This window comes from Paenibacillus harenae (assembly GCF_030812415.1).
Taxonomy (GTDB): domain Bacteria; phylum Bacillota; class Bacilli; order Paenibacillales; family Paenibacillaceae; genus Pristimantibacillus; species Pristimantibacillus harenae_A.
Genome location: NZ_JAUSST010000002.1, coordinates 1,038,087 through 1,126,016 on the forward strand (window position 1 = coordinate 1,038,087; position 87,930 = coordinate 1,126,016).

Annotated in this window: 91 protein-coding genes, 1 rRNA gene, 1 pseudogene and 1 other annotated feature (1 of these 94 cut by a window edge); of the genes and pseudogenes, 76 read left to right on the plus strand and 17 right to left on the minus strand. The window is 49.3% G+C overall.

The annotated features are described in order from the left end of the window. The 32 genes from J2T14_RS09655 to J2T14_RS09805 all read left to right on the plus strand — a co-directional run. On the plus strand, nt 1–22 hold the final stretch of the coding sequence (locus J2T14_RS09655; protein WP_307470219.1) for a serine hydrolase domain-containing protein. 929 nt of this gene lie to the left of the window's left edge; only the last 22 of its 951 coding nucleotides appear in the window; its start codon lies beyond the left edge, outside the window; the stop codon is at nt 20–22. 456 nt (nt 23–478) lie between these two features. After that, a complete protein-coding gene (locus tag J2T14_RS09660) occupies nt 479–934 on the plus strand; it encodes a hypothetical protein (protein ID WP_307470221.1) in 456 nt (151 codons plus the stop codon). Between the two features lie 156 nt (nt 935–1,090). After that, nucleotides 1,091–1,297 carry a helix-turn-helix domain-containing protein gene (locus J2T14_RS09665; protein ID WP_307470222.1) on the plus strand — a complete coding sequence of 69 codons (207 nt, stop codon included), beginning with the start codon at nt 1,091–1,093 and terminating at the stop codon, nt 1,295–1,297. Nucleotides 1,298–1,312: 15 nt separating this feature from the next. Continuing rightward, entirely contained in the window at nt 1,313–2,638 is a 1,326-nt protein-coding gene (locus tag J2T14_RS09670) for a 5'-deoxyadenosine deaminase (protein WP_307470224.1), read from the plus strand. Between the two features lie 53 nt (nt 2,639–2,691). Beyond that, nucleotides 2,692–3,801, plus strand: a complete 1,110-nt coding sequence (locus tag J2T14_RS09675) for an XdhC family protein (RefSeq protein WP_307470226.1) — start codon at nt 2,692–2,694, stop codon at nt 3,799–3,801. Next, on the plus strand, nt 3,713–4,354 hold the full coding sequence (locus tag J2T14_RS09680) for a nucleotidyltransferase family protein (protein WP_307470228.1): 642 nt from the start codon (nt 3,713–3,715) through the stop codon (nt 4,352–4,354). The genes J2T14_RS09675 and J2T14_RS09680 overlap by 89 nt, the downstream gene beginning before the upstream one ends. 185 nt (nt 4,355–4,539) lie before the next feature. Continuing rightward, nucleotides 4,540–5,508, plus strand: coding sequence for an FAD binding domain-containing protein (locus J2T14_RS09685; protein ID WP_307470230.1), 969 nt, complete (start codon nt 4,540–4,542; stop codon nt 5,506–5,508). Nucleotides 5,509–5,512: 4 nt separating this feature from the next. Then, nucleotides 5,513–7,786, plus strand: a complete 2,274-nt coding sequence (gene pucD, locus J2T14_RS09690; RefSeq protein ID WP_307470231.1) for a xanthine dehydrogenase subunit D — start codon at nt 5,513–5,515, stop codon at nt 7,784–7,786. 2 nt (nt 7,787–7,788) lie between these two features. Continuing rightward, on the plus strand, nt 7,789–8,289 hold the full coding sequence (locus J2T14_RS09695; RefSeq protein WP_307470232.1) for a (2Fe-2S)-binding protein: 501 nt from the start codon (nt 7,789–7,791) through the stop codon (nt 8,287–8,289). Beyond that, nucleotides 8,286–8,441: a hypothetical protein gene (locus J2T14_RS09700; protein WP_307470234.1), complete on the plus strand. Its 156-nt coding sequence runs from the start codon at nt 8,286–8,288 to the stop codon at nt 8,439–8,441. The genes J2T14_RS09695 and J2T14_RS09700 overlap by 4 nt, the downstream gene beginning before the upstream one ends. Nucleotides 8,442–8,550: 109 nt before the next feature. Then, on the plus strand, nt 8,551–9,048 hold the full coding sequence (gene uraD / locus J2T14_RS09705; protein WP_307470235.1) for a 2-oxo-4-hydroxy-4-carboxy-5-ureidoimidazoline decarboxylase: 498 nt from the start codon (nt 8,551–8,553) through the stop codon (nt 9,046–9,048). Between the two features lie 17 nt (nt 9,049–9,065). Further along, nucleotides 9,066–10,028 carry a factor-independent urate hydroxylase gene (pucL, locus tag J2T14_RS09710; protein ID WP_307470237.1) on the plus strand — a complete coding sequence of 321 codons (963 nt, stop codon included), beginning with the start codon at nt 9,066–9,068 and terminating at the stop codon, nt 10,026–10,028. Continuing rightward, complete coding sequence (gene uraH / locus J2T14_RS09715) at nt 10,029–10,403, plus strand: hydroxyisourate hydrolase (RefSeq protein WP_307470239.1); 375 nt, start codon at nt 10,029–10,031, stop codon at nt 10,401–10,403. A gap of 84 nt (nt 10,404–10,487) precedes the next feature. Further along, complete coding sequence (gene add, locus J2T14_RS09720) at nt 10,488–11,546, plus strand: adenosine deaminase (protein ID WP_307470241.1); 1,059 nt, start codon at nt 10,488–10,490, stop codon at nt 11,544–11,546. A 175-nt stretch (nt 11,547–11,721) separates the two neighbouring features. Next, on the plus strand, nt 11,722–12,564 hold the full coding sequence (locus J2T14_RS09725) for a hypothetical protein (RefSeq protein WP_307470243.1): 843 nt from the start codon (nt 11,722–11,724) through the stop codon (nt 12,562–12,564). 94 nt (nt 12,565–12,658) lie between these two features. Then, nucleotides 12,659–13,252, plus strand: coding sequence for an AAA family ATPase (locus tag J2T14_RS09730; protein ID WP_307470245.1), 594 nt, complete (start codon nt 12,659–12,661; stop codon nt 13,250–13,252). A 24-nt stretch (nt 13,253–13,276) separates the two neighbouring features. Further along, nucleotides 13,277–13,951 (plus strand): HAD family hydrolase, encoded by a 675-nt coding sequence (locus tag J2T14_RS09735; protein ID WP_307470247.1) that lies wholly within the window; start codon nt 13,277–13,279, stop codon nt 13,949–13,951. A 31-nt stretch (nt 13,952–13,982) separates the two neighbouring features. Further along, nucleotides 13,983–14,474, plus strand: coding sequence for an NUDIX hydrolase (locus J2T14_RS09740; protein ID WP_307470249.1), 492 nt, complete (start codon nt 13,983–13,985; stop codon nt 14,472–14,474). A 30-nt stretch (nt 14,475–14,504) separates the two neighbouring features. Beyond that, the gene (locus J2T14_RS09745) at nt 14,505–14,936 is read left to right on the plus strand and encodes a GNAT family N-acetyltransferase (RefSeq protein WP_307470251.1); all 432 of its coding nucleotides are present in this window, start codon (nt 14,505–14,507) and stop codon (nt 14,934–14,936) included. A 61-nt stretch (nt 14,937–14,997) separates the two neighbouring features. After that, entirely contained in the window at nt 14,998–15,633 is a 636-nt protein-coding gene (locus J2T14_RS09750; protein ID WP_307470253.1) for a hypothetical protein, read from the plus strand. A gap of 36 nt (nt 15,634–15,669) precedes the next feature. Beyond that, nucleotides 15,670–16,116 (plus strand): GyrI-like domain-containing protein, encoded by a 447-nt coding sequence (locus tag J2T14_RS09755; RefSeq protein ID WP_307208322.1) that lies wholly within the window; start codon nt 15,670–15,672, stop codon nt 16,114–16,116. 23 nt (nt 16,117–16,139) lie between these two features. Beyond that, nucleotides 16,140–16,730: a hypothetical protein gene (locus J2T14_RS09760; protein ID WP_307470255.1), complete on the plus strand. Its 591-nt coding sequence runs from the start codon at nt 16,140–16,142 to the stop codon at nt 16,728–16,730. Nucleotides 16,731–16,834: 104 nt separating this feature from the next. Beyond that, a complete protein-coding gene (locus J2T14_RS09765; RefSeq protein WP_307470257.1) occupies nt 16,835–17,215 on the plus strand; it encodes a hypothetical protein in 381 nt (126 codons plus the stop codon). A gap of 41 nt (nt 17,216–17,256) precedes the next feature. Beyond that, nucleotides 17,257–17,865 (plus strand): transglutaminase-like domain-containing protein, encoded by a 609-nt coding sequence (locus J2T14_RS09770; protein ID WP_307470259.1) that lies wholly within the window; start codon nt 17,257–17,259, stop codon nt 17,863–17,865. Nucleotides 17,866–17,898: 33 nt separating this feature from the next. Beyond that, entirely contained in the window at nt 17,899–18,264 is a 366-nt protein-coding gene (locus J2T14_RS09775) for an ADP-ribosylglycohydrolase family protein (protein WP_307470261.1), read from the plus strand. Beyond that, nucleotides 18,236–18,832: an ADP-ribosylglycohydrolase family protein gene (locus J2T14_RS09780; protein ID WP_307470263.1), complete on the plus strand. Its 597-nt coding sequence runs from the start codon at nt 18,236–18,238 to the stop codon at nt 18,830–18,832. The genes J2T14_RS09775 and J2T14_RS09780 overlap by 29 nt, the downstream gene beginning before the upstream one ends. 11 nt (nt 18,833–18,843) lie before the next feature. Next, nucleotides 18,844–19,785 carry an aminoglycoside phosphotransferase family protein gene (locus J2T14_RS09785; RefSeq protein WP_307470265.1) on the plus strand — a complete coding sequence of 314 codons (942 nt, stop codon included), beginning with the start codon at nt 18,844–18,846 and terminating at the stop codon, nt 19,783–19,785. A 107-nt stretch (nt 19,786–19,892) separates the two neighbouring features. After that, entirely contained in the window at nt 19,893–20,651 is a 759-nt protein-coding gene (gene hisA, locus J2T14_RS09790; RefSeq protein ID WP_307470267.1) for a phosphoribosylformimino-5-aminoimidazole carboxamide ribotide isomerase, read from the plus strand. Nucleotides 20,652–20,755: 104 nt separating this feature from the next. Then, complete coding sequence (locus tag J2T14_RS30830; protein WP_373458135.1) at nt 20,756–20,974, plus strand: YrdB family protein; 219 nt, start codon at nt 20,756–20,758, stop codon at nt 20,972–20,974. A gap of 38 nt (nt 20,975–21,012) precedes the next feature. Continuing rightward, nucleotides 21,013–21,474, plus strand: a complete 462-nt coding sequence (locus J2T14_RS09795) for a YdeI/OmpD-associated family protein (RefSeq protein WP_307470268.1) — start codon at nt 21,013–21,015, stop codon at nt 21,472–21,474. A gap of 40 nt (nt 21,475–21,514) precedes the next feature. Continuing rightward, a complete protein-coding gene (locus tag J2T14_RS09800; protein WP_307470270.1) occupies nt 21,515–22,063 on the plus strand; it encodes a hypothetical protein in 549 nt (182 codons plus the stop codon). Nucleotides 22,064–22,076: 13 nt separating this feature from the next. Then, a complete protein-coding gene (locus tag J2T14_RS09805; protein WP_307470272.1) occupies nt 22,077–22,877 on the plus strand; it encodes a GNAT family N-acetyltransferase in 801 nt (266 codons plus the stop codon). 80 nt (nt 22,878–22,957) lie between these two features. On the opposite strand, the gene J2T14_RS09810 is transcribed toward J2T14_RS09805, so the two are convergent. Continuing rightward, nucleotides 22,958–24,454: a malate:quinone oxidoreductase gene (locus J2T14_RS09810; RefSeq protein WP_307470273.1), complete on the minus strand. Its 1,497-nt coding sequence runs from the start codon at nt 24,452–24,454 to the stop codon at nt 22,958–22,960. 305 nt (nt 24,455–24,759) lie between these two features. Between J2T14_RS09810 and J2T14_RS09815 the strand changes: the two genes are divergently transcribed. The 9 genes from J2T14_RS09815 (at nt 24,760) to J2T14_RS09855 (ending at nt 32,721) form a co-directional block, all read left to right on the plus strand. Further along, a complete protein-coding gene (locus J2T14_RS09815; protein WP_307470274.1) occupies nt 24,760–25,569 on the plus strand; it encodes an inositol monophosphatase family protein in 810 nt (269 codons plus the stop codon). Next, the gene (locus tag J2T14_RS09820; RefSeq protein ID WP_307470276.1) at nt 25,566–26,135 is read left to right on the plus strand and encodes a DNA topology modulation protein; all 570 of its coding nucleotides are present in this window, start codon (nt 25,566–25,568) and stop codon (nt 26,133–26,135) included. The genes J2T14_RS09815 and J2T14_RS09820 overlap by 4 nt, the downstream gene beginning before the upstream one ends. A gap of 28 nt (nt 26,136–26,163) precedes the next feature. After that, nucleotides 26,164–26,895 (plus strand): ZIP family metal transporter, encoded by a 732-nt coding sequence (locus J2T14_RS09825; RefSeq protein WP_307208310.1) that lies wholly within the window; start codon nt 26,164–26,166, stop codon nt 26,893–26,895. Between the two features lie 95 nt (nt 26,896–26,990). Next, nucleotides 26,991–27,956, plus strand: a complete 966-nt coding sequence (locus J2T14_RS09830) for a nucleoside hydrolase (protein ID WP_307470279.1) — start codon at nt 26,991–26,993, stop codon at nt 27,954–27,956. A 2-nt stretch (nt 27,957–27,958) separates the two neighbouring features. Next, entirely contained in the window at nt 27,959–28,471 is a 513-nt protein-coding gene (locus tag J2T14_RS09835; RefSeq protein ID WP_307470281.1) for an acyl-CoA thioesterase, read from the plus strand. A 99-nt stretch (nt 28,472–28,570) separates the two neighbouring features. Beyond that, nucleotides 28,571–28,717, plus strand: a complete 147-nt coding sequence (locus J2T14_RS09840; protein ID WP_307208306.1) for a hypothetical protein — start codon at nt 28,571–28,573, stop codon at nt 28,715–28,717. Nucleotides 28,718–29,051: 334 nt separating this feature from the next. Next, complete coding sequence (locus J2T14_RS09845; RefSeq protein WP_307470283.1) at nt 29,052–31,037, plus strand: acyltransferase family protein; 1,986 nt, start codon at nt 29,052–29,054, stop codon at nt 31,035–31,037. A 417-nt stretch (nt 31,038–31,454) separates the two neighbouring features. Beyond that, on the plus strand, nt 31,455–32,048 hold the full coding sequence (locus tag J2T14_RS09850) for a hypothetical protein (RefSeq protein WP_307470285.1): 594 nt from the start codon (nt 31,455–31,457) through the stop codon (nt 32,046–32,048). Between the two features lie 73 nt (nt 32,049–32,121). Beyond that, nucleotides 32,122–32,721, plus strand: coding sequence for an ABC transporter permease (locus J2T14_RS09855; RefSeq protein ID WP_307470286.1), 600 nt, complete (start codon nt 32,122–32,124; stop codon nt 32,719–32,721). Nucleotides 32,722–32,817: 96 nt separating this feature from the next. On the opposite strand, the gene J2T14_RS09860 is transcribed toward J2T14_RS09855, so the two are convergent. Beyond that, on the minus strand, nt 32,818–33,690 hold the full coding sequence (locus tag J2T14_RS09860; RefSeq protein WP_307470287.1) for an alpha/beta fold hydrolase: 873 nt from the start codon (nt 33,688–33,690) through the stop codon (nt 32,818–32,820). 405 nt (nt 33,691–34,095) lie between these two features. On the opposite strand from J2T14_RS09860, the pseudogene J2T14_RS09870 reads away from it, so the two are divergent. The 5 genes and pseudogenes from J2T14_RS09870 to J2T14_RS09890 all read left to right on the plus strand — a co-directional run. Beyond that, nucleotides 34,096–34,335: pseudogene (locus J2T14_RS09870) on the plus strand (MFS transporter); the annotation flags it as partial. A gap of 114 nt (nt 34,336–34,449) precedes the next feature. Next, nucleotides 34,450–34,725, plus strand: a complete 276-nt coding sequence (locus J2T14_RS09875; protein ID WP_307208299.1) for a DUF2277 domain-containing protein — start codon at nt 34,450–34,452, stop codon at nt 34,723–34,725. A gap of 180 nt (nt 34,726–34,905) precedes the next feature. After that, nucleotides 34,906–36,771, plus strand: a complete 1,866-nt coding sequence (locus J2T14_RS09880) for an assimilatory sulfite reductase (NADPH) flavoprotein subunit (protein WP_307470289.1) — start codon at nt 34,906–34,908, stop codon at nt 36,769–36,771. A 34-nt stretch (nt 36,772–36,805) separates the two neighbouring features. Next, the gene (gene cysI, locus J2T14_RS09885) at nt 36,806–38,533 is read left to right on the plus strand and encodes an assimilatory sulfite reductase (NADPH) hemoprotein subunit (protein WP_307470291.1); all 1,728 of its coding nucleotides are present in this window, start codon (nt 36,806–36,808) and stop codon (nt 38,531–38,533) included. 116 nt (nt 38,534–38,649) lie between these two features. Beyond that, nucleotides 38,650–39,624 (plus strand): VOC family protein, encoded by a 975-nt coding sequence (locus J2T14_RS09890; protein ID WP_307470293.1) that lies wholly within the window; start codon nt 38,650–38,652, stop codon nt 39,622–39,624. Here the strand turns inward: J2T14_RS09890 and J2T14_RS09895 are convergent. Both J2T14_RS09895 and J2T14_RS09900 read right to left on the minus strand, forming a co-directional pair. After that, a complete protein-coding gene (locus J2T14_RS09895) occupies nt 39,611–40,111 on the minus strand; it encodes a C1q-like domain-containing protein (protein ID WP_307470295.1) in 501 nt (166 codons plus the stop codon). The genes J2T14_RS09890 and J2T14_RS09895 overlap by 14 nt on opposite strands. A 152-nt stretch (nt 40,112–40,263) precedes the next feature. Further along, nucleotides 40,264–40,803 (minus strand): NADPH-dependent FMN reductase, encoded by a 540-nt coding sequence (locus tag J2T14_RS09900; RefSeq protein WP_307470296.1) that lies wholly within the window; start codon nt 40,801–40,803, stop codon nt 40,264–40,266. 246 nt (nt 40,804–41,049) lie between these two features. Between J2T14_RS09900 and J2T14_RS09905 the strand changes: the two genes are divergently transcribed. The 14 genes from J2T14_RS09905 to asd all read left to right on the plus strand — a co-directional run bounded on the left by J2T14_RS09905 (nt 41,050) and on the right by asd (nt 58,654). Next, a complete protein-coding gene (locus J2T14_RS09905; RefSeq protein WP_307470298.1) occupies nt 41,050–42,147 on the plus strand; it encodes a glycosyltransferase family 2 protein in 1,098 nt (365 codons plus the stop codon). A gap of 908 nt (nt 42,148–43,055) precedes the next feature. Next, on the plus strand, nt 43,056–43,385 hold the full coding sequence (locus J2T14_RS09910; RefSeq protein WP_307470299.1) for a DMT family transporter: 330 nt from the start codon (nt 43,056–43,058) through the stop codon (nt 43,383–43,385). Between the two features lie 29 nt (nt 43,386–43,414). Next, complete coding sequence (locus tag J2T14_RS09915; protein WP_307470301.1) at nt 43,415–43,765, plus strand: DMT family transporter; 351 nt, start codon at nt 43,415–43,417, stop codon at nt 43,763–43,765. Between the two features lie 296 nt (nt 43,766–44,061). Next, nucleotides 44,062–44,964 carry a LysR family transcriptional regulator gene (locus J2T14_RS09920; protein WP_307470423.1) on the plus strand — a complete coding sequence of 301 codons (903 nt, stop codon included), beginning with the start codon at nt 44,062–44,064 and terminating at the stop codon, nt 44,962–44,964. A gap of 110 nt (nt 44,965–45,074) precedes the next feature. After that, nucleotides 45,075–47,366 carry a 5-methyltetrahydropteroyltriglutamate--homocysteine S-methyltransferase gene (gene metE / locus J2T14_RS09925; protein ID WP_307470303.1) on the plus strand — a complete coding sequence of 764 codons (2,292 nt, stop codon included), beginning with the start codon at nt 45,075–45,077 and terminating at the stop codon, nt 47,364–47,366. Between the two features lie 136 nt (nt 47,367–47,502). Next, complete coding sequence (locus tag J2T14_RS09930; protein ID WP_307470305.1) at nt 47,503–48,840, plus strand: spore germination protein; 1,338 nt, start codon at nt 47,503–47,505, stop codon at nt 48,838–48,840. Next, nucleotides 48,833–49,915, plus strand: coding sequence for a GerAB/ArcD/ProY family transporter (locus J2T14_RS09935; protein ID WP_307470307.1), 1,083 nt, complete (start codon nt 48,833–48,835; stop codon nt 49,913–49,915). The genes J2T14_RS09930 and J2T14_RS09935 overlap by 8 nt, the downstream gene beginning before the upstream one ends. Continuing rightward, entirely contained in the window at nt 49,912–50,991 is a 1,080-nt protein-coding gene (locus J2T14_RS09940) for a Ger(x)C family spore germination protein (RefSeq protein WP_307470309.1), read from the plus strand. Before J2T14_RS09935 ends, J2T14_RS09940 begins: the two co-directional genes overlap by 4 nt. A gap of 107 nt (nt 50,992–51,098) precedes the next feature. Next, nucleotides 51,099–52,370, plus strand: a complete 1,272-nt coding sequence (locus J2T14_RS09945; protein WP_307470425.1) for an MFS transporter — start codon at nt 51,099–51,101, stop codon at nt 52,368–52,370. Between the two features lie 267 nt (nt 52,371–52,637). After that, nucleotides 52,638–52,979, plus strand: coding sequence for an ArsR/SmtB family transcription factor (locus J2T14_RS09950; RefSeq protein ID WP_307470311.1), 342 nt, complete (start codon nt 52,638–52,640; stop codon nt 52,977–52,979). Nucleotides 52,980–52,994: 15 nt separating this feature from the next. Next, the gene (locus J2T14_RS09955) at nt 52,995–55,166 is read left to right on the plus strand and encodes a heavy metal translocating P-type ATPase (RefSeq protein WP_307470313.1); all 2,172 of its coding nucleotides are present in this window, start codon (nt 52,995–52,997) and stop codon (nt 55,164–55,166) included. 81 nt (nt 55,167–55,247) lie between these two features. Continuing rightward, nucleotides 55,248–56,531, plus strand: a complete 1,284-nt coding sequence (locus J2T14_RS09960) for a hypothetical protein (RefSeq protein ID WP_307470315.1) — start codon at nt 55,248–55,250, stop codon at nt 56,529–56,531. A 276-nt stretch (nt 56,532–56,807) separates the two neighbouring features. Continuing rightward, nucleotides 56,808–57,116, plus strand: coding sequence for a hypothetical protein (locus tag J2T14_RS09965; protein ID WP_307208280.1), 309 nt, complete (start codon nt 56,808–56,810; stop codon nt 57,114–57,116). A gap of 70 nt (nt 57,117–57,186) precedes the next feature. Beyond that, nucleotides 57,187–57,450, plus strand: a binding site (T-box leader). Between the two features lie 118 nt (nt 57,451–57,568). After that, a complete protein-coding gene (gene asd / locus J2T14_RS09970) occupies nt 57,569–58,654 on the plus strand; it encodes an aspartate-semialdehyde dehydrogenase (RefSeq protein WP_307208279.1) in 1,086 nt (361 codons plus the stop codon). A 25-nt stretch (nt 58,655–58,679) separates the two neighbouring features. Here asd and J2T14_RS09975 read toward each other — a convergent pair whose 3' ends face one another. Continuing rightward, complete coding sequence (locus J2T14_RS09975; RefSeq protein WP_307470316.1) at nt 58,680–59,342, minus strand: MBL fold metallo-hydrolase; 663 nt, start codon at nt 59,340–59,342, stop codon at nt 58,680–58,682. Nucleotides 59,343–59,712: 370 nt separating this feature from the next. On the opposite strand from J2T14_RS09975, the gene J2T14_RS09980 reads away from it, so the two are divergent. The 5 genes from J2T14_RS09980 (at nt 59,713) to J2T14_RS10000 (ending at nt 65,777) form a co-directional block, all read left to right on the plus strand. Next, nucleotides 59,713–62,103 (plus strand): polyprenyl synthetase family protein, encoded by a 2,391-nt coding sequence (locus tag J2T14_RS09980; RefSeq protein WP_307470318.1) that lies wholly within the window; start codon nt 59,713–59,715, stop codon nt 62,101–62,103. Nucleotides 62,104–62,189: 86 nt separating this feature from the next. Next, complete coding sequence (locus J2T14_RS09985; RefSeq protein ID WP_307470320.1) at nt 62,190–62,645, plus strand: GNAT family N-acetyltransferase; 456 nt, start codon at nt 62,190–62,192, stop codon at nt 62,643–62,645. Between the two features lie 98 nt (nt 62,646–62,743). Next, nucleotides 62,744–63,553 (plus strand): alpha/beta fold hydrolase, encoded by an 810-nt coding sequence (locus J2T14_RS09990; RefSeq protein WP_307470321.1) that lies wholly within the window; start codon nt 62,744–62,746, stop codon nt 63,551–63,553. After that, nucleotides 63,550–63,999 (plus strand): YdeI/OmpD-associated family protein, encoded by a 450-nt coding sequence (locus J2T14_RS09995; protein WP_307470322.1) that lies wholly within the window; start codon nt 63,550–63,552, stop codon nt 63,997–63,999. The genes J2T14_RS09990 and J2T14_RS09995 overlap by 4 nt, the downstream gene beginning before the upstream one ends. A 293-nt stretch (nt 64,000–64,292) precedes the next feature. Next, entirely contained in the window at nt 64,293–65,777 is a 1,485-nt protein-coding gene (locus J2T14_RS10000) for an Lsa family ABC-F type ribosomal protection protein (RefSeq protein ID WP_307470324.1), read from the plus strand. Between the two features lie 119 nt (nt 65,778–65,896). Here the strand turns inward: J2T14_RS10000 and J2T14_RS10005 are convergent, their stop codons facing one another. After that, complete coding sequence (locus tag J2T14_RS10005) at nt 65,897–66,799, minus strand: LysR family transcriptional regulator (protein WP_307470326.1); 903 nt, start codon at nt 66,797–66,799, stop codon at nt 65,897–65,899. Nucleotides 66,800–66,994: 195 nt separating this feature from the next. Between J2T14_RS10005 and J2T14_RS10010 the strand changes: the two genes are divergently transcribed. Next, complete coding sequence (locus J2T14_RS10010; RefSeq protein WP_307470328.1) at nt 66,995–67,468, plus strand: DinB family protein; 474 nt, start codon at nt 66,995–66,997, stop codon at nt 67,466–67,468. A gap of 76 nt (nt 67,469–67,544) precedes the next feature. Here the strand turns inward: J2T14_RS10010 and J2T14_RS10015 are convergent, their stop codons facing one another. Next, on the minus strand, nt 67,545–68,597 hold the full coding sequence (locus tag J2T14_RS10015) for an oxidoreductase (protein WP_307470330.1): 1,053 nt from the start codon (nt 68,595–68,597) through the stop codon (nt 67,545–67,547). A 156-nt stretch (nt 68,598–68,753) separates the two neighbouring features. On the opposite strand from J2T14_RS10015, the gene J2T14_RS10020 reads away from it, so the two are divergent. The 4 genes from J2T14_RS10020 to J2T14_RS10035 all read left to right on the plus strand — a co-directional run bounded on the left by J2T14_RS10020 (nt 68,754) and on the right by J2T14_RS10035 (nt 71,866). Further along, the gene (locus J2T14_RS10020) at nt 68,754–69,194 is read left to right on the plus strand and encodes an Lrp/AsnC family transcriptional regulator (RefSeq protein ID WP_307470332.1); all 441 of its coding nucleotides are present in this window, start codon (nt 68,754–68,756) and stop codon (nt 69,192–69,194) included. Between the two features lie 170 nt (nt 69,195–69,364). Beyond that, nucleotides 69,365–69,730 carry a PadR family transcriptional regulator gene (locus J2T14_RS10025; protein ID WP_307470334.1) on the plus strand — a complete coding sequence of 122 codons (366 nt, stop codon included), beginning with the start codon at nt 69,365–69,367 and terminating at the stop codon, nt 69,728–69,730. After that, a complete protein-coding gene (locus J2T14_RS10030; RefSeq protein WP_307470336.1) occupies nt 69,717–70,733 on the plus strand; it encodes a hypothetical protein in 1,017 nt (338 codons plus the stop codon). The genes J2T14_RS10025 and J2T14_RS10030 overlap by 14 nt, the downstream gene beginning before the upstream one ends. A 53-nt stretch (nt 70,734–70,786) precedes the next feature. Next, a complete protein-coding gene (locus tag J2T14_RS10035; protein WP_307470338.1) occupies nt 70,787–71,866 on the plus strand; it encodes an AI-2E family transporter in 1,080 nt (359 codons plus the stop codon). Nucleotides 71,867–71,949: 83 nt separating this feature from the next. Here J2T14_RS10035 and J2T14_RS10040 read toward each other — a convergent pair whose 3' ends face one another. The 3 genes from J2T14_RS10040 to J2T14_RS10050 all read right to left on the minus strand — a co-directional run bounded on the left by J2T14_RS10040 (nt 71,950) and on the right by J2T14_RS10050 (nt 73,497). Continuing rightward, the gene (locus J2T14_RS10040) at nt 71,950–72,138 is read right to left on the minus strand and encodes a hypothetical protein (protein ID WP_307470339.1); all 189 of its coding nucleotides are present in this window, start codon (nt 72,136–72,138) and stop codon (nt 71,950–71,952) included. An 11-nt stretch (nt 72,139–72,149) separates the two neighbouring features. Next, the gene (locus J2T14_RS10045; RefSeq protein ID WP_307470341.1) at nt 72,150–72,833 is read right to left on the minus strand and encodes a zinc-dependent alcohol dehydrogenase; all 684 of its coding nucleotides are present in this window, start codon (nt 72,831–72,833) and stop codon (nt 72,150–72,152) included. Nucleotides 72,834–73,020: 187 nt separating this feature from the next. Continuing rightward, nucleotides 73,021–73,497 carry a TetR/AcrR family transcriptional regulator gene (locus J2T14_RS10050; protein WP_307470343.1) on the minus strand — a complete coding sequence of 159 codons (477 nt, stop codon included), beginning with the start codon at nt 73,495–73,497 and terminating at the stop codon, nt 73,021–73,023. Nucleotides 73,498–73,747: 250 nt separating this feature from the next. Between J2T14_RS10050 and J2T14_RS10055 the strand changes: the two genes are divergently transcribed. Then, complete coding sequence (locus tag J2T14_RS10055; protein ID WP_307470345.1) at nt 73,748–74,509, plus strand: SDR family oxidoreductase; 762 nt, start codon at nt 73,748–73,750, stop codon at nt 74,507–74,509. A gap of 170 nt (nt 74,510–74,679) precedes the next feature. Further along, nucleotides 74,680–75,258, plus strand: a complete 579-nt coding sequence (locus J2T14_RS10060) for a TetR/AcrR family transcriptional regulator (protein WP_307470347.1) — start codon at nt 74,680–74,682, stop codon at nt 75,256–75,258. Between the two features lie 88 nt (nt 75,259–75,346). Here J2T14_RS10060 and J2T14_RS10065 read toward each other — a convergent pair whose 3' ends face one another. The 5 genes from J2T14_RS10065 to J2T14_RS10085 all read right to left on the minus strand — a co-directional run bounded on the left by J2T14_RS10065 (nt 75,347) and on the right by J2T14_RS10085 (nt 78,165). Then, a complete protein-coding gene (locus J2T14_RS10065; protein ID WP_307470349.1) occupies nt 75,347–75,856 on the minus strand; it encodes an SRPBCC domain-containing protein in 510 nt (169 codons plus the stop codon). Between the two features lie 204 nt (nt 75,857–76,060). Then, nucleotides 76,061–76,603, minus strand: a complete 543-nt coding sequence (locus tag J2T14_RS10070) for a phage tail protein (protein ID WP_307470350.1) — start codon at nt 76,601–76,603, stop codon at nt 76,061–76,063. A gap of 15 nt (nt 76,604–76,618) precedes the next feature. Beyond that, nucleotides 76,619–77,119: a phage tail protein gene (locus J2T14_RS10075; RefSeq protein WP_307208257.1), complete on the minus strand. Its 501-nt coding sequence runs from the start codon at nt 77,117–77,119 to the stop codon at nt 76,619–76,621. A 36-nt stretch (nt 77,120–77,155) separates the two neighbouring features. Continuing rightward, entirely contained in the window at nt 77,156–77,656 is a 501-nt protein-coding gene (locus J2T14_RS10080) for a phage tail protein (RefSeq protein ID WP_307470352.1), read from the minus strand. Between the two features lie 35 nt (nt 77,657–77,691). Continuing rightward, nucleotides 77,692–78,165 carry a GNAT family N-acetyltransferase gene (locus J2T14_RS10085; protein WP_307470355.1) on the minus strand — a complete coding sequence of 158 codons (474 nt, stop codon included), beginning with the start codon at nt 78,163–78,165 and terminating at the stop codon, nt 77,692–77,694. 210 nt (nt 78,166–78,375) lie between these two features. Between J2T14_RS10085 and J2T14_RS10090 the strand changes: the two genes are divergently transcribed. Beyond that, complete coding sequence (locus J2T14_RS10090) at nt 78,376–83,982, plus strand: X2-like carbohydrate binding domain-containing protein (RefSeq protein ID WP_307470357.1); 5,607 nt, start codon at nt 78,376–78,378, stop codon at nt 83,980–83,982. Nucleotides 83,983–84,079: 97 nt separating this feature from the next. On the opposite strand, the gene J2T14_RS10095 is transcribed toward J2T14_RS10090, so the two are convergent. Continuing rightward, entirely contained in the window at nt 84,080–84,598 is a 519-nt protein-coding gene (locus tag J2T14_RS10095; protein WP_307470360.1) for a C40 family peptidase, read from the minus strand. A gap of 358 nt (nt 84,599–84,956) precedes the next feature. Here J2T14_RS10095 and J2T14_RS10100 point away from each other — a divergent pair, with 358 nt between their 5' ends. Continuing rightward, on the plus strand, nt 84,957–85,583 hold the full coding sequence (locus J2T14_RS10100; protein WP_307470362.1) for a LysE family transporter: 627 nt from the start codon (nt 84,957–84,959) through the stop codon (nt 85,581–85,583). Here J2T14_RS10100 and J2T14_RS10105 read toward each other — a convergent pair. Continuing rightward, nucleotides 85,580–86,923: an amino acid permease gene (locus J2T14_RS10105; RefSeq protein ID WP_307470364.1), complete on the minus strand. Its 1,344-nt coding sequence runs from the start codon at nt 86,921–86,923 to the stop codon at nt 85,580–85,582. The genes J2T14_RS10100 and J2T14_RS10105 overlap by 4 nt on opposite strands. Before the next feature lie 198 nt (nt 86,924–87,121). Here J2T14_RS10105 and J2T14_RS10110 point away from each other — a divergent pair, with 198 nt between their 5' ends. Together J2T14_RS10110 and J2T14_RS10115 are read left to right on the plus strand one after the other, a co-directional pair. Next, entirely contained in the window at nt 87,122–87,463 is a 342-nt protein-coding gene (locus tag J2T14_RS10110; RefSeq protein ID WP_307470366.1) for a DUF2512 family protein, read from the plus strand. A gap of 372 nt (nt 87,464–87,835) precedes the next feature. After that, a 16S ribosomal RNA gene (locus tag J2T14_RS10115) occupies nt 87,836–87,930 on the plus strand; the annotation flags it as partial.

The window sequence follows — 87,930 nt, forward strand, 5'->3', positions numbered from 1 at the left end:
GCTGATGCCTAAATTTAGTTAAATAAAGACTTCGACTCTGGTCGAGGTCTTTTTTCTTGTAATTGACTATTCGATATCAACAAATGCCTTGACCTCGCAGCTTACACTTTGCAATAGGTTGGATTTCTAACTCAACTCTCCCGATCTAACAAAATTGTGTAATGTATGTGTTATATAATGACGGAAAAACGAAAATTAAATCGATCGTTCGTGCATATATTGTATTGCCATAAGGTAATTTCTGATTTAATATGTTAGATAAACTAACATATTAGCTTACGTTTTGCTTGGAATATAGGGAGTCGGGCAGACAATAGGGAGCAGCAATCATTCGAGAGCGGGGTGTGTCGCTTCATATGACCGTCGAGCAAGCTTTGTCGGTATATCCGTTATCGGAAGGGAAGCTGATTGCCGACAGCAAGGGCAAGAACAGAATCATTTCTTCCGTTAATGTCATGGATGCTCCGGATATTACGGATTGGATCAAGGAAGGCGAGATGCTTCGGAGCTGCTGGTTACGCCGATTGAGGAAGGGTTGTATTATCAAGCGGCTGAACGGATCGCTTACCATATGAATTTTAGCTGCAAGGATTATTTTGAGCTATCGGTCCAGAAGGACTTTGGCCTATTAATTAAACGTTACTTATTGAACGGGCTTCATGTCGAGACGTTTGAGGATTATGCGGAGTGTTTCGAAATCGATCTGTTCCGCCCATGGCATCGCTGCGTGCTAACGGATGGCGGGTTGAAGCATAAGGAGCTGCGGATCGAGAAGCAAGAGATGCTGAAGTCGGAATATCTGTGCAATTCAAGCATTCAACGGTTGAAGGGCCTCGATAGCAGCGCGAAGAAACGGGCTAACCAGCTTGCGGAAGCGTTCGAAGAGTGCAAGGAAACGAATCGTTTGTACGATGGGGCGGCGGCCGAGTCTTAAGCTGTGAGACGATGGATCTGGCGCTTATCTTCGAACAGGTAACAAAAGAACGGATGCTTTCTGCAACCGATGGCTTGGTTCGTTATTGAACAAAGATCCGGAATATGCCTCCGAGATGCTGCGCACGCTTGAAGCTATTTGGAAAACGACGGTCAATTGAACGAAACGGCCAAAAAGCTGTTCATTCATCGCAATACAGCTACATACCGTATTGAGAAGCTAAGCGAGCTGCTGGAAGTTGATTTAAAGAAGATGAACGTTTTAATGCGTCTGAAAATTGCGTTTATTTTCCGCCGGATGCTTCTTAACCAGCCGTTCGCGACGAGCAGTGGCGTCAAGGAGACAACGCGCGCGGGAAAGTAATGGGGGGAGATGGCCATGACGACGATTTGGATTCGCAATGCCGTCATTATGACGATGAACGAACAGCATGACATTTTGGAAGGCGATCTTCTGATAGAAGGAAATGCAATCAAGCAAGTAGGGGGCGTCATCGATGCCCCGCATGCGGATCGCATTATCGATGCGGGAGGGAAGGTGCTGCTGCCGGGTTTCGTTCAGACGCATATTCATCTCTGTCAGACGTTGTTCCGCGGTCGCGCGGACGATCTCGCTTTGATCGACTGGCTGAAGGAGAAAATATGGCCGCTTGAAGCGGCGCATAGCGAGGATTCCGTCTATTATTCGGCTATGTTAGGGATCGGCGAACTCATTCGCAGCGGAACGACGACGATTCTCGATATGGAGACGGTACATTATACGGAGTCGGCCTTTCAAGCGATTAAGGAGAGCGGCATACGTGCCGTGTCAGGCAAGGTAATGATGGATCACGGCTCGGAGGTTCCGCTGCCGCTGCAAGAAAATACGGCGAAGTCGCTTCAAGACAGCGTCGATCTGTTGGAGAAGTGGCATGGCGCGGCGGATGGCCGGATACAATATGCTTTCTGCCCGCGATTTGTTGTCTCGTGCACGGAGGAGTTGCTTATTGGCGTTCGCGACCTGTCGGAGAGGTACGGCGTAATGGTGCATACGCATGCTTCAGAGAATCTAGGCGAGATCGAGATGGTTGAGGCAGAGCGCGGGATGCGCAATGTCGTCTATCTGGACCATATCGGTCTGGCGCGCCCTAATCTAGTACTCGCACATAGTATTTGGCTGGATGAAGAGGAGAAACGCATTATTCGCGATCGCGGCGTGAAGGTGACGCATTGCCCGGGCTCGAATCTGAAGCTGGCATCGGGCATTGCGGAAGTTCCGCTGCTCCTCGAGCAGGGGGTTGCCGTTGGGCTTGGCGCGGACGGAGCGCCGTGCAACAACAATCTTGATATGTTCCAGGAAATGCGTCTGACCGCTTATATTCAGAAGGTGAAGCATGGACCGACCGTTATGAATGCTAGAGAGGTGCTGCGGCTGGCGACGGTCGGCGGGGCGCGCGTACTGGGCATGGAGGACCGTATCGGCAGCATTGAAGCCGGCAAGCTGGCCGATATTCAATTGCTGGATCTGGAAGACTTCCATGTCTATCCGTCGTTCGATGCCGATTGGTATTCCCGCGTCGTCTATGCGGCGACGAGAGGGGATGTCGATACGGTCATTATCGACGGTCAAATTGTGATGGAACAGAAGCTGGTGAGGACGATCGATAAATCGACCGTGTTGAAGGAAGCGGACCAGTCTCTTCGCCGTCTAATCGGACGGTTATAACTTATACAAATGATGAAATAAATAGCGGTCCAATGGAATGGGAGGGACGTCATATGGATGTGCATCGGCTATTGCAAGCTATCGTGAAGAGCGATGAGCCATCCGTTCTCGCTACGATTATAGACGTGAATGGACATTCCTATCGCAAGCCAGGCGCATGCATGCTGTTCAAGCTTGACGGCGAGCAGATCGGGACCGTTAGTCCGGGATGTCTGGAGCAGGATTTGCTTGAGCGGACGGAACGGGTGTGGTTGTCCGGCGAAGGACAATACGAAATCGCTCAATATAACATGAAGCCGGAAGAGGACGCGATATGGGGCGAATCGCTCGGTTGCGGAGGAGAGATAAGAGTGCTGCTCGAGCCGGTCAAGGGGACGCTTCGAGAGCGGCTTATAGAAGCTGCGGCTATTGTTAGCGTCGGACGAAGCGTAACGATGGAGCGGCGATTGATTGATTCGGATATCACTTACCGGTTGCGCGAACGGGTGAACGATACGGCCGAGCAGATACGTCTTACGGAGATCGATAACGTGCCTGACCGATTGCTCTTCACCATTCGGCCGCGTCCGAGGCTAGTTCTGTTCGGAGTAGGCAACGATTCGGAGGCTATCTATTCGATTGCGAGAAATGCCGGCTTCCAGCTTGTCATGGCAGATTGGCGGACCGGCATCTGCTCGCAGGAACGATTTCCTGAAGCGCAATGCGTTATCGGCTCTCCTTCGGAGATTGCCGAGCAATTGGAGCTGAACGGAAGCGATTATTTGATTATTTGCAGCCATCAGCTGCAGCAAGATAAAGAACTATTAGGAATTGCTCTGCCGCTAGGATTAGCTTATATCGGCATTATGGGTTCGAAGAAGAGGATTCGCATGCTCTTCGAGACCTTTCTAATGCCGTCGAACGTCAGAGCGCCGATCGGTTTATCGATCGGCGCTGACGGTCCATATGAAATTGCGGTTAGCGTCGTGGCGGAGCTCATTGCCGTCCGAGCAGGACGCAGCGAACGCGCTCGGGGAGGGGCGAAATCGGATGGGCATTTCGGCCATTTATTTGGCAGCTGGCCTCAGCAGGCGGATGGGTCGGCGCAAGCAGGAATTGGTGCTGATGCCGGGGATAGCGCTCGGCAGAATGGCGCTTCATGCGCTTCTGCAATGCAGCGTTGAGGAAGCGGTCATTGTCGTACATCCAAGCGATCCCTTGAACTGGGCGCCCGAAGAAGAGCTATCTATGCGAAGTCAGCATTTCCGTCATAAAGGAGCTCCCTCGATACGGATGATACGCTGCGAGAGGGCGGATGAAGGGATGGCATATTCGCTCCGTAAAGGGCTTACGGCGCTGCTGAGCGGTCGATCGGATGCGAAGCTGGTGCCGGATGCGATCCTTGTTCTGCTAGCGGACCAGCCATTCGTTGACCGGAAGCATATTGAGCGCCTTCTGAGTCGGTTCCGCGAACAACCACATCTTGATTATGTGGCAAGCGTCCCGGGTGATGCGGAAGACTTTCCGCTAACGCTAATGCCGCCTGCTATATTGTCACGGACGATGTACGAGGCTATTGAAGAATTGGAGGGCGATGAGGGAGCGCGCAAGTTGTTTGCCAACGCTCGCTTCCATGGCGAATTCGTCTCGGCTGTGTCTGACGAAGTATTGCTAGATGTGGACAATCAGGTAGATTTAGAGCTTGCGATCGAGTTATGCAAGTCTATTCGACCATGAAGATGCAATATTAATGTTATATAATATCATGTTTTGAACGTCCGGCACAGAATACGGCATAACGGAGACGCTCGTAAAGTCGATAACGCTATTGCTTTACGGTCTCGGCCCGTCCGTTCGCTTAAGTTACTAGGCGCGCCTTATATAAGGGAACAACGATTTTAGCAGAGCAGGAGGGGAACAGCATGGGGACTAACGCACACGAACAGGAGACCATACAGTCTCCTCTTGTATGGCATCCGCAATCTGCGGCGGATGCATGGCAATTGAAACAAAACTTCGGCGCGGATGCCGTCTATGCGGCAGGCGGGACGCTGCTGCGCACGCAATGGGAATCGGGTCTGGCCAAGATGCCTGCCCATCTGATCGATGTTAGCCGAATTAACGGTCAAGAAGAGCCGATTCGGGAGCATGAATCGGGTATGACGATCGATGCTGCGACTTCGCTTGCAGCTTGCCGCAGCGATGCGCTGATCGCACGGAAACTTCCGCTGTTGGCGGAGGCGGTCAAGCAAATCGCCGCGCCGTCAGTACGGCAGCTTGCTACGCTAGGCGGCAATGTTAGCTCTTTAGTCGGCGATTCGTTGCCTGCGCTGCTCGTCTACGATGCGCAGTTGCATTTGTTCGGCGGGGCAGGGGAGCATTGGGAGGAGTTGTCCGATTGGCTGGCTGCAACGGAACAAGCGTTGTTGTCATCGCAGCCCGCGAGTCGACTTCTGATTGGCATTACGATTCCGATGCCGGAAGGCACAACTGATTCGCATGCCGTAGCACCCGCGCAGGAAGAATTGGTTTCGAAAACGAAGCGCTTCGGCGCTTACTATAAAGTCGGACGCCGCGAGGCGTTCACGCCGTCCGTCGTAGCGGCGGCGGTGGTCGGCTCCATTAACTCCTCGGGCGTTCTGGAGCATATGAAGCTTGCGGTTGGCGGCGGTCAGACGATACCTCGCCGCCTGAAGGAGCTTGAAGCGGCGTTCGCAGGCTCGGAGCTTCATGCAGCTACGCTGCAGCGAATTTATGATGGGGTGCTTGATGTCTATGAGCCGAGAGGGGATCTATTCGCCTCTGCGGACTACCGCAAATCAACAGCCGCTAATTTAATCGTTACGGAGCTGTGGAAATCAGCGGCAGAAGCCGTTACGGGAGGGTGGTGAGGATATGCTGTTAAACCGCGAAGGAAGCGGAAGCCGCTGGCGCATTAGGCCGGACGGCCCCTCTAAAGTAACCGGACAATTATCGTATTTGACGGATATGACGGCAGAAGGCATGCTGTATGGCTTAGTGCTTCGCAGCGAGCATCCCCATGCCCGCATCTTATCGATCGATACCGACGCGGCGAAGCAGGCATCAGGCGTGCGTGCCGTGCTTACTTACTTGGATGTGCCCGGTCTAAACGCATTCGGCATTGCGCATCCCGATCAACCGGTGTTGTGCGAGGATCGCGTTCGATACGTCGGAGACGCCGTAGCGACTGTAGCCGCAGAAACATTAGAAGAAGCGGAATACGCGCTTATGCTTATTAAAGTAGAATACGAGCCGCTGCCCGTATTGGACGATGCCGAAGCTGCGCTTGCGCCAGAGGCGGTTAAGCTTCACGAGAAAGGTAATCTGCTGCATCACGCCGGTTATAGCAAAGGAGACCTGGCGGAAGGCTTCGCCGGGTGCGTTCATGTTGTCGAGGAGACATACTACACGCCGAGGCAAATGCACACTTATATGGAAACAGAGGGCGGCTTGTTCGTGCCCGGCGAGGATGGTCGGTTGACCGTATATGCCCCAACTCAGCACGGCTTTATGGATCGAATGCAGCTGTCCCGCATTCTGGATTTGCCGCAACAACAAATCCGAATCGTATCGAGTCCGATCGGCGGCTCGTTCGGTGGCAAGGATGAACTGAACGTTCAGCCTTACGGTGCATTGCTAGCGCTTCGAACGGGTTTGCCGGTCAAGTTCCACAATTCACGCTGGGAATCGGTAAGAGCGGGGCTGAAGCGCCATCCGATGAAAATAACGATGAAGACGGGCACGAATGCCGAAGGAAAGCTTATCGCGCATCAAGTTCGAATTATTGCCGATACGGGGCCGTATTCGACATTAGGAGCAGAGGTTCTTAACTTTGCGGTAGAGCATGTCATAGGCCCTTATGTATATGAGCATTTGGATATAAACGGCTACTCGGCCTTCACCAATAACGGAATGTCGGGAGAGTTTAGAGGTTTCGGCGGCAACCAGGCAATCTTCGCATTGGAAGGTCAGCTGGACCGGCTGGCGGAGCTGCACGGCATGGATTCGTGGTCATTCCGTAAGCTCAATATGAGGCGGACTGGCGATACCGGGCCTTTCAACCAGCCAATCGCGCAGACGGACGGCGCAGAGCAGGTGTGGAGCGTTGTAGCGGGAAGCGAACTGTGGAAGGAAAAGGATAAAGAGCAAACTTCCAATCAGCCGCCCTGGATCAAGACCGGCGTCGGTGCGGCCTTTGTGATGCACGGCGCAGGGCTTGGCGTCGGTATCCCGGATCCGGCGGGAGGAAGGCTTCAACTGGCGAAGGATGGCAAGATCGAGGCAGTGTTCGGCTACGAGGAATTCGGCCAAGGACTGATCGCTTCGCTGGAACTGATGCTGATCGAGCAATTCGGATTCGCGGCATCCGACCTGCGCATCGTTATCGGCGACACGGACATTGTGCCGGATAGCGGTTCAACAACAGCGTCGAGAGCAACGGCAATGATGTGGAAGTCGCTGGAGCGCATGCGCGTTCCGTTCGAGGAGGCGATTATCGCTCGCGCGACTGTGGCTGCAGGATTAGCAGTCGATCAGCTTCAACTCGGCGAAGGCGGAGTGAGGCGCAAGGGCAGTGAAGAGTTAATTATCTCTTATGAACAGCTTGCACAGCTGGAAGGCGAGCCCGTAAAAAGCGAGACGTCGTTTCACTTCCCGACATCGTCTGTCGATCGAATTGGCGCGCACTTCATGTACACGTATTCGGCGGTTGCGGTTAAGATCGAGCTTAATACGTTGACCGGCAGAGTGAATGTCCTGAAACAGCTGCATGCCGTTGCCGCCGGTCCGGTCGTCAATCCGCAAGGCTTCCTTGGACAGATCGAAGGCGGAAGCAGCATGGCGCTTGGCTTCACGCTCACCGAAGATGCGGTCATGGACAAAGGTTATTATATGACCCGCAACCTCGATACGTATCTCGTACCGACGATCGCCGATCAGCGCGGAGACGTGGAGGTCGTTGCCATCGAGCAATTGCCGGAAGGTGATACTTACGGGCCTCGCGGCATCGGTGAAGTAGGTTCAGTTACGCTAGCGCCTGCCATTGCTTCCGCTATCCGCGCCGCATCGGGCAAGTGGGTTACGAAGCTTCCGGTTCAGCCGTCGTTTTTGCAGGAGCAACCGGCATTTTTGCAGAAGGCGGTGGATTAAATATGGGGGATAAAGCTGCAGACGCATCGACAGCTTATAAGCTGTCTTGCACGCTTAACGGCAAAGAAACTGAAATGGAAACAGCGCCGGCGAGAAAGCTGCTCTCCATCTTGCGGGACGATCTGGAGCTGACCGGCACGAAGCGATCATGCGAGATTGGGCGCTGCGGCGCTTGCATGGTGCTTATTGACGGCAAGGCCGTCAACTCCTGCCTGACGATGGCTTATCAGTGCGAAGGCAAGTCGATCGATACCGTAGAAGGCGTATCGGCGGGCGGCATCGATCCGATCCAGCAAGCTTTTTTGGAGGAAGGCGGCTTCCAATGCGGGTACTGCACGCCAGGCATGATTATATCGGTCAAAGCCTTATTGGACGGCAATCCCGAACCGAACGACGATGAGATAGCCGAAGCGCTCTCGGGCAATATATGCCGTTGTACGGGTTATGGCGGCATTTGGAGAGCGGTGAGGCTTGCAGCCGAAAGGAGACGTCAACCGTCATGAAACAACTACAACTTCCTTCCGAAGAAACGAATATAAGCAATCCTGTCGTTCATATTCCTTATTTACAGAGATGCGTCGAGCTCTCCGCTATGCCTCGCGGCGCTGGTAATACGCCATCTGGCGCCCTACTCGTTAACCGTAAGGCGACATGATTCTTCCGTGTCGAGTTGTTTTTGCGCAAGGAAACAAACCAATTCGGGTAATCGGACCGATTCCTGAGGTGGAATCGTCCGTCATTGCCGTTCATGAGGGGTACTGGCTATGACAACGATGAATGAAATGAATGAACTGGACCGACAAGCCTTCGTGGCGGAGCTCGGAGAAATATTCGAGCATTCCCCATGGATTACGAATGCGGCATGGGAACAGCGGCCTTTCGCTTCCGTTGAAGCGCTGCATGAAGCGATGGCTAACGTCGTAAGAGAAGCGTCGAAAGATCAGCTCATCGAGCTGTTCCGCGCTCACCCTGATTTGGGTACGCGGCTTGCGGTAGCGCCGTATTCGGCCAAAGAGCAGCAAGGTGCAGGCCTTAACCAGCTTACTAGCGAGGAGTACGAGGCGTTCTCGGAAATGAACCGCAAGTACGTGGAGCAATTCGGCTTTCCGTTCATCCTGGCCGTTCGCGGCAAGACGAAAGAAGATATACTAGCGGCAATGGAGTCGCGTATTCTTAATAGCTTGCAAGAGGAGACGACGCAGGCGCTGTCGGAAATCGAGAAAATCACGAAATTTCGCATTCAGGATCTCATTACGGGCTAGAGAAGGGACGGATGACGATGTTGAAGCTTCGAGGCGGCAGAACGCTCTATTATGGCAAAGGGGATGTGCTGAGCTATCGTACATTCGCTTCTCCGCTAGCCGTAAGCGCTATTCCCGAATCGACGTATACGGGCTGCAGCAACGTAATTTTCGCGCATAATATCAAGTTCTCCGTAAGCGGCGAATCTCTGCTCCCCTCCTTTACGGAAGGGGATAACGCGCTTGTCGTAGCGACGGATTCCATGAAAAATTTCATTCTTCGGCAGACTGCCGAATACGAGGGCAATACAACCGAGGGGCTGCTCGCTTTCATTAGCGAGAAGTTTCTGGAGCGTTATCCGCACTTGGATGCTGTTGAGATTAGCGCCGATCGGATTCCGTTCGACGCAGTCGTTGTTAGCGGCGGAGAAGGAGGCTTCGCTCCGAGCGAGGTCGTGTATCGACGTTCCCGCAATGAGCATGGGAGTGCGACGATGACGTGGCAGCGCATAGGCGATTCGACGGAGCTTGTATTTCACGAGAGCGCATTGTCGCACATTCAGCTTATTAAAGTGCATGGCAGCTCCTTTTTCGGCTTCGTCCGAGATGAGTACACGACGCTGCCCGAGAGCTTCGACAGGCCCTTATTTATATTTCTGTCGATCAGCTGGACCTACGAGGATGCCTCGAATGCGATTAACGGCGATCGCGGCCGGTACGTGCCGGCGGAGCAAGTGCATGATATCGCTCTTACGGTGTTTCATGAAGCCAATACGCCGTCGATCCAGCATTTAATATATAAAATGGGCCATCGCATTTTGAAGCTGTTCCCGCAATTGGCCGAGGTTCGATTCGAATCGAACAATCGTACCTGGGAGACGGTCGTCGAGCCGGCTGCGCCGGATTCGGCAGGCGTATATACCGAGCCGCGGCCGCCATACGGCTTCCAAGGCTTCACGATGACACGGGACGATCTACAAGAACAAAGGAGCGAAACATAGATGGGCGGACGTATTTCGACGCATGTGCTGGATACGGCTGGCGGCAAGCCGGCGGAGGGCATTGCGATTACACTAACTTACTTAGGCGATGGGGAAACGGACGGATACTCGCCGATCCTTATCGGGACTTTCTCGACAAACAGCGACGGCCGCGTTGATGAACCGCTGCTGGAGGGCGAGTCATTAAAGCGCGGTACTTATGAGCTGCTGTTCATGGCCGGCGATTACTTCCGCAGCGCTCCTTATCTGTCGCAGGTATCTGATCCGATATTCGATCGCATTCCGATCCGCTTCGAGGTTGCAGACGAATCAGGTCATTATCATGTCCCGCTTCTTGTCGCCCCCGGCGGTTTCAGCACGTATCGCGGAAGTTGATGGCCGATTTGCAGGAGTAGCGGCAAGCTCGCGTATAATAGCCGCTCTCGATGTCTATGAATAGAGCAATAAAGGGGGGATGCCATGATGATCAACAAATCGATGAATGACGTTCTGCACATAATGCCTAAGGTTGAACTGCATGTCCATCTCGATGGCAGCGTGAAGGCATCCACGATTCGCGAGCTAGCGGAATCGCGTGCCGATTCGTCGCTGCCGGAGAGCGATGATGAGCTGTTATCCCTTATGCAAGCCGATCCGGATACGACGAGCTTGACGCAATATTTGAGCAAGTTCAGCTTTGTCCTGCCCTATATGCAGACAGCGGAAGCAATCGAAAGAATTGCTTACGAGCTGGTAGAGCAAGCGGCGGAGCAGCAAGTCCGTTATATGGAGGTTCGTTTCGCCCCTTGGCTGCATACGCATCAAGGCTTGTCGATCGAAGATGCGATACGCCATACGATTAATGGATTAAGAAGCGGGGAAGAGCAATTCGGAACCGTAGCAAGGGCTATCGTTATCTGCATGCGCAACCATTCCTTCGAACAAAATATCGAGGCGATCGAGGCAGCGTCGATCTTCTATGCGAAGGGGGTCGTTGCGGTTGATCTTGCGGGAGATGAAGCTTCCTATCCTGCTCATCAATTTGCGCCTCTCTTCGAGCGGGCGAAGGCGCTGAAGCTGCCGATTACGATTCATGCAGGGGAGGCGGCCGGCGCATTCAATGTACGAGCGGCAGTGGAGGAGCTTGGCGCCATGCGAATCGGCCATGGCGTGCGAATGGAGGAGGACCCGGCCGTCATCGAGCTCGTCAAAGCTAAAAAAATTCCCCTGGAGATGTGTCCGATCAGCAACATCCAAACGAAGGCAGTAGAGGGTTGGACTTCGTATCCGTTACGGAAATATATCGAGGAAGGCATCATCGTCACTGTCAATACCGATAATATGACAGTGTCGGATACGACGATTACGAAGGAATATACGGCGCTGATGGAATATTGCGGGCTGACCCTGAACGACATTGCAGCGCTTGTCATGAACGGAGTGAAAGCCGCTTTCCTTGAGGATGGGCCTAAGGCCGAGCTTGTGAAGCGGTTCGAACTCGAGCTGTCGGAGCTGGGACTGCAATCGGCCGTTTATTAGGGAAAAAGCATGTGGAAAGTCATGATTGTCTGTAAAAGGCAGTCGTGGCTTTTTTGCGTTTTTCAGATGGATTTATTTGGATATAAGTGCAACCAATCATTCACTGCTGAAGTCTATATGGGTAACGGGTCGCAGCATGAACCGCATAAACCGTGTTACGGGAAGGATGTCGTCGATGAAAACACGTCATTATCGGATGAGCGGATTTGTGTTGCTCTGTTTAATCATCGTGTATGCGAGTTGTTCGAATGTTCAGCACTATGAGAAAAAAATGGTTGAGAAGGATCGTACGATAGGCGAGCTGCAACATCTGTTGGCTATGAGAACGGCTTCCATATCTGAAGGTCGTTCATTGCTGGATCGGACGAAACGGCAATATGAATGGCTTCGGATGCTGAATGCGGATACGAAATGGGATAAAGTCGTTGTCAGGAGGTTTGTCGGCGATGCCGAAGCAAGGACAATCACAGATCCGGTTTTTCTTGCGAATATAGGTGCACTGCTCCATTTAGAGTCGGTTGGCGAAACGGACTTTCCAAGCGGTTATCAGTCGGATGTTGGCACATATGTATATGAGTTGCAAAAACAAGGCGAGGTTTATAGCGTTCAAGTTGTTCATCGCGGTGTCATACAGGCAGCAGCGAATGAGCTTTATTTCGAGGTGGATGGCAGCGTCCATCAGCTGGGCGTTGCTTTCATGCCTAAGCCAGCCTTCCTGAAGCATGATGGTTTAGTATCCAAAATGGCTTCGAGCGGCGCGGTTAAGCGAGGAGAGAGCTATGTGCAATTTGCTCCATTCCGTGTACAGTCACGCGTTGCGCCACTGGCAGAAGGAGAGCTGTTAAAAGGTGCGCCTGATCAGGCTGGAGAACGGCTAGAAATTTTTACATTCTATTATTACGGCCAACAGCTTCTAATGGAGGTGTATGCCGATTACGCGCATCTGACCGGCGACGGTTCGGAGGAATGGATCGGCTTGCAGGATGCGGGAACGACGCTGCTGGGCGAAGCAGGCTAAGCTTTCTCCAATCCGAAAGATCTACTTTACGTTATAACACTGTAAAGTTATTCTTTCGGTTGTGGTAAAATAAAGTTGCAGCGAGGTGGCTATTTTGATTATTTGGATTAACGGCGCTTTCGGATCTGGCAAGACGCAGACGGCTTACGAGCTGCATCGCAGGGTGGAGCATGCCTATGTGTACGATCCGGAAAATGTCGGTTATTTTCTTCGCAAAAACGTACCGAAAGAGCTCGGCAAAAGCGACTTCCAGGATTATGGGCTTTGGCGCGAGCATAATTATTCGATGCTGAGGTATCTGGACCGAGAGTACGACGGTCTCTTGATCGTTCCGATGACGCTAGTCGATCCTCTTTATTTCGATGAAATCGTTGGAAGACTACGAGAAGACGGAACGAGTGTGCACCATTTCTCGTTATGCGCTTCGAAGACGGTTATTCATAACCGATTGAGAAAAAGAGGGGAAGGCCGGCATTCATGGGCTGCCCGGCAAACTGAACGGTGCATAAACGCACTTGCCGATGAACGCTTCGGATGGCATGTGGATACCGATAATCGGTCCATCGAGGATAATGTAGCGTTTATTGCCGAACGAGCTAGTATCTCATTGCTGCCGGATCATCGGAGCGGCTGGAGCAAGAAGGCAGACCGGATCAAAACGCAGTTAAAACATATTCGATTTTTCTGAACATCAAGCTTTGGAGGTTAATCGATGAGCATGGAAGCCGTTTTATTTGATTTGGACAATACGTTATTGAATCGCAGACTTGCATTTCGCAGATTCACAGAACGGTTAATAGACAACTATATGATAGTCGATCGCGAAGCGGACAAATCTCTTATTATAGATGAGATCCGTATGGCGGATCGGGATGGGTATCGAGGCAAAAGAGAGCTCTATTCGGAGTTGCATACTACCTACCGCTGGAAGGAAGGCGTGACGCCGGAGTCGCTGCTTTCCTATTGGTTCTCGGAGTTTTACCGTTGCACCGTATTAATGGACGGGGCCGTCGATACGCTGAGTCTCGTGCGGAGCAAGGGATTGAAGCTTGGACTCATTACGAACGGCTCGGCTCATTCTCAGAACGCGAAGATTGATTTTGCCGGTATAAGGGATTATTTTGACGCGATCATCGTATCGGACGAGGTTCAGGTGAAAAAGCCTGATCCGGCGATCTTCGCTGTCGCTTTGCAAAGGCTCGGTGTCAAGCCGTCCGATGCCATTTACGTGGGCGACCATCCCGTTAATGACGTATTAGGGGCGCGCCGGGCAGGGCTGCGTTCCGTTTGGTTTCGGGGCGACGAGCCTTGGGACGAGCGATTGGAAAAGGGTGAGCCAACCCTTATTCATCTCAGTGAAATTCGAAATATCATCAACAAAAGATAAATGCTCGAACGAAAGGTCAGGTTGAACATCTATGTTGGCATACACCCTATGCTTCATTAAGAGAGGGAACGAAATATTGCTGCTTAACCGGGAGAAGTCGGCTTGGATGGGCTGCTGGAACGGTATCGGCGGCAAAATCGAGCAAGGCGAGTCGCCTCGGGAGTCGATGCTGCGCGAGTTGGAGGAGGAGACGGGTATTGCTCCGCTCTCTCTTCATTTCAAAGGCATTATTTCATGGAAGTCCGAGATGGCCGGCGAGTATGGCGGGATGTACACGTATGTAGCCGAGTTGCATGAAGGGTATGCGTACGAGACTCCGATTAAGACGGACGAGGGAATATTGGATTGGAAAACGATCGATTGGATCATGCACCCAAGCAATGAAGGGGTGGCTGCGAACATTCCGTTGTTCCTTCCTAGCATTTTGGAAGATCCGGATTGTTATGAGCATTGTACGATTTATAAGGATGACGAATTGATCGCGCATTATTCGCATCCTATTGAAACAACGGTTGAAGAATAGATAAATGCATGCATGGGGTGATTTATCGATATGATTCTAATTCGCGGTTATCGACCGGAAGATATGGAAGCGATGGCGGCTTTGATGCTGGACCTTGGTTATCCGACTAACGCTGAACAGATGAAGGCGAGACTCGAGCGTTTAGGGGAAGCAAACGAAAATGAGACGCTCGTTGCGACCATCGAAGACAAAGTCGTAGGCATGATTGGATTTCGCAAAATGTATTATTATGAAGCCGATGGATTTGTCGTACATATTAACGTCCTCGTAACGAAGAACGAATATCAAGGCCAAGGCGTAGGCAAGCAGTTGATTGCCTATACCGAGCAGCGGGCAAAAGAACAGGGAGCTAACGCACTGTATTTGACGAGCGGGATGAAGCCTGAACGCGAGCGAGCGCATGCTTTTTATCGAAATCTAGGTTTTCAGACAACGGGCTACCGCTTCGTTAAGCCATTGTGAAAAGAAGTGTCATGCTCCTAAGTAGACATGAGAACAAGCGAATAAAGGAGACGATAGGAGATTGCTGAAGAAGTGGTTTATTCCATTCTTGAGAGGCGGACGCGGTGTTAAACCGTTGAATGCAAGGCCGGCTTTGAACTTCGATGCAACGCCGGACCTGCCGCTAGGATTCGGCTACAAGATGCAATGGTACGCGGTCAGGACGAAGGATACGGAAGGCGTCGCAGCGCAACTCATGCTGAACGATATTCAGCCAGCCAATTGGAGCAGCGGCGTAAGAGGCGCATACGAGGGGTATTATTTCGTAACGCCGCCAATCGACGGATGGACGTTGATCGCGAATGCATCAATGCCTGGAATTAGCGCAAACGAGCAGCCTCATACATACAGCAGGCTGCAATCCTTAAGCACTGTATATGGAGCTGCCTATTACTTCGGAACACATCGGATCGTAGGTTATCAAGCTTGGGCTCATGCAGCGAACGGTTCGATCGTCAGAGCCTATGGTTATTTGGGAGAGAGCGAAGAGACACTCGTCGATGACGGTGAACCGACGGCAGATGAGTTAGAGCTCGGGTTGCTCGACCACCCTTCAGACGAACAAGACGTTCTTCGTCTAGCAGCCTGTTGGACGATAGATCCGCTATTGGAAAATGTATCGGCCGAACCTAGCATCGGCATAATCGGGGTCGCGTAAGTGAATATCTTTTGCGAATAAACGGAGGGTTTTCGAATGAACGGAAGTCAAGTGGAACTCGTAAAGCTCGATGCACAATATTTTGTCGGTTTGTCGATAACCTCTTCGTTCGAAGGGCATGATTCGAACCGGGTCGAAACGCTTAAGCAGCAATTCATGGCCCGAAGATTTGAGATTAAGCATGCTGTTAATCCGGTTCAGTATGTGTGTCCCCATTTCAATTCGGAAACGTTGTTTACCTATTTTTACTGCCTGGAAGTAAGTACGCTCGAACATATTCCGGAGGGGATGATTGGCTTCAGCATTCCTGCCCATACATATGCGAAGGTTAGGACGGAGCTGGATCCGTACGAGGTGCTTCATCGCTATCTGAACGAACAAGGACTTCAGAATGACTCGAAAGCTTTGGCCCTGGAAATCTACAATATGGAATCGCCGCGGTGGCCCGATCAAGTAAATGTCTACATTCCTATTAAGGATTAAGGATTTCATTAGGAGGAAGCGGCATGGGATCAAGAGTGATGCATTACTGTATACAGTCGATGTTAAGCGAGCGATTAGATATAAACGATCCTCAGTTTCTACTGGGCGGTATCGCCCCTGATGCAAACAAACCTTTGGGCGTGCCGAAGAACGAATCTCATTTTCTTCGAACCGATGAAGACGGCATCGTAACTTCGGACTATGAAGCATTCAAACATAAATACATGTCGGAACATCGGCATCCCTTTTATCTCGGCTATTACTTTCATCTGATACAGGATTGGGTATGGGTGGAGGACATTTATGATCCGAAAGTCAAGCGGCTGCCGCAGCCGGATAAGAAGCGTGCTCAAGAAAGCTACTATCGGGATTTCTGGCGGTTGAATGGGAAGCTCATTGACCATTACGGCCTAGCGCTGCGGCCGATGGAGGTTGTACCTGTAGCCATTGACGAGATCGAGTACCGTATGCTTCCAACGTTATTGGATGATTTGATCTCCGATTTCGAAAGAAAAGACGAGGCTAAGGAGCAGCAGCTTGAGCTATTAACCTTCGAGGAAGTTATTGCAGCGTTAGAAAAGTCCGTCGATGTTTGTTTGGCTCATGCACGATGAGACGACCAAAGGCTTTTGCGTACTGTAAATTAGCTGCTCTCATCATTTTAGCATTAATGTTAAATGGCTGCGCGAACAATCTCCAAGGCGACCCCTTTGAGTTTGTGATGAAATACGGTGTCATGTACAAGAACGAGCTGAATACGCATGAAAATACGTTTACGAAGGATCTAGTGATGGATGGAGTCGTAACGACGGATCTGACGCTCTCGGAACAGCAAATGAATGATATTCGCAAACAAATGGAGCAGATGGATATCGAATCTTATAGAGGAACGAATGAAGGCAATATAATGGAGCCTTCGAGCGGCTATCAATTCGACATTCAATGGGAGGGGAAGCCGCTTCTCGTTGATTGGAGAGGCGTGTTCGGCGACGATAAGAAAGCCGAGCAAATGCGCAAGCTTACGCAATTAATAATTGGAATGATTGAATCGAATGATGCGTATAAAAAGCTTCCTGCTATTCGAGGAGGCTATGAATAAGGTGATGATGTTCCATAATGAAAAAGAGAGGATGTGAATCGTTGAAGCTAATTGCCGAATCGAATCATATGGCGAATTATTTGGCGGAGCTGGGGGAGGTTGATTACAGCCATCACGAAATACAGCTGCTGCTCAAACGGCTCTATAAACCGAATATGAATGAAACTGAAATGGCCGAAGCGGCTTTCCGGTTCGTTCGCGACGAAATCTCTCATACCTGGGACATCCAGAGCGAGCGCATAACGAAAACGGCTTCCGAGGTTCTTAGATTCAAGGAAGGTATCTGCTATGCGAAATCCAATCTGCTAGCGGCGCTGCTGCGAGCCGTTCAGATTCCGACGGGTTTTTGTTATCAGAAGCTCACTTTGGGGGATACGCCGGATACGGGCTACTGCATCCATGCGCTGAATGCGGTATATTTGCGCAGCTATGGACGTTGGTTTCGGCTGGATGCGAGAGGGAACAAGGAAGGCATTCAAGCGGAATTCAGCTTGGACGAGGAGAAGTTGGCGTTTCCGATCCGGCCGCAATACGGGGAGATTGACTACCCTGTCATATTCGCAACGCCAAGCGCCAAGACGATGGATGTGCTGGAGCGTCATACGAACGCCCTTTACATGTATGAACAAGGGTTGCCTGTCGAGCTGTAAATATACCATTACTCCGGAAGGAGGCCTTTTGCGATGAGCAGAGTAAAGGATGGCATTATCGGATTATGCCTTGGCGATGCACTTGGCGTGCCCGTTGAATTCAGGAGTCGCGATGCGATAACGAAAAATCCAGTCGTTGATATGATTGGTTATGGAACCTATAATCTGCCTCCCGGCTCATGGTCGGACGATAGCACGATGACTTTCTGCCTGATGGAGAGCCTGGCGGATCGGAAAAAGGTTGATCTCTACGATCTATCCGATCGCTTCGCGAATTGGTTGTACGAAGCCTATTGGACGCCATACGGGGAAGTATTCGATATTGGCAATGCCACACGATTGGCGATAATACCGAGCAAGGACAAAGAAGATGAGACCGGAGCTTGCCGGAGGCAATGACATTTCCTCCAACGGAAACGGTTCGCTGATGCGCATACTGCCAATGGCCTATTTCATGCAGAATGCTGTTTTGGAAGAGAGGATGAGGGCGGTCGCTGACGTATCCTCGATCACGCATCGGCATCCAATCTCGATAATAGCGTGTATTTATTATGTGGAGATGGCCGTCTACTTGCTTGAGGGGCTTTCTCTGGACGACGCGCTTGCAAGAACGAGAGCCGTAATTCTGGCACACTATTCAAATGATCTCCACCTGAAACATTTCGAACGTCTGTTGTACGTCGATTTCCGCTCGTTGAATGAAAACGATATCGAGTCCAGCGGTTACGTCATTCATACGCTGGAAGCGGCGGTCTGGAGCTTGCTTACGACTGGCAGCTATAAGGAAGCGGTTCTGAAAGCGATCAATTTAGGCGAGGACACGGATACCACAGGCGCCGTAACGGGCGGGTTGGCTGGTCTCTATTACGGACATGGCGAAGTGCCGTCGGATTGGATCAATCGACTCGCAAGAATTAATGACATTAATGATCTATGCGACATATTTGAGTCCATGTTGGGCAATTAGGGGGGAATGCCATGCATGCGAGCCAGGTTCATGAATGGATAAAGCGTGATATACACAGTTTGCAGGGGTATACCGCAATCGACCAAATCCATAAAGGATATTCGGGCGATATGAAGTTCGTCGTTGGAAAGCATGATAAAAGTTATTTGCTTAAGTGCTTCGGGCTTAATGATATGGAGCAGAAGCAAGCCGAATACGATGTGTTGAAGCAGTTGGAATCGCTTGGCGTAAAATGCTCATATGCAATAGAGATCGGACGTCTGACAGGTGTCGAGCTTGGCTATATGGTGATGACTTATGTTGAGGGCGACGACGCTTCCGACATGCTGCCTCGCTATCCAGAGGAGGAGCAATACCAGATCGGACTTGAAGCGGGAAGCCAACTGCGGCTCATTCATCAGTTGACGGCAGATAAGCGGATGGAAGACTGGTATAAGCGGAAGCTTGCCAAATATCGCAATTATGTGGAGCAATACAAACAGTGCGGAGTACGCATCGCGGGAGACTCAAGGATATTGGCATTCATCGAGGAGCATCTCCATCTAATGAAGAATCGTCCAAACCTGTTCCAACATGATGATTACCATACGGCTAATTTAATTGTGCGAAACCATGCTTTCGCAGGCGTTATCGACTTCAATCGGATGGATTGGGGCGATCCCGTGCATGAGTTTTTGAAGACGGGTTTCTTCAGTGCAGAAGTGAGCGTACCGTTCTCCATCGGCCAGATCAGAGGCTACCATCATAGGAACGATCCGAGTGAACGCTTCTGGCAGTTGTACGCGCTCTATGTCGCGATGTGTACGATTTCTTCGATCGCATGGATTATGAAGGTGAAACCGGACGAACTGTCCATTATGATGGCTAAGGTCGAACGGGTGATCGAGGATCATGATCAATTCACGCGTATGATGCCGCGATGGTACGATACATGGAAGGATCGTCTTGACTGAATACGAGGTTGATTCTTTCCAATATGCGCGTTCTGAAGTAAAATGAAGCAAAACGGTTATGCCGACTAGGCGACAAGACTACATACAGGAAATGGTGGAGACAGCTCTTGAAATTTAAGCCATGCATCGATCTTCATGACGGCAAAGTAAAGCAGATTGTAGGGGAAACGCTTCATGCCGACCAGGAAGGCATCATTGAGAACTTTGTTTCGACCCATGACTCGGCCTATTACGCTTCTTTGTTCAAGCGGGACAAGCTGACCGGCGGCCACGTCATAATGCTAGGAGGCGGCAATACGGAAGCGGCCATACGCGCCTTGAACGAGTATCCGAACGGGATGCAGATTGGCGGCGGCATCAACGCAGAGAATGCGCAGCATTACTTGGATCAAGGCGCATCGCATGTCATCGTGACCTCGTACATCTTCCGCGACGGAAAGTTGGATAAGATCAACTTGGACAAAATGATCGCGGCAGTCGGCAAGGATCGTCTCGTGATCGATCTGAGCTGCAAGGAAAAGGACGGAAAGTGGTATGTCGTCAGCAATCAATGGAAGCAGTTCACCGACTTCGAGGTGAATCAAGACAATATCGCCTATTTGGAGCAATATTGCGATGAGTTTCTGATTCATGCGGTTGATGTCGAGGGCAAACAACAAGGCTTCCAGCAAAGCTTGGTGAAGTCGCTTGCCGAGTGGGTGACGATCGCGACGACTTATGCCGGCGGCGTCAGATCGCTCGCCGATCTGGAACTGTTCGCTGCGCTGTCGGCAGGCAAGATCGATCTGACGATCGGCAGCGCGCTTGACATTTTCGGTGGCAGCTTGTCCTATGACGAGGTCGTGGCCTATTGTGCCAATCGATAGCAAAGATGAGCAAGCAAGCGAATGTCCCACTATAGCCTGTAAGGTGTAGGGGGATTTTTTCTTTAAGCGGCTTAGGAGGGGGCGTACGTTGTTTCGAGTTTTAAATCGTTCCGGTCGGAGTCGCTTACGCTTGGGGAAAGATCATATCGCCGAAGGCAATCGTCAAGCTGCCGCTTTATGGCGTTTTAATGGTTGAGGCCGTTATTTGCGGATTTGCTATCGGTGCATTATTCGACTTGGGTCATGGATCATTCGCAATTGCATTCGGAATCGTCGCTATTATCAATCGTGCGATTATATTAACTCAGAAGATGCAGCCCTGAGCCACTGTGCGGTTATATCTAGTTTGGAGGGATGCCCAGTGAAATTCTATGAGTTGCAAACGGAGCTGCTCAAGCATGAGGGTATGGACGCGACCTATATTGAATTCCGTTACGATGTTCAGAAGGAGTTCAATACCAAGGGGCAAGTGAAGGTGAAAGCTGTATTCCGTAATGGAACGGAATATAGAGGCTCGCTTGTAAAAATGGGCATGGATTGCCATTGTCTCGGCATTCCGAAGGCTGTACGCCAACAGCTTGGCCTATCAGCGGGCGATGTTGTGCATGCCGTCATTTACCCGGATATCGAGCCGCGGGCAGTAGACGTTCCAGATGATCTGACCGCTGCGCTTCAAGCCAGCCAGCTTGAAGATGCCTTCCGCAACAAGTTATCGTACTCGAAGCAGAGGGAAGCGGTTCAGTCGATCGAGAATGCGAAGAAGCCGGAGACGCGCGCCAGGCGAGTGCAAGCCGTGTTAGAGAGCTTGTTAGCTGGAAAGTAGTGAAGTATTTTATTATTCACCTAGGAGAGGTGCAGCAGCTTTGACGAATCCCGCTTTTTCTATTCATTATCGGTATACGTTGCTAGGCAGTTTCCAGCAAATATGGTCAGAGTTATTCGGCAAACATCCTTACAGAGTGCTAGCAAACGCGATCATAACGATATGCGGTCTATTGCTTGCTATCAATACGAAGGAGCTATTAATCACGATCAGCATGTTGTGCTGGCTCGTGACGATTTATTTTGGCCTTAAGCTTATCGCGTCGTTAGTGCTTGTTCCACTTTTCTTCTACCTCCGAATGAGGAAGCATGGCGAGGTTTACATGGCTTATTCGGTAAATGGCGTGGAGATGAAGACGAATAAAGAAAGCGGATTCAAGGAATGGGGGCACTATAAGCAAATAAACGTGAATGAGAGCAGCTTCCAAATGGTGAGAAGAGACAATATCGATACGCATAAAATATCGCGAAGCGTCTTCAAGGACGACGCGGAATTTCAGCGTTTCCATACGTTCGTGCAGCAGCGTCTGCGAATGGCCGAAACAAGGCTGGCGGTAGAGCGGCAATCGGAAACGGAGGTCGAGGGCTAAGGTGGGCGAGCAGTTGCTTTCAGAAACCTTGATCTCCCGTATCGTTCAGTCGGAGATCGACTACATGACCGACCGAATGCTTGCGATTAAGGAAAGGCCGGGCAATCCGGAAGGGATCGAGATCTGGCAGACAGGCCATACGACCTGTTATTACAGTGAAACGATGCCATGGGCAAGCTTCAACACGGTTAAGGGGTTTCGCGGCGAGGATATCGAACATTTGGATTCAATCCTGGAATTTTATGAATCTCGAGGACGTAATGCCCATTTTGAATTAATCCCGTCATTTGTCGATCAGATGTTGATGCGGACGCTCTCGGAACGCGGATTGTATCAGTCCGGCTTCCATGCTTCCATGTACGCGACTCCAGTCTTGCAGACCAATGAGAAAGATGATGCTGCCATTCGAATCCGGATGATCGAGGCGGACGAATTCGAGGTATATGCGCGAATCCATTGCCGGTCGACAGGGTTGCCGAACGATGGCATACCGCATGTTGCGGGCAATAATAAGGTGTTGTACGACCGCGCGGGTTGGTTCTTCTATCTCGCGTCAATCGAAAATGAGCCTGCCGCAGTCGGCGTGATGCATGTGAGCAATCGGATCGCCTCGTTCACCTTCGCCGCGACCCTGCCCGAATATCGAGGGAAGGGGCTGCAAGGGAGACTATTGAGCGAGCGCATTCATGCTGCGGCGCAGCAGAAGTGCGAGCTGGCAGTGGCGCAATGCGCGTTTCTATCGCAAAGCCATCGCAATATGGAGAAGGCCGGCATGCGAATCGGCTATGTGCGAGCTTCATGGTCGCAGCGTTAAACGGCAGCATTTTTAAGAAAAAAAGAACCTTCAATCTATTACATAGATCAAAGATTCTTTGTTTCGTAAAGCGTAAAGATTTAATTGTAGGCTAGTTCTTTAGCGCTTAGACCAAGCGCTGTTGCAGTTGAGGTGTGAATGTCGCGAAGAAGCTCTGGATTATTCATTAATGACACGCCGTATGAAGGAATCATTTCTTTGATTTTCGATTCCCACTCTTTCATATGTTGCGGGAAGCATTTATTAATGACCTCCAGCATAACGTGAACGGCAGTAGAAGCACCTGGAGAAGCTCCCAGCAATGCTGCAATCGAGCCATCGGCGGCATTAATAACTTCGGTACCGAATTGAAGCGTGCCTTTGCCGGCTTCCGTATCTTTGATAACTTGTACGCGTTGGCCAGCTACGACTAAATCCCAATCCTCGAGTTTGGCGTTAGGAATAAACTCACGCAGCTCTTCCAAACGTTTTTCCTTCGACAACATGACTTGCTCGATCAGGTATTTGGTCAATGACATGTTCTTTGCCCCTGCCGACAGCATCGTTACGAGATTATTCGGTTTGACGGACGTTACCAAATCAAACATGGAACCGGTTTTTAAAAACTTTGGCGAGAAGCCGGCAAACGGTCCAAACAGCAACGATTTTTTATTATCGATAAATCTGGTGTCAAGATGCGGAACGGACATTGGAGGAGCTCCAACCTTAGCTTTGCCGTAAACTTTGGCATGGTGCTGCGCTACGACATCCGGGTTATTGCACACCATAAAGATCCCGCTAACCGGGAATCCTCCAATATGTTTTCCTTCAGGAATACCGGATTTTTGGAGTAAATGCAGGCTTCCGCCTCCGCCTCCGATAAAGACGAATTTGGCTGTATGGCGTTCGATGCCGCCGCTGCCGTTGCGAACTTTCAATGCCCACGAGCCGTCGCTCGTACGTTTCATATTATCGACGCTATGTTTGTATTTGATCTCGACGTTTTTGCTCTTTAAGTGGTCAAACAAGATGCGGGTTAAAGCACCGAAGTTGACATCCGTACCCGTATCGATTTTTGTGGCCGCTATAGGTTCATCGGATGGACGATCTTCTATAATAAGCGGAATCCATTCCATTAATTTGGCAGGGTCGTCGGAAAATTCCATCCCTTGGAACAGGGGGTTATTTGTCATCGCTTCAAAACGTTTCTTTAAGAACGATACATTTCGTTCCCCTTGCACCATGCTCATATGAGGCAACGGCATAATAAAGTCCTGCGGATTGCTTATTAGCTTGCTGTTTACAAGATAAGACCAAAATTGCATGGAAAGCTGGAACTGTTCGTTAATATTGATAGCTTTGCTAATATCTACCGATCCGTCCGGTTTCTCGACCGTGTAGTTAAGCTCGCATAACGCAGCATGCCCAGTTCCTGCGTTGTTCCATTCGTTAGAGCTTTCCTCGCCTGCATTTTCGAGCTTCTCGAACACTTTAATTTCCCACTCCGGGACTAATTCTTTCAGTAGCGTACCCAATGTCGCGCTCATGATTCCGGCACCGATTAAGATGACGTCCGTTTTAGATTCTCTGTTACTCATTTTTACCATCCTTATACCCTAAAATTTGAAGAAAGGATGTAGGCGCTCCCGTTTAGGCGTTCTATCAAGCCAAGGCGCGACCTAGTCGCACACCTTTCTGTTTTCAATAGTTTCAATTATAACTATATCATAGCGTATTACAATTATTTATAGATTAAAATATACTATCAGTCTGATAATTATAAGCTATTTAAAAGCTGATAGAAAGTGAGAAGTAAATCCACAAGGCCTTAAATCAAATTATTCATGTATACGTTCGGCGGTTCTTCTTATACAATGAAATCTCAGTTATCATTGGAGGTGCGATGATGGAGCAGCAGGTGCTTCGAATAGCAAGAGAGGTTGCGATATCTTCAGCCTATGAAGCAGGGCGGGTCATTCGTGACCGATTCGGCATGCTAAACCAGGCTCGCGAGAAGGATGAGCACGGCGACCTCGTGACGGAAGCGGATCATAAGGCGGAAGCCGTTATTTTACATAAAATTCAATCGGTATTCCCGGGGCATCGGATACAGTCGGAAGAAGCCGGCGAGATCGCAGCGGAAAGCGAATGGACGTGGCTGGTCGATCCGCTTGACGGGACGAATAATTACGCGGTCGGCTTGCCGTTGTTCGCGGTATCGATTACGCTCGTGCATCGGCAAAGTCCCGTATTGGCGGTTATCTACGAACCGATGACAGAACGGCTGTACGTAGCAGCAACGGGTGAAGGAGCGACATGCAACGGCAACGGGCTGGAGATTGGGGAACGAGGTCCGCTTGCGAAAGCTAGAGTCGGCTGGATTCAAGGTCATCTCGTGCAGCAAGATCGGAAGGCCGCTAGGCTTCGCCACCATATCGAAGCCAATTCGAAGAGATTGATGCGTCTATGGGCGCCGACCTTGCAATGGACGATGCTGGCTAGAGGCGACCTCGATGGCATTATCGTATTCAACTCCGAAGGCGAAGATTTGTATTCCGGCTTGCTCGTCGTACAAGAAGCCGGCGGAATCGTGATGGACTTTGAAGGCCATCCTTTCACGGGGACGGGCGGTCAGCCTTATCTGATCGCTTGTCGAAGCGAGCATCGCGCTTATTTTCTAGACCTGGTACGCGAAGGATTGAATGAGCAATGAAGAGAGTTCTTATTATCGGCTCAGCCGGAGCCGGCAAGTCGACCTTGTCCATGAAGCTTAGCCGTCTCATCGGTGTGCCGGTCATTCATTTGGACCGCTATTATTGGCAGCCGAATTGGGTAGCTACTCCTAACGAAGAGTGGGATGAGGCCGTCAAGTCGTTCGCGGAACAAGAGGCATGGATTATGGACGGCAATTACTCCCGAACGCTGGATATGCGCATTGCGCGTGCGGATACCGTTATTTTTCTGGATGCTCCGCGAATATTATGTATGTATCGTATATTTAAGCGCAGAATGCAATATCAAGGGCGTACGAGACCCGATCTCAACGAGGAATGTCCGGAGAAGCTGGACTGGGCGTTCATCGTCTGGGTATGGAATTATAGAAAACGAAGCAGACCCGCGATACTCAGGAAGCTTGAGGCCATTGAAGGCGAGAAGACCATTATCATTGCAAAGTCGAGAAAAGAGGTCGAGGCGCTGCTGGAGCAAATCCGCAAAGACCAGGCCGACACGGCTCCCGTAGTCAGCGGAACGGGCAGTGGAAGCGGAAGACATTCCTAACAAGCTATAAGGAGAATCAACAACCAACATGACAGCGGCACTTATAGGCAGCTTTATATCGGCCATGGCGACGGTACTCGGCGCAGTACCGCTGCTGTTCGTCAAGAGCTTGTCCGAGAGATGGAAGGACGTGCTCATTGCTTTTACCGCAGGTATAATGGTATCGGCATCAACATTCGGCTTACTGCCGCAGGCGCTGAACGAGTCCGGCATCATCCCGCTTACGGTCGGCTTGCTGATCGGAATCGTGGCGCTTGATTTGCTGGAGAAAAATATCCCGCACATCGATGTCGAGAACGAACGGGGCATCTCCTCGTTCGATTCCAAATCCTTGCTCGTCATCATCGCGCTGTTCATCCATAACATTCCCGAAGGCTTAAGCACGGGATTCAGCTATGCAAGTGAAAATGCGGGGCTTGGCCCGATGGTCGCAATCGCCATCGGCGCTCAGAACATGCCGGAGGGGCTTGTGCTTGCCGTTTTTCTGATCCATTCGAAGGTGAGCAAGCTGAAGCTAATGCTGCTTGTCACGTTAACCGGCTTGATGGAGGTTGTGTCCGCCATCGTCGGTTATTTTACGGCAAGCTACATTCAAGAGCTAATCGGCTATGGGCTCGCCTTTGCATCCGGGGCAATGCTGTTCATCGTCTACAAGGAGCTCATTCCCGAGACACATGGACACGGCTACGAACGATCGGCTACGTATTCGTTCATTATCGGCCTTCTGGTCATGATTTATATTAGCTATTTCTTCGGATAATAAAGGTTATGAGCAGCCCGAGCTTCAAAAAAAGTTTTTTGGCAACATGCACCTCTTTCGATTACAATGAACGTACATGAGGGAGGTTTTATGACATGAGTAATCCATTACGTATTCTATTGGACGTAGATACAGGCGTCGATGACGCTGCTGCTATATTGTTCGCTTTATTGTCGCCGGACATTAAAGTAGAAGGCATTACGACGGGCTTCGGCAATATCGACATGGAGCAGGCGACGGAAAATACGCTTCGCGTCATTCAACTCGCCAATTGCGGGTATCAAGTACCGGTTGCAGCCGGGGCGGCTAAGCCATTAAAGCGCGATTACAAAGGGGCTGTACCGCATATACACGGCCATAACGGCATCGGGGATGCGGACATTCCGAGATCGCCTCAGAAGTTGCTGGAGGAATCGGCAACTGACTTCATTATCCGCATGGCATCCGAGAATCCGGGTGAGCTTACGCTCATTACAGTAGGGAGACTAACGAATCTGGCGCTTGCGCTGATGAAGGATCCGTCCGTAGCGGACAAGCTGAGGCGAGTGTTCGTTATGGGCGGGACGGTGTTCGCGCCAGGCAATGCGACGCCGGTCAGCGAAGCGAATCTGCATGGCGATCCGGAAGCGGCCGCTGTCGTATTCGAATCGAACGTGCCGCTTACTGTTGTGGGTCTCGATGTCACGCAGAAGACAAGGCTTACGCGCTCTCACCTGGATTACTTATCGCAATACGCCTCGGAAGAGAGACAGCCGGTCGTAGCTTTTTTGAAGGAGTCGATGGAAGTTTATTTCGATTTCTATCGGAAGTCCAACAACTTCTTGGGAGAATGTCCGATGCATGATCCGCTTGCGGTGCTTGTAGCGCTTAATCCGTCGCTCGTACAAGTGCAGTCGTTGCCAGCGGTCGTCGATTGCGGAAGCGGTTTAACGGCGGGAATGATCATGACGGATCGGCGCGTGAAGCCGAATGTCGGCCGAGCCGTCGAGTTTTGTATAGAAGTCGATTCGGAGAGAGCGATACAGCAGCTGCTATCCGTATACTGTAGAGGGGAACGATAACGATGGAGCAAAGATTTTCTCGAGAGTCGAAGTGTTTCAAAACAGCTCGCGTATTCCCGACTGACGTGAACAACCACAATACGTTGTTCGGCGGGAAGCTGATGGCTTACATCGACGACATCGCATCGATTGCGGCAACGAAGCATTGCAGGCGTTCCGTCGTGACGGCATCGACGGATTCCGTGGACTTCCTGCATCCGATCCGGCCTTCGGACTCGGTATGCCTCGAAGCGTTCGTGACTTGGACAGGCCGATCGTCGGTTGAAGTATTCGTCAAGGTGATCAAGGAAGATCTGCTCAGCGGCGACCGTATCGTCGCGGCTACGTCGTTCTTAACCTTCGTGGCGCTGAACGCCGACAGAAAGCCGGTACCCGTACCGGGCGTCATGCCGGAGACGGAAGAAGAAACGAAGCTGTACGAGACGGCTCCGCAGCGTGCCGATATGCGGAAGATGCGCCGCGAGGAGAGCAAGAAGCTTGCCGGCTTCCTCACGGTGAAGCATCCATGGGATTAAGCCGATCCTATGGCTGGCGATTAATTATGAGCCATATCGGGTATTCTAGGCTGGATCGCATACTGAAACATGCGAATCGAGAATAAGGAGGCCTGCGCGATGGCTCGGAACAAAAACCGCTCATTCCAGGGCGAGCAGCAAGCATTAGCGGCTAAGTCGAAGCAAGCGGAGAATAACGTAGCCGCCTCGACGGAAGAGAACCGCAATCAAAAAGGGCATGTGCCTAACAGTCCATCTACGGGGTAGCGTGACGAAAGAAGTGTAGGGAGTATTTCTCTTGTTTTTTTCGAAAAAAAGCATGTCTATGTCGAGCGAATTCGGCGTAAGCATGCTTTTTTTCGTTGCGTGCGCATATGGTTCAATCATCGGGACTTTGCCGGCGGCAAAAACTCGTTTTTTGTTACTCTTCTGTAACGACATTTTAGTAAATGAGCTATATAATTAACCCTATAAACAAAAAGCATCCAGAAAGGGCTGTGCACCATGTACGACAACCGCCGAAGCAGAAGCAAGCATGTATCAACAGAACAAAGAAAGAGAAGGCAATGTGACGTTCCTTTAAAGAAAGGAAAACACGATAATGCCTAAACCGATTGGAAACAGCTCCCGTTATATGCCCGGTCTGGATGGACTCCGAGCGATCGCCGTACTTGCGGTTATCGCGTACCATGTAAGCTTTGATTGGACGCCTGGCGGTTTGTTGGGAGTAACGATGTTCTTCGTTTTATCCGGTTATCTTATAACCGATCTCTTGCTTGCGCAGTGGTCCGAGCATAAACGGATCGATTTTAAAACTTTCTGGTTGCGAAGAGCCCGCAGACTGCTGCCGGCTATGTTTATTATGCTGGGCCTAGTGTCGCTATGGTTATTTTTAACCGATACAGGCAGACTTTACTCCATAGGAGGAGATATCGGCTCTGCTCTGCTCTATATAAGCAATTGGTGGCTGATTTTTCACGATGTTTCTTACTTCGAATCGTTCGGACCGCCTTCGCCGCTCGGACACTTTTGGTCATTGGCGGTTGAAGAGCAATTTTATCTCATATGGCCTATTGCGCTGCTCGGCGCACTTCAAATTGCGCGTATGCGCGGACAGCTATTAACATGGACGATAGCGGCGGCAGCCATTTCCGCTTGTCTAATGACGCTGCTCTACACGCCCGGAGAAGATCCAAGCCGCGTATATTACGGTACGGATACGAGGGCGTTCGCGCTGCTGATCGGCGCATCGCTTGCCATTGTATGGCCCAGCCGCAAGCTGGCATCGAACATATCGCTGAAATCGCGCTTCGCGCTTAATTTACTTGGTTTGATCGGTCTTATCGTAATGATCGCGATGATCGTATTGACGAAGGAATATGATTCCTTCTTGTACCAAGGGGGCATGGTCGTTGCTTCGCTGGCGACTGCCGCTATCGTAGCAGCAATCGTTCATCCTGCCGTGAAGCTTGGATATGTAATAGGCTTTAAACCGTTGCGGTGGTTAGGCGTCCGTTCTTATGGCATATATCTGTACCATTATCCAATCATCGTGCTATCTACGCCGCAGGCGGATTTCGGTGAATTTCACGCGGTAAGGGCGCTGTTGCAGGTTGCGGCTACGCTTGCGATCGCGGAATGGTCATGGCGCTATATCGAAGAGCCGATCCGCAGAGGAGCGCTCGCGAGATTATTCGCAGAGTTCAGAAGCTCGACGAGGCTGCTAAGCTTTAACTTCCGCAAGATGATGATGCTGTTGCCGACCGCATTGTTGGTAACCGTTTCGGTGTCCTATGCCAGCCACGCGGAACTGCTGCACGAGGCCGCGTATCCTGCCGGCTCGACGCCGGAGCCTCCGTATACCGAAGTAGGGAATACGCCTGCTCCAAGCCTGAATCCGGGCGGTTCAGGCGACACGGAGCATGCCGGCTACAAGCCTGAGTCAACAAGCAAGCCGCCTGTATCGAAGCCTACGGAGAAGCCGGCGCCGACACCGAAACCAACGAATGCGACCGAGCCGGAGGCAACGCAAACACCGCCTAATCCGGCGACGGAAGTTCCGCCGTTAACGCAGCCGACGGAGACGCCGGATAACGGCTCTCAGCCGGAGGAGCCGGTCGTGAAAGATGCCATTACGATAATTGGCGATTCCGTCATTTTGAATGCTGCCCCGTACTTGGTTGAGCAATTCCCTAACCTGACCGTCGATGGCAAGGTCGGTCGTCAAATGTCGGATGCTTCCGAGGTGATCGACGCCTTCATCCAAAGCGGCAAGCTGGGCGATATTGTTGTCATCGAGCTGGGCACCAACGGATCGTTTAAGTCGAAGCTGTTGTATGCCTTGTTTGATTCGATTGGCTCGGAGCGCCGCATTCTGCTCGTCAATTCGCGCGTTCCCCGCGAGTGGCAGGATGACGTGAATAAGACGCTGGCTGAAGCCGCGGAAAAGTACGACAACGTATCGCTTGTCGATTGGTATTCGGCAAGCAAAGGCAAAGACGATTTGTTCAATAAAGACGGCGTTCACTTAGGCAAGGAAGGCTCGGTCTACTACGCCAATATGATCGCTAAAGCGATTAATGGATAGCTAAACGAGTATAGAGCAACGGAAAGTGGCTATTCTGCAAATGAACTGCACCCCGTCAAGTAGACAGCTCAAAAAATAAAAACAGTTAGGCGGCCTTGGTCCTGAATTCCATCGGACTGAGGCCTTTTCGTTTTGCCTGCAATTAATGTTAGATTTTCACCTGCGGACGATGGAGGACAAGCGCCTTTTCCTATTTTCCGACGCAAATGCCCAATCTACTAAAGCGGAATTTTCATAGAATAAACCATTGCTAGAGTTGGATGATTTGCTAGGATCATAACGAGCATTCACGCACTGGAAATCAATTGACAATCAAGGGGGGATAAGCAGTGAAACGGCATATACTCGGTGGCCGCATCCGTCGGCTTCGTCACGGCAAGTCCGTTAACGACAACTTAGAAACGAGGGGGATTATCGATGATCAAAAAGATGGTTAATAAAAGAGTTGTGAAGAAGCGCTCCGTCACATTCACGAAATCGAAATCGATCAGCACCGGCATCGCGACCAAATGCAAGCCCAAAAAATGGCCGGCGCCGAAAAAATCGTTCAAATGCAGAGGCCGTAAACGCGTCATCCGGAAAACCGAGCTCAGCAGGGCGTCCGCGTTTCGCGCGCTCGCTAGTACGCCTCAGTCCGCAACGCCCGGCCAGGACATACAGGTACGCTATCAAAACGAAGTGCTGGACGTGAACAATGAGTACAATCCGCTCACGTCGACGTTCCGTCCGCAAAGAAGCGGCGTATACTCGCTCGTTGCTACTGTCGCTTTTTTTAGCGAAACGCCCCCCCCGCTGAACGTATTCCTAACCATTCGAGTGAACGGCATCGATCAGATTTCCGATTTCGAGGTTTTCAGCTCGCTTGCGGGGCTGATCGACGCGTCCGGCATAATCCCGTTAAACGCGGGCGATACGGTGCGGGTATTCGTTTCATTTAGCGGGGAAGGCGAAGGAAACATCGTCATAGCCCAACGAACGTTTACCCGCTTCGAGGGAGCCAGAATCCGTTAATGCCGGTTAATGAGCAAGAACAGTCTTTTTCATGTTGGCGTTAAAGTAAAATTGACGATCGAGGGGATAAGCAATGACCAAACTGATTGTAAGAAAAAGTATCGTGAAGAAGCGGTCTGTCACCTTCAAAAAGACGAAAACGATCAGCGCCAGCATCGTAACAAAATTTACATCCAAAAAAAAGTGCGCGCCGAAACGGGCGGTCAAATGCATATCGTGCAAACGCTTCGTACGGAAAAACGCCGTCAAAGGGGCCTCCGCATTCCGGGCAATCGCAAACCAAGGTCAAACCGTGCCTCACGGAATGATCGTCCAGGTGCTCTTTCAAAATGAAGATTTTGATGTCAATAATGAATATAATCCGCTCACCTCAACGTTCCGTCCGAGGAAAAGCGGCATTTACTCGTTAATGGCAGCAGTCACTTTCGCTCTCATGAATGCAACTCCTCCGGTCAATGCCGAACTAATTATTAGAGTGAATGGAATGAGTCAAATTTCGGATTTCGAAGTTTTCAGCACCACAGCGGGAGTCATCGACGCGTCCGGCATTCTACGGTTAAACGCGGGAGATAACGTGCAAGTATTCATTGTATTTAGTGGTTTCGTCCCTGAAGGCAGCGTCGTCATATTCTCGGGAATCGGTACCCGCTTTGAAGGAGCCAGAATCCGATAAATCCCGTTGCCGCGCGATAGGCAAACATAACATCAAGGGGCTGCCCCAAAAAGTCGAAACTGACTTTGCGGGGTAGCCTCTTCTTGCTCCTCCGTCTTAGTCTCGCCCAGCTTCGTATAGCTTCCAGGCAACTCGCCTCGCATCTGTATTCGGAGTCGTCATGTGATCCCCGGGCATCTTAATCAGCCTATGCAGCCCGAGCCTATTCGACATGAGCGGGTGGAAGCTATGCTGATCGGTTTGAGGCAGCACATTGTCCTCGGTTAAGTACAAATAGCTCTTCGGCGTTTGGAGACTGTAGAACTTCTTGAGATCGAGTTTCGTGAAGGCGGGAGCGGCAGGCTCGGGCGTTGTCGAACGGTACAGCTGTTCAGCGAGCTGAAGGCTTGCAAGATTGGCGAAGTTTTCCCGGAAGAGCGGGAAGGGGAGCGTAATGGTATCGTCCTTGGAGCTTTGTCTCAGCTGCTCGAACAAGGCAAGCGCCTGAGGCGGGAATTGGTCGGCCAAGCTCTGACCGTCGCCCAGCACGAAAGCGTTCATGAAGACGAGCCGCTTAAGGCGGTCGGGAATGCGCTCGGCGACCTTCTGAATAACCGTCCCGCCGAAGCTGTGAGCAGCGAGCACGATATCCTTCAAATGCCTGGACGTTATATATTCCGTTAGGGAGTCGACGATTCTCTCATGCGAGACGTTCTTATTGGGATCGGAGCCGTGTCCGGGCAAGTCGGGGGTATAAACCGTGTGGCCCGTTCGTCTTAATTGCCCGGCAATCGGGTGCCAAAAGCTTGCGTCGGCCCACGAGCCATGCACAAGCACGAAGGTTAACCGTTGCAAATGCTCATAACCGACGCTCATATCCGATACTTGTGCGGCTTCGGGCCATGTCATCGGGGGGAGCAGGGGATAGCGATAAACGAGCGGGTCGTACATATAACCGACATTGGCATAGCGATATGGATAGGGATGCATGTTCATTTTCCTTCCGCTTGGGATGTTCCACTATATGCCCAGATTAACGGATAGGTAAATGAAATCAAGCAAATGATTACAGATAAACGTTAATCATCGTTCAGACCTTGACTTATTTTCTGGAGCAGGGCGATGATGTGTTCTTCTTCTTCAAGAAGCTATGCTGCCCGCCGCTGCTAATACAGTACGGAGCGAGAATCTTGCTTAGCTCTTTCTGGTTATGCCTATGAATATAAGAAATCAGCTTGCCGATCGGTTCTTTTTTCAACAGGGCACCTCATCCTACATATCGTCTGCCGTTATTTTAGCTAAGAAGCAACAATTGCTTTTCCCGGCAGCTCGCTCTTCGCGCTGTTCATCGTCACCTTGTTCGCAGGTTTGCTGCTCGGTCAACAGTTAGGGCTACATGTCGGCATGGTCGTAGGCATTACTTTGGCGACCTCCATTTTATTCCACGTCATGAGCAGGGAAGCTGGTTACCGGGTGACGGGCCTTGTGCCGGATCGTTCGGAGCTGTTTTTGAGCGGGATGCATACCGTATTTACCGTATCCGCCTGCATTTGCCTAACGGCAGCGTTGCTGACTGGATGGAGAATGTACAGCTTTTACTCGAGCAAACGATCGTTGTCCAGGGCGAAAGGGTAATGAGGAAAATACCAAAGTCGAATTCGCACTAATCTTGTAGGAAATGGCTGGATAACCGAAGCGGATTGTAGTAGGATGAAGAAGTGAAATCGGACAAGGAATGAGGCTTAGACGATGTGTCGGAATATAAAAACATTATTCAACTTCGATCCTCCGGTCGCGGATTCGGAAATTCATGAAGCTTCGCTTCAATTCGTTCGGAAGCTATCGGGTTTCCATACCCCTTCCAAGACGAACGAAGAGGCATTCCATAAGGCAGTCGATGAAGTTGCAGCCGCAGCCCGAATATTAATGGATTCTCTCGTAACTAACGCCGAGCCTCGAAATCGCGAGGTCGAGAAGGAACGTGCGCGGGCTAGAAATTTGAAGCGATTCGGACCGCAAGCTTAGCCTTCATAGAGGGGCTTTTGCTATTTATCAGAATAACTAATAATAGTTATAAATTCATTTAAATTGCCCGTAGCGCGTTAGTTATGGTACGGTCATGTAATGAAAGATTCAATGTGATTTTTTGTCGAAAAAAGTAAGCTAAGACGAATCTAAACAGGAAGCTGCGCGAGGTGGATACTATTGGAAATCCAGGCAACAAACAGTCCGTTTAATCAGGAGCAATCAGATTGGCTTAATCGCCTTCTGCCGACTCTATCGGATTATCAACGTATTTGGTTAAGTGGTTATTTATCGGCTGCGCAAAGCGCTGCTCTTGTCTCGGCGGGCTCGGCGTTAACGATTGCAGAAGCACCGCAAGCCGTAGGCCAAGCTCAGGCGCAGGCACTGGCACCCGTCGCCAAAGACGTAACGATCTTGTTCGGCTCGCAGACAGGCAACAGCGACAAGCTGGCGAAGAAGATGGCGAAGCGTCTGGAAGGCGAAGGCTTCGAAGTGACAACAGCTTCGATGAACAACTTCAAGGCGAATAATCTGAAGAAGATCAGCCATTTGCTGATCGTAGTCAGTACGCATGGCGAAGGAGAACCGCCGGATAACGCGATTTCTTTCCATGAATTCATTCATTCCAAGCGCGCACCGCAATTGGAAGGCATGCATTATTCGATTCTGGCGCTGGGCGATACTTCTTACGAGTTCTTCTGCCAGACGGGCAAAGACTTCGACAAGCGACTCGAGGAACTGGGCGCAACTAGAATTGCAGACCGTGCGGATTGCGACGTAGACTTCGAAGAAACGGCTTCGGAGTGGATGTCCCAAGTATCCGGAGCATTGGCCAAGCTGGTGCAAGCGCAATCCGGCGCTGCAGCGCAAGCTGCAGGAGGTGCAAGCATTCAAGCGGCGCCTGCCGCACTTGAATCGGAATATTCAAGATCGAATCCGTTCCAAGCGGAAGTGCTTGAGAACTTGAATCTGAACGGACGCGGCTCCGATCGCGAGACCCGTCACGTTGAAATATCGCTGGAAGGCTCGGACCTCACTTATGAACCGGGCGACAGCATCGGAATTGTACCGGAGAATGACTCCCGACTTGTCGATGAGTTGATCGCGTACATGGGCTGGCAGCAAAACGACAACGTTATCGTTAATAAGAACGGCGAGCAACACACTCTGCGCAACGCTTTGATCTCCTATTACGAGATTACGGTTTTGACAAAGCCGCTGCTTAAGCAATTCGCCGAGACAACATCGAATGCAGAGCTGACGGAGCTGGTGGGCGAAGGACAGGAGCAGAAGCTGAAGTCGTATTTAAGCGGACGCGATTTGATCGATCTTGTGAAGGATTATTCGCTCAAGGGAATGTCTGCACAGACGTTCGTTTCCTTGCTTCGCAAAATCCCGGCTCGCTTGTACTCGATCTCGAGCAGCTTGAAAGCGAATCCTGAAGAGGTGCATATCACAGTTCGTTCGGTGCGTTACGAGGCGAACGGCAGAGAGCGCAACGGCGTCTGCTCCGTACAGCTTGCGGAGCGCGTGGCAGCGGGCGACAAGCTCCCGATCTTCATCCAGAACAATCCGAACTTCAAGCTTCCCGAGAGCACGGATACGCCGATCATCATGATCGGACCCGGTACGGGCGTAGCACCGTTCAGAGCGTTCCTCGGGGAGCGCGAAGAAGCGGGAGCGGAAGGCAAATCGTGGCTGTTCTATGGGGACCAGCACTTCGCGACGGACTTCCTCTATCAGGTGGAATGGCAGCGCTGGCTGAAGGACGGCGTATTGACGCGTATGGACGTTGCATTCTCCCGCGATACGGCGGAGAAGGTATACGTTCAGCATCGGATGCTCGAGAAGGGCGAAGAGCTATACAAATGGCTGCAAGAGGGCGCTCACGTCTACGTATGCGGCGACGAGAAGAGAATGGCGCATGACGTTCATGCCGCATTGCTCGAGATCATCGGACGTCACGGCGGGTTAAGCGCGGAACAAGCAGCGGAATACGTGGCACAGATGCAACAACAGAAACGTTATCAGAGAGACGTCTATTAGGCGTCTTCCTGATCGCGAGGGGAGAATAGCAAGCATGTCGAAAAAAGAGTTTTATCCTCCGCACGATGCTCCGCATAGCGACGTCGAGCATATTAAAATTCGAAGCAATTACTTGCGGGGCAGCCTTGAAGAAACGTTGAAGGATCCCATTACCGGTTCGATTCCCGAAGATGACAACCGCCTGATGAAACATCACGGCAGCTATATGCAGGATGACCGCGACTTGCGGAACGAGAGAGCGAAGCAGAAGCTTGAGCCCGCTTACCAGTTCATGCTGCGCGTTCGCGCTGCGGGCGGCGTCGTTACGCCGGAGCAATGGCTGATGATGGATACGGTCGCGCACAAATACGCGAACGGGACGATCCGTCTAACGACGCGCCAGTCGTTCCAATTGCATGGCGTGCTTAAATGGAACCTGAAGAACACGATTCGCGAAGTAAACGATTCGTTGCTTAGCACGCTAGCCGCTTGCGGCGACGTTAACCGTAACGTCATGTGCAACCCGAATCCGTTCCAATCCGACATTCATGGGGAAGTATACGAATGGGCAAGCAAGATCAGCACGCATCTTGATCCGCAGACGAGAGCGTACCACGAGATTTGGCTTGACGGCGAGAAAGTCGTCGACAGCAGTCTTCAGGACGGCGTAGAGCAAGAGCCGATCTATGGCAAAGTGTATTTGCCGCGTAAGTTCAAGATCGGCATCGCAGTGCCGCCATCCAACGATGTGGACGTCTTCTCGCAAGATCTTGGATACATCGCCATCATCGAGAACGGCAAGCTGAAAGGCTTCAACATATCCGTCGGCGGTGGCATGGGGATGTCCCACGGCGATCCGAAGACGTATCCGCAAGTGTCGAAGGTAATCGGCTTCTGCACGCCGGAGCAGGTTATCGACGTAGCGGAGAAGACCGTAACGATTCAGCGCGATTACGGCGACCGTGCCGTGCGTAAGCACGCGCGCTTCAAGTATACGATCGACGATCGCGGCCTCGACTGGTTCGTTAATGAATTGCATGACCGCCTCGGCTGGAAGCTGGAGGAGGCTCGTCCGTTCGAGTTCGATTCCAATGGCGACCGCTATGGTTGGGTGAAAGGCAGCAATAACAAGTGGCATCTGACGCTGTTCATTCAGAACGGACGCGTGATGGATGATGGCGACTCCCGTCTGATGACAGGCTTGCGCGAGATTGCCAAGATTCATACCGGCGACTTCCGCTTGACGGCGAATCAGAACCTGGTCATTGCCAACGTCAGCACGGCGAACAAGAAGAAGATCATCGCGCTTGCGACCGAATACGGATTGACGGACGGCATTCAATATTCCGCGCTGCGCAGAAATTCGATGGCGTGCGTGTCGCTGCCGACTTGCGGTCTTGCCATGGCGGAGTCGGAGCGTTATCTTCCGACACTGATGGATAAGCTCGATCCGATGCTGGAGGAGCTCGGCCTTAGAGATCAAGAGATCGTCATTCGCATGACGGGCTGTCCGAACGGCTGCGCTCGGCCGATGCTTGCCGAGCTGTCGTTCATCGGCAAAGCGCCGGGCAAATACAATATGTATTTGGGCGGCAGCTTCACAGGCCATCGCCTGAACAAGCTGTACAAGGAGAACATTGGCGAAGCGGAGATTCTTGAATCGCTGCAGCCGATCTTCGCTAAATACGCACAGGAGCGTAAAGCGAATGAGCACTTCGGCGATTTCGTGATCCGCGCAGGTTATGTGCCGGAAGTGCTGGACGGCCAGCAGTTCCACGCTTAATGAAATAGGCTATAATGAAGAACCCGAGGATTTTCTGTTTCCCGGGTTCTTTTTGTATAATAAGAACTAAATTAATTGCATTTCGCAATCGTAGAAGTATGGAAGGGTGGATAAGCATGAAACCGATCATCGGACAGCATCACGTATCGATGTTTACGAAGGACGCATCAACGAACGTGGCGTTCTATACGAAGGTAATGGGCTTGCGGTTCGTGAAGAAAACGGTCAATCAAGATAACGTAACGATGTATCATCTCTTCTACGGGGATAAAGTCGGCTCGCCGGGAACGGGCGTCACGTTCTTCGAGCTGCCAAATGCGGGGCATGCCCGCAAAGGGACGGACAGCATATCGTCCATTTCTCTAACGGTGCCAAGCGACGAAGCGTTAGACTTCTGGAAGGACCGCCTAGAGGGGAATCAAGCGGTCGTAAGCAGAATCATTCGCGAGGATGGACGAGCTTCGCTGACGTTCGAGGATCCCGACGATCTAACCGTTCATCTTGTGTCCGTTCAAGGAGATAAACCGTACCCGCCGAGCGTTGCATGGGTACCCGTGGATATTCCTGCCCAGTATGCGATCCTCGGACTTGGTCCGGCCGTATTGACCGTGCGTGAAAGCGCCAAGACGATCGACGTGCTGGAAAGGATATTAGGGTACAAAAAAACCCGCAGCGCAAAAGCGTTGGGGGATGGGACACATGAAGTATCGATCTTCGAGACTGGTATGGGCGGTCTTAGCACGGAGATTCACGTGAAGGAATCGGCACTCGAAGACAAGGCTAGACCTGGACGAGGAAGCGTGCACCATGTTGCGGTTCGAATAGGAAACAAGGAAGAGCTAGAAGGCTGGGCATCCCGCATTGCAGCTGAGGGTTTCAAAAACACGGGTATCCTCGATCGTCATTTCTTTACTTCGTTCTACTTCTGGGATCCGAACGGCATCGTATTCGAGCTTGCTACGGACGAAGGTCCGGGCTTCGAGGTAGGCGAAGAGACCGACGTGCTGCGGGAGTCGTTATCGTTGCCGCCGTTCCTGGAAGAAAGACGCAGCGAGATAGAGAGCAAGCTGCGTCCGATTATTGTACTCTAGATCCCTCGAAGCGCGTGTTGAATGGATCGATAACGCCGCTTCCGTCGCTGACAGCGGCAAACACGCCGACGCGATCGCCTGCTCTCAGCTGCACGATTCCGGTGACGGACACGATTGTGCCGTTAAGCCTGATCGCTTCCGAATCGACTAGGATACTTTCGTTTGCAAATATTGCAATAGCTACAACACCCGCAACATCCGTTGCAGGTAGATAGTTAATGCTTGCAAAGAGGACGTATATCCCGCTCCTTCTCGCTGTGAAAATGGAGGTCGCCGGATTGTATTCATTGTTCAGATCGAATACTTCCTGATTGAATTGCACTTGTATGAACTGGCTAATAGGCTGATCTGCGTTCGAAACCGCCGAAAAGGCAGAGCCTTTTCTCTTGCATAGAACGGGACGTTTTGCTTTATGCCTTATTGGCCCGCATTTTTTTCCCAGTCCGCTTGTAAGCATTTTTTTGCGCAATGCTTGCTTGCTGATCATACAACATTCCTCCCAGATTATATTTGCTAGTATTAGCAATGCTATATTATATGAAAATTTGATAGAGTAGCTTGGGTTTTCCTAAGAAAACGCAAAAAAAACATCGCCTATTCCATAGACGATGTTTTTTTGCTCTAAGGGTTATGCTTCGATTACCGCAACGTCTTAAGCGCTCCGCTCCATGCAATCACTTGATCGAGCATGCCGTTCACGTTCGTCAGATGAAGATCGGCAGGCTTGAACACGTTGCCGTTCTCGAAATCGGTGAAGAGGGACAGCGCCGGATGGACGCGAACGTCTGCTACGGACAGCTCTCCCAGGATGCCTCTTAAATGTTCTGCGGCGCGAGCGCCTCCGACCGAGCCGTAGCTTACGATGCCGGCCGCTTTGTTGTTCCATGCTTCACGCGCGAAATCGAGTGCATTCTTAAGCGCCCCCGTGATGCTGTGATTGTATTCTTGTACGATGAATACGAAGCCGTCTAAGCTGGCAAGCTTCAAGTTCCAAGCTGTCGCTTGTTCGGTAGCGTCTTCTTCGCCTAATAGAGGCAGCTTGTACTCCGCAATATCTACAATCTCATAGTTCGCGTCGCCGCGCTTGTCTGCAATGCTCTTCACCCATTCGCCTACCTGCGGGCTGACGCGGCCTTGGCGTGTGCTGCCAAGAATAATTCCGATATTTAATTTAGACATGGTTTTCCAATTCCTCCTCAGTATACTCGAGATTATCGTTCAACCGATGAGACGCCGTTTTGTCGACTCTCCTAGATTGAATATTCTCATTATATCATCATGCCTGGCGATAAGGAAATTATTCATTATTTATCTTAAAATTCCAACACTCTTTATATGCAAGGAGGGATTGCAACAGACGTACACGCAGAGCATGTATCATCTTCATAACATGTGTGAAGAAGATATAATGGAGGTGATCGGTTTTTGATTACGATTAGCTTATGTATGATTGTTCGAAACGAGGAGCAGATGCTGGGCAGATGCTTAAGCACGGTAGCGGATGCGGTCGATGAGATCATCGTCGTCGATACGGGTTCAACGGACGGCACGCTGGCAGTTGCAACTCAGTATACGGATCATATCTTTCACTTTGAATGGATCGACGATTTCTCCGCGGCCCGCAATGAATCGTTTCGTCATGCAACGAAGGACTATATTTTATGGCTCGACGCGGACGACTGGCTGGATGAGCGGGAACTATACAAATTGAAGTCGCTTAAGGAGCAGTTGGATCCGGCTGTCGATGCGGTCATTATGGATTATTGGCTTGATTTCGACCCGCTCGGTCAACCGACTGCCGTCGTGAAGCGGCATCGGCTTCTCAAACGGTCGCGCAAGTTCCAGTGGCATGATGCCGTGCATGAGCAGCTCGCGGTTCAGGGCCATGTCGTCTTGACCGATATTGCAATCTGCCATGGAAGAGAGCAGACAAATGGGGAGCGCAACTTGAGGATCTATGAAGCGATGCTCGCTAAGGGCGTACAGCTCTCGAGTCGGCAAAGGATGCAATATGCAATGGAATTGTCGGCGAACGGACGGCATGTACAGGCAATTGCAAGTTTTGAAACTGTCTTAGCCGATCCCGCAGGCTACTTCGAAATGAAGCTTGAATGCTGCGGGCGGAAGGCGCATTGTTATCATGAGCTTGGCTTAAAGGAACAGGAGCTAGGCGCGTTAATAGCTGCATTCAAGTATGACATTCCGCGTGCCGATTACGTTTGCCGCATCGGTTACTATTATCAAGAGAATAACAACTATGAGAAAGCCGTTTACTGGTATCAGCTTGCTCTTAAGCTCGAGAAACCGGAAGGTCGGCTGTATGGCATGAATCATTCGGCCTGGACGTGGCTGCCGCATCTGCAGCTTGTCTATTGTTATGGTAAGCTTGGGCAATTAGCGCTCGCTTATGAGCATAATGAAATCGCCCTTACGTATTCGCCGAATGATTCCAATCTGCTGCACAATAAGAAGCTGCTTGAAAAATATGTGAGTAACAACGAAAGAGACGAGACGCTTAAGTAGGCCTTATTATTCTTTTCGACTGGACGAATGCCGTCTCTATCAAATGCCGCTCTCCATATGATAAAAAATGCTATATCTATCAACCTATCAGTGCATGCCTGAGTGATATAGCCATTCATAGCATCATAACAAGGTGGAGTAGGAACGACGATCAAGGGATTCGTGAAGTCGAAGCCAACCTGCAAAAAAATCGTCGTCAATACCAAGTCGAAGAAGTGGACCTTAACAACGAATACAATCTGGCGACATCGACGTTCCGACTGAAGCAAGCCGGGCTTTATTCACTGGTAGCAAGCGTTTCTTTCTCGGTAATAACGATGTCACAGGTTGGTATGAGATTAGAGATTAGAGTCAACGGCATGGCGAGAATATCCGACAGTGAACACTTACTTCTTCCCAAGGGACAACATCATAGATGCTGCGGGCATCATGAGGTTCACTGTACAAGTATTCGCAAGAGCGGCAGGTGAGAACGGCACGATCAACGGAAGTCTTGGCACCCGTTTCGAAGGATTTAAGAGAAAGTGTAATCGTCGTCACCGCTGGTACCAATAGGTTCATATTCATGCCATGCAAACAAGCCTTATTCCGTACTCGGAATAGGCTTGTTTGTCGTCTCTATATTTGCTAGCAAGTCCATTTTTAGATTGTATATTTAGCGTGATTAATTAAGGAGCAGTTTCAGTATTTCATGCCAAGGCTGTTCTTTGTTTGCGTTCCTTGAGATGGATACTTCAGAATGGCAGCACATGTAGTCGTATAAATAAACTGTATTTGACTTTATGGACGGTTTAGTAAATTAAAGAGGTGAACGATAGTATGAGTATAAACTCAAAACGAAATATTGAAGGTAAGGCCGTCACCGCGAGCGTTCAAACGTTGCGTTCTCGGAGTAGAAGGGTAGAGAAATGAATGCATTCGTCGTCTTGTCAATTGCAATTATAAGTGAAGTATTCGGCAGCTCGATGTTGAAGCTGTCTAACGGATTCAAACGAATTTTCCCGACATTGGGCGTTGCGGCTGGTATGGGGCTTGCTTTCTATTGCTTGTCCATCGCGCTGAAGGCCATTCCGCTCGGAACGGCGTATGCGATCTGGTCCGGCGCTGGCACGGCTTTGACGGCACTTGTCGGGATTGTCGTCTATAAGGAAAGAATGAACAAGAAGAAGATAGCAGGGTTAGTGCTCATTATTGGAGGCGTTGTCCTGCTGAAGCTGGCATCGGGCGGCTCGCACTGAGCGATACAACTGATTGGAGAGGTTAAGACATGAAAGGTTATTTTTATCTATCGATTGCTGTCATAAGCGAAATATTCGGGACATCGATGCTCAAGCTGTCGGACAGTTTCACGAGCCTGCTTCCGTCGATCGGCGTTATTATCGGGTTCGGCATCTCGTTTTATTGCTTATCCATCGGTTTAAGAACAGTGCCACTAAGCTTGGCTTATGCGATTTGGTCCGGCTTAGGAACCGCCATTACGGCATTGATCGGAGTGCTTGTATGGGGCGATTCTTTCACCATCGATTCGTTTGGCGCTATTATCCTTATCATTGGGGGTGTTGTTTTGTTGAATGCATCAAGCGGTCATGGCGAGAATGCGGCAGAACCGTCCAGATAATCTACCTGCTCAAGCTGTATATACGGACTCAAGCACAAATTTAGACACACTAATAGTAAATGTCATTAAACATATCGAATGGCATTTCGTGTACCGAAGAAAACCGATGGAAATAGGATTACAGCATGATCAACTCTCGTTCAAGATCGGAACGGGAGTTAGTTTTTTTGCGGAGTATTTAATCGGTGACAGGAGTTGACTTCCGTCACTTGCCGCACTACAATCTACGGACGAGTACAATTAGCTACGGTGGACCGGTTAAACAATATAAGCAGGTTGTAGAAAGGAGCACGCCAATGACGCTGCAGCAGTTGAAATATGTGATCGAGGTCGCCAATCGCGGCTCTATCAATGAGGCGGCCAAGCGGCTATTCATCTCCCAGCCCAGTCTGTCGAATGCGATCAAGGATTTGGAGGAAGAGATGCAGATCGCGATCTTCGACCGTTCCAATAAAGGAATCTCGCTCTCTAAGGATGGAGTCGAGTTTCTAAGCTATGCCAGGCAGGTTGTCGAACAGATGGAGCTGCTTGAGGGGAGATACTTGAACGCAAAGCCATCTCCGCAGCATTTCTCGGTGTCTACCCAGCATTATGCGTTCGCGGTGAACGCGTTCGTTAGTCTCGTTCGGGAATACGGCCACGAGGAATATGAGCTAGCGCTTCGTGAGACGAAGACGTATGAGATTATCGAGGATGTCAAAAGCTTGCGCAGCGAGATCGGCATTCTATATATGAACGAGTTCAACGGAAAGGTCATTAACAAGCTGCTGGGCAGCGCAAATCTGCATTTTCACAGCTTGTTCACGGCAAAGCCGCATGTATTCATCAGCATTAACAATCCACTGGCAGGCCAATCGATAGTAACCATCGATCAGCTTCAGCAATACCCGTATTTGTCATTCGACCAGGGCGAGTACAATTCCTTTCATTTTGCCGAGGAGATTCTAAGTACGCTGTCCCATAAGAAAAGCATCCGGGTCAATGATCGCGCGACGTTGTTCAACTTGTTGATCGGACTGAACGGCTATACGATTTCGACGGGGGTTCTGAGCGCCGATCTGAATGGCAACGAGATCATTCCGGTACCGCTCGATTGCGAGGAAACGATTAATGTCGGTTGGATCTCTCATAAAAATGTAGCCTTGTCGAAGCTCGGTACAGCCTACATAGAGGCACTTATGAGAGCGACAGGCCAGTAAGTAATTAGCTATAGCCAATGGCTATAGCTGGATATAGCATAATACAGTTACACTATAACTCAACATCCATGTTATCTTTCTTGTAACAAATGACATAGGAGTGTTGCAAGATGGCGAAGAGCAGTGTACTGGGGTATCCGCGTATCGGCGCAGACCGTGAATGGAAGAAGGCGCTTGAGGCGTATTGGGCAGGTAAGCTGGAGGAAACGGAGTTTCGGCAGAAGCTGCAGGATATCCGCTTGACTCATTTGCGCAAGCAGCAGGAGAAAGGGATCGACATCATTCCGGTTAACGATTTCAGCTATTATGACCATATTCTTGATACGGCGGCGATGTTCGGAATCGTTCCGAAACGATTCTCCTATACAGGCGGAGCAGTGCCGCTGTCGCTCTATTACGGTATTGCCCGCGGAACGAAAGATGCGGCGGCAAGCGAAATGACGAAATGGTTCAATACGAACTATCACTATATCGTTCCCGAACTGGACGGTGCAACGCCTGCGGTTACGGAGAACAAGCCGCTAATCGCTTATCGCGAAGCGAAAGAGAAGCTTGGAATCGAAGGCAAGCCGGTCATTGTAGGACCGCTGACATTCCTGAAGCTTTCCAAGGGCTATCAAGCATCGGAGACGGATGCGTGGCTGGGACGATTGATCCCGCTCTATGTTCAAATCTTGCAGGAGCTTGAAAGCGAAGGCGTTCAATGGGTGCAGATCGACGAGCCGATCGTCGTAACGAAGCTAAGCGAAGAAGATTATGGACGGCTTCGGACGATCTATGAGACTTTCGCCGCAGCGGTTCCAAGCCTTAACATTATGCTGCAAACGTATTTCGAATCCGCAGAAAGCTACGAGACGATCGTTAAGCTGCCGGTACAAGGCATCGGACTGGACTTCGTACACGGTCAGACTTCGAATCTGGCGTCGATTGCGGCATTGGGTTTCCCGGCTGACAAAGTTCTCGGAGCAGGGATTATCGACGGCCGGGGTATTTGGAAAGCATCGCTGCAAGAGAAGTTGGGCTTGCTGGAGCAATTGACTAGCTTCGTAAAGGCAGATCGCTTGATTATTCAGTCGTCTTGCAGCCTCTTGCATGTTCCCGTCACGACGGCTAACGAGTCGAAGCTGCTGCCTGAGCTTAAGGGGGCTCTGGCATTTGCCGATGAGAAGCTGGACGAGCTTGTCCTATTGACGAAGGCTGTCGTATCCGGTGAAGCTGCCATTGCAGAGGAGCTTAAGCAATGCGATAGCGCGCTTCAAGCGCTGAGAACGTCAAGCACTCGCAACCGCAGCGATGTTCAACAAGCGGTTGCTGCTCTTAGCGCGCAGCAACCGCGTCGCAGTACAGCATTCGAGCAGCGTCATGCTGCCCAGCAGAACAAGTGGGAGCTGCCTATCTTCCCGACAACGACAATCGGCAGCTTCCCTCAATCTGCCGAGGTTCGCAAAGCCCGCCAGTCATGGCGCAAGGGCGAGTGGAATAACGAGCAATACGAGGGCTTCATCCGCGAGCAGATCGATCTTTGGATCAAGCTGCAGGAAGATATCGGCATTGATGTACTCGTGCACGGCGAATTCGAGCGTACGGATATGGTCGAATTCTTCGGCGAGAAGCTTGCCGGCTTCGCGTTCACGCAGTACGGATGGGTGCAATCGTACGGATCGCGCTGCGTGAAACCGCCTGTTATTTTCGGAGATGTTGCGTTCGAGGAAGCGATGACCGTCGAAGAGACGAAGTACGCCCAGTCGAAGACCAAGCGTCCGGTGAAAGGGATGCTAACGGGCCCGATTACGATCATGAACTGGTCGTTCGTTCGCGACGACATCGCCCGCGAGCAGATCGCCTACCAATTGGCGTACGCGTTAAGACAAGAGGTAGAAGCGCTTGAAGCGGCAGGTATCGGCATGATACAGGTCGACGAGCCGGCCGTTCGCGAAGGATTGCCGCTTAAGCAAGCAGAGCAAGCAGCCTATCTGGAATGGGCGGTCAAAGCATTCCGCATGACGACTTGCACGGTGCAGGACACAACGCAAATTCATACGCATATGTGTTATTGCGAATTCCACGACATGATCGATTCAATCGAAGCGATGGATGCCGACGTGATATCGATCGAGACGTCCCGCAGCCATGGCGAGCTAATTCATAGCTTCGAGTTGAATACGTATAAGCTTGGCATAGGGCTTGGCGTATACGACATTCACAGCCCTCGCGTTCCGCAAGTGGAGGAGATGACGAGCATGATCGATCGCGCCCTCCGCGTGCTGGATCCGAAGTTGTTCTGGATTAACCCGGACTGCGGTCTTAAGACGCGCGGAACGGAAGAAACGGTCGCTGCGCTGCGCAACATGGTTGAAGCGACATTGATCGCTCGCAAAAATTATTCGGTTAACGTCTATTAGGCTAACGGAAGCAACCCGCCCACTTGAGGCGGGTTGCTTTTTTGGTATGACCAGAAATGAAGAAAGAATTGTTCCGTATGCATAGTTGGTGAAAAAAGGGAAAACATAAAAAGAAAATATAGAGGGGACTTTTTATGTGGATGTAGTGGATAAAATCATTAACCGTTTAGGCCAAGATTCCGATTTTTTTCGATATAAAATGATGCTGTCGAACGAACCGGTTTTATTGCTAGGCTACCAGTCGTTCATGAGCGTTGCCGAATCGATAAATGAGCTCCATGCGCAGGCGGCAAGAGTTAATCCGAGCGAACATGATGGACACCGTAGTCGTTTAATGGACAGTATCGGTCAGATCATTGAAGATCCGAGCGAGGATTTAATCGTGTCATTGCTATTGAGAGGACAGCTTGTTATATGGTTCGAATCAGTGGACGCGTTCGTAGATTTCCACCCGTATTCGAAAGTACTGTCCCGATCGATCGACGCGCCTGTCACAGAGAACGTGCTTCGCGGCTCAATCAGCGCGTTCGTAGAAGATATGGAGACGAATATCGGATTGATACGGAAACAAGCAGCCTCAGAAGATTTACGTACGCAGTCGTATGGGTTAGGCCCTGACCGGCAGAAGCAAATCGTTCTTATTTACATGCAAAATCTTGTCATTCCGAATCTGCTGGAGTCTATTGTTAAGCGGATTGAATCGAATATCGGCATGAATGTACAGAATCTGCAGCAATTAAGCGCGGTGCTAGGCTTCAGCAAATGGTCAACCATTACGAAGTTCAATACGACCGAGCTGCCTCAAGAGGTGGAACGGGCGCTGCAGAAGGGGAAGGTCGTTATTCTGCTTGACCGGTTTCCATTCGCCCTTATTGTACCGAGTCTTCTAACCGATATGTTTGCCGTGGAGAACGATCGCAATTTTTTGATCGTATTCACTTATTTGACGCGATTGCTTCGTATTTTAGGTGTCTTGACCAATATCATCATACCTGGCCTATACGTCTCGCTCGTATCTATAAACCCGGATATGCTCCGAATCGAGATTGCGCTTACGATTGCCAGAAGCCGGATGGATGTTCCTTATCCGTCTTTGGTGGAGACGCTGCTGTTGCTTCTCATATTGGAGCTGATCTTCGAAGCGAGCATCCGTCTGCCTCGAAGCATAGGTCCGACGCTCACGATGGTTGGCGGCATCATACTCGGACAGGCTGTCGTCAGCGCCAAGCTGGTTAGCAATTTACTTATAATCGTGCTTGCGGCAACGACGATTTCCAGTTCTACCGTCGTAGGCTTTCATAACTCGCTTTCGATTCGTTTATTCAAGTATTTGATTCTGGTTCTATCGGCATTGTTCGGATTGTACGGACTTGTGGCGGGAATGGTTGTCATATGCGCCTATATGGCAAGCCTTAATTCTTTCGGAATTCCGTATGTGCATATTATGAAGTCAAGAGGAGATGCCAATGGCTAAAACAACTCAAGTCATATCGGTGTTCTTAATTGGACATATGGGTCTGATCTTCTTCTTCTATCCCGGACAAATCATCGAGGGCGTAGAAATCAGCCATTGGGTTCCGATTGTGACCAGTTTCCTTTTCTATTTCGTCATTATTACGGTTTATATGAAAGGATTAAGCTACTTCGACAATCTCAACGTCATTCAGATTTTTCAACAAATGGGGAAGCCCGCAGCGATTATCCTGCTGCTTCCGCTTGCCGTATATTTGGTTAGCGTTAGCATAGTCACCTTTCGTGCCTATTCGGAGGTCATTAGGATTATCTTTCTGACGAGCACGCCAATCTGGGCAGTCATGCTCCTGCTGATCGCCATTTCGTCCTATATCGCTTTTCTTGGCTTGGAGGCTATATTCCGGACGTCGGTATTGCTCGTCTTTCTAGGCACGCCGATCGTCTTGTTCATTCTGGCAAGCTCATTTCAAAATGTGGATTGGCATTACCTGTTTCCGTTATTGGATAAAAAGGTCATCTCGTTCACATTCCTTTTCACGCCGGCGTATATGAACAGTTTGCTCTCTCTCGGTGGAGGGTTTCTATTTCTGGGCTTCATTCAGCCCTACATCACCTATAAGTCATCGAGCGTGCGCCGCGCTTATTTTATTCTTCTGCCTATGTTACTCATTTCGGTATATATTCCGATTCTGACATTCGGCCGGAACACGGCGGTACTATTCAGTTTGCCATTTATAGAGACAGCGGAGACGATCGAAATCAACTGGTTGATGTTTGATCGGATATCGATGTTTTTCATGATTTGCTTAATCTCGTTCGTTATGCTGTTCCTAGCCTTGCTGCTGTGGAAGACGGCTCTCATCATTCGCGTCGCCGTACCTGTTAAGCAAGGAACGATCCTGCTCCCGCTCACGATCATCATCTTCACGATAAGCAAGCTTATTCCAGACTGGCATACCGTCGAGCGCTTTTTCTTGATAAATACAATTTTTCGCGTCTATGCGATGCTTATTATTCCCGCCCTAATGCTCATTCTAGGCATTCGTCATTCAAAGAAAGCTGGGGTTAAGACATGAGCATCATCGGTTTGCGAGTACTGCCAGTAATCGGGATAACCGCTATATTGCTTACACTAACAGGCTGTTGGGACAATAAGGATATTAATCATCGCTCATTGCCTATCGTAATGGGGATATCGAAGCTTGACGATCACTATCATATCGTGCTGCAAATCCCCGAGCCCAGCCAACAGCAGGGGACTGAGTTTCGGCTAGTCAAAGCATCGGGAGCCACGATCAATGAGATCGTCGACCGGATAGGCGCTAACATGGAAACGCAGATGGATCTGCTGCATCTAAAGGTGATCCTGATCGATAAAGCATATGCCGAAAGCGGGTTGAACGATGCTATATCGGCCTTTTTGCGATCGCATGATATATCTCCCAAAACAATGGCCGTAATCTGCGATGAGCCGATCGATCAGTTTTTCGATAATATTCAACAATACAGCAAAAATAACGGAACGTTGATTCAAGATTTCTTCAGGGCGAACGCTGGCTGGAGTCCGCAAGTGGCGACCTCCCGAATATGGGAGCTGTTTCGCAGCATTCATTCCTATACGCGTGACGAAGCGATTCCGATCATTAAGTCGGGAAAAGGTACGATCGTAGAGACTAGAGGAAGCGCCATCATACGAAACGGCAAAATGGTAGGGCGAATGACGCCGGATGAAACGTTGATGACCAACATTTTCAGCGGGATGGATGTGAAGGGCAAGATCGAGGTCATGAATAGCGCCACGGTCCAGATCGTAAATAACCGTATAACGAACCGCAGTTCGATCGTGGACGGAAGACCGCTGATAAAAAGCAAGATTACGCTCAGTGTCGCATTGCTGGAAAAGAAGGGCCAACCGACACAAGACGAGATCAAGAAGGAGCTGCAATTGACGCTGACTGAAAGGTTTAACCATGTTCTGACGATGATGAAGGAGGAGGAAGCGGATATCCTTGGCCTTGGCCAGCTCTTTCGCAACAAGCTGAGCCGAGATGAGCTCCAAAAGTGGAGAACGAACTACTTGCCGAATTTGAAAGCAGAGATTCACTTCGAGGTGTTCATTGAAAACGAAGGCGATCTGAAGATGGATGCTTAGCGGGGGACGAGTTCAAATGGGGCGAAATGAGAGGAAAATCGTATCTTTATGCCGCCTATGACGATATAATTAAGCAGCAAAATATCGTTTAGAAGGGTGGGTTTCCCATTCATCATTCAGCAGAACTCATTCAGTCCTTTAGCTCCTCGCCCGAAAAGCAGCAGCAACTGTACAAGAGAACGCTAATCATAGTCGTCCTGGCGCAGCTGTTCGGAGGGGCCGGCCTTGCGGCTGGCGTCACAGTCGGCGCGCTGCTCGCCAAGGATATGCTGGGGACGGATAGCTATGGAGGCGTGCCTGTAGCGTTACTTACGCTTGGTTCGGCTGCCGGAGCGTATCTTATCGGCCAATTATCTCAGAGAAACGGCCGCCGAATCGGGCTGGCCGCCGGTTTCCTGTGTGGAGGCGTCGGAGCCGCGGGCATTGTCGGCGCGGCCGTCATGGACAGTCTTATTCTTTTGTTTCTTTCCTTCATCATCTATGGTGTGGGAACCGCTACGAATTTGCAGGCGAGATATGCCGGTACCGACTTGGCCAAGCCTTCGCAGCGCGCCAAAGCAATCAGCATAGCGATGGTAGCGACGACTTTCGGAGCGGTCGCCGGGCCGAATTTAGTGGCGGTTATGGGCGAATTCGCCGAAGCTAACGGCATTCCCATGCTGGCAGGCCCGTTCATCCTATCCGCCGCCGCATTCACGGTCGCTGGATTGATCCTGCTCGCTTTCCTTCGTCCTGATCCACTACTTATCGCCAAAACGATTGCCGAGGCGCGGAAAGATAATACCAGCCAAGTTTCTCCTACACAACAGTCATTGGCTGCCGGTCGCAAAGGAATTATTGTAGGCGCAGCCGTCATGGTATTAACCCAAGTCGTCATGATCGCGATTATGACGATGACGCCAATCCATATGCAGCATCACGGCCACGGTCTCGGCTCGGTAGGGCTCGTTATCGGCATCCATATCGGTGCGATGTACTTGCCGTCGCTCTTCACCGGAATATTAGCCGATAAGCTCGGACGAATTCGAATGGCGTTTGCTGCAGGCTTCACTTTATTGCTGGCTGGAGTCATTGCCGCCATAGCGCCCGCAGACTCGCTGACGCTGCTAATCGTAGCATTGGCGCTGCTTGGACTCGGTTGGAACTTCGGCCTCATAAGCGGAACGGCATTGGTCGTCGATGCAACGAACATAGAAAACAGAGCCAAGACGCAAGGCGCGCTCGATGTGTTCATCGCGATTGCCGGGGCTTCGGGCGGCGCCTTATCCGGCATGGTCGTTGCAGGGGCGAGTTACGCAGCTCTTACGATAGCCGGCAGCGTGCTTTCCTTGTTGCTCATACCTTTAGCTTTCTGGTACAGACACGATAAAAACAAATAAGACGAGTATGCGTAAAGGGCTGTCCCCAAAGCCAATGGCTTAGGGATAGCCCTTTGTTCGTTTGCAGCTAACCTCTGGTTGCTATGTTGGATTTTTGCAGTAACTTTGGGTGGACTCTAATGGTGGTGGAGAGCTATGTTGGATTTTCGCAGTAACTTTATTCGTATCACGACACTTTCGAGACAGCCTCATTTGACACACATATTAGTATTCGTTAATATAATATACATATTAGTAAACAGTAATATGAGTAGGAGGCCTTAAGGAATGGAAACGGCACTTTACGATGTGAAAGCCAAATTCATGCGCGGATTCAGCGATAAATCAAGATTGCAAATTCTTGCTTCCATTAAGGAAGGCGAGAAGACAGTGTCCCAAATCGTGGACGAAATGCAGGGCAGCCAATCGAATATATCCCAGCATCTCTCTTGTTTGAAGGATTGCGGCATCATTGTTAGTCGGCAGGAAGGAAAGTTCGTTTATTATAGCTTGCGGAATGAGCAGATCGCTTCTTTCATTGATGCTATGGATGTCGTGTTCAATCAAGTGGAGAACGAAGTGGCGGCATGTGAACAGATCGATAAGCTGAATTGTTGCTCGAAGCATTGAGGAGGGCGTTAATCGATGGCGATAAAGAAAAGCTTAGTGATTCTAAATGAATCACCGACTCAGGACGAGCAGCCGCGTGAAAAGCCGGATTCAAGATTAACCGAGACGTATATTATTGAAGGGATGGATTGCGGATCATGCGCGCTGACGCTGGAAAAGCATTTGCAGAGTAATCCCGCAGTGAAGAAAGTCAGCGTCAACTTCTCAACGGGAAAGATGGCGATCGAACACGGCAGTACGGTGGAAGAGATTATCCAAGAGGTGTCAAAAGCCGGATTCCGGGCCGCGGTAGAGTCAAATGAGCGCACAGCCGAGCGTAAAAAGGATAAAAGCGCATTCCATGCGGTAGTCGGATCCGGCACCCTCCTGGCACTAGGTATTATAGGCAGCTATGCGGGAAGCGTATCTGCGAATCTGATAACGGTGCTGTATGGATTAGCTATTGCCATTGGAGGTTACAAACCTGCCAGAAGCGCTTATTATGCGATCAAAAGCCGGTCGCTGGATATGAATGTACTCATGTCGGCAGCCGTCATAGGCGCGGCAATAATCGGCGAAATGCTTGAAGGTGCGACAGTCGTCTGGCTGTTTGCCTTAGGAAATATGCTTCAGTCGGCGTCAATCGAGAGAACGAGGAACTCGATTCGAAGCCTGTTGCAACTGACGCCGCCAGTTGCTCAAGTGAAGATCGGAAACGAACGGATCGAGAAGGCTGTACGAGACGTAGCGGTGGGAGATATTATCGTCGTTAATCCTGGCGATTCCATTCCATTGGACGGCAAAGTATCCTCCGGCGAGTCGAGCGTCAACCAAGCGCCTATCACGGGAGAATCGATTCCTGTGGATAAGCAGGTTGGCGATACGGTCTTTGCGGGATCCATCAACGAGCATGGCATGCTGGAGATCACCGTCACGAAACGGGGAATGGACACGGCTCTTGCAAAAATCATTCATCTCGTCGAAGAAGCGCAAGCGAAGAAAGCGCCGACGGAAGCCATTGTCGATAAATTCGCGAGAGTGTATACGCCTATTGTATTTGTGCTTGCTCTGATTGTCATGCTTATGCCGCCGTTATTCGGCTTGGGATTGTGGAGCGAATGGTTCTATAAAGGACTGGAGCTATTAGTCATCGCTTGTCCATGTGCACTCGTTATTTCCACACCTATAGCGATTGTCTCGGCTATCGGCAATGCGGCTAGAAACGGAGTCCTTATTAAAGGAGGAGTCTATCTCGAAATAGCAGGCAAGCTCTCGGCGATTGCTTTCGATAAAACAGGCACTCTAACAGAAGGTAAACCAAGCGTTGTTAAAGTGATCGCAGATCGCATAAGTGAATCGGAGCTGATCTCCATTGCATTCACGTTGGAGCAATTCTCGACGCATCCTATCGCGAAAGCGGTCGTTCAATATGCGGAACAGCATGATTATGCAACTCGCCAGGCGAGCGGACATCGAAATATCACTGGCAAAGGGGTTACAGCAGAGATTGAAGGCCGGCAATATTTTGCCGGAAATATGAAGTTAGTTGAACTCTTCAATACGCCGTTGGGGGAGTATGAGCATCTAATCGCTCCTTTGCAGCAGGAAGGTCATTCGATCGTAATCATTGGTTCGCAGAATGAGATTGTCGGCATCCTTGCAATAGCGGATACGGTACGCGAAGCATCCGTCAAAGCGCTGTCAGAACTGCAGAACGCAGGCGTCAAGAAAGCGATCATGTTGACTGGCGATCATGAAGGAACTGCGAACCATATAGCGTCATTGACGGGAATAAGCCGATATTACGCGGATCTGCTGCCGGAAAATAAAGTCGAAGCAATCAAGCAATTGCAATCGCATGGACATAAGGTCGCGATGGTCGGGGACGGCATTAACGATGCTCCCGCACTTGCAGCAGCCGATCTTGGCATCGCTATGGGAGGGGCGGGCAGCGATACGGCTATGGAAACGGCAGATATTGTGTTAATGGCCGACCATCTGGAGAAGCTGCCTTATATGGTTAAGCTAAGCCGCAAGACGCTAGGCATCATCAAGCAAAATATTTGGTTCTCTATTCTGATTAAGGCTGCCGCTTTGGTATTGATTTTTCCTAATGTGCTGACGTTATGGATTGCCATCATTAGCGACACGGGAGCAGCATTGATCGTCATATTGAATAGCATGAGACTGTTGCGATTTAAGGGTTAATAAATGACTGGCTCATGCAACTTATGGATCGTCTACCCCGTCTGATGGTTGGAACTATTTGTTAATGCCGGAGGGGTTCGGATGAAGCAAGGGAAATATATTGTTATCTTCATCGTGACTTGCATGCTGACGATTGCAGGCTGCAGTTCGAATGAAGCTTTAGAAGAGAGGGATGCTTCTCCGGAAGCAAGTGCCGAGCCGCAGGAAACGAAGGGCTGGGTATTCGTCGGAGATGAGCACTATGATAAGCTGCCAGTGAATACAGAGAATCCTATTTTGCTGAATCGAATACAAGCCCGTCACCGTGACAAAAATAAGCTGATTGAAGGAGCGCTCCATGTAGTGGCTCTACACGGCAAAAACACCTTGGAAAACGTAGTTACAACAAAATTCGAAGCCAAGCTCGATACGGGTACAGCAGGGTTCGCGCTCAAACTGCAAAGACTGAAAATAGATGGACGTTCGATTACGATCCCGCAAGATAGAAATGACTTTCCGTTAGGATTTACGTTGACAAAAGATGGCAAACAATCTTATTTTGTTGCGGAAAACGGGATATGGGGAATAAACGACGAGAGTAACGAATTTAAACGATTAACTCCTTCAACCTATAATGGAAAAACTTATGAAGATTTGGCCAAAACGGCTATGGAATGGACAGGGGGACCGATTGTAGCTTGGAATGGAGATGAGAGGCTTAGCCCCGATGGCACCCAAATGGTTTACTTCGGTGATAAACACGACGTTGGGAGCGGGGATAGCGCTTTGTTCGCGCTTGATATCGCGTCCGGTATAGAAACGATGATCGCCCATGCGGAAGGGTATAGTTATTTGTTAGCCGGATGGCTCGACTCGCAGCGTGTAATTAGCAGTAAATATAATAATTCAGGCAGTACTTATGTAATGGTTCATTTAAATGGTAAAGAATCGAAGCTAGACCTTAGAGGCGATTCTCCAATGGTTTATGACGTTCAAAATGAGATCATTGCGTATTATACGCCGTTTAAGAGCGGGGGAAGTGAATTCCGTATCGCTAGCATCAGTAAGAAGGGTACGGTCAGTGAAATGGTTTCCTTTCCCATAGATGGTTCGAGCAGACAAGACGGTTACGCAAGCTTTAGTCCCGATAACACCTATTTTGCAGCCATTTTCGTTCCAGACGACGAGCCGAAAGCCAGATATTTGAAGGTTTTGGATATCCGAGGACATACCCTAGTCGATATTGCTTCGCTTCCAGATACAGTGAGTCGCTCGGCTGACATCATAGGATATGATTGGGTGGATGAAAATACGCTGCTTATTACGATAAGCGAGGAACGGCCAGACGGAGAGAGTATTTCGACGTGGACGTTTTCGATAGGCTAAACATTATACGCGTGTAACAAGAAGACGATCATGGTTGCGAGGAAATTAAGCAGACCCGTGACTGTCCGTGGCTGTGAATGGGGGCTAATTCGGCTTTATCCCTGTAGATGAGCCCTTGCCTAAGTTGGTTAAGTCGCCGGTATACACGAATACTCGCTATCGTTTCGTACGCATCGTATATTTTCCAACGTACATTGTCAATCATTTGCGACGGCTCGTTAATCGCTGTAAAATGAAATTTATGCAATCGTCGATTAAAGAACTGGAGGCCATTTGATGAGCAAGCGCTATCGGATTACAAGAGAATATCAACAACATACAGACTCTGGGCAAGGCATATCGTTAGAGGAGTGCAGACGATATTTTGCGACTAAGCCGGATTTTACCTATTCGCCTGTGTTTATCGCCAACGGCGAGACGACCATGACGATCGAAGGCGATTTCTTCATGTGGAGCTATGGGGAAGCGTTAATCCCGTTCCGGTATTATCAAGGAGATATTTATGTATCAGGCAGCAACGATGCCGTTATTCCAATGATGATGGAAGTGGCAAGCGAATTGACGGCGGATGTGGAAGAGGGATAGTTCTCCAATTTGAACTATTTTGCAAAAAAATTGTTTACCTTTGAAAAGGAATTTGTTAATATAATCGATATCAAATGCAATGAAGAGACGAGTAAATAAAGGGATACTTTCACAGAGAGCTCCGTCCGCTGAAAAGGAGCAAAGCGTACTTTATTGAACAAAGACTCAGAGCAGCGCATTGGAACCGTGACCAACCGGGGATAGTGTGCCAGGAGCTCCTGTTACAGAGCTAAAGTATAAGCATTGCTTGCAATGCCGTACTTGAAGAGGCTAATATGGCGACATATTAGCGAATCTGGGGTGGTACCGCGAGTATACAAATCTCGTCCCTAAGACATTTGTCTTGGGGGTGGGATTTTTTTGTTGCCTTTATGGAAAGGATAGCTCGCAGTTAACATAGTATAGGTTGCCGATTCATATTTCATATTTAAATCGAAAGGATTGAATAGCATATGTCACAATTACTAAAAGTCGCTATCGTCGGAGGAACGGGCATGGTTGGCCAGCGTTTCGTTCAATTGCTCGACGGGCATCCATGGTTCAAAGTTACAGCAATCGCAGCCAGCGCCAGCTCGGCAGGCAAAACATATGAGCAATCCGTACAAGGAAGATGGAAGCTCGCTACCCCGATTCCCGAAGAAGTAAAGCAAATCGTCGTACAAGACGCTTCCAAAGTAGAAGAGGTTGCTGCCGACGTCGACTTTATCTTCTGCGCGGTGGATATGAAGAAAAACGAAATCCAAGCCTTGGAAGAAGCATACGCGAAGACTGGAACGCCGGTCATCTCCAACAACTCGGCTCATCGCTGGACACCGGATATCCCGATGATTATTCCGGAAATCAACCCAGGCCATATGGATGTCATTGCTGCACAAAGAAAACGTCTAGGTACGTCCACCGGCTTCATTGCGGTGAAACCTAACTGCTCCATTCAAAGTTATGTGCCTGCGCTCCATGCGCTGCGTGAATTCAACCCGACGACAGTTGTTGCTTCGACCTACCAAGCGATTTCCGGAGCAGGCAAAAACTTCACCGATTGGCCGGATATGCTCGACAACGTGATCCCGTATATCGGCGGCGAGGAAGAAAAAAGCGAGCAAGAGCCGCTTCGGATCTGGGGCAGCGTTGTAAATAATGAAATTGTAAAAGCAAGTGCGCCGTTGATCACAACACAGTGTATCCGCGTTCCGGTAACGGACGGACATTTGGCTACCGTCTTCGTATCGTTCGAGAACAAGCCTTCGAAAGAAGAGATTCTCGCTCGTTGGCTGAATTTCAAGGGCCGTCCGCAGGAGCTTGGCTTGCCAAGCGCGCCCAAGCAATTCATCACCTACTTCGAAGAAGAGAACAGACCGCAGACGAAGTTGGATCGCGACATCGAGCGCGGAATGGGCGTATCGGCGGGCAGACTGCGCGAGGATTCCCTATACGATTTCAAATTCGTCGGTCTTTCCCATAATACGCTGCGGGGAGCAGCAGGCGGCGCCGTGCTGATCGCCGAATTGCTGAAAGCGGAAGGTTATATTCAAGCGAAGTAAATAAAGCAACAATGGAGGCTGTCTCTTAGGAGGCTGCCTCTTCTTCATAGGAGACGTGTTGCTTCGTCAATGGCCATTCCATTGCTTCGAAGGGATCGCTCAGCATCATGCCGTGACCAACAGCGAGCAAAGAAGGGTTAACGGAAAGTAATTTGCGTACGGATGCTACCGCTAGACCCTTGTTCCATGTACGTTTGGCAGGTATTGGAAAAGATGACGGCACTACTCCCGCTACGGCAAGTCCTCCCAATATTTGAAAGGCATCGCCGGCAATGAGGACGTTGTATCGCTCATCAAGAAAAGCCGTTGAACCTGGCGTATGACCGGGAACCGCGATAACCTTTAAAGATCCGATTCGATCTCCATTTTGAACGAGAAAGTCGGGTTTTGCCATGAGGTTCGTGGTGAATTTACCCATAATAGGAGTATTGGGTTCACCTGGTTCAAGTGTCATATCATTGTTCAATAACTTTGCTTCTCGCCTTGAAACATAAAAGGTGATCAAGATTTTAGGGACAGGCTTGTTGAGCTGCTGCGCAGCTTGCAAGATATCGTCTGTAAATGCTTGTAAAGCAGTATCGATAAGCGTTAATTCGTTTTCTTCCTCGAAAAAGTAGACGTTAACGGAAAAACTTTCAAATTTGCCAATCATCAATTGGTGTACCGATCCTTCGTTAAACAATCTCATTCAACCTAGATACCTCCGTAACGATGTTTGTAAATCGCCTTCGATTCTCAGTATATTGAAAAAAAACCTCCAGTCCAGGAACAATAGATGCTAAAATATTCATTATTGAACATTTAGCAGGAGACTGTTCAGCATCTTGGGAGGAGCGTTGTTACAAGTGGCTACTTCTGTACTGGATGGATAATAAAATAAGTTGCAGCGCAATGGAGTTAAACGAGATGTTTCATGAGCTTGTCCTTAACGGCCTTAGTCATCAAAGGGCTTGAAACAACTCGCATTTACGCTAATACTTTGATTAGTTGCCGTAACCTGGATCATTTTGACGCGTATTATTGTTTTATCATAAATAGAAGGTGAGTTAATCTACCGTATGAATGTGGTATCCGAACGTTCCGATACATGGTATAAACAAGCTGAGCAGAAGGCAGCTCGGTACTTTGCAACGCTTGCTGGGCAGGTTGCGAACAAAGCTTATGCAACAACCTTAACGGAAGACATTAAATTATGGCAAAAGGTTCATGTGCAGCCTCATTCGCTGCTTTCGTTTCTAACGAGAAGAAACAGAAAACCGGAAGCGCGGCATTATAGCAAATACATCCGATGGCTGAGCGATAAAGGAAAGCTGGACGATTATTTGGATCGAAGCGTTTCTTACATCTATATGAGAGATTTGGGCAAAGCACTGCATGCTCGGGATACGAAGGCTCGAATACAAAGAGTCGTGGATGACGTTAAAAATCATTTGATGCGCAACTCCGGAGCCAAGCAAGGGGAACAGCCCTCGTTCATGAGCATGGCTGGGTTGTATCGATGGGCACAGAAGGAAGGCATCGAAAACGCCGCGATCTGGGTGATCGGTAAAATAAGGATCGTAACCTCGAATATTCCGGAAGGAATGAACGCGGAGCAAGCGGTGCGCAAGCTGATCAAATTGATCGTTGGCGTCGTTCTGCACGTCATGGACGATATGGACGATTCGGTATTGCCGGAGGAACGTGCCAAGCGACTGGATGGAGCGATCAGACTCGGTTATTCCTATGGTCTGACTTATCCGTTCATAGATGATCTTCTCGATTCGGGCGTCTTGAACGCGGAGGAGAAGGAGCAATATTCGCAGATGATTCGAACCACGCTAGTGGATGGAGCCGTGCCGGATATAGCTGGGATAGGGGAATGGAACGGTAACAACAGAGATCTAATCCAATTCGTTCATGAGGAGCTCCGAGACGCATTCGATTTTATTAAGAGGCATCAGCGGCCGGATACTTTGCAGTCTTTTTCCGAACAGTCTTATGTATTCTTTCATTCCCAGCATATGGACCGCGTGAAGGAGCTTTCGAATCCGAGCTACACGAACGAAGATCTCTATCTTCCCGTCATTATCAAGTCATCCTCTTCGCGATTGATTGTCCGTTCCGTGATTGGCTCCGATGGGGATGAAGGCTTCGATAAACGAACCTTCTATTATGGGATTTATAATCAGCTCGCAGATGATTTCGCGGATATGTTCGACGATATGAGTGACGGGGCAGTTACGGCGTATACCTATTATTTGAAGCATAGAAACCAGCGTCCCGATCTCATCAACCCTTACGAATTATATTGGGCGGTAATCTCCTTCTTGATTCATGACGTGTACGACTCCGATGCCAAGTCCCGCGAGGTGCTGTTAGCCCGTGCCATTAACGGCCTCAAGCGCTGCAAGCAACGAGTCGGTCTTGTGAAATACAATGAAATCATGGACATATTCGCCTCTGGGAATCCGGCGTTCAATCGTTATATTCAACGGATGGTCGACAAGGCGGACAACGTCGATTTCTACGATAAACTGCTGCGGGATCAGATGGTGTCCGTACTGAGGAACGACCGGCAGGAGAAGGAGGATTTCGCGGAGACGATCGAAACCGTTCGCGAACAGATCAACCGACAATTGCAAATTTCGAAACCGATCGGGATTCCTTCCATGAAAGAGACCCTTATCGATGCCGCCAACTATAGTCTTACTGGGGACGGCAAGCGTCTACGACCGATATTGACATGGGTCATGGGCGTGAACGAATATGGACTGAGTCCTACTGGGATCTTGCCGCTTCTTAGGTCCTTGGAATATATGCATACCGCCTCCTTGATCTTCGATGATCTGCCGTCGCAAGATAATTCGTCTTCCCGTAGGGGGCGACCAACGCTTCATCAGCTGCATAATAGCGCCATTGCGGAATTAACGGGATTATTTCTGATCCAGAAAGGGATTGAAGAGCAAGCGTCCCTGGAAGCGTTCGATCCAAAATCCGTGCTTGCCGTTATCCGATATTCGTCCCAGAAAGCGGCGGATATGAGTGCGGGTCAGGCCATGGATTTGCATGCCAAAGGCAAAGCGCTAACTTTGGAGCAATTGAACACGATAAGCTATTACAAAACGGGAATAGCCTTTGAGGCTTCGCTCGTTATGCCTGCCATCCTGGCGCAGGCGGAGGAGAAAGAGATAACGTCGTTGAAGAAGTATTCGTATCATGCAGGCATTGCTTTCCAAATCAAGGATGACTTGCTGGATGCGGAAGGCGATCTGCTCTCGCTCGGCAAGCCTGCCGGCCTGGATGTTGAAAATAACAATTCGACATTTGTGACCATTCTCGGTCTGGAAGGCGCACGGAAAGCGATGTGGGATCACTACTGCCTCGCGATGGAACTGTTAAGAGAAATACCCCGCAATACGGCTTTCCTCAAGCAATTATTGAATTATTTGGTAACTCGGAATAAATAGTTGACAAAGATTACGAATTGAGGATACGTTAAGATCCCTTTGGGGGGATGATGAACATATACAACTTGGACAGGAGAGTGATTGCAGTGGAAATTAAAATCGATAATGTCACAGATAAGAGAGTGATAGCCCTTATAAATGAACATCTTCAAGGAATGTGGGCAAATACGCCTCCCGAAAGCGTTCATGCGCTAGGACTCGAAGAATTAAGAAAACCGGATATTACTTTTTGGTGCGCTTGGGAAGGTGACGAACTGCTTGGTTGCGGAGCGATCAAGGAACTCGACTCCAAGCACGGGGAAATCAAATCGATGCGCACTTCCTCCGCACATCTGAGAAAAGGCGTAGCTAAAAACATTTTGGTGCGCATGATTGAGACTGCCGAGGCCAGAGGGTACGAGCGACTAAGCCTCGAGACCGGTTCAACGCCGGATTTCGAGCCTGCCAGAACCTTGTACGAGCATCTAGGGTTTCGCTACTGCGGACCGTTCGCGGACTATACCGAAGATCCTCTTAGCTCCTATATGACAAAGGAATTATAGAAGAAATGTCGATTCTGCTCCGTGCCGTTCGTCGATCTAGTAACGGGCGGAATGAGCTCGTTGCAAGCATTAACAATCTTATTAAACCGGAGGTTGTAATGAACATCGTATATTCGCGTGACGGCACGGCAATTGCCTACGATAAGATAGGCAGCGGATTCCCGCTTATTCTGGTGGATGGAGCACTCTGCAGTCGAACGAACGGTCCGAATGGGCCGCTAGCTATTCTGCTGGAGCAATATTTCGCGGTAATCACCTATGATCGCAGAGGGCGCGGCGATTGTGGAGATACGAAGCCGTATGAGATCGAACGCGAAGTTGAGGATTTATCGGCTTTGATCGAGGAGGCTGGCGGGTCGGCCTTCGTATACGGTATCTCTTCCGGTGCGGCACTGGCGCTCGAAGCGGCGAAACGGCTGCCATCCATAAGGAAGCTAGCTTTGTATGAAGCGCCATTCGTCGTCGATAACACCCGAGCACCGGTACCGGAAGCTTATTTGGAGCAGATGGAAGGTCACTTGTCCAATGAACGCCGAGGAGCGGCGGTTAAGCATTTTATGAGAAAAGGAGTGGGTTTGCCTGCCTTTGCCGTTGCGATGATGCCGCTCATGCCTGCATGGAAGAAGCTGAAATCGGTTGCTCATACACTGCCCTACGATACGATTCTGACCGTAGAGCATCAGAGAGGAACGGCGTCAACGCTCAGCAGATGGTCCTCCGTTACCGTTCCTGTTCTTGTAGGGGTTGGCGGCAAAAGCCCGGCTTGGATGCGCAACGCGATGCAGTCTCTTGCTCGATCACTTCCAAGCGCTAGGCTGCAAACCTTGGAAGGCCAGACGCATATTATCAAACCGTCCGCGATTACACCAGTGCTGAAACGCTTTTTCGAGGAGGCAACCACCGTATGAAATTTACCGCCATTATTCTAGCCAGCAAGAAGACGGCTACAGGCATTCAAGTACCGGATGAGATCGTCGCTGCACTGGGGACTAGTAAACGGCCGCCCGTTCGCGTCACTCTCCAAGGTTACACTTACCGTTCCACAGTGGCCTCTATGGGCGGGAAATTCATGATCCCTCTAAGCGCCGAGCACCGTTCAGGCGCGAGCGTCGAAGCCGGCGATGAGGTCGAGGTAGACATCGAACTCGACAACGAAGTTCGAGAGCTCGCCATTCCGGATGATCTACAGGCAGCTCTTGAGGCTGATCCGGATGCTAAGCGTTTTTTCGAAGGACTGTCCTACAGCAATAAGCGGAGGTTCGTCATCCCGATTGAAGGAGCGAAGACCAACGAAACAAGGCAGCGCAGAATTGAGAAAACCGTAGGCTTGCTTAGAGAAAGCCGGCTTCAATAAGCTTGAAATTATAAAACGGGTATGATACGATACATCTAATTTAAGGATTGGGGTTGAATAGGATAATGTAATATTTCTTGCAGAGGATATAAACCGAATAAAACATCAAGGCGATACGGTTTGATCGCTTGTTTTATTGTTTATATGCAAGAAAGTTACGCTATCTTTTTTAACTCAATCAATATATCCTTATCCTGTTCTAACCATAAGCAGGGTTTGCTGTATTTATTTGAGCTACAAGAAGGTAACTTTCTTGTAGCTTTTATTTATTTTCAGCGAGGAGGATATCTTTTATGTCATTAATAAATGTGTCTAAATTAACTTTTGCCTATGACGGCAGTTACGATAATATATTCGAAAACGTAAGTTTTCAAATGGATTCGGATTGGAAATTGGGGTTTACGGGAAGAAACGGAAGAGGGAAGACGACTTTTCTAAACCTGTTGCTTGGCAAATACGAATACAGCGGTACGATATCGGCTAATGTCAACTTTGAGTATTTTCCATTCCATGTGGAGCATAGGGAGATGAATACACTCGATGTCATTGGCGATATTTATCCGGATTACGTTCACTGGGAATTGATGCGCGAGCTTTCATTGTTAAAGGTGACGGAGGATGTTCTGTACCGGCCATTCGATTCCCTATCGAACGGAGAGCAGACGAAAGTACTGCTCGCTGCCTTGTTCCTGAAAGAAAACAGTTTTCTGTTGATCGATGAACCGACCAATCACCTCGATATGGATGCAAGAAAACTCGTCAGCGACTATCTCCGCAGCAAAAGCGGTTTTATTCTCGTATCGCATGACAGGTCTTTTCTTGATAACTGCGTGGACCACATCCTGTCGATCAACAAGACCAACGTAGACATTCAGAAGGGCAATTTCTCCGATTGGTGGGAAAATAAACAGAGACAGGATAACTTCGAGCTCGCGGAAAACGATAAGCTTAGAAAAGACATCAAGCGTTTATCGGAGGCGAGCAAGCGAACGAGCGACTGGTCGCATGAAGTGGAAAAAACAAAAAACGGAACAAGAAATTCGGGTTCGAAGGTCGATAAAGGGTATATTGGCCATAAGGCCGCTAAAATGATGAAACGGTCTAAATCGATCGAGAATAGGCAGCAAGCGGCGATGGATGAGAAGTCGACGCTACTCAAAAATGTGGAGAGCTCGGATAGCTTGAAGATTTCTCAGCTTGCTTTTCATAAAAACCAGCTCGCCGAGCTTGACCATGTTTCCATCCATTACGGGGAGAAGAAGGTTTGCGAGGATATAAGCTTTACTATTGAGCAAGGTGATCGAATTGCCCTTTCGGGCAGAAACGGATCCGGTAAATCAAGCATTATCAAGCTGATCTGCGGCGAGCCTATATCGTACACCGGTACATTCCACAAAGGAAGTCAGCTTAAAGTATCTTACGTATCGCAGGATACTTCGCATCTCAAGGGCAATCTGACGGATTACGCCAGAATCCATGGCATCGAAGAAAGCCTCTTTAAAGCGATTCTAAGAAAGCTCGATTTCTCCAGGGTGCAATTCGAGAAGGATATATCCTCTTATAGCGGCGGCCAGAAGAAAAAGGTGCTCATAGCGAAAAGCCTTTGCGAGAACAATGTTCATCTGCATATATGGGATGAACCGCTTAACTTTATCGACGTGATCTCGCGCATGCAAATCGAAGAGCTGCTGCTCGAGTACTCGCCAACGATTCTTTTTGTAGAACATGATCGCGAGTTTTGCAATAATATTGCCACAAAGACCATTGCGTTAAGGTAAAATTAGAGAGGTAAGGAGACCGATCTCCTTACTTCGTTGTTTTATTCGATGTTATCGCCTTGACTCTCCTCAAATAGAGCATTGGTTCACCATCATCTTGCGTTCATGAATGAGCATGACTATGAGGATTTCTCAGTTTTCATTGCAGTCTCGATATAGGATCTTAATGCCTTGATGAACGTACGCATGGCATAACCGACATACCTATCGCTGCGGTAGATCAGACATATATCCTGTGATGGCGTGGGATTCCTCAAGGGCACAACCCGGATATTGGCATTGTGAAGATTATCGAGCAGAAGTCGAGGTAGGACACAAGCGCCAACTCCGCTCTGTACCATTTGAAGTAGGGAGGAAAGCGTCGTCGTCACCATGTGAGGTTGCAGCGTAAACCCCTTGTCCATGCAGAAGCGATCGATAAGCTTGCGACATTGATGGTCTAGCGGGAACTGGACCATCTTCAATGCTTGCAGTCTGCTTAAGGGTATGAAGCTTTCCATGGCAAGGGGGTCATTCGTACTGACCGCTAACGAGAACTCCTCGTGAAACAAAGGAATAGACGTGAGACGTTCATCGTTAACGGGTCCAATGGTTACGCCGACATCGATGCTTCGGTCCAGTACTTGTTCGGTTACTCTCATCGTTTCCAGAAGAGACAACGAGATGGTGGGATAGGTCTGATGAAAGTTCAGCAGCAAGGCATTGAACATGAGATCCGCGTCACCTGGCAGGACGCCGATGGATAATGATCCCCCTTGCATCCGCTTCAGATCCGCGATGGCATCGCTCGCTTGCTGAAGATGCCCGAACACGGCAGAGCCGTGCTCCTGAAGAATCGCTCCCGCTTCAGTAAGTACGATTGTTTTACCTACTCGATCGAATAGCAGAACCCCTAATTCTTCTTCCAATTTCCTGATTTGCTGGCTGATATTCGGTGCGCTGACTCCCATCTTCTCGGCTGCTCTTGTGAAGTGAAGCTCTTCGCAAATCGCTATAAAATATTGTAATTGTTTCAACTCCATAGCTTACGCCTGCTTTCATTTGCATCGATGAATGCATATTCACTGATTATTGTCCCTTCATCCTGTGTATCTGTCAATGATAATCGTTAACTTATACTTAACGTTCCGGTAATGTGCACTGCATTGATGGGAAGTTCCATGAGACCTATACTTGGAACATATCAAGCGCTTCACATTACAAAGGAGGAATATAACATGTCGGAAATGATTATTAATTCGGCAAAAACGGTGCGTCAACTGGTGTTGCAACAGGTGAAAGCTATCCCAGAGGATCTGTACGATATTCGACCTGATTGCTATAACAACACGATTCGCTGGAACATTGGTCATATGATCTATTGGATGGACGCCTACATGTCGCTTGGCTTTTCGAAGGAATCGGCCATCCCTGCTACGTACGCATCGTTCTTCAATTCCGGAACGGCGCCGTCGAACTGGACCGATACGCCTCCTTCGAAAGAGGAGTTAATCGAATTTTTGTCCGATCAGCTCAACCGCATATCCGAATTGGTTCCCGAAAGTCTGGAAATCACACTGGCAGAGCCGCTGCAATTTGGTCCGATCGTTTTTCACCGGGCGGGCGAGTTGCTTAATTTTGGAATGATCCATGAAGGAATGCATCTTGAAACCTGTGGTTGTTTACTTAAGGTCATTCAAGGAAAACATTAGAAGAATAGGGGAGAGTTATCTGACCCGAAAAAGCCGAAGCGCGGTTGCCTCGCGTTTCGGCTTTTTGTTGTAACTCTTATATCAAATACTTGAGATGGAGTGAAGGATCATACGATTCTAGCCTTGTATTAGTACTGATACGCTCAACAAAATCGGGGTTAGCCAGCAGCGGACGTCCGAATGCAGCTAAATCAATCGTTCCTTCGGCAATAGCCTTTGCTGCCAGATGAGGTTCCAGATTTCCAACGCCGATCATTATGCCATCCCAATATTTCCGTACCCATTGATGAAATGTCAGTCCATCCGCAAGGATTTCTGTGTAGTTTGGAGTCGAAGGATGGATAATAGAGAGTCCAATATCTTCAAAAACACGGAGAAATGCTTTCACAGCTTCTTCGGGATTGTCCCACCTGAACGCCGGACTATCATCTTTTCGTTCCGAGAAGCGGACAATCGTTCGATCGGCACCGATTTCTTCTGCAACTGCGTGGAGCAGCTCCTTCATGAAAGTCAAACGCTCGGATAAGTTACCTCCGTATCGATCAGTCCGTGAATTCGTAATATCCGAATTGAATTGGTCGATGAGATAGCCATGAGCGGCATGAATCTCAACGCCGTCAAAGCCCGCAAGCAGGGCATTTCTCGCTGCTATTCGGTATTCATCAATGACATCGCGGATATCGTCGAACGTCATTTCGACCGGCATTTCATACGGTTTGCGCAAACGATGCACAAGACCATCAGCGAGAACAGGGGATGGAGCTTGCGGAGGAAGCCCTCCGGTTAATTCGGAATGCGTCAGCCTTCCGACATGCCAAAGCTGTGCGACAATCGTTCCGCCTTCTTCGTGAACGGCCTCCGTTACTTTTTTCCAAGCCTCGATCTGATTCGATGTATATATACCGGGAACACCCCAAGTCCCTTTTCCTCGCTTACTCGGATTAATGCCTTCCGTGATGATGAGACCGATTCCGTCTGCGGCCCGTTTCCGGTAATAGTCAACGACATCGGGTCCAACCTCGCCAGTCTCATCGTTCGCAAAGCTGCGCGTCATTGGCGCCATGACGACACGCGATCGTAGTGTCCATCTTCCTATCTTGACTTGCTCAAGCAATCTATTTGTATCCATCGCGATTTTCCCTCCAAAGTGCTTTTTCTTTCTTACACAGAATTATATAGATAGACTTCCCATTTTTACATTGTAAAATAAACGAAATATGCTATAAATGGTTATAGAACTATTGTAATTTAGAGGTTTGACTTTAAAATTAACGGAGTGGATAAGATGGATGCATTGGACAAAAAAATTTTAATGATCCTGCAGGATCAAGCAAGAATTTCAATGACCGAATTAGGGAAATCTGTTGCGTTGTCGCAGCCAGCAGTTACCGAAAGAGTGAAGAGGATGGAGGAGAAAGGGATTATCGACCATTATCGAACGGTTGTTTCCCGAGAGAAGATCCATAAATCCATTATGGCCTATATCCTATTTCATACGAAGTCATGCGATCCATTTGTCACGCATTGCAAACAAACGCCGGACGTTTTGGAGCTTCATCGCATTAGCGGCCAATACAACTTCTTGGTCAAAATCGTTAGCGAAACCTTGCAAACACTCGAATCGTTGATAAACGCATTAGGCGTTTATGGAGATTCAACTACGCTCATCGTTCTTTCGTCTCCTATCGAGTACATTTCCATTACGCCTGACGATCAGGAGGACTAGTCATGTCCGCGTGAAGCTGCTTGAAATCGTTCATATAGAGCTACCCCATCGCTATAGCGGCGATTGGGGTAGTTTTTTTCATGGTATCAAATAATAATTGTAAATTTGTATTAGTGTCACATTTACAATAGTGTGCATCATACAGTATAATAGTTTCAGGAGTTGATCATATGACCGATGTGAATGAAACGATTAACGGTTTATTGAACGAGTTGAGGCGCGGAACGATTGTCATCGGCGTACTCAGTCAATTGTCCATACCGCAGTATGGATACTCGCTTGTCACTGTATTGGAGGAGAAGGGGATAGCCGTCGATCCCGGCACGTTGTACCCGCTTCTGCGCAGGCTGGAGAAACAGGAGCTGCTTGAGAGCAAATGGGATACGAATGAAGCGCGTCCTCGCAAATACTATTTGCTTAGCCCGTTTGGACAGGAAGTGTACGCGGGATTGTGTCAGGAATGGCGCAAGCTCAGCATCAGCATGGAAAGGATCATGGATGAATCCGAAGGGGGAAAACGGGATGGAGATCATTGACAGGTACATTTATGCGGTAACGCAGCGCCTGCCCGAAGGGCAAAGGGCCGAAATTAAGCAAGAGCTGCAAGGATTGATCGAAGATATGTTAGAGGAACGGGAGGCGGAAGGGCCGCCTGCCCAGAAGGATGTAGAGGGCGTCCTCCTTGAGCTTGGCGATCCCAATGCGCTGGCCGCTAAGTATCGCGGATATGACCGTTACCTTATCGGCCCGCAAATGTTCGAGCCTTACTTGACGACGCTGAAGATCGTACTGATTTCGATTGCCATTGCCATGACCGGCATGTTCGCGATTGAATCGATCTTCGAGCCTTCCGAAATAGCGGAACATTTTACGGACTATATCGTATCCCTAATTAATGCTTGCGTTCACGGCTTTGGTTGGGTCACGATCGTATTCCTATTGATTGAATATCGGGAACAGCAAAATACTATCGTCAAGAGCAGCAAGAGCAAGGGGTGGAAGCCCTCCGACTTACCGCAGATTCCGGATACGAGGTTGCAGATCAAAATGAGCGATCCGATCTCGGGCATTATTTTCACGGTCATGTTCACGGTGCTTTGCTTGTACGCGATCGAACTTCTTGGTGTCTGGAGGTCCCATGACGGGAATCGTACGGTCATTCCCTTCCTGAATGCCGATGTGTTCCGAAGCTATCTGCCTATCGTTTGGGTTGCAGCCGCATTGGGAATATTGAAAGAAAGTATCCGAATCATCGTGCGCAAAAGAACGGGTAAATTACTTGCGCTCCATATTGCAGTATCGATCGTGGCTACGGTTCTGATAGGTATCATGCTGGCCGATCCGACCATCTGGAATCCCGTTTTCATCCAGCAGCTGGAGGCATCTGGGATCATGTCCCCGGGAAGCGAAGGTTATGAAACGGTTGTATCGATTTGGAACGGAGTAACCGATTGGCTCATCCCGATTATAGCGATATTCGCTCTGATCGACATTATATCCGAAACGTACAAGTGGTATAGGGTGAAAACATCATCATAAATCGTTACTTGCGAATTCGGTTTGAACGGTGTTCTAAACAGAGGGGGAGTATCGTGGTAAGGCTGAATCATTTTATTAAAATATGCATCGCGGTTTTCATGGTATTGGCGATCGTATATGTAGGCTCGCTTGTCGATTTCGTCTTTAGGCCGATTTTATCGCTCGTAACCATCATTACCGTGCCTTTGATGCTGTCGGTGTTCTTCTATTACTTGCTGCTTCCGCTGGTCAATTGGATGGAAAAGAAAAAAATCAATCGAGGAATAGCCATATTGCTTATTTATTTGGCAGTAGCCATACTATTGGCGGCCTTGTTTATTGGCGTCTGGCCTTCCTTGCGCACGCAATTGTTGAATCTGCTGCACAATGCGCCTGACTTGTTCAACGCTCTGAACGAACAACTGAAAGAGCTTGAGCAGAGCGGTTTCTTAGCGGATTTCGTCCCTGCGGACGTAAGTCCTCTGACAGAGCTGACCAATTATTTAAACAAAGGGTTTACGTTTCTGACGAGTTACGTTACGGGGTTTGTTTCCGTTATATCGAATATAGCGGTCGTCTTATTTATTTTCCCCGTCATTCTGTTCTACATGCTGAAGGAGAGCGGAGGCTTCGGGAAAATGCTGGTCCGGATGGCCCCGCGGAGATTTCATGGCGATGCGACTGAAGTCGTGACGGACATCAATCAATCGCTCAGTCATTTTATCGTGGGCAGAGTACTAATTAATCTGGCGCTTGGCGTTCTGATGTATATCGGCTTTCTGATTATTGGACTGCCGTACGCTCTACTGCTTACCGTAGTTGCGGTTATCATGAACTTCATCCCGTTTATCGGTGCTATCCTGTCAGCCGTTCCGATCGTGATTATCGGATTCATTGAATCGCCGTCGATTGCGATTTGGTCTCTTGTCGTCATATTCGCGGCGCAGCAAATTCAGGATAATCTCATCGCGCCTTACGTTTTCGGCAAACAGCTGGATATCCATCCCGTTACAACGATCGTGCTTGTGCTGGTCGGAGGAGACTTGGCCGGGATCATAGGCATCTTATTGATTATTCCGATCTATATGATTATCAAAATCATTGTGCGCAAGGTGTATGGATTGTTCTTCAAGCAGAAGTGGGAGGAGGCGTAACGCCAATCGAAATAGGATGCAAAATAAGGGCTGTTCAGGAAATCGCGAGGATGATTTCTTGATCAGCCCTTATATGTTGAGGGTTAGGTTAAATCCACAACGACTTTAATTGTTCCTTTCGCTTCAATCGCTTTGTCGAACGCTGCTTGAATATCGTCAAGCTTATAAACTTGCGTGATGAGTGTAGACAACTTGTTATGATGATTGTTCAGATGTTCAACGACCTTCGAAATATCTTCATCCGTATAGCCGCTTGAGCCTTTAATTTGCACTTCTTTGGACATCACTTGTGCAAGACTGACTGGCACATCCGCTTTATAAAATGTTTGGAAAGCCCTTCCTGAAGGCTTTCTGATGTTGTATTTACAGTAACGGCCCCTAGCTCGGTTGCTTTGCTTAAACGCCACTCGTCGATATCGACTACACATACGTTTGTAATGCCTTCCGCAATTAGGCTTGCTGCAGCCGTAAGTCCGATCGGTCCCGCGCCTAAGACGACAACTTTGTCGGAAGATACCGGATTAGCGCTAAAGGCACCGTGCCGGCCAACGCTCATCGGTTCCATCAAAGCTGCTACTTCAGCGGGTATACGTTCATCCATTTCATATAAGTTAACATTTAGCGCCGCATCCTCGATCAGGACATATTGCGAAAAACCGGAGCATTCCAGAGACTTAGGGCGCCCGACTTTCTTTGCCGCGATGGGATTGATCCCGACGCGCATGCCGATTTTAAGCTCTGAAGATACGCCAGCACCTACCTCGACAATTTCGCCAACCATTTCATGCCCGAACTCTGAGCCTAGGCTAATACCCATATTGCCAGCTCCGACTTTCACGATATTAATATCGGTGCCGCAGATACCGCCGCGCAAGTTGCGTACCAACACGTCCGTTGCGCCTACGGCAGGAATCGGTCGTTCTTCGACGCGAATATCGTTTTTGCCATAATAGATTGCTGCCTTCATCCTATGAGCCCACTCCTTTTCTTAACTGCCTATCCCGAACTGGTATTATCCTAATCCTTTTCGAATAGATGAGCAAACAACAATCGGAGCAATTCCGTAGACTAAACAACATGATCCGATAAGATGTCAATTTGGAGACTACATGTTAGACGACTAAGCGATTATTTGTTCGGCTACAAATGTCCGATTACAAATTGAATTTGATGATCTGGGCAGCTAAATAATGAGGCGAATAAGGCATATCATTCCCTAGCCAAAGTGTAACGGTACCCACGAGTGCAGACGCGCCATACCAGGCTGTAATTTCCTTCGGCACATTGGAAACCGTAGATTTATCCGTTAAATAAGTATGATGATGACTATCGATATTTTGCAAAATAAGCTTGACCATCAATTCAATGAACTTCGGCGTAAATACAGGTATTTTCTTGGAGACTAATAACACTTTATATACTTTTGCATGGCTAGCGATATATTCCAGCAATCGAATCAGCGTAGTTAACACATAATCGGATCGATTAGACTTTGATTCGTCCTCTAATAAGATGGCTTCGATTTCGTTAATCATATCGTTAACCATGGATTCAAGCATATCATCCAAATCTTTATAGTGAAGATAAAAGGTAACCCGATTAATTCCCGCTTTATTCGTAATCAAATTCACCGAAATTTTCCTGAATTCTACCTCTCGAATCAATTCGATGAAGGCATCATGTAGCAATTGTCTGGTTCGAATTATTCTTGGGTCAATGGAATGAGCACTATGCAAAAGTTTTCACCTCTATCATTTAATTTACATATGTTTATTATACTACAGTTGTATGATTTGAGGAGTCTCAAACATTGACAAAGCTTCGCGATCAGCTCTATAATTTAAATGAACAACTGTTCAATAAGATTTGGAGGGATTTATTATGCATCTAGAAGGCAAAGTAGCTGTCGTTACCGGCGCCGCATCGGGTATGGGCAAAGCGATTGCAGAGTTATATGCGAAAGAAGGAGCAAGTGTTGTTGTCTCGGACTTGAATATCGAAGGCGCGGAAGCGGTTGCAGCCGGTATCCAAACAAACGGAGGCAAAGCCATCGCGGTTAAAACGAATGTTGCCGTGTTGGAAGATATTAACGCAATGATCGATACGGCTGTTAACGAATTCGGAACGCTTGATATTTTGGTTAACAATGCCGGTATTATGGATAACATGGCGCCTGTTGGAGACGTAAACGACGAGAAATGGGATCTTATATTCAATATCAATACTAAAGGTGTCATGCGCGCGATCCGCAAAGCGATTCCGATCTTCCTGGAGAAAGGGAAAGGCGTCATTGTGAACACGGCTTCGACGGGCGGTTTCAGCGGCGCGCATGCCGGCGCAGCTTATACGGCTTCGAAGCATGCCGTGGTTGGCATCACGAAGAACACAGGTTTCATGTATGCGCAGAAGGGCATTCGCTGCAATGCGATCGCACCTGGCGCAACGATGACGAACATCGCTTCTTCGATGAATAACGTGAACGAGTTCGGCGCTTCGCGTACGAAGGTGACCCAAAGCGTTATTCCGCGCGTCGGACAAGCGGAGGAGATCGCCCAAGTCGCTTTGTTCTTGGCATCCGATGAATCGAGCTTCGTGAACGGCGCGGTTATTGCAGCGGACGCCGGCTGGACGGCAGGCTTCTGATACGGCGATCGGCAAGTACGTTTATAAGAGAAGGCTACAGGCAGCCACCGCTGCTTGCAGCCTTTTTTCCTTTTCAGATTCCTTTTTTGACCTTATAATTATTGAACAGACAAGGGTGAAGTCGTTCATTAAATAAATAATCTTTTGTTATACGAGAAGGGATAGACGATATGAATGAAAACGATTTAAGAGTCATCAAGACGAAAAAAGCGCTGCATCAAGCGCTGCTGGTTTTATTGAAAACAAAAACGCTCGAATCCATCTCCGTATCGACGCTTTGCCGGGAAGCTGAAGTAAATAGAGGCACCTTTTACTTGCATTATAATGACGTAGGGGCTTTGTTCGACGAGCATCTCCATTATTTGCTCAAGGATTTGGAGGAATCGTATTACGAGCCATACCGTCATGCTCCGGATTTAATACCGAGCCAGTTGGATCCTTCGACGATTCGTATCTTTCATCATGTGAAGAAATATCAGCCTTTCTACGAGATCGTTTTTGATAAAAAGTCGTCGTTGTCCTATTATTATTCGTTGCTGGACAAAGTAACAAGCCTCATACAGGCTAGCACCTCGATCTTTGATCTGGGCAACAGAGATATCCCTTTGCTGGTTGCTTATCAGGCCAATGCGATTATGGGTTTGCTTATCCAGTGGAGCATGGACGGCTTCGCGCGCAGCCCGGAATATATGAACGAACAGCTGTCCTATTTCTTAAGATTGCAACAGGATGACGAATTGAACCGTTAATCGAAAGCTCTCCGTTCTCGGACTGGAGAGTTTTTTTTATTTGCAACGAGAATGCTGAAAGAGTAAAAATAACCACGAATGTTTCTATCTAATCTGCTTGCAGGCTGCGGAGATGCTCGGCAAGGCGAGACCATGTTTGATCCATTCCTTGAATGAGGCCTAAATCCACCGTTCGCTTAAGCGCGCCGGATGATAGAAATTGTACTCGGTTAACTAGCTTAGTTTCACCCTTATGCTCTTCAAACGAGACGGTTACAAGCGAGCCTTTATCAGTTGCAACGCCGCCGTCCTCGTCGGATACGAAATCCTCATAGACGAGCTTGTCCGGCACGGAGATTTCGCGGTAGACGGCTTTGCCCCAAGATTTCGCTTCGTTATCGTTATATTCCAGGCAATAATGCCATGCTCCGCCCGGTTGAAGGTCAACGTTGCATACCGAGAGATGCCAGCCCCTGGGTCCCCACCATTGCGCAAGAGATCTGGGATCGGTGTAAGCTTGAAACACAAGCTCGCGAGGTGCGTTGAAATTTCGTTCCAGTGTTAGGATGTTGCCTTTTGCTTTGGATTTCAGCTTTGTTGCTTCTTTTTTCTTTAACATCGTTTTCTCCTTTATTATGCCTATCGAGCATTTTGCGTATGAATAACTACTTCTATTGTAATGAGATCGCTTTGTGACTTCAACGTGCGTGTTCTCGTCACCAATTTGAATCCCACAAAATGTTTTCGCAACGAAAAGAACCAAGGGCTGTTCATTGTTTTAACAAATGAACAGCCCTTGGTTTCTGTTTATATAATAGGTTTGTTACGAGCGTGAAGGATATACACCCGAAAGACAGATGATAAACGTTTGGGCAATGAACGGCTGCAAATTATTATGCGGCTGTGAGCCTCCGGTCACGTTAATGGCCATCGGAGACATCTGAACATCAGGAGTCGGATTGTAAATGGCAGCCTGCGTTTGGTTCGGCGGTCTACCTTGCTTCTGCGATTGGGCCCATGTATTGCCTGTCGCATCTAGTGAATTTCCATCAGCATTAACCGCCTGCGGGATGTGCGTATGGGCGGGCATTTCACTGTTGATCAGCGTGACGTTCGGGGTTCCAACTTGTTCGCCAACAACGCGTGGTGTCAGACCTTGTCCGCTGCCTTGGCCCATCGCTGCGCCGCCCATCAGATTCGGAAGGGCGAATGTGGTTCTGCCATCGCCGCCATACTGAACGCCAAGGATGGAAAAAAGCGGCGTGTTTTGTGATATAGGCAACAGTTGTCCATTGCACAGCGCCCAGCCATAGGGAGCGAAGTTGCCTGCAAATATTCGAATTTCACCTGTATATGCGTCAGCCATAGGTTGTAACCTCCTCTAATTTCGGCTTGGGAATATTCCCTGAAGCGCGATGCAGTAATTAAGTGCCAAAAACGGTTGCATGTTGGAGTGGGGCTGGCTGCCGCCTGCGGCTGCAATTGCCTGTACATTCATAGGGACGAGCGAGGCAGCAGGAGAGAATCCATTCAATTGGTCCCCCCAAACTGCACCGGTTGGCGATGTCACGGTTAAGTTGGATGAGGACGAAGCCGATGCTTGATGCGTATGCTGCGGTATTTCGTTTATTGTTAACGTATGATTTTCCTCACCTGAAGTCGTGCCTAGCGGAATGGCGCTGCTTGTATGAATCGGGACGCGGCCGCGATAGTCGGGGAGCGCAAAGGTGGTCATACCGTCTCCGCCGTAAGCATTACCTAGCAGTGAGAAGAGAGCTTGATTTGTATTAATCGGCAAAATTTGCCCTTGGCAAAACGTCCAGCCACGCGGTGCGTATCCAATCGGAAATAAACGGACTTCACCCAAAAACGGTTCTGACATGCGGATTCCTCCTTAATATGTAATTAGCGATAGGTTCTAAGGCTGTGGCGGGAAAACCCCGTATAGCGAAATAATAAAAGAGATCGTTGTTGTGGGCATCATGTTGTCGTGGGGCTGACTGCCGCCTGCTGGAGAGAGGGATTGTGCGCTCATGCCGACTAAGTTCGTTCCGCTTGAATAGGTTTTTAGAGCGCGGGAGGCCCAAACGGCGTTAGAAGGAGTATTTTCCGTTCCAATCGTTGAACTCGACATCGCCTGATGCGTATGTGCGGGTAGCTGGGTCGACGTCAGCGTTACGCTTTCGCTGCCTGCCTTCGCACCTTGCGGATATCTGGCGTTGGGATGGATCGGAACACGTCCTTGCAAATCGGGAACGGCGAACGTCGTTTGCCCGTCTCCGCCGTAAGTGGTGCCGAGCAGAGCGAAGAGCGCGTCGTTCTCGGAAATGCTTAGTTCTTGGCCGTTGCAGAGAGCCCAGCCATTCGGCGCGTAGTTGCCCGCGAACATGCGGATTTCGCCTAAATATGCCTCACTCATTCGTAATCACCTCGTAAAATGGTTTATTTGGAAGACTAGCCTTTGGTAGGTTCGCCGGATTCCATAAAATCGTACATGTCGTTCTCGCCGATTAACCAAAAGCCGAGGCGAACATAAAGCGCTTTTGCAGGATTCGTCTTGAGGACGCTAAGCCGCAGCGGAAGGCGGGCTGAGGCAGCACCGTCCTGCAATTGCCGAAGCAGCATCGTACCGAACCCTTGATTCCGGAATTCCGATAAAATCGTTAAGTCTACAAGTCTGATCTCCCTATCCTTACGACATACGATCGCTCTGCCGACTCGAATCTCGTTGACAACCAATAGCGACTGCTCCGAGCCCGGAAAATGCATCGCGTAAGATTGCTTTTGGGCATTCCATTGCATCTGCAGGAAGGAGCGCTGCATCGCTTCGTCCCACCCCCATGCTTGCAATTCATCTTTGCGGGATTCCGCGTAGAGGTCGAATAGGAAAGGGTCATCCTCAGGGCGGGCCGGAATTTGTTGAAGCACGGTGTCATCTCCAGTCGAAACTCGTGAAAAATGTGGAAAATTATTCATTGTCGTAACTAGTTTAGTATAGGAAAGGCTACTTTTGCAATACGTTTATAAGTTGCAAAAAAATGTAAAGAAAACCGTTTACCGTAAGGAGAGAATCCATTATTATTTAGAAAGAGCATCCAGATAGAAATCAAAGATATGTAAAAATTGAAGGAGGAAATTATGTATCTTATCCGCTTGAATCGATTTCAGAAGTTACTAAGTTACGTGCTTGTATTTTTACTAGTTGTAATGGTTAGTGGGGTAAGTTATTTTGCTCCATTTGCGAACGCGGCCCCCAGTAATTGGGTAGATCTGGATCCGGATCCTACAGGGACGGAAGGTTTCGATTACGAGCTCTACATAATTGCTCATGGTAATGGCGAGTGGTTTACAACCGGCACTACTTTCTTAGGTTATTCTACGAATGGCACGACATGGGTGCATCCCGAGGAAAGTACGGTCGTGGACTCGGAACTTATTAATAGTGTCGCTTATGCCGGCGATCGCTGGGTAGCAGCGGGGCAGTCCGGTGCGATATTGACTTCGCCCGTGTCTCCGGCAAATCCGTTGACTAGCTGGACGGTGCACGCTGGCGGAGCGGGAACGGGCACGAGTGAAAATCTTTGGGACGTTGCTTACGGCGAGGATAGCGGCGGTTCACCTCTTACCATACTGACCGGGGAGAACGGCACGATCGTAACATCAGCGGATAATGTGAATTGGAACAGCGCGCCAACGAAGGGTGACGGTTCGTATTTAATGGCAGCGGCTAGTGGAAATGGAAGTTTTGTAGCTGCGGGGTATGACTCCGGATTTGCCACAGGGGTTGTTTATTATTCGAATGACGGCGTAACGTTTAGCGCTGGAACGATTGGCAGCGGCATTAATGATGTCGTCTACGCTGAAGGGAAGTTTGTTGCCGTTGGAGATGGAGGTTATATTGCGACATCGACCAACGGGCAAACCTGGACACCGCGTACGAATCCTTCCGGCGGAAGCGATGATTTATTGGGGATAGCGTACGGGACAGGTAAGTTTGTTGCGGTAGGGGATAACGGAGACATTGTTTCTTCTGAAGACGGTATGACGTGGACATCTGAAACACCCAAGACGACGGGGGGGTTTGATTCCGTCGCATACGGCGACAACCGTTTCGTCATCGTAGGGCCCGCAGGCCTTATGCAAACGGCAGCAGATCCAAACAGTATCATAAGCCCGACAACGGGAAGCTTTGACAAGAAAGCGACTGTTCAAGCGGACGTAACGACGACGATGACGCTGAACGGTAACTCATTAGCGAGTATTGTTAATGGCGGAGCTTCATTAACAGAGGGGACGGATTATACGGTCTCAGGAAGTACGGTAACGATCAAGAAGGAATATTTGGCGGCGCAGCCTTCCGGAACGACAACCTTGACATTCAATTTCAGCGCTGGCGCAACGCAGACGTTGACGATTACGGTCACCGATACGACGCCGAGGATCAATCCGACAACGGGCAGCTTCGATAAGAAAACATCTGCCCAAGCGAACGTGACGACCACGATGACGTTGAACGGTCACACGCTGAACAGTATTACGAACGGAGGGGCGACCTTGACTGCCAATACCGACTACACCGTGTCGGGCAGTACGGTAACAATTAAGAAGGAATATTTGGCGACCCAGCCGGAAGGCACGACTAACCTGACATTTAACTTCGACGGGGCGATGACGCAGACGATTTCGATTACGGTCGTCGACACAACGCCGCAGAATAGTACGATCAGCCCGACAACGGGCAGCTTCGATAAGAAAACGACCGCCCAAGCTGATGTAACGACGACGATGACGCTGAAAGGCAATATGTTCAGCAGCATTACGAACGGCGCCGCCACTTTGCAAGCTGGCACGGATTACACGGTTGCGGGCGGCACAAATGTGGCGATCAGAAAGGAATATTTAGCCTCGCAGCCGATTGGAACAACAACGTTGACGTTCAATTTCAGTGCAGGTCTGACGCAGACGCTGACTATTTCGATCACCGATACAACACCTACGATCAGTCCGACATCGGGTAGCTTTGATAAGAAAACGACCGTTCAAACAGACGTGACGACGACCATGACCCTGAACAGCCATACGCTGACCAATATCGCGAACGGCGGCGCAGCGTTAGTTGCCGATACCGATTACACGGTATCCGGCAATACAGTAACGATTAAGAAGGATTATTTGGCGACGCAGCCTGTCGGAACGACGAGCTTAATTTTTAATTTCAGCGGTGCGATGACGCAAACCTTAACCATCGCAGTAAGCGACACCACGCCGACGATCAGCCCGACATCGGGCAGCTTCGATAAGATGACAAACGCTCAGTCGGATGTATCGACGGTAATGACGTTTAACAGCCATACGCTGACCGGTATCGCGAATGGCGGCTCAGCGTTAATTGCCGATACCGATTACACGGTATCCGGCAATACGGTAACGATCAAGAAGGACTATTTGGCAGCTCAGCCTGTAGGTACGACGACCCTGTCGTTTGCTTTCAGCGGGGGAATAACGAAAACATTGGCGATCACGGTCAATGACACAACGCCAGTGATTAGTCCGACAACGGGTAGCTTCGATAAGATAACGCCTGCTCAATCGGACGTAACTACAACAATGACGCTGAACGGACATACGCTCGGCAGTATCACGAACGGCGGCTCGACGTTGTCTGCAAGTACCGATTACTCGGTATCTGGAAATACGGTTACGATCAAGAAGGAATATTTGGCCGCACAGCCTCTTGGCACAACAACCTTGACCTTGCAGTTCAGTTCCGGCACTTCGCAGACGATTGCGATCACGGTTAGCGACTCGACACCAACGATTAGCCCGGAAACAGGAAGTTTCGATAAGAAAACATCTCTTCAAGCCGATGTTACGACGATTATGGCGCTGAACGGTCACACATTGAGCAGCATCGTTAACGGCGGCACGACACTCGAAGCAAATACAGATTACACGGTTTCGGGCGGCATGACGGTAACGATTAAGAAGGAATACTTGGCGTTGCAGTCTGTAGGCACAACGACCCTGACGTTCAACTTCAGCGGGGGCATCTCGCAGGCATTGACGATCACGATCAGCGACACGTCACCAACGATTAACCCGACAACGGGCAGCTTCGATAAAAAAACATCGGCTATGGCCGATGTGATAACGATTATGACGTTGAACGGGCATACGGTGAACGGCATAGCGAATGGCGGCTCAACGTTGATAGCAGATACCGATTACACCGTATCGAGCAGCATAGTCACGATCAAGAAGGAATATTTGGCTGGGCAGCCTGTAGGAACGACAAGCCTGACGATTCATTTCAGTGGCGGTTTTGCACAGACGTTGACGATCACAATCAGCGACACAACGCCAACGATCAGCCCGGCAACAGGCAGCTTCGATAAGATGTCAACCGCTCAAGCTGATGTGACGACAACTACGACCTTGAACGGACATACGCTGAGCAGTATCGCGAACGGCGGCTCGACGTTAGTCGCAGGTACGGATTACACGGTATTGGGCGGCACGACTATAACGATCAAGAAGGAATACTTGGCAGCGCAGCCTATAGGCACAACGAGCCTTACTTTCACCTTCAGCGGTGGCATCACGCGGACGCTAACGGTCACCGTCATGGACACCACGCCGGTAATAAGCCCGACAACGGGCAGCTTCGATAAGTTAGCCTCCGCTCAGGCTGATGTGATGTCGACGATGATGCTGAACGGTCATACGCTGAACAGCATTACGAACGGCGGCGAGACATTGGCAGCAGGTACGGATTATACGGTATCAAGCGGCACGACAGTTACAATAAAGAAGGAATACTTGGCAGCTCAGACGGTTGGTATAACGAGCCTGGTGCTTCATTTCAGTTCGGGTACAACACGGACTCTGGAAATAACCGTAAGCGACACTACGCCAATAATCAGCCCAGCGACAGGAAGCTTCGATAAAAAAACAACGGCATGGGCAGATGTGACGACGACCATGACGCTGAACGGCCATACGTTGAGCAGCATCGCGAATGGAAGCGTATCGTTAGTCGCCAATACCGACTATATGGTTTCGGGCAATGCGTTGACAATTAAAAAGGAATATATGGCGACCCAGCCCGTGGGATCGACGAACTTGACGTTACATTTCAGTTCAGGCACATCATTATTGTTGACGATTACCGTTAGCGACACGACGCCAATCATTACCCCATCAACAGGTAACTTCGATAGGAAAACGTCTGCACAGGCGGATGTGACGACGGTTATGACGTTGAACGGCCATACGCTGAACAGCATCGCGAACGGCGTCACAACGCTAGTTGCAGATACCGATTATACGGTGACTGGCAGCACGGTAATGATTAAGAAGGAATATTTGGCGAAGCAGCCCGTTGGGACGACGACCTTGACGTTCACCTTTAGCGGGGGGATAACCCAGACTTTGGTAATCGCAATCAGAAATACAACACGGCCGCCTACAACTCCTGAAATACCGACCGTTGGAGTAGAGGTGCTCGTAAACGAAAAGGTAGTCATTGCAGGGACAGCAACAACCGCATCCATCGATGGTCGCACCGTCACAACGTTAGCCGTTGATTCACAAAGATTAGAGGAGAAGCTGCAAGGGGAAGGGCTATTCCCAACTATAACGATTCTTGCTGGCAATAGCTCCTCCGATATCGTAATAGGAGAATTAGACGGTCAATTGATTAAGATTTTGGAGCAAAAAAAGGCCGTATTGAAAATGAAAACGGAACAGGCAATCTATACTTTGCCAGCCGGACTCATTGATATCGACTCCATTGCAAAACGATTCGGAGAAAGCGTTCAACTGAAACAGCTGAAGTTCCAGATCGTAGTCGCCAAGCCTGAGGCGAATACGTTGAAGGTAGCCGAGAATTCCGCAGCGAAAAACGGATTCACCGTTATGGTTCCACCGCTTGATTTTAAAGTGCGGGTCAAATATAACGATACTGAAATCGAGATAACCAAGTTTAAAGCTTTTGTCGAGAGGATGATTGCGATTCCCGGCAGCGTTGAGCCTTCCAAGATCACGACAGGCGTCATCATTGAGCCGGATGGAACGGTACGGCATGTGCCAACTAAGGTTGTATCCATTGATGGAAAGCCATATGCCAAAGTAAACAGCTTGACCGACAGTATCTATGCGCTCGTATGGCATCCATTCGAGTTCAAAGATGTAGCCAACCACTGGGCCAAAGACGCGATAAACGATTTGGGATCAAGGATGGTCTTAACCGGAAATGGGGATGGCGGGTTTAACCCTAATCAACTCATTACTCGCGCTGAATTCACCACGATTGTGGTGAAAGCTTTAGGACTTAAGCAAGAGGGCGGCAACAATGTCTTCAAGGACGTTAAGTCCTCGGATTGGTTCGGCAGCGCTGTTCTAACAGCTCACGAATACGGTCTGATCAGCGGTAATGAAGACGGCAAATTCCGACCAAATGATCGGATTACGCGCGAGCAGGCGATGTCGATTATCTCGAAAGCAATGGCTCTCACCGGCTTGAAAGCAAAGCTTCCAGCCTATGCGCCGATTAAGGAGCTGCTAAGAACGTACGAAGATGCCGAGAGCGCATCCGGTTGGGCTGTATCCGGGATTGCGGATTGCTTGCAAGCGGGCATCGTTTCAGGCAGAACTGCATCGACGCTTGCTCCGAAATCGAACATTACAAAAGCAGAGGTTGCGGTAATGATTCAAAGATTATTAATCAAATCAGACCTCATCTAATTAGATAAAAAAGATTTGTAGACGGTGTAGATGAAATAACAGCCCAAGCTATGCTTGGGCTGTTATTAATTGGCCTGATGAACGCTTATGCATCGTTCTATTTAATGACTCGTCTAGCCACGATAAATCTATTTTTGTAATAGCTGTTCGTGTATATATTAGAAACGATGACATCTCTTTCTTTGGTAATGTTGTGGATCATTTTGCCGTCGCCGATATAGATTCCGACATGACCGACGTCGCTTTTGTTTTTACTGTTAAGCCAAAAGAATACCAAGTCACCCTTCTCAAGGTTTCCCCATGACACCCGCTGACCTACCTTAGCTTGATCGTCATCGTCTTTGTTTACGAGGTTTACGCCGACATTTGCAAGTCTGTAAGCAAGATATGTGAATCCGGAACAGTCCGTTTGATATGGCGGTTTGGCTTCTTGTCTATCTCTCCAGTTCACATAATGCACCTTGTTCTTCAACGATATCGCCGTTTGGACTACTTTATCTCTTTTTGCTGCTACGGATGCTGCATCAACGCTTGTACTTGCTAGTAAAGAGGTGGCAGGCAAGCTGACAGTTAACATTAAGATTGCTATTTTTGTTTTAAGACCTTGTTTCATCATCTGTTATCTCTCCTCGTTGTTAGTCTCATATGTATTATAAGGACCCTTTAGAGGAGTAAAAAACCTTCAAAAATTGGTATGCAAACGCCACAACTGCATAATCGGATTAGAAAAATCCAGCGGTAATGCGGGTTTATTCCGTTTTTAGTTAAGCAGGCTCAGCGGTATGAATAATTTCTTTCTTGATTAATAGATTTGGTTGCGATAAAGTATTATGCCAAAAATCGCGTTGATAGTCGTTTTGCATCATTTTGTTCATTCAAAGTTTGCAGATCTCTTTTGGTGGTTCTAGCACGGACATGTCCCAAATAGGATGTACAAGAAGTTGTATCTCCATGTTAAGGGGTGTTCGCAGCTCATGAACGTTTTTGTCAGTTATATTTTACTTGGCTTCTCATTGGCTGCGCCCATCGGTCCGGTGAATGCTGCCCAGCTTGAGAAAGGCATCAGGCATGGATTTTGGCACGCTTGGTTGATCGGATTGGGGGCTATGGCCGCAGACGCTATTTTCATGCTTCTTATTTACTTCGGACTAGCTCATTTTCTGGCAACTCCGTTCGCCAAAACGTTCTTGTGGCTGTTCGGCGGTTTCATTCTCATCTATACAGGCGTAGAGAGTTTCAAAAAAAACAACACGGTTTCCGTTTCGGACAATCGGTCATCGGAATCGCACGCCAAGTCTTTTTATTCCGGCTTCCTCATGACCTTTTCGAATCCGGTCAGCATCTTATTCTGGCTTGGCATTTACGGGTCTATTCTTGCCAAGACGGCTGAGCGATACGGTACGTTGGAGCTTCTTCTTTATAGTTCGGGCATATTTATCGGACTGATGCTTTGGGATGTTGCCATGGCTTCGATTTCAAGTATCTTTCAAAAGTTTTTGAATGAAGACGTTCTTGTGTTTATATCGCGTGCAGCCGGCGTATGCCTCTTATGCTTCGGCGTATATTTTGAATGGCAAGCGATTAAACAGTTGTTTTTCTAGTTTTGCCATCGCTTTCGCAGGAAGAAGGTTACGAAACCAATGACGGCAATAAACGCAAGACTGACGAAGAAACCCGGTCTGCTTACTTGATCGAACAACGTGCCAAGAACCGCTGCCAATAGGAGAGCAATGGCCGTGTACGTTTGAATGCGTCCCCACGCGCTCAGCTTCAACAGCTTATGCGATGCGCACAAAATATACAGCCATGTATAAAGCAGCATTAGACCGCCGGCAGTTGTGATATATTCGTATACTTTATTCGGCAGCAGCAAGGCAACGGTGATAGAAATAGCCATTCCCGTAATGGTCAACCCAAGGGCGCCGTATGGGAAATGGCGATTCCGCGATTTTTTGGCGAACAGCTTCGGCGCGTCTCCTTCGTCCGCGATCATCGACATGACAAGCGTGACGGAATAGAGTGAAGCGACCAATCCCGAGAAACCCGCAATAATCAACACGCCGTTAAAAATATGAACCAGCAGTTCATAGTCCAAATCTTTAAGCGCGGATACGAACGGACTTTCCTTTGTCGTGATTTGTTCGATTGGCGTTACTAATAAGGCCAGTCCGATAGAAGCGATGAATAGAATGGTTATCGTTATGATCATAAGCCGGCCGGACTTCGGCGCTTCTTTGGGGTTCTTCAGTTCAGCGGCCATAATTCCCATGACTTCAATGCCCGAAAAACAAAAAAAGACATAGATCAGGCTTGTCCATAGCCCCATCGCGCCGCCTTTGAACACATCGCCAAAGTTCTTGGGCGTATGCGTATGCGCATTATCGGCGCCAAGGAAACCCGGGATGACCAGACAAGCTAAGATAATAAACATGATGATGGCTGCCAATTTGACGACGGCAAGCATGTTAACGGTCTTCTCGAACCACGCGGTTCCGAGTAAAACAACGCCAACGCCAAGAGCCGCGTATGCGCTTGTTAGAATCCATAACGGAATATCGGGGAACCAGAATCTCGTGAATAGACCAATGGCGGTCAATTGGCTTCCGAGAATAAGCATTTCGGAAGACCAATATACCCAGCCATGGCTGAAACCTGCCCAATGACCGAAAGCTTGTTTGGAATAGGTGCGGAAGGATCCCTTTTCCGAGTGTTCCGCGATCATTTTCGCCAACGCTTGAAAAACAAAGTAAGTACCGACAGCGGCGATGAAAAAATTGAGAATGACCGAGAAACCGCTCTTCTCGATCGCGAGACTGGACCCAAGCAGAAATCCGGTTCCGGTCGTTGTCCCTAACCCGAATAAGGCGAGCTGCCACCAGGTAAGGTTGCCTTTTTCGTCTTTTTTTTTCGATTCGGCTTGTTCTGCGGTTGATTGGCTCATCATTTAGCTCCTTGGTTATCAATAAAAAGCTACGTTATTTTAACAAACTAATCTTGAAGTTATTCCGGCATCTTAATCAGTAGCGATTGAAACGGACGGTTCGACTGATTTTAAAAATTGGACCGTATAAAGTGAATGGAAGGAGGGATTCTATACCTAAATAAAAAACGCATGAGCGGTAGAAGGGAGTGACGCATTATGATCAAGTTTTTATTAAAATGGTTGATTAATGGCGCAATCGTGGTTGCTTTCCTGACGTATTACGCCGATGCGACATTTTGGAATGCGGCCATCGCGGCAACGGCACTTACGGTAATAGCGTATTTGGTTGGTGATCAATTTATCCTTCGCACCACGAACAATCTGTTCGCGACGATCTGCGATTTCTTATTAGCCGTTGTTTACTTCGGTGCTTTGTCTTATGTATTCGATTGGGAACTGTCTTGGGGCGAAACGTTCTTTCTCGCATTGCTTATCGGAGTAGCAGAATGGGTGTTCCACCGTTACGTCTTTAATGAGGAACTAAGGGTTTCCGGGTAATCATACCGGATATCATGAACAATAATATGAAGAAGAAGGGCTGCCGACCGGCAGCCCTTCTTTTGATGAGAGCATATGTACCGGAACTCTATAGAATCCGATGTCATTTATTACCTGTAGATATCATGGATTGACCATGTTATATTGTTAATCCGGCCGAGAGAAACAAGCGGACGGAACGGAAGATTTCCACATTGCTAAAGCAAGTGTGAAAACTTCATGAAAGAAGAGATTGTTCTTTGAAAACTGAACAACGAGCGAAACTGCCGGTTATGAAGCTTCGGCTTCATTACTAAAGCAATAAAATGTTTTTGAGCAAGTCAAACACCTGAAGATTTTCTGATCGACATTCCGTCGTTGACGATAACTTCTATTATGGAGAGTTTGATCCTGGCTCAGGACGAACGCTGGCGGCGTGCCTAATACATGCAAGTCGAGCGGAGTTATTCCTTCGGGGATAACTTAGC

Bases quoted from the DNA above. Each gene is read 5' to 3' on its own strand.
- J2T14_RS09670 (WP_307470224.1), top strand. From the start codon at position 1,313: ATGACGACGATTTGGATTCGCAATGCCGTCATTATGACGATGAACGAA.
- J2T14_RS09675 (WP_307470226.1), top strand. From the start codon at position 2,692: ATGGATGTGCATCGGCTATTGCAAGCTATCGTGAAGAGCGATGAGCCA.
- J2T14_RS09680 (WP_307470228.1), top strand. From the start codon at position 3,713: ATGGGTCGGCGCAAGCAGGAATTGGTGCTGATGCCGGGGATAGCGCTC.
- J2T14_RS09685 (WP_307470230.1), top strand. From the start codon at position 4,540: ATGGGGACTAACGCACACGAACAGGAGACCATACAGTCTCCTCTTGTA.
- pucD (WP_307470231.1), top strand. From the start codon at position 5,513: ATGCTGTTAAACCGCGAAGGAAGCGGAAGCCGCTGGCGCATTAGGCCG.
- J2T14_RS09695 (WP_307470232.1), top strand. From the start codon at position 7,789: ATGGGGGATAAAGCTGCAGACGCATCGACAGCTTATAAGCTGTCTTGC.
- J2T14_RS09700 (WP_307470234.1), top strand. From the start codon at position 8,286: ATGAAACAACTACAACTTCCTTCCGAAGAAACGAATATAAGCAATCCT.
- uraD (WP_307470235.1), top strand. From the start codon at position 8,551: ATGACAACGATGAATGAAATGAATGAACTGGACCGACAAGCCTTCGTG.
- pucL (WP_307470237.1), top strand. From the start codon at position 9,066: ATGTTGAAGCTTCGAGGCGGCAGAACGCTCTATTATGGCAAAGGGGAT.
- uraH (WP_307470239.1), top strand. From the start codon at position 10,029: ATGGGCGGACGTATTTCGACGCATGTGCTGGATACGGCTGGCGGCAAG.
- add (WP_307470241.1), top strand. From the start codon at position 10,488: ATGATGATCAACAAATCGATGAATGACGTTCTGCACATAATGCCTAAG.
- J2T14_RS09725 (WP_307470243.1), top strand. From the start codon at position 11,722: ATGAAAACACGTCATTATCGGATGAGCGGATTTGTGTTGCTCTGTTTA.
- J2T14_RS09735 (WP_307470247.1), top strand. From the start codon at position 13,277: ATGAGCATGGAAGCCGTTTTATTTGATTTGGACAATACGTTATTGAAT.
- J2T14_RS09740 (WP_307470249.1), top strand. From the start codon at position 13,983: ATGTTGGCATACACCCTATGCTTCATTAAGAGAGGGAACGAAATATTG.
- J2T14_RS09745 (WP_307470251.1), top strand. From the start codon at position 14,505: ATGATTCTAATTCGCGGTTATCGACCGGAAGATATGGAAGCGATGGCG.
- J2T14_RS09755 (WP_307208322.1), top strand. From the start codon at position 15,670: ATGAACGGAAGTCAAGTGGAACTCGTAAAGCTCGATGCACAATATTTT.
- J2T14_RS09760 (WP_307470255.1), top strand. From the start codon at position 16,140: ATGGGATCAAGAGTGATGCATTACTGTATACAGTCGATGTTAAGCGAG.
- J2T14_RS09775 (WP_307470261.1), top strand. From the start codon at position 17,899: ATGAGCAGAGTAAAGGATGGCATTATCGGATTATGCCTTGGCGATGCA.
- J2T14_RS09780 (WP_307470263.1), top strand. From the start codon at position 18,236: ATGAGACCGGAGCTTGCCGGAGGCAATGACATTTCCTCCAACGGAAAC.
- J2T14_RS09785 (WP_307470265.1), top strand. From the start codon at position 18,844: ATGCATGCGAGCCAGGTTCATGAATGGATAAAGCGTGATATACACAGT.
- J2T14_RS09810 (WP_307470273.1), bottom strand. From the start codon at position 24,454: ATGAGTAACAGAGAATCTAAAACGGACGTCATCTTAATCGGTGCCGGA.
- J2T14_RS09815 (WP_307470274.1), top strand. From the start codon at position 24,760: ATGATGGAGCAGCAGGTGCTTCGAATAGCAAGAGAGGTTGCGATATCT.
- J2T14_RS09820 (WP_307470276.1), top strand. From the start codon at position 25,566: ATGAAGAGAGTTCTTATTATCGGCTCAGCCGGAGCCGGCAAGTCGACC.
- J2T14_RS09825 (WP_307208310.1), top strand. From the start codon at position 26,164: ATGACAGCGGCACTTATAGGCAGCTTTATATCGGCCATGGCGACGGTA.
- J2T14_RS09830 (WP_307470279.1), top strand. From the start codon at position 26,991: ATGAGTAATCCATTACGTATTCTATTGGACGTAGATACAGGCGTCGAT.
- J2T14_RS09835 (WP_307470281.1), top strand. From the start codon at position 27,959: ATGGAGCAAAGATTTTCTCGAGAGTCGAAGTGTTTCAAAACAGCTCGC.
- J2T14_RS09840 (WP_307208306.1), top strand. From the start codon at position 28,571: ATGGCTCGGAACAAAAACCGCTCATTCCAGGGCGAGCAGCAAGCATTA.
- J2T14_RS09845 (WP_307470283.1), top strand. From the start codon at position 29,052: ATGCCTAAACCGATTGGAAACAGCTCCCGTTATATGCCCGGTCTGGAT.
- J2T14_RS09850 (WP_307470285.1), top strand. From the start codon at position 31,455: ATGATCAAAAAGATGGTTAATAAAAGAGTTGTGAAGAAGCGCTCCGTC.
- J2T14_RS09855 (WP_307470286.1), top strand. From the start codon at position 32,122: ATGACCAAACTGATTGTAAGAAAAAGTATCGTGAAGAAGCGGTCTGTC.
- J2T14_RS09860 (WP_307470287.1), bottom strand. From the start codon at position 33,690: ATGCATCCCTATCCATATCGCTATGCCAATGTCGGTTATATGTACGAC.
- J2T14_RS09875 (WP_307208299.1), top strand. From the start codon at position 34,450: ATGTGTCGGAATATAAAAACATTATTCAACTTCGATCCTCCGGTCGCG.
- cysI (WP_307470291.1), top strand. From the start codon at position 36,806: ATGTCGAAAAAAGAGTTTTATCCTCCGCACGATGCTCCGCATAGCGAC.
- J2T14_RS09890 (WP_307470293.1), top strand. From the start codon at position 38,650: ATGAAACCGATCATCGGACAGCATCACGTATCGATGTTTACGAAGGAC.
- J2T14_RS09895 (WP_307470295.1), bottom strand. From the start codon at position 40,111: ATGATCAGCAAGCAAGCATTGCGCAAAAAAATGCTTACAAGCGGACTG.
- J2T14_RS09900 (WP_307470296.1), bottom strand. From the start codon at position 40,803: ATGTCTAAATTAAATATCGGAATTATTCTTGGCAGCACACGCCAAGGC.
- J2T14_RS09910 (WP_307470299.1), top strand. From the start codon at position 43,056: ATGAATGCATTCGTCGTCTTGTCAATTGCAATTATAAGTGAAGTATTC.
- J2T14_RS09915 (WP_307470301.1), top strand. From the start codon at position 43,415: ATGAAAGGTTATTTTTATCTATCGATTGCTGTCATAAGCGAAATATTC.
- J2T14_RS09920 (WP_307470423.1), top strand. From the start codon at position 44,062: ATGACGCTGCAGCAGTTGAAATATGTGATCGAGGTCGCCAATCGCGGC.
- metE (WP_307470303.1), top strand. From the start codon at position 45,075: ATGGCGAAGAGCAGTGTACTGGGGTATCCGCGTATCGGCGCAGACCGT.
- J2T14_RS09935 (WP_307470307.1), top strand. From the start codon at position 48,833: ATGGCTAAAACAACTCAAGTCATATCGGTGTTCTTAATTGGACATATG.
- J2T14_RS09940 (WP_307470309.1), top strand. From the start codon at position 49,912: ATGAGCATCATCGGTTTGCGAGTACTGCCAGTAATCGGGATAACCGCT.
- J2T14_RS09950 (WP_307470311.1), top strand. From the start codon at position 52,638: ATGGAAACGGCACTTTACGATGTGAAAGCCAAATTCATGCGCGGATTC.
- J2T14_RS09955 (WP_307470313.1), top strand. From the start codon at position 52,995: ATGGCGATAAAGAAAAGCTTAGTGATTCTAAATGAATCACCGACTCAG.
- J2T14_RS09960 (WP_307470315.1), top strand. From the start codon at position 55,248: ATGAAGCAAGGGAAATATATTGTTATCTTCATCGTGACTTGCATGCTG.
- J2T14_RS09965 (WP_307208280.1), top strand. From the start codon at position 56,808: ATGAGCAAGCGCTATCGGATTACAAGAGAATATCAACAACATACAGAC.
- asd (WP_307208279.1), top strand. From the start codon at position 57,569: ATGTCACAATTACTAAAAGTCGCTATCGTCGGAGGAACGGGCATGGTT.
- J2T14_RS09975 (WP_307470316.1), bottom strand. From the start codon at position 59,342: ATGAGATTGTTTAACGAAGGATCGGTACACCAATTGATGATTGGCAAA.
- J2T14_RS09980 (WP_307470318.1), top strand. From the start codon at position 59,713: ATGAATGTGGTATCCGAACGTTCCGATACATGGTATAAACAAGCTGAG.
- J2T14_RS09990 (WP_307470321.1), top strand. From the start codon at position 62,744: ATGAACATCGTATATTCGCGTGACGGCACGGCAATTGCCTACGATAAG.
- J2T14_RS09995 (WP_307470322.1), top strand. From the start codon at position 63,550: ATGAAATTTACCGCCATTATTCTAGCCAGCAAGAAGACGGCTACAGGC.
- J2T14_RS10000 (WP_307470324.1), top strand. From the start codon at position 64,293: ATGTCATTAATAAATGTGTCTAAATTAACTTTTGCCTATGACGGCAGT.
- J2T14_RS10005 (WP_307470326.1), bottom strand. From the start codon at position 66,799: ATGGAGTTGAAACAATTACAATATTTTATAGCGATTTGCGAAGAGCTT.
- J2T14_RS10010 (WP_307470328.1), top strand. From the start codon at position 66,995: ATGTCGGAAATGATTATTAATTCGGCAAAAACGGTGCGTCAACTGGTG.
- J2T14_RS10015 (WP_307470330.1), bottom strand. From the start codon at position 68,597: ATGGATACAAATAGATTGCTTGAGCAAGTCAAGATAGGAAGATGGACA.
- J2T14_RS10020 (WP_307470332.1), top strand. From the start codon at position 68,754: ATGGATGCATTGGACAAAAAAATTTTAATGATCCTGCAGGATCAAGCA.
- J2T14_RS10025 (WP_307470334.1), top strand. From the start codon at position 69,365: ATGACCGATGTGAATGAAACGATTAACGGTTTATTGAACGAGTTGAGG.
- J2T14_RS10030 (WP_307470336.1), top strand. From the start codon at position 69,717: ATGGAGATCATTGACAGGTACATTTATGCGGTAACGCAGCGCCTGCCC.
- J2T14_RS10045 (WP_307470341.1), bottom strand. From the start codon at position 72,833: ATGAAGGCAGCAATCTATTATGGCAAAAACGATATTCGCGTCGAAGAA.
- J2T14_RS10055 (WP_307470345.1), top strand. From the start codon at position 73,748: ATGCATCTAGAAGGCAAAGTAGCTGTCGTTACCGGCGCCGCATCGGGT.
- J2T14_RS10060 (WP_307470347.1), top strand. From the start codon at position 74,680: ATGAATGAAAACGATTTAAGAGTCATCAAGACGAAAAAAGCGCTGCAT.
- J2T14_RS10065 (WP_307470349.1), bottom strand. From the start codon at position 75,856: ATGTTAAAGAAAAAAGAAGCAACAAAGCTGAAATCCAAAGCAAAAGGC.
- J2T14_RS10070 (WP_307470350.1), bottom strand. From the start codon at position 76,603: ATGGCTGACGCATATACAGGTGAAATTCGAATATTTGCAGGCAACTTC.
- J2T14_RS10075 (WP_307208257.1), bottom strand. From the start codon at position 77,119: ATGTCAGAACCGTTTTTGGGTGAAGTCCGTTTATTTCCGATTGGATAC.
- J2T14_RS10080 (WP_307470352.1), bottom strand. From the start codon at position 77,656: ATGAGTGAGGCATATTTAGGCGAAATCCGCATGTTCGCGGGCAACTAC.
- J2T14_RS10090 (WP_307470357.1), top strand. From the start codon at position 78,376: ATGTATCTTATCCGCTTGAATCGATTTCAGAAGTTACTAAGTTACGTG.
- J2T14_RS10095 (WP_307470360.1), bottom strand. From the start codon at position 84,598: ATGATGAAACAAGGTCTTAAAACAAAAATAGCAATCTTAATGTTAACT.
- J2T14_RS10100 (WP_307470362.1), top strand. From the start codon at position 84,957: ATGAACGTTTTTGTCAGTTATATTTTACTTGGCTTCTCATTGGCTGCG.
- J2T14_RS10105 (WP_307470364.1), bottom strand. From the start codon at position 86,923: ATGAGCCAATCAACCGCAGAACAAGCCGAATCGAAAAAAAAAGACGAA.
- J2T14_RS10110 (WP_307470366.1), top strand. From the start codon at position 87,122: ATGATCAAGTTTTTATTAAAATGGTTGATTAATGGCGCAATCGTGGTT.